The organism is Lachnospira multipara ATCC 19207 (assembly GCF_000424105.1).
Classification (GTDB): domain Bacteria; phylum Bacillota; class Clostridia; order Lachnospirales; family Lachnospiraceae; genus Lachnospira; species Lachnospira multipara.
In genome coordinates this window covers 1-83,316 of record NZ_AUJG01000014.1, presented here as the reverse complement: position 1 = coordinate 83,316, position 83,316 = coordinate 1, and the positions used below count along the sequence as shown (strand labels likewise).

Sequence of the window (83,316 nt, the reverse complement as noted above, 5' to 3'; positions counted from 1 at the left end):
CGGGATAAACGCTGAAGGCATCTAAGCGTGAAGCCCCCCTCAAGATGAGATATCCCATACGAATGTAGTAAGACCCCTTGAAGACGACGAGGTTGATAGGCAAAAGGTGGAAGCGTGGTGACATGTGGAGCTGATTTGTACTAATAGGTCGAGGGCTTAACCAAGTAAAGGTTAAGGTTTGGATAGAGAGTGAGAAATCACTGAACAAAACGAGGGTTATTCTTTAAGGATAATCAAACGGATGATATATTTAATGTGCAGTTTTGAAAGAGCAATCTTTCAGGCATTATCGATAAGATAATATTCCTCGATAGCTCAATGGTAGAGCACTCGGCTGTTAACCGAGTTGTTGTAGGTTCGAGCCCTACTCGGGGAGCTGTGATAGGAATATCACTATTTGTATGAATACAAATAAGGCGCCATGGTCAAGCGGTTAAGACACCACCCTTTCACGGTGGTATCAGGGGTTCAAATCCCCTTGGCGTCATAGAGTAGAGCAAATGCGTAGATTTTCATGCCGACATGGCTCAATGGCAGAGCAGCTGATTTGTAATCAGCAGGTTGTTGGTTCGACTCCGACTGTCGGCTCTTATTTGGACCTTTAGCTCAGTTGGTTAGAGCAACCGGCTCATAACCGGTCGGTCCTGGGTTCGAGTCCCCGAAGGTCCATTTGTTCTACTCGTTTTTTTAAAAAATTATTATGGCCTGGTGGCTCAGCTGGTTAGAGCGCCGCCCTGTCACGGCGGAGGTCGTGGGTTCGAACCCCATCCGGGTCGTTTACAATTAAATATTGTAAAGTAAACAATGTTTACATATGGGGTCTTAGCTCAGCTGGGAGAGCATCTGCCTTACAAGCAGAGGGTCACAGGTTCGAGCCCTGTAGGCCCCATTTAAGTCTTAAAAGGGCTAAAAACCACACATGCCGGTGTGGCGGAACTGGCAGACGCACAGGACTTAAAATCCTGCGGGACTTATACTCCCATACGGGTTCGATTCCCGTTGCCGGCACTTAAACATCTTTGATGTTTACTTTATATGTACGTGTAGCTCAGCTGGATAGAGCGTCTGGCTACGGACCAGAAGGTCGCGAGTTCGAATCTTGTCACGTACATTGACCTTGCAAACTTTCTTTGCAAGGTTTTTTTATTATCATGAATTATACAAATTCTTACATTTTAATACTAATTCCAAACATAAACTGGTTAAGACCTAGAGCTATCAGCATGATTATTCATGTTAGTAAAATCCAGATAATCTAGCATTGGACTTTAGTAAAATTGACATTGAATTCCATAGGAATTAATATAAGTGTATGTGCATTTAAAAATAAAAGCACAGTGTATATGTATAATTCACTAAGAAATATTTTGGAGTAAGTTATGAATACATTTGAATTGATTGCGCCATGTCACTTTGGACTTGAGGCGGTATTAAAAAGAGAAATATACGATTTAGGTTATGACATCTCACAGGTTGAAGATGGTAAGGTAACCTTTATTGGCGATGCTGAAGCTATTGCTAGAGCTAATATTAATCTTAGAACAACTGAGAGAATTCTTCTTAAGGTAGGCCAGTTTAAGGCTACTACATTTACAGAATTATTCGATCAGACAAAGGAATTACCATGGGAAGAGTTTATTCCTAAGAATGGTAAATTCTGGGTAACAAAGGCTAATTCAGTTAACAGTAAGCTTTTTAGTAGCTCAGATATTCAGTCCATTGTTAAAAAGGCTATTGTAGACCGTTTAAAGGACAAATATAGCGTTAATTGGTTTGATGAAGATGGCGAGAGCTATCCAATTAGAGTAACAATTATGAAGGATATGGTAACACTTGCATTAGATACAACAGGCGTTTCTCTTCATAAAAGAGGTTATCGTCCGGTAGCTGGTAAAGCTCCTATTTCAGAGACACTTGCAGCTGCGTTAATTATGTTAACTCCATGGAAGAAGGATAGAATTTTAGTTGATCCATTCTGCGGTAGTGGTACATTTGCAATAGAAGCAGCTATGATGGCGGCTAATATTGCTCCCGGCGTAGAGAGAAACTTCCAGGCTGAGAAGTGGACTAACTTCATTGATAAGTCCCTTTGGAAGGATGCTAGAGAAGAGGCAAGAGACCTTGAAGAATTAGATGTTGAGACTGAAATTCAGGCTTATGACATTGATGAAGAGGTAATTAAGAAGGCGAGAATCAACGCTAAAAGAGCTGGCGTTGATCATTTGATACATTTTCAAAATCGAGGCGTGGAGGAGTTAAGCCACCACAAGAAGTACGGCTTTATCATCACTAATCCACCTTATGGCGAGCGATTAGAGGATAAGGAGACACTTCCTAAGATTTACTCTGATTTTGGACGTCAGGCAGCATTACTCGATACTTGGTCAGTTTACATGATCACATCTTACGAGGATGCGCAGAAATATTATGGCAAGAAGGCAGATAAGAATAGAAAAATCTATAACGGCATGTTAAAGACATATTTTTACTCATATATCGGACCAAAGCCACCAAAAAAGACAGACAAATAACTATAGTATGAGCATATTTACAATACTTATATCATCTATCTGACGAGTAAAAAAAATAAATATCTTTCTGAGTGCAACCGCAAATAATAAATTGCGCTCAAAATAAATTAGGGGAGGCAAAAATGTCAGAAATTATATTAGCTTCTAACAACAAAGATAAGGTAAAAGAAGTAAAGCAGATTCTATGCGACTACGACATCATTTCACTTAAAGATGCCGGAATTGATGTGGATGTTGAGGAAAATGGCACTACATTTGAAGAAAACGCACTTATAAAGGCAAGAGCTATTGCTAAGATTACAGGAAAGATGACAATGGCAGATGACTCTGGACTTGAAATTGACTATTTAGATAAGGCTCCAGGAGTATACTCAGCAAGATTTATGGGTCATGACACAAGTTATGATATTAAAAATAAGGCTTTAATTGAGAAGTTAGAGGGCGTTGAAGGACAGGATAGATCATGCCGTTTCGTATGCGCCATTGCAGTAGTTTTCCCAGACGGTAGAGAATTAGTAAAGAGAGGCACAATGGAAGGCCTTTTAGCTAAGGAAATATCAGGGGAGAATGGATTTGGTTATGATCCAATCGTATTTTTACCAGAATATGGTAAGACATCAGCTTCTCTAAGCCCAGAGGAGAAGAACAGGATCAGTCACAGAGGTAAGGCATTAGCACTAATTAAAGAGGAGCTTAAGAATTATGCATAGAATTATGATTGTAAGTGATACTCATCGTAAAGAGGCTAATTTAGCCCAGGCGCTTCATAACGAGGGCCAAATCGATAAGTTGATACATTTAGGGGATTTTGAAGGCGAAGAGGACGTTATAGAGGCTATGGCAGGCTGTGAGACTATCATGGTGCCAGGAAATAACGATTTTAGTTCTAATATGCCTGCAGAACAGGAAATTACTATTGCTGGAAAGAAGATTTTACTTACACATGGACACTATTATTATGTTTCTCTTGATTTGCAGACTCTAAGAGAGGAATGTAAGGCTAGAGATATAGATATTGTCATGTTTGGACATACTCATAGACCACTTATTCAGGAGGAGAAGGATATTACCTTTATTAACCCTGGAAGTATTAGTTATCCTCGTCAAGAGAGCAGAAAATGCACCTATATTATGATGGAATTCGAAGATTTTGAAAAAAATTGCAAAATAGACTTTACAATTAAGGAAATATAGTGTATAGTTAATAACTGTTGTGACTGCCACGACAAAGCGGCTGGGAGGCAAGCATCTGGTATAGTTGCAACAGTTTGAGAATATAGATTCCATCAGTGTTTGAAGGCAATCGAGTTTCTCAAAAAGAGTTGAAAAAAAGTCAAAAAAACACTTGACAATAACAACTCACTGATGTAAAATACATCTTGTTGTTGCGACACATCAACAACAAAGACAAACACCTCGGGGTGTGGCTCAGCTTGGCTAGAGCGCTTGATTTGGGATCAAGAGGTCGCAGGTTCGAATCCTGTCACCCCGACTTACAACTAAATAATCTGCGGGTGTAGTTCAATGGTAGAACACTAGCCTTCCAAGCTAGATACGTGGGTTCGATTCCCATCACCCGCTTCGTGTGTCCGTAGCTCAGTTGGATAGAGCAACGGCCTTCTAAGCCGTGGGTCGAGGGTTCGAATCCCCCCGGGCACACTTATTTTTATGGTGGGTATAGCACAGCTGGTCAGCGCGTCAGATTGTGGCTCTGAAGGTCCAGGGTTCGAATCCCTGTACCCACCCTTTTTTTATTTAAGGGACTTGATAACGCTTGTTATTTCGGGGGATTATTTAGTTTGACGATATACGCGGAAGCGGATGATATATACTAAACTGATTATTCAGTTATATTGGGCTATCGCCAAGCGGTAAGGCACAGGGTTTTGATCCCTGCATTCGCTGGTTCGAATCCAGCTAGCCCAGTTGGATTAGCGATAATCCTGAAATCACTTTGGGTTCATAGCTCAGTTGGTAGAGCACTAGACTTTTAATCTAGGTGTCGCGGGTTCGATCCCCGCTGGACTCATAATTAAAGCCAGAAGATTTAATCTTCTGGCTTTTTTTTACCCTTTCTTTAAAGACAAGTTTCTTAAATTTGCATTTATATAAATTCCATTATTCTAATCCATGTTGTATAATATCAATTGAGTAAATAATTCGGAGGAAGACTCGATGAGCGAAGAATACAGAAATGAAACAAATAACGCTAAGTCTATTAGCGACTTAAAGCCACCAGTTAAGGAAGAGCCAAAGAAGGCTAATAATTATGATGGTGTTAAGAAAGTAATTGCAGTAGTTAGTGGTAAGGGTGGCGTTGGTAAGTCACTTGTTACTTCTATGCTTTCAGTAAAGTCAAGACAGGCTGGCTTAAGCACAGCTATTTTAGATGCTGATATTACAGGCCCTTCAATTCCAAGATCTTTTGGTGTTAAGGATAGAGCTATGACAGATGAGGCTGGTACAGTTATTTACCCAGCTATTACAAGTACAGGTATTAAGATGATGTCTCTTAACCTTTTAATGGATAATGAGACAGATCCAGTTATTTGGAGAGGTCCAGTTATTGCTAATGCAGTAAAGCAGTTCTGGGAAGAGGTTTTATGGGAAGACGTTGACTTAATGTTTGTAGACTGTCCTCCAGGAACAGGTGACGTTCCACTTACAATTTTCCAGACATTACCAGTTGCAGGTATTGTAGTTGTAACATCTCCTCAGGATCTAGTTTCTATGATAGTTGAGAAGGCTGTTAAGATGGCTAAGATGATGAAGGTTCCAGTACTTGGTATCGTTGAAAATATGTCATATTTTGAATGCCCTGACTGCGGCAAGAAGCATTACATCTATGGTGAAAGTCATATCGATGAAATCGCAAAGGATCTTGATATTAAGACAGTTGCAAAGCTTCCAATTAAGCCAGAAGTTGCAGCAATGGTTGATTCAGGTAGAGCAGAAGATATTGATGTATCTGCCCTTAATGATATTTTCGAGGCAATTAAAGAAGCGTAAAAGTTAGAAAGAATCTAAATAGAAAAATGTAATTATAGATTATCTAAATATAGATAATCTAATTAGTTAGATACATAAGCATGTAATTAGTGATTTTGGGGGATAGCATGAAATTAATTATGTTTATGGGTGGAGTTGAAACTCTAGAATATTTTTCAATGGAGATAGCAAGATATTTAGAAGAAAAAGGCTATGAAATCTTTTGGTATAATCTTTTGGTCGGAGCAAGTGAAGTCTCTAGGCTAAAGGGATTTTTTGATGCCAATAAAAGTGAGGATTTCATAGCCTTTACTTTTAATCATGAGGGAATTGCTGGGGAAGAAGGCTTGTATTTTCTTGATAGTGAATCGGTGAAGAATACTGAAACTGAGTGTGGACAAGCAGATTGTAAGGACAGCTTAAACAGCCAGAAGCTAGCTTCAAACCCTAAGCTAACTAATATCTGGGATAATTACCATGTTAAGGTTATTAATATGGTGGTGGATCACCCACTTTACTATCACAAGTATCATAAGTACTTACCAAAGAACTATCATCAGATAAATATTGATAAAAATCATTTTGAATATATGCGACATTTTTATCCTGAAATAAAGAATGTTAGCTTTCTTATGACGGCTGGAATGGAGCTAAATAAAGATAGGGATATTTTGCCGGATAGGCCTTATTTATTCATGGATGAGAGAAAATATGACATTGTCTTTACAGGCAACTTCACTCCGAAATACATTTTGCAAAAGTCTATTGAAAAAATGGGACAGGACTACATAGACTTTTATGAGAGTGTCCTTACGAGAATGATAAAGGAACCGAAAGAAACAATTGAAAAAATCGGACAAGAGGCCTTAATTAAGGAGATAGAAGGCATAACAGAGGCAGAGATAAGAGAGGCTATGCAGACCATGTCCTATGTGGATTTGGCGGTGCGTTTTCACTATAGGGAGCTAATGATAAGGGCACTAACAGACCTTGGCTTTAAGCTTACACTTGTGGGGGAGGGCTTTGAGTATATGAAGCTAAAGCATCCTGAGAATTTAAACATGCTTGGCAGTGGTAATACGAAGAAGTGTCTTGATAGCATAAGTCAGGCAAAGATTTCCCTAAATGTCATGCCTTGGTTTAAGGCGGGGGCTCATGATAGGATTTTTACATCTATGCTTAATGGGGCAGTGTTACTTACAGATAGCAGCACATTTTTAGATAAGGAAATTCTAACGGAGGAGAACTGCATAAGATATAGTCTTGAGCTTTTAAGAGATTATGAGGCATCAGGCTTTGATTTAGGCCTAATAGAGGACTTTGGGGTGAAATTAAGGAATTTGTTAGAGGATAAGGAAAAGCTATCTAAAATGGCAAATAGCGCCTATATTTTTGCAAAAAACGGACATACATGGGAAGATAGAGCAAAGATAATAGAAAAGCTTTTTTATACTTGACGTACGCTTAAAAACATGATAATATATTGAATGTTCGCGGATATGGCGGAACTGGCAGACGCGCTAGATTTAGGTTCTAGTGGGGTACCCCGTGCAGGTTCGATTCCTGTTATCCGCATAGATTTAAGAGAGTCTTTTAAAGGCTCTCTTTTTTATTTTACTTAAGAAGTTCGATTTAAGAATCTAGACTTGGCTTTATTGAAAATAATAAGGACTTTGTTTATAATTAAACAATGTCAAAATAAATCAATGAACATTGGAAATAAAAAGATGATTTGAATTGGAGGTTTAATATGGAGTTTTTTATAGAAAATGATGAATTAAAGCTTACAGTTAATTCAAAGGGCTGTGAGATTAAATCAGTTAAGTCTGTTAAGACAGGGGAAGAATATATGTGGTCGGCTAATCCAGAGGCTTGGAAGAGAACTGCCCCAATCCTTTTCCCGATTGTAGGTAAATATGCTGATAATGAAAGCGTTTACGAGGGCAAGACTTATACTATGACTCAGCATGGCTTTGCAAGAGATAAGGAATTTACACTTGTGGAAAATGCTAATCAGAAGCTTGTAATGAAGTTAGAGTCGGATGAGGAAACTAAGGCAAAGTATCCTTTTGATTTTGAGCTTTATGTGGAATATGATTTGGCTGAAAATGCAGTTACAAAGAAGATTAAGGTTGTAAATAAGGATACTAAGACAATGTATTTTAGCCTTGGTGGTCATCCAGCCTTTGTTTGCCCGGATTTAAAGGAATCTCAGGCAGGGGTTAAGATTTGTTTTGAGAAGATATCAGATGAAGCTAAGGGAATCAGCTATAAGTTATTAAGCGAGAATGGCTTATTAGTTGACGAGGAATATAAGCTTCCTTTAAATGAGAATAGTGAATTTGAAGTTGATAAGACTTTCTTTGATAAGGATGCTTTAATCCTTGAGAATAAGCAGGCTAGCAAGATTTCTCTTGATTATAAGGGCAGAAAGTACGTAACCGTAGAGTTTGATGCCCCAGTATTTGGCCTTTGGTCAGCAGCAAAGAAAGACGTTCCATTTATCTGTATTGAGCCTTGGTATGGTAGAACAGATAAAGAAGGCTTTAATAAAGACTTAACTAAGCGTGAATGGGGCAATGAACTCGCAGTAGGACAGGAGTTTAATGCCAGCTATAAAGTAAGCTTTAATTAGAGATTAAGTTAGTTTTTTAGTAATTCTAATTAAGATAAGTAAGGCTATTAGTGATATTAGGAAAAATGCAGCAAGAACCAGAATAGCAATTCTTAGGTTATACTGCCCACCGACAAAGCCTGTAAGGGCTGTAAAACAGACACCACCAATTCCTGTGGCAGTTGTTATCATTCCTGTGGCTGTGGCCTTTTTTGAGCCAGCTAGCGGCATGGCTATATTTAAGACACTAGGATAGATTGCGCCTGATGCAAAGCCTAGTGGTATGCACAAAAGTAAGATTCCAATAGGGTTAATTAAGTTGGTTATAAGTAAAATTATGGTTGGAATGGAAATTATACAGATAAGTAAAATTATTTTTGAATATTTTCCAAGATAACCAACTAATACTCTTGCAGGAATCATAATAATCCAGAATAAACTTAAAGCGTATTTGCCTAGGTTAGAGTTTAATTCCTGGGCAAATAGGCTATCTATAAAGAAAGCGAATCCATTTTCAAAACCAACATAGATACACATAATAACACATAGACATATAATGGCCAAAATAATGAAGTTTCCGCCGTTTTCCCCTTCTAAATCCGGATTAACGACTGTTTCCTTTTGGTAGTTATTAGACTTGGTTAGTCCTAAAAATGCAAAAACTGTGGCAAGGGCAATAAGAAGGAATAAGGTTTTCCAGCTTAGTCCAATTTTTAGATAAACACTAACAATTAAAGGTGCAATGAAAGCACCAAAGGCATACATAGAGGTTAAAAAGCCGATTTTTTGGTTATAGGATAGGGGATAGGAATCAGCTAGGGCAGCAATAGTAATAAACTGAAGGGCGCTTGTACTAAGGCCAAGAAAGAAAACGCCAACTATAAATACGCTTCTTAGATTAATTAGAGTAATTAAGCTAGCTGCTAGAATTTGAATAAAAAGGATTATTTTTAGGCAGTTGATTTTGTTGTTTCTATCAGCCCAAGCACCTAAAAATAAAGGCGCAAGCATAGTGGCAAAAAGCTCAACTGAGGCAAAAAGTCCCTTAGATGTATTAGAAAGATCGTAATCTTTGCCTATATTTAATAAGCTTGCTTGATATCCTCCAGCCTCAAAACCGTTTATAAGTATTATTAAAAAGAAGGCTAGCCATAAGAAATCGTGTTTTTTAATCATTAAAATTCCCCCTAATCTAAATGAATTTCCTAATCTTAAATGAATCCCCTAATTTCATTTCCCTATTTTTATTCCTATAAATGTTCCATATAGTAACAATATACTATTATAGATAATTATACTATATTAATAAAAGATAAAAATGAAGAATAAGTCCTATAGACAAAACAAGCAATTATGCTTTTTGCACAAATAAAATGTGAAAATTTTGTGAATTCTCGTGACTATTAAACAGAACATATTTGTGTTAAATTAACCTATGTTCACTACTAATAGCGAAGGTTTAAAGTAGCATTAATAAGTCGTTTTGGGAGGTATTAATATGAGAAAGGCAAGAAGATTTTTATCACTTGTTTTAGCGCTTGTTTTAGTTACAGGAGCAAGCTTAATGTTGATGGTATCTAATGTTTCTGCAGCATCAACATCATGGAACTTCAAGAATAGTTCATTTAAGAATCTTGGAACAATTAATAGTACAGTGTCAGTTGATGGACTTACACTTATTGCAACAAGTTCTAAGACAATGTCTGTTAAGGCAGAGAATGCAACAGTAGACGGTACAGCATATACATATTGCTTAGCTCTAGGGGGAACTGGCGATAAGAATGGTCGTGCTGTAAAGGTTCCAGTAACAAAGAACAGCACAATTAAGGTAGTTCTTAGAAGTAGCGGAAGCTCAACAAGAACTCTTACAGTTGCTAATTCTAACGGTAACACAATAAGCACAATGTCAGCTGCTTCAACAGCTAGCCAGCAGACATATACATATACAGGTGCTGATGGATACATTTATCTTTATTCTAAGAACAGCGGAATCAACATCTACAAGATTCAGGTAGACCAGGCATCAGGTTCATCAAGCTCAGGTTCATCAAGCTCAGGTTCATCAAGCTCTGGATCATCTAGTTCAGGTTCTTCTAGCTCATCTGGTTCAAGCTCATCAAGCTCAGGTTCTAGCTCATCTACAACAGGCAGCACAATAACTGTTAAGAACGGCGGAACAAGCTTAGAGTCAGCTATTAAGAGCGCTAAGAAGGGTACAACAATCGTTATCGATGGTACAGTTAAGTCAGGTGCAATCACACTTCCAGCTGGTGTTAACATCTCTGGTAAGAATAATGCAACAATCGACTTCTCTAGCACATCAGGTTCATCTGGTCGTGGTATTACAATCAGTGGTAATGGTAGTACAATTGAAAATGTAACAATTAAGAACGCTGCTGATAATGGTATTTATATTACAGGTTCTAACAATACATTTAAGTATGTAACAACATGCTACAACGATGATGCTGGTTTTCAGGTATCAAACGGTGGCGCTTACAACAAGTTCTACAACTGTAACTCACATCACAATGCAGATGCAAAGGGTGAGAACGCTGATGGATTTGCTGTAAAGCTTCATTCAGGTGAAGGTAACTATTTTGAAAATTGTATCGCTGAATACAATTCAGATGATGGTTGGGATTGCTACGCAGCTCATGGTGCAGTTCAGTTCAAGAATTGCCAGGCTAACTACAACGGTTACTGTGATGGTATTTACGGTGATGGTAATGGTTTCAAGCTTGGTGGTGTTGATAACAAGACTGAAGGCAAGGCAGCACATTTAGACCCACTAAATCACTACCTTGAAGGTTGTAAGGCAATCGGTAACTACGCATCAGGTTTTGATAGAAACAACCAGAACGGTGTTGTTACAATGAAGAATTGCTACGCAGAAGCTAACAAGAAGTACAACTATAATTGGCCATTAAAGGGTAAGCCATCTGCACTTGGTTATGAAGTAACATTTGGCAAGGCAGTTATTCAGGATTGTACATCTAAGAATGGTAAGAATAAGATCGATGGTGCAACACTTAAGGGAACTTGCACAGGATTTTAAGATACATAATAATTGTCTATAGTTAAATAAGATAAAAGCGAATTATAATGCTACTTTGGCGCCGTGAGAGAAATCTTGCGGCGCATTCCTTATTTTGGGACTACAATACATTGTAAAGCGGACATTCGGAATCCGCTTCGCTACTTCCTCATGAACGCAGTGGCACTTTGTGCCACTTGTCAGAAGGGGCTTTAACCCCTTCTGACATTAGTAAGCTTTATACCCCGCTTAAAGCTTACGCTTTTGAAGCGGGGGATTGCTTACACTGCGTTCAAAACCTTACAAACTAGCCCTAGATAGGGGAAAATTCTTAAATTTAGAAAGTTAAATAGTATATACAAGAAATGAATAAATGATGTATATTAATATATGTGTGTATTAAAATTTAAGCTTTTTAAAGGAGGATGAATACATGAGTAAATATACTAGAGAAGATATATTTAGAATGGTAGAAGAAGAGGACGTTGAATTTATTAGATTGCAGTTTACAGACATTTTTGGTGCTTTGAAAAATGTAGCAATCACCTCAAGTCAGTTAGAGAAGGCTCTAGACAATCAATGCATGTTTGATGGTTCTTCAGTAGAAGGCTTTGTAAGAATAGAAGAATCGGATATGTTTTTATATCCAGATTATGACACATTTGAAATATTCCCATGGAGACCACAGCAGGGTAAGGTTGCCCGTTTGATTTGTGATGTTTATATGCCAGATGGCACACCATTTGAGGGAAATGTGCGTTACATATTAAAGAAGGTAATTAAAGAGGCTGACGAGATGGGACTTAAGTTTGATGTTGGTCCTGAACTTGAATTCTTCCTTTTCCAGACAGACGAGGACGGAAACCCTATTATTAATAATTATGAGAGAGCTAGCTATTTTGATATCGGTCCTACAGATTTAGGGGAAAATGTTAGACGAGATATGGTACTTAATCTAGAAGAGATGGGCTTTGAGATTGAGGCCTCACATCATGAAATAGCTCCAGCTCAGCACGAGATAGATTTTAAATATGATGAAGCCCTAAAGACAGCAGATGCTATTATGACTTTTAAGCTAGCAGTTAAGACAATTGCTAGAAGACATGGACTTTATGCAACCTTTATGCCAAAGCCACAGGAAGGAATCAATGGTTCAGGAATGCATATTAATATGTCTCTTGCCACAAAGGATGGCAAGAACATTTTTGCAGATGATACTGATCCTAATGGCTTATCAAAGGAAGCCTATCACTTTATTGCAGGTATTTTAAAGCATGCAAAGGGAATGGCAGCTATTACAAATCCTATAGTTAATTCCTATAAGAGATTAGTGCCAGGTTACGAGGCACCAGTTTATATTGCTTGGTCTTCAACTAATAGAAGTCCACTTATTAGAATTCCTGCAGTTAATGGAAGCGGCACAAGAGTTGAGCTTAGAAACCCAGATCCAGCAGCTAATCCATATCTTGTAATTGCTTGTTGCCTTGCAGCAGGACTTGATGGAATCAAGAATAAGCTAGAGGTTCCAAAGGGGGTTGGTAGAAACCTTTACGAGATGACAGAAGAAGAAAGAGCTAAGGAAGGCATTGATGAGCTTCCTGAAAATCTTTACGAAGCCCTTAAGTGCTTAAAGGAAGATAAGTTTATTTGTAGCGTTTTAGGTGAGCATATCACTAATAAATATATTGAAGCAAAATTATCAGAATGGAAGGCCTACAAGGAACAAGTTACTAAGTGGGAAGTTGATGAGTACCTTTATAAATACTAATTAAAGGAGAGTATATGGCTACAATAATAGTTGCATTTCCTAAGTTGGAAGAAGCAAGAGCCATCAGAAATCTTTTAATCAGAAAGGGCTTTGATGTAGCAATGCCCCTAACTAGTGGAGCCCAGGTTATAAACCAGGCGGACTCCCTTGCTAGTGGTATTATAGTGTGTGGTTATAAATTATCAGATAATATGGTCTATACAGACCTAAACGAATATAAGCCCAAAAGTTTTGAGATGCTACTTGTAACTTCTCAGAACCGATGGGAAGAATGCAGAGATAATAATATAGTCTGTCTTGGCACTCCTCTTAAGGCCAATGAACTGGTATCAACACTTGAGATGATGATACAGTCCCAGATTCGAACTAGAAAAAAGAAGAGGAGCACACCTACAAAACGTTCACCTGAGGAACAAAGAATAATTGATGATGCTAAGCATCTTCTAATGGAAAGAAATAATATGTCGGAACCAGAGGCATTTAGATATATACAAAAGTGTAGTATGGACAGTGGCAATTCTATGGTGGAATCCGCGAGAATGGTTATTGGTTTATATGAGGAATAGCAAAAGAATTTAGCTTGTTAAAGTATGGTCTAATTGATACAATAATTAGGGTTTAGCATTTTCTAAACCCAAGATATGTAGTAGGAAAATGTTTCTAGGTCGTTTTTTTACAAAAGGCCAAAAGATACATTTTCATAAAAAGAAAGAGGTAGTGTATGAAGTTTACAAAAATGCATGGTATAGGCAATGATTACGTTTACGTTGATTGCACAAAGACTGAGCTTGAGAACGCTAGTGAAATTGCAATTAAGGTAAGTGATAGACATTTTGGAATCGGTTCAGATGGACTTATACTTATAAAGAAGTCAGATAAGGCTGATTTTTATATGGAAATGTATAACGCAGACGGTTCACAGGGCAAGATGTGTGGTAACGGCATTAGATGTGTGGCAAAGTATGTTTGCGATAATAAGCTTACTGACAAGGATGAGTTTACAGTAGAGACTCTATCAGGAATTAAGATTTTAAAGGTTACTAAGGACGAGAAGGGATTAGTTAGCCTTGTTAAGGTAGATATGGGTGCTCCAATTCTTGAGGCAGCAGACATTCCTGTAGATGTTACTAATCTTAAGAACTACTCTAATAGAGAAGATAAGAGAGTTATTGATGAGACAATTGAAGTTGATGGTAAGGAATACAAGGTAACTTGTGTATCTATGGGTAACCCACATGCCATTGTTTATATTGATAACACAATTGATATTAAGGATTTCCCTCTTGAAGAAATCGGACCTAAGTTTGAATGTCATCCTGCATTCCCAGAAAAGGTTAACACAGAATTTATTCAGGTTGTGGATAATAAGAATTTAAATATGAGAGTTTGGGAGAGAGGTTCAGGCGAGACACTTGCTTGTGGAACAGGCGCTTGCGCTAGCTTAGTAGCTACCAACTTAAACGGTTTATGCGATAGTAATGCAACTCTTCACTTACTTGGTGGTGATCTTAACATCACATGGGATAAGGAAGCGAACACAATTATTATGCAGGGCCCTGCAACAACTGTATTTACTGGAGAAATTGAGGTCTAAGAAAGGGATAATAATATGGAAATGCAAACTATGGTAATAGATGACTTTATAAAGGAGCTATCTTCAAAGGCTTCTGTGCCAGGAGGCGGCGGAGCTTCGGGACTTGTGGCAGCTATTGGTATGAGCCTTGGAAACATGGTTTTAGCCTTAACTGATGGTAAGAAGAAGTATGCCCAGTATCAGGAAGAAGTAGAGGCGACTATTAAGGAAGCAGACGCACTAACTAAAGAGCTTCTTCTTTGTATGGATAAGGATGCTAAAGCCTTCGAACCCCTATCAAGGGCTTATGGTCTTAAGAAAGATACTCCAGAAGAGATAGAATATAGAGATAAGGTCATGGCAGAAGCCCTATTAGTTGCGACAAATGCACCACTTGATATGATGGAACTTATATTAAAGGCCATTAAGATGATTGAGCGAATTGCAGTAATTGGCTCTCGTCTAGCACTTAGTGACGCAGGTGTTGGAATTGCCATGTGTAAGGCAGCAATGGAAGGTGCCTCTTTAAATGTATTCATTAACACTAAGTTAATGAAGGATAGAGAACTTGCTAAGTCGCTTGATGCTAAGGCAGAAGGCTATTTAAAGGAAGCAAGAGAAATCGCTGATAAGACATTTGAAGAAGTAGTTAAGGCAATTAAGGGTTAGGAGATAGTTATGCAGGAATTAAGAGGAATTAATGTAGCTAATGCTATTAATGAGAAGATTTTAGAAGATGTTAAGGGCTTAAAGGGAGCAATCCCACACCTTGCAATTATTAGAGTTGGTGAGCGTCCAGATGATATGTCTTATGAGAGAGGCGCTACAAAGAAGATGGATAAGTTAGGCTTTAGAGTAACATCTTTTGTTTATCCTAATGAAATTACTAACGAAGAATTTCAGAAGGAATTTGATAAGATAAATGAAGATGAAGATATTGATGGCATCTTACTTCTTCGTCCCCTTCCAAAGCATTTAGATGAGAAGGCTATTGAGAATAAGATCAATCAGATGAAGGATTTAGATGGTATTTCTCCAGCAAATCTAGCTAAGGTATTTGCAGGAGATGACACAGGAATGGCACCATGTACAGCAGAGGCAGTAGTTGAGATGCTTGACTTTGCAGGCGTTGACTTAAAGGGTAAGAAGGTCACTATTATAGGAAGAAGCCTTGTAATTGGTAAGCCTGTGGCAATGCTTTTGCTTAAGAAAAATGCAACAATTACCATGACTCATACAAAGACCGTAGACATGCCAAAGACTTGTAGAGACTCTGAAGTCTTAGTGGCAGCAGCGGGTGTAGCTCGTATGGTAGATGAAAGCTATGTTGGAGATGGCGCTGTAGTTATTGATGTTGGTATCAATGTGGATAGCGAAGGCAATTTGTGTGGTGATGTGGATTTTGATAAGGTTAAGGAAAAGGCTTCAATCCTTACACCAGTGCCAGGTGGCGTAGGTTCAGTTACAACATCTGTACTTGCAAAGCATTTGTTAAAGGGTGCTTTCTTAAGAAGAGGCTAATATATTAATAAAAGGGAATTGCTTCACATTGTGGACAAGTCCCTTTTTTTAGTTTAAAATTATATTAAGAAAATTCGTGAAAAATTAAATAGATAATAATTCATAGTATCTAATAGTGTGAAAATTTTTTTGAAAAAATTTACGTTTTCTTCTAAAGATTTTTATTTAAAACACCGATATAGTACATAGATGATTAGTATAGTTGCGTAAAAAATATCTAGTATGGGGATAAATACTGGCTTTGCGCGATGTAGCTTATGAGAGAAGGGACTTAAACATAAGCAGGGGGACAACACTATGGAATTAATGAGAGCGGACAAAGGAAAGAGAAAAACTAAATTACGTCTTAGAAAAGATAGAGTTCTAGCTGTAATAAGCGTTATATTGGATATTGCCGTTTTGGTAAATTCAATATGGTTTATTGCGGCTTTTTTTAAAGCAGAAAATACAATTGCTACAACTGTAACTAACACCTTTACCATTGGTACAGGTAGCCTAGGCACTAGTGCCAATTCAAGAAATATTGCAGTAGATGCTAGTGGTACAGTTTATGTAGTTTATAATACAGGTTCAACGGTTTGTTTTAAGACAAGTGCAGATAGTTTTACAGAAGAACATCCTCTTATTACAAGCGCCACAGGTTCTCCAGAAATAGTTTATTATGCACCGGGAAACTGTATGTTAATTTCATGTACTAATGGGTCTTCTGCCCTTCTTTATTATGGAAGTGGAACAAGCTTTAGTAAGAGTACTGATAATAGTGGAATTACAACTACTGCTAATTCAGTTCATATGGCAATTTCAGGTGCCAATATTTATATGGTTGATAACACAGCACAGCATATTTGGGTGGCTACAACAGTTAGCTCTTATGGTGGTTACACAATTCAAGACAGCGTAACTGCAACTAATGCAGATATTGCAGCCACAGGTTCAACAGTTACTGTATCTGCGGAGGTTTCAGGATATCTAGCGGTTTATAGAAGTTCTGATGCTGGGGAAACATTTTCAGATTTAGAAATTACTGATACAGCGATAACAGGCCTATCTGTGGCAAATTATTCAGGAACTTCGTATATCTATGGAGATTCTGTAGGATATATTTTAGCTTCAAGTGGAACTAGCGTAACATCTATAGATGTAACTACATCTATTTCAGGAATGAGGTCTGCGATTTATTCAGGTAGCCTTTATCAAACTTATTCAACTGGAACAGTTTATGCAGTTAGTAGTGGAAATTCTACGGCTGTAGCAAGCGGAACTAATCCAAGTATTGCAGTCTCTAATGGAGTTGCTTATGTGGCTTATGTCTATGGTGGAGTGGTTTATGTATCAGAAGTTAGAGGCCTTGTATCAGGATATTATCTAACTTGCGACCCATCTATGGTTCAGTTCCTAATAGGTCAAGAGACTTCTATGCCAGTAGTATTAACTAATTCAACATCAAGTGCAATTACAATAAATTCGATTACAGTGCCATCAGGTTATACAATAACTTATGCTGGTTCAAGCATTACAGGTTCAGCTATATCAGCAGGAGATGATTTAGCCTTTAAGTTAGTGCCAGATGAAGCGGTAACGTCAAGCATGACAGGTTCTATAACGGTTGGCTATAGTTATGCAGGCTCTAGTTATAGTCTTGTTATCCCGGTTAATACTTATTCATCATCTACTATAGATGAGAATAAGGATAATCTAGAAACTCAGGCAAATATTACTTATGATGCCACAACTAATGGTGGTGCTACAGATGCCACAACAGCTACAGTGGATATAGGTGACTTAGCAGACCTAACACCATCTGCCGTTAGATCAGGTTGTAATTTCCTTGGTTGGAATACAAACGCTGCAGCTACAACAGCACTATCAAGCTTTATAGTTGCAAGAGATACCAGACTTTATGCAATCTTTTATGTACCTGTAACATCTATTACCCTTAGTAATTCTACTCTTTCTGTAGAGTCAGGAAGTACAGCCTCTCTTTCTGTTGCGGGTTATGAACCCTCAGATGCAACCCTTCAAACGGTATCTTGGACAAGTAGTGATACAAGTATTGCTACAGTCAATGACGAAGGTCTTATAACTGCGGTTTATCCAGGAACTGCAACAATTACTGCAACTGCTGATGGTGCAAATGAAGATTCACCAGTAACTGCTACTTGTATCGTAACAGTTACACCAAGATATTATACTTTAACTTATGATGCAGAAACTAATGGGGGCTTGCTAGAAAGTGGAGCAGCTACAAGTTCTGTATCAGTAACAGAAGCACAGACCATTAATCTATCAAATAGCGTTAAGGCACAGGATTATGTTTCCTCTGGAAATAACATGATTTTTATAGGCTGGAATACAGATAGATATGCTACTAGTGCTCTAGATAATCTTACCATTGTAGATAGTCTTGCTAATACTAGTGATGTAATTACTCTTTATGCTATTTATGAGAAAATGGCTGTAACAGTTTACGATGATGAAAATAATGTGGTTAGCGGTACAACTATGACAGTTGCAGAAAATCAGGTGATTGATCTTACCAGCGTAGTTTCACCAACTAGCCATGTACCAGAATATACCTTATCTTATACTAGCTCTAATACCAGCGCTGCAAAGATAAGTGATGGACAGTTGGTAATGCAGTCAGGTTCAGGAGGAACAACAGGGGTCTATATTACAGTGACTGCCACTCCAACAGATACAAGTTATAAAGAAGTATCTGCTAGAGTTAATTTAAATATAACAGGAGCACAGTGTATTATTACTTATGATGCACAAACTACAGGAGGTAGTGAGGCTACTGTTTCAGAAAGTCTTATTTATGGAGACGAAATAGATATATCAACATATAGTTATAAAGCAACAAGGACAGGTTATACTCACATAGGTTGGGCAGTTTCAACCACTGCAACCACTGGTATTACCGCTCCTTACTATGCTACAGGAAATGCTAAACTTTATGCTGTATTTGAGAAAATTAAGGTAAGTCTTGATAAGACAAGCCTTACAATAACGCAAGGAGATACAGCTACTCTTACAGCTACAGTAACACCATCTCAGACAAGTGATAAGTCTGTAACTTGGGTAAGTAGTAATGAAGCTGTTGCAACTGTTGATCAAAACGGTGTGGTTACAGCAGTAGCAGAAGGTAGTGCCTCAATTACTTGTACACCAACAGCAGGTACAGATGAAACCTCTTCTTGTACAGTAACTGTAGAGCCATTTAGATATACTCTTACCTACGATGCAAATGGTGGAGAGTCAAACATCACATCAGAAGAATTTGCAGCAGGAGATAACGTAGATTTAACAGCAACAGCAACAAAGGAAGGTGCTATCTTTAGAGGATGGGCAACCACAGCTACAGCAACAGAAGCTCTAGATAGTTTCATAATGCCAACAAGTTCTACAATTCTTTATGCAGTTTATGAAGAATATAAGGTAACTCTTGATAAGACTAGCATTACTTTCATGGAGGGAGAAAACTTAAACATTATTGCAAGCCTTAGTCCTACAGATGCTAATCCTTCAACGGTTCACTGGGAATCAGAAGATACAAGTATAGCAACAGTGGATGAAAATGGTAAAGTAACAGCAGTTCATCGAGGAGAAACAGTAGTTAATGCCATAGCAGATGTGGATGGAACTGTATTTGCCTCTTGCGCCATTATAGTAGAACCATTAGCCTACCTAGTAAGCTATAATGCAGGAAGTGGAACTACAGATGCTAGTGAAGAATATGTAGAGTATCAGACAGAAGCTAATCTTTCTTTTACTGCAGAAAGGGAACATTATAAATTTTTAGGATGGAATACAGATCCTTATTCATCAGTAGGCTTAACTAGTCTTTCTGTAACTAAGGCAGTAACCCTTTATGCAATATATCAGGCAATTGTGCCAACAGATATTAGTTTAGATAAAGATAGTCTGACTATGACAGTTAGAACTAATGAAACATTAACGGCAACTATAACTCCAACAGATGCTCTTGATACAGGGGTTCGTTGGTATTCAAGTAATGAAGAGGTTGCAACTGTTAGTTCAAGCGGAACTATCACAGCTATATCAAAGGGAACTGCAACTATTACAGCAGAGTCTAATGCAGTGGCAGGTCTTACAGCAACTTGTAGTTTAACTGTAGAGCCAGTTTATTATACAGTGACCTATGATGCTAAAACTAACGGCGGTGAGGCTGAATATGAAAGTCTAGAGGTAGAAGAGGGAACTTCAGCCCTAGTAAATGTAGTGGCATCTAAAACAGACTATGTCTTTGTAGGTTGGGCATTATCAGCTACGGCTAGCGAAGACGAGGTTTTAACAGAGTATATTCCAACAACAGATGTAACTTTGTATGCTATATTTACAGAATTAAAGATAGAACTTGACAAGACTTCAGAGACCATAATGGAAAGACAGACAATTACTATAACTCCAACAGTAACACCAACCTTTGTAGATGATAATACCGTCACTTGGACAAGCTCTAATACAAATGTAGCAACAGTGAACTCTAATGGTGTTGTTATTGGTGTATCAGAAGGTGCCTGTGTAATTACAGCTAAAGCTAATGCAGGAACTAATGTATATTCTCAGTGTGTAATCTTAGTAGAAGATGAAATGTATACAGTAACCTATGATGCAACGAGGAATGGTGGAACAAGCTATATTACCGAGGAAGATATATCTTACGGAGATGAGGCAGATTTAACAGTACCAGCCTATAAAGATAATTACTATCACATAGGTTGGAATACAGATCCAAATGCAACAGAAGCCCTAACTTCAGTAGTGATTTCAGGTCCAGTTACCCTCTATGCAATTTATGAGGTAAAGGTTCCAACAGCTATAGATTTAGGGGACGATATAAGTATTCAGATTGAAAGCGCAGATTATATTGACGCGACTATTACACCATCGGATTCTCTAGATACGAGTCTTACTTGGACAAGTAGTAATAAAGATGTGGCAAGGGTAGATGACCATGGTAGAGTTGAGGCACTTGCCCTTGGAACTACAGTAATTACAGCTACATCTAATGCAGATACAAGTGTTTCAGATACAATAACAGTAACGGTTATAAAGAAGCGTTTCACAGTAACCTATAATGCAGAGTTTAACGGTGGTACATCAGATACTAGCTCCCTTATAGCAATAGATGGGGAAAAAGCTGACCTAAGCGTTGAAGCTAGCCGATATGGGTACATTTTCCTAGGCTGGAACACTAATAGGGATGCAACTGAGGCCTTAACTTCCTTTACTGTTACTGAAAATGTAACTCTATATGCAATTTATAAAAAGATCGAGGGAAGTAATAAAGCAGAAGCTGTTATTGGTTCAGTAACAGATGGTGATTCAGACGTAGTGGTTACTAGCAGTTCTGATATGGGAATTGATAGATTAACTAATGAAGAGAAGGCTAACATTATTGCAGGTGCCCTTTCAGTTTCAGAGGTTTCAGAAGTTTATGCAGGTAATCTTGCAGCCGTAGTTGAGATTGTAATCTCACCAAATAATCAGAGTATTACAAGTACTGATAGCGTACTCTTACTCAATATGAGAGATTCTAATTACACTGAAAATATTCACTTCTTTAACACAGACGTATATAGAACTCTTAATTATACTAGCGGCACTACAGAGACCGAGGAATTAACAAGCCTTGATACTGCTATTAACCTTTGCTATACAATACCATCTGAAATTACGGTGGTTTCAAATAGAGGATTTAGAATTGTAGCTGCCCATGAGGATGATAATGGTAATAAATACGCTCAAAGCTATTCAGATACAGATAGTACTTATGGAACTGTGACAATTAGTATTGATAAGTTCTGTTTAATGGGACTTATTTATAGAGAAGATGCAGATACTTCAAGTACAGATTCCGGAGGTTCAAGTTCTGGTGACTCATCTTCAGGAGATTCAGGTTCAAGCACAGATTCCGGAGGCTCTAGCTCATCTGGCTCAGGCTCAAGTGGAACTAGTGGCTCTAGTAGCTCAGGCTCTTCTAGTTCAGGAAGTTCAGGCACAGCCTCAAAAACCTCAGGAGTTTCAGGAGTGCCATACGATGGAAATTCTGCCAATGCAAAATATGTAGTTGTTGGCCTAGCTACAACTCAAACTGGTGATAAGCCAAATACAGTTTGGTATATTACCCTTTGTATATCTGCAGTAATTACTAACCTAGCCCTAAAGAAGGAAATTGATAGGCGTAAACTAGAAAAGGCGGCAAGACTAAAGCTAAGGTCGTAAGTTAGCTAAAAGATAAAGATAATAAAAAATTTTATAAATGTAGGACAAAATAAGAATAAGCCAGCTAAACAAGTATTTCTTCGGAGCTTTTACCCCGAATAAATCTACAACGTTTAGCTGGCTTATTAATTGCTTATTATTTTTTATTTAGTCATTTTCTGCATCTTCTCCCCAGACTCTAGCACACTTAACAGCACGCTTCCAGCCGCGAAGAAGTTTCTCTCTTTTATTATCATCCATGTTAGATTTGAAATTCTTAGCAAGTTTCCAATTATTCTTAATATCTTCCTTATTTTTCCAATACTTTGTGGATAAACCAGCAAGATAAGCAGCACCAAGAGCTGTTGTTTCAATACAGCTTGGTCTGTGAACTTCAACTCCTAAGATATCTGCCTGAAACTGCATAAGGAAGTTGTTGGCAGCAGCGCCACCATCTACCTTTAAGGCCTTAAGAGAACAAGCACTGTCTTCCTTCATGGCCTCTAAGACATCTGCCACCTGATAGTCAATTGCCTCAAGAGTAGCCCTAATAAAATGTTCCTTCTGACAGCCTCTAGTAAGTCCCACGAAAGTACCTCTAGCATCAGAGTCCCAATAAGGAGCTCCAAGTCCTGTAAAGGCTGGCACAAAATACACTCCTTCACAGTCCTCAATAGCATCTGCATATTCCTCTGACTGGGCAGCAGTCTTAATCATACGAAGGCCATCACGTAGCCACTGAATTGCTGCACCGCCGATAAAAACTGAACCTTCAAGGGCATAATTTATTTCATCTGAAGTAGAAGCTGCAATAGTGGTAACTAGGCCATTTTTGGACTTAATTGCATTTTTACCAGTATTAAGTAAAAGGAAGCAGCCTGTACCGTAGGTGTTTTTTGCCTCCCCTTCTTCAAAACAGCACTGTCCAAAGAGGGCAGCTTGTTGATCACCTGCAATACCACAAATTGGCACCTCACCACCAAGAACCGTTGTATCTGTGTAGCCAAAAAGGTTACTACTTGGCATTACATTTGGCAAAATGCTTCTAGGAATCTTAAAGTAGTCAAGTAACTTTTCATCCCAATCTAGCTTGTGAATATCAAAAAGCATGGTTCTGCTTGCATTAGTGTAGTCCGTAGCGTGAACCCTTCCCTTAGTAAGATTCCAAACAAGCCATGTATCCACTGTTCCAAAGAGAAGTTTACCTGCATTAGCAAGCTCTCTTGCTGTAGGTACATTTTCTAAAATCCAAGCAATCTTAGAAGCGCTAAAATAAGCGTCTGGAATAAGGCCAGTAGTGTCTGTAACATAGTCAGATAGCCCGTCCTCCACCAGCTTATTAATAATTGGAGCGGTACGTCTGCACTGCCAAACAATGGCGTTATAAACAGGAATTCCCGTCTCCTTGTTCCAAAGAATTGTAGTCTCTCTCTGGTTTGTGATTCCAATGGAATCAATGTCTCTGTAGGATAGACCCGCCTTTAAAAGGGCCTCCATGGCCACACCTAACTGTGAGGACCAAATTTCCATAGGATTGTGTTCAATCCAACCTGGCTTTGGGTAAATTTGCTCAAACTCTTTTTGCTCTTTTGAAATAATATTACCTTGCTTGTCAAAGATAATACAGCGAGAACTAGTAGTTCCCTGGTCTAGAGCCATTACATAATCTCTCATAATCCCTCCCATTAGTAAAATTAATTCTAAATTTAATTTATCGTTTTCTTATATTTTTATTATTTTTCTTATGAAAATGTATTAATACTCCTTTGGTCTGTAGAAACGGCCCTGCACCTGCTGGGTACGCATTACATTTACAAAAGCCTTAGGATCAGTGGTCTTAACGGCCTTTACCACATGAGAACTCTCCTGTGATGAAATTACGGAATAGACCACATTTCGCTCACAGTGCTCATAAGACCCCTCCCCTTCAAGAATAGTGGAGCTGTGACCGCTAATGGTAGCAATAGTTTCCACCACTTCTCTAGGTTTATTAGTGACAATAAAAAGGGTTGTCTCCTGATATTTTCTATAAAGGAGATGAAGCACCTGAGTTGATATAAACTGGAAAACAATGGAATACATGGCCTTGTCCCAACCAAAAAGGAAGCCAGCTATGGTAAGAATCACAGTGTTAAAGCCCAGAATTATATTAAAGGAATCTATCCCCTTTCTTTCTGATATGAAAATGCTAATAAAGTCGGTACCTCCGCTAGTGGCCCCGCTAAGTAAACATATACTTATGGCTACACCATTAATGATTCCACCAAAGACAACTAAAAGTAATATGTCATCAGTGATTTTAATGGCAGGAAGTAAATCTGTTAGCACACTAGTTACAATAATCATATACACAGATAGAATTGTAAAATGTTTACCGATGTATCTAAAGCCTATATAGACTGGAATTGCGTTTATAAGCAGGTTAATTATGGTGTAGGAAACCTTAATATTAAAAAAACGCCAAAAGATTTGCTGGATTAAAAGAGTTAATCCTGTAGCACCTCCTGGGAAGGTGTTGGCGTTGCGCACAAATATCTTAATATTAAGCGCCATAATTACAGCGGCAAAACTAATAAAGATAAAGTTGCGAATTCGTAGCTTTAAACTTATTGTATTGCCGTTTTTAGGATTTTTTAAACAAGTAGATGTGTTTTGATTTTTCTTAGTTAACATGTTATTTCCTCTTTTTATAAATTTGTAATAAAACGACAAAATAATAGAATTTATTCTCCTTTAATTATAACAAATCTAAGGGATAAAACGAATATATAAGGAATATAAATTTTCACTTTAATAAGTTAAAGAAGTGTGGTAAAATCGTATTCATGGTGTATAAAGATACATTTTCACACCAATAATAAGACTAAAAAATTAGGAGGAAAGTTATGGAAGAGAAGAAAAGAATGCTATCAGGCATCCAGCCAAGCGGCGACTTACATTTAGGTAATTATTTAGGAGCCATTAAGAATTGGTCAGACAGAGTTAACGACTATGACTGCTTCTATTTCATGGCTGATTTACATACAATTACGGTTCGTCAGAATCCCGCTGATTTAAGAAAAAGATCTATTAATCAGTTAGCACAGTATATTGCTTGTGGTTTGGACCCTGAACAGAATACATTGTTTTTACAATCTCACGTTCCAGAACATGCGCAGCTTGCTTGGGTACTTAATTGCTACACAATGTTTGGTGAACTATCAAGAATGACACAGTTTAAGGATAAGTCTAGTAAGCACAAGGACAATATCAATGCAGGTTTATTCACATACCCTGTACTTATGGCAGCAGATATCTTACTTTACCAGCCAGATTTTGTACCAGTTGGTGAAGATCAAAAGCAGCATGTAGAAATTTGTCGAGATATTGCCCAGAGATTTAATAGTATCTACGGTGATGTATTTAAGATACCAGAACCACTTATTGCTAAGACTGGTGCTAGAATCTATGGTCTTAATACACCAGGAGATAAGATGAGTAAGTCTAATCCAGATGGTTGTGTATTTATTATGGATGATCCGGATACAATTGCTCGTAAGTTTAAGAAGGCAATTACAGATTCAGATACTGAAAACTGTGTAAGATATGATAAGGTTAATAAGCCTGGTGTGGCTAACTTAATGAATATTTATTCAACAGTAACAGGTAAGACTTTTGAAGAAATCGAAAGAGAATTTGATGGTCTTGGTTACGGTAAGTTTAAGCCAGCTGTTGGTGAAGCTGTTATTGAACATCTCCGTCCTATTAGAGAAGAGTCAGAAAGACTTATTAAAGATAAGGCTTATTTAAATGACGTTTATATGCAGGGTGCCGAAAAAGCTGGCTATATTGCTATGAAGACACTTCGTAAGGTTTATAAGAAGGTTGGTTTCTACCAGCTTACAAAGTAATAGAGATACTTTATTAATTTTATAATGATAGAAATTACAGGTTAGCTATTCAGATAATGAATAGCTAATTTTGTAACTCCTATAGATAAATAGAAATGAATTCTATATAGAATAAGGAGGATTTTAAAATGACATTAGAAAAATTACAAAAAGATATGATTGCAGCTATGAAGGCTCATGAAAAGGATAGAAAGGAAGCTATTTCATCTTTAATTGGTGCAGTTAAGAAGTATGCAATTGATAACGGCAGCAGAGACAACATCACAGAAGATATTGTTGATCAGGTGGTTTTAAAGGAATTAAAGACTGCTAAGGAACAGGTTGATTCTTGTCCAGCTGATAGAACAGATCTTTTAGAGGAATACAAGTTAAGATATGATATTATCGCTGAGTATGCCCCTAAGATGATGTCTGAAGAAGAAATCGTTGCCTTACTTGAGAAGGACTTTGCAGAAGTACTTGCAACTAAGAACAAGGGTCAGATTATGAAGTCAGTAATGCCAGCACTTAAGGGTAAGGCTGATGGAAAGCTAATCAACCAGATTGTAGCAAGATATTGCTAATTAATATAATATTCTAGTAAAGTAAAGAGCTATCTCCTAATTGAATTGGAGATAGCTCTTTTTATCTATTCATAATATTAATGGGAAAGTGCAAGAGTTACGAGCGAGTCTTGACATTGGAATTATAGACTAGAAGTTGCAAATTGTACTATAAGTTCTGCTACGCCACAGCCCACCATTACAAGAATAGGATCGGTTTTATATTTTTGTAGTACGAAGAAGGCAACTAAAAACAACACAAAGGCTCTAATATTTACATCTGTTGCTATATTTGCAAAGCCACTTGGAACTACTGTTGGAACTAAGATGGTTAAACCTGCGGTAGTAATCATAGCAATTACTGCAGGGGCAAGGGCTGATAAAACTTCTTGAAGAGGCTTTAGGTTCTTGTATTTAACATATAACCATGCAAGTAAGGTTACAAAGATGCAAGATGGCAAAATAACCCCTATGGTAGCAACAATAGCCCCTAATATTCCTGCAACTTGATTTCCTACAAAGGTAGCTGAATTAACAGCAATTGGACCTGGCGTCATTTGAGAAATGGTAACTAAATCAGAGAAATCACTAGTGCTTAGCCAACCGTATTTATCAATAACCTGATTTTGAATTAGAGGCATTGCAGCATATCCTCCGCCAAAACTAAAGGCACCAATTTGTAAAAAGGCAAGAAATAATTGAAGATAAATCATTTTAAGACCTCCCTTTCTTTTCTAGCTTTAATAAAGGCTTTAATAAGTCCGTAGACAATCACAATAAGAATAATAAATATTGCATTTACATTAAAATAGTAATTAGCTATAAAGCTTGCAATAAGGATTATTATTTTACTAATGTCCTTTTCTTTCATAACATTTTTGGTCATATCATATACCACTGAAATAATAACCGCACTAACACCGGAGCGCATGCCAAGAAGTAGGGCCTTAATTACGGAATTATTTTTAAAGGCGGTGTAGCAAGCAGAAATAAGCGATAAAATAATAAAGGGTGGAATAATTGCTCCAAGAACAGCGCAGATAATTCCTGGAATACCGCAGATTTTGTAGCCTACAACAATAGAGCCATTAACTGCAATAGCTCCTGGAGAGGACTGTGCAATTGCCACTAAATCTAACATTTCTTTTTCATCTATCCAATGTAATTCATCAACAAATTTTTTCTTAAGCAATGTAACAATTACATATCCTCCACCAAAGGTAAAGCTGCTAAGATAAAGAGTTGAAAAAAAGATTTTTCTTAGTTTTTTTGTGTTCATAATAGCCTCCTAAATTTATGCTAATATTGTATACCTTGTGGGAAAATTGGTAAAACAAAAAACTTGAATTCTACAATTAATTATGTTACACTTTCAAAGTTAATATCTGTTAGTTTTAATAGTTATTGATTAAATTTAATAGATGCGAAAGCATCAGTTAAAGACTATGAAGGAGACTTCTTTTCATGGAATCTGACAGGAAAGTGGCGTCATCGACTGAAAGCGCACGCAGTGAATTGCTAAGAGGAACACTCTGGAGTTGAATATCTGAAAGTTAGAAGAAATTAGAAAGTTAATTCTATATTATTTTAAGCGTAGGATATTACGTTACACGCGTTAAGTGTTAATGAGGAGTAAGAGCTTGATAAACTTATTTTGTCGCTTTTATTCAAATGCGGGTGGTACCGCGGATTATTAGATAATTCGCCCCGGAAGTTAAGAGACTTCCGGGGCTTTTTTATTAAATTTAGCTTTAATAAATAGTCAGACTAGGATTTAGCCTAGTGTCTTCCGGAAGAAGCACATTTGCATAAGAATGTTTTAAAGGCCTTTAGGCTTAGAAGAAAGGAGAAATTATGAGTAACATTTACAGAGACGTTAACCTCTCTCAGGTTAGTGAATCAGACATTGGAAAAGAATTAAAGGTTTCAGGATGGGTTGAGAACATCCGTGACCACGGTGGAGTTTCATTCATTGATTTAAGAGATATGTATGGTGTACTTCAGGTAGTACTTAGAGATACAGCTCTTTTAGAGGGAATCCACAAGGAAGAATGTATTTGTATCGAAGGTATCATGGAGAAGAGAGATGAGGAGACATACAATCCAAAGCTTCCTACAGGTACAATCGAACTTGAAGCTAAGAAGATTACAATCCTTGGTAAGGTTTATCAGCAGCTTCCATTTGAAGTTATGACATCTAAGGAAGTTAGAGAAGATGTAAGACTTAAGTATAGATACTTAGACCTTCGTAATGAAAAGGTTAAGGATAACATTTTATTTAGATCACAGGTAATTTCATTCCTTCGTTCTAAGATGACAGAGATGGGATTTGTTGATATTCAGACACCAATCCTTTGCGCTTCATCTCCAGAAGGTGCTAGAGATTACATTGTTCCATCAAGAAAATATAAGGGTAAGTTCTATGCATTACCACAGGCTCCACAGCAGTATAAGCAGTTACTTATGGTATCTGGTATTGATAAGTATTTCCAGATTGCTCCATGTTTCCGTGATGAAGATGCAAGAGCTGACCGTTCACCAGGAGAATTCTATCAGTTAGACTTCGAAATGAGTTTTGCTACTCAGGAAGATGTATTTAGAGTTGGTGAAGAAGTATTATCAGCAACATTTGAAAAATTTGCTCCAGAAGGTTATACAGTAACACAGGCTCCATACCCTGTAATTAGCTATAAGCAGGCTATGCTTGAATTTGGTTCAGATAAGCCAGATTTAAGAAACCCTCTTAGAATTATTGATGTAACAGACTTCTTCCAGAAGTGTACATTTAAGCCATTTATTGGTAAGACTGTAAGAGCTATTAAGGTTCATGCAGATATGTCTAAGGGCTTCCATGAAAAGCTACTTAAGTTCGCTACAAGCATTGGTATGGGCGGTCTTGGTTACTTAGAAGTTAAGGAAGATTTATCATACAAGGGACCAATTGATAAGTTCATCCCAGATGAATTAAAGAAGGAATTCCTTACACTTGCTGGTCTTGAAGCTGGCGATACAATCTTCTTTATGGCTGATAAGGAAGAGAAGGCTGCATTCTTTGCTGGACAGATCAGAAACGAATTAGGTGAGAAGTTAGACTTAATTGAGAAAAATGCATACAGATTCTGTTATGTTAACGACTTCCCTATGTTTGAAAGAGATCCAGAAACTAAGAAGATTGGCTTTACACATAACCCATTCTCTATGCCACAGGGCGGCTTAGAGGCTCTTAAGACTATGGACCCACTTGATATCTTAGCTTACCAGTATGATATCGTTTGTAACGGTATCGAGCTTTCTTCAGGTGCTGTACGTAACCACGATATGGAAATCATGGTTAAGGCATTTGAAATCGCTGGCTATGATGAAGAAGTATTAAAGGCTAAGTTCGGAGCCCTCTACAACGCATTCCAGTTTGGTGCACCTCCACACGCAGGTATGGCACCTGGTGTTGATAGAATGATTATGTTACTTCGTAATGAAGAAAATATCCGTGAAGTTATCGCCTTCCCTATGAGTGGTACAGCTCAGGATCTAATGTGCGGTGCTCCAAATGAAGTAACAGAGCAGCAGTTACGTGAGGTACATATTAAGGTTAGAGATTAGAGGGAGCAAACGGGAGGGGAGCAAATGAAGCCAGTCTTTTAAAAGACACGCTCTCGCTAAGCTAACCACGTAGCGCTAGATAAGATTTTTCTTCGCCTTTCAGGCTTGAAAACTCTAACTAGCGACGCGGTTAGAATTGTCTTTTAGAAAGACTACTTCATTTGCTCAAAACCCCCGATATGCTTTTTAATCCCGTAGGGCTAGGGGTGCCGAGCCTCTATGTTAGTGCTGCCGAAAGGATGTGAGAAGTCGGAGGACTTTGAACTAACGGACGCCAAAAGCGCTTCGCTGTTTGGCTGAATATGCTAGCTTAGATGGGATATGGCATTGCTTTTGATATGATATATTGGGGAGGTGTGCTTCCCTTAGTTGATTTAGATTTTGAAAGGAGGAACTTTTTATGGCTAATGTTATTAGTGATGAGACTATTGATTACGTTGGTATCTTAGCTAAGCTTGAGCTTTCTGATGAAGAGAAGGAAGCTGCTAAGAAGGATATGGCAGATATGCTTGATTACATTGATAAACTTGGTGAACTTGATACTACTGGTATTGAGCCTATGTCGCATGTATTCCCGGTTAACAATGTAATGAGAGAAGATGTTGTAACTAATGGTGATGGTAGCGAAGATACTTTAAAGAACGCTCCAGAACATAATGAGTCAGGATTTATAGTTCCTAAGACCGTTGAATCATAAAATATAAAGTGAAACGAGAAGTTTGAAAGCAAGATAAAAACTAGGGTTGAAGAAACTTTAATTTTAATGGTAAAAAACATCACCTCATGGCTTTGTTTCCAAATCTACCTATAGTTTTTACTTGCTTGAAAGTTTTTTTGTTAAGGGATGCGTGAAGTCTCGGGGATGTGGCCTGCAGAGGTCTCTATCCTTTGTAAAAACTGTCCTGTAGCCGTCGCTAGTTATTTTCTTAGAGCGTAAGCGATAAAGAAAATTTACTAGCGCTACGAGCTACAGCAAGCGAAAGCGTGTTTTTTAAGAAGGAATAGAGACGACGCAGGCGCCCACCGTTTCGCACGCAAGCTTAACAAACATTGTTTCAAGAAAGGAAGATTATGGATTTACTTAATTTAACAGCGCATGAACTCTCAGCTGCTATTAAGTCTGGTGAAACTACAGCTACTGAAGCTATGGAAGCTGTTCTTAAGCAGATTGAAAGTTCTGAATCTGAAATTAATGCGTATGTTACAGTAGATAAAGAAGCTGCCCTAGCTAAGGCTAAAAAGGCAGATGAAGACATTAAGTCTGGTAAGCTTACAGGTCCTTTAGCTGGTGTTCCTGTTGCTATTAAGGATAACATGTGTACTAAGGATATGCTTACAACATGTTCATCTAAGATTTTATCAAATTTTGTTCCTACTTTTTCTTCTGAAGCTGTAATTAAGCTAGAAGAAGCTGGAGCTGTTGTTATTGGTAAGACTAACATGGATGAGTTTGCTATGGGTTCTACAACAGAAACTTCATTCTATGGTGCTACTAAGAATCCTAGAAATACAGAACATGTACCTGGTGGTTCATCAGGCGGTTCGGCTGCAGCAGTTGCGGCAAATGAAGCATTTGCAGCTCTTGGTTCAGATACAGGTGGATCAATTAGACAGCCAGCTGGTTATTGTGGTGTAGTTGGTTTAAAGCCAACATACGGAACAGTATCTAGATATGGTCTTATTGCTTACGGTTCATCTCTTGATCAGATTGGCCCTTTAACTAAGGATGTTACAGACTGTGCCTTAATTCTTGATGCTATTGCAGGTAAGGATAATAAGGACTCAACATCTATTGGCCGTGAAAAATATAACTTTGCAGACAGCTTAGTTGATGATGTTAAGGGTATGAAGATTGGTATTCCAAGAGATTATTTTGGAGAAGGTCTTGATCCAGAAGTTAAAGAAGCAGTTCTTAAGGCAGCTAAGGTATTAGAAGAAAAGGGTGCTATTGTTGAAGAGTTTGATTTAAGTCTTGTAGACTATGCAATTCCTACTTACTATACAATTGCTGCAGCAGAAGCATCATCTAACTTAGAGAGATTTGATGGCGTTAAGTATGGTCATAGAGCAGCAGAATACGATGGACTTCATAATATGTATAAAAAGACTCGTTCTGAAGGCTTTGGACCAGAAGTTAAGAGAAGAATCATGCTTGGTTCTTTCGTACTTAGCTCAGGTTACTATGACGCATATTATTTAAAGGCTTTAAGAGTTAAGGCTCTTATTAAGAAGGCTTTTGATGAAGCATTTGCAAAATACGATGTAATCCTTGGACCTGTTGCTCCAACAACAGCACCAAAGCTTGGTTCATCACTTGCAGATCCTATTAAAATGTATTTATCTGATATTTATACAATTTCAGTAAACTTAGCTTCTCTTCCTGGTATTTCACTTCCATGTGGTAAGGCAAGCAACGGTCTTCCAATTGGTTTACAGTTAATTGGTGATTGCTACAGAGAAGACAATATTATTCGTGCTGCTTACGCTTATGAATGCGCAAGAGGCGAAATAAAATTTTAGAAAGGAAGGGTGTATAAATGAAAGAATACGAGACAGTCATTGGTTTGGAAGTCCATGTTGAACTTGCAACTAAAACTAAGATTTTCTGTGGTTGTTCTACTGAATTTGGTGGAGCACCTAATACACATACTTGTCCAGTTTGTACAGGTATGCCAGGTTCCCTTCCTGTTTTAAACAAGAAGGTAGTTGAATACGCAACAGCAGTTGGCCTTGCTACTAATTGTGATATTACAAGAGATTGTAAATTTGATAGAAAGAATTATTTCTACCCTGATAATCCACAGAATTACCAGATTTCTCAGTTATATTTACCAATCTGTAGAAATGGTCATGTGGACATTAAATTAGAAGATGGTTCTACTAAGGAAATCAGAATCCATGAAATTCATATGGAAGAGGATGCTGGTAAGCTTATTCATGATGAATGGGAGGATGTATCATTTGTTGATTACAACAGATCTGGTGTACCTCTTATTGAAATCGTATCAGAGCCTGATATGCGTTCAGCTAAGGAAGTTGTTGCATATCTTACAAAGCTTCGTAACACAATTCAGTATCTTGGCGCTTCAGATTGTAAGCTCCAGGAAGGTTCTATGAGAGCCGATGTTAACCTTTCAGTACGTGAAAAGGGAGCAACTGAATTTGGTACAAGAACTGAGATGAAGAACTTAAATTCATTCTCTGCTATTGAAAGAGCTATTGAAAATGAGCGCGCTCGTCAGATTGACTTAATTGAGTCAGGAGAAGGAGTAACTCAGGAAACAAGACGTTGGAATGATGATAAGGAATATTCATATGCTATGCGTTCTAAAGAAGATGCACAGGATTACAGATACTTCCCAGATCCAGACCTTGTTCCAATTCATATCACAGAAGAATTCTTAGATGAAATTAAGGCAAAACAGCCAGAATTTAAGGATGCTAAGATGTTAAGATACAAGGAAGAATTTGGTCTTCCAGATTACGATATTGAACAGATTACTGATTCTAAGAAGTTAGCTGATATCTTTGAGGCTACAGTGGCTATTTGCAACAATCCTAAGAAGGTTTCTAACTGGTTAATCGCAGAAACAATGCGTATCTTAAAGGAACGTCAGTTAGACCCTGTAGATATTAAGTTTAAGCCAGAGGCACTTGCTAGAATTATCGAACTTACAGATAAGAACGAAATTAATAGTAATGCTGCTAAGGAAGTCTTTGAGGCTATCTTTGATGGTGAGGTTGATCCAGACGATTACGTTAAGGAACACGGACTTAAGCAGGTTAATGATGAGGGAGCACTTCGTGCAACAGTTGAGCAGGTAATTGCAAACAACCCTCAGTCAGTAGCTGATTACAAGGGTGGTAAGGAAAAGGCTATTGGTTTCTTGGTTGGTCAGACTATGAAGGCAATGCAGGGAAAGGCTAACCCAGGTATGGTAACACAGTTACTTAAGGAATTACTTAATAACTAATTTGTTTATTGTTATAAAAATATATCGCGCTATGCAATTTTGAACGTAGCGTAAGACCCCCCACTTCAAAAGCGTAAGCTTTAAGCGGGGGGTTCTTTTTTGATGTGTTAAAATGTGCATAAAAAATCCCTGTTTATAAAAACAGGGATCAATTATAATTAGATTTTAATTTGTAGCATTTTCTGCATCAATCTCGTCTTCATATTCTTCAAAAATATAATTAAGGATTGATGACATACCAACAAATTCACATCCGTAAGAATACTTATCTGAATCTTCTAATTGCTGACATCTAATAATTTTTACTACGCAATATAAAACGTCTTCTTCTTCGCCAAGTCTAAGGGCAGCATTGAAATAAAATCCTATTGGGAAAACGCTCTTTGATTCAAAGCCAATGCCGCTTTTTGAGATATTAATAACTCGGATTGGTGAATCAACATTCTGAATCATAACATTGTTCTGCTTAAAAAGAGTGGATACGTTAAGCTTTAAATCGGCTTTCACTCTTCTGTGGCGTCTCTTCTCGATTCCGTCGTTCATAAGAAATCCTCCAATATTTATTAGGGTTTTGACTTATGCAAATACAGGCTCCCCTTAAAGCCTTCCAAACTAGTTTAACTACTTTTATGATACACTTTCACCCTTTCTTTTGCAAGCAAGTGACTATTGATTTTAAATCTAGGCTGTTATATAATTTTTCACGGATTGCCTCTTTATCTAAGATGGCAACAATCTCGTCTAAACCTATAGGCGAGGCCTAATATCTAGACTATTCGGCTTAAGTAGTCTATATATTATTAATATTATTTATAAGAAAAGGATGGGCACATTGATGGAGAAGTTAAAGTTACTCTATGAAGGAAAAGTAAGAGAAGTTTATGACAATGGAGATTCGCTAATTATAGCGGCGACAGATAGAATATCGGCATTTGATCATATTTTAAAGAATAAGGTTACAGATAAGGGTGCTATCCTTACTCAAATGTCAAAGTTCTGGTTTAATTTAACACAGGATGTTATTGCTAATCACATGATTACTACAGATGTTAAGGAAATGCCAGAGCAGTTCCAGAATGAGGATTATGTTGGAAGAACAATGAAGGTTAAGAAATTAACTATGTTACCAGTTGAGTGTATCGTTAGAGGATATATCACAGGTAGCGGTTGGTCTAGTTATAAAGAAAATGGTACAGTTTGTGGTATTAAGTTACCAGAAGGTCTTAAGGAGTCAGAGAAATTACCTGAACCTATCTATACACCATCTACAAAGGCAGAGATTGGTGATCACGATGAGAATATTTCATTTGAAAAGAGTATTGAAGTTATCGAAAAAGCATTCCCAGGTCATGGAGAAGAATACGCAACAAAGATTAAGGACGCAACAATTGCAATTTATAAGAAGTGTGCAGAATATGCTTTAACAAAGGGCATTATTATTGCTGATACAAAGTTTGAATTTGGTTTAGATTCAGAAGGAAATGTTGTTATTGGTGATGAAATGCTTACACCAGATAGCTCAAGATTCTGGCCATTAGAAGGTTACGAAGCTGGAAAGAGCCAGCCATCATTTGATAAGCAGTTTGTTAGAGATTGGTTAAAGGCTAATCCAGATAGCGACTACCTTCTTCCAGAGGACGTAATTACTAAGACAGTAGACAAGTACAAGGAAGCTTATCTTATGTTAACAGGAGAAGAATTCTCTAAGTAGATCGATCAAATCGGAGGAATTATGACATTTTGTAAAAATAAATGTGCAGATTGTAAGAGTGTCTGTAAAATGAATGAAGAACTCCTAAATCGTGAAGACGATTTTGAGGGAGATATCATCCATGATGAATGTGGTGTTTTTGGAGCTTATGACTTTGATGGACACGACGTTTCATCAACTATTTACTATGGTCTTTTTGCCTTACAGCATAGAGGACAGGAAAGTGCCGGTATTGCGGTAGGCGATACTAACGGCCCTAAGGGTGTCAAGTGTTACAAGGATATGGGCTTAGTTAATGAAGTTTTTAATAGTGAAAATCTTTCAAAATTAAACGGCGATATTGGTGTTGGACACGTACGTTATTCTACAGCAGGTAGTTCTGTTCGTGAAAATGCACAGCCTCTTGTAATTAACTACGTAAAGGGAACTCTAGGTATGGCACATAATGGTAACCTTCTTAATGCAGTTGAGTTAAGAGAAGAATTATCTTATACAGGTGCTATTTTCCAGACTACTATTGATTCAGAAGTTATTGCATATTTAATCGCAAGAGAGAGATTATATGCTCCAACTGTTGAATTATCAGTAAGAAATGCTATGAGAAGGATTAAGGGAGCTTATTCTTTAGTAGTAATGAGTCCTAAGAAGCTTATTGGCGCAAGAGATCCATTTGGCTTTAAGCCACTTTGTATTGGTAAGAGAGATAATACATATTTCTTATCTTCAGAGACTTGTGCTCTTGATACAGTAGGCGCTGAATTTGTAAGAGATGTTGAACCTGGTGAAGTTGTAACAATTACACCAGAAGGCATTTTTAGTGATAAGAGTCTTTGCCAGGAAAAGCATGCTAGATGCATTTTCGAATACATTTACTTTGCAAGACCTGATAGCAAGATTGATGGTATGGGCGTTTATGAGTCTAGAATTATTGCAGGTAAGATTTTAGCTCAGACACATCCTGTGGAAGCAGACTTAGTTGTTGGTGTTCCAGAATCTGGTAATCCAGCAGCACTTGGCTACTCAATAGAATCAGGTATTCCATATGGTAATGCCTTTATAAAAAATAACTACGTCGGTAGAACCTTTATCAAGCCTAAGCAGGGAGAACGTGAGTCTTCTGTTAAGGTTAAGTTAAATGTGCTTAAAGAGGCAGTTGCCGGCAAGAGAGTTGTCATGATTGATGATTCCATCGTTCGTGGTACAACTTCTGCTAGAATCGTAAATTTACTTAAGGCAGCAGGTGCTAAGGAAGTTCATGTGCGTATTAGTTCGCCAGCTTTCCTTCACCCATGTTACTTTGGTACTGATATTCCTTCAGAGGACCAGCTTATTGCATCAGGTCACTCAGTTGAGGAAATTTGCAAGATGATTGGAGCTGACTCACTTGGTTACTTAGACGTTACAAGACTTTCTGAGATGATCGGTGGCAAGACAGACATCTGCGATGCCTGCTTTACAGGAAATTATCCTATTGAACCTCCAAAGATTGATATAAGAGGCGAAATGGGCTAATAAGTTAATGTTATATAATAATAAGCTAGGACTTGGAATAGACCAAGCCCTAGCTTTTTATAATGGAATATTTTATGAAACTATCTATTGAATTGTGTTGTGTTTTCCTTCTTTGTTTTCGTAACTTATAAATTTATCACCTTTGTAGGTTAGAATTCCTGTATCTTTTTCATGGAATTTTTCAAACATAAACTTAGGTACTTCTAAGGTTACGTATTTATTTTTAGCATTGTAAAATGTAACATAACATCCTAAGGTTTTCTCTACGTAATCAGAGCCTAATTCTTTTGCTAAATGACGTCTGATTCCTGGCTTGTTATTAATAATGGAACGTTTAGGCATGTCCCCTTTAAATACACTTGATATTGTCACTGTATCAGTAACCTGTTTTGCTAAAAAAGTATTAAAGATGTCTTTTAATAATAATCTAAAAAGGAAGGCAAGGAATATAATCCAAAGGACTATACCAACGATGTAGAGCCACTTTGGAAAATCATTTCCGGGATCTAAGCTAGTATCATAAAATGTCCCTTGAAATCCCTGCTGCACTGATAAGAGTACATATATCATAGATATCCCTCCTTGATATTATTATATCTGATTTAAATATAGCATAAATGTACAATCTTGACAAGTTATAAACAAATAAATTTAAGCTTTCCTTTTGCTTGCACCCATAAAATTGCTATGCTATACTTTTAAGCGTTTGAGTGCAATCGGGCTTTTTGAATGATTGAAGCCTTTAAAAATTGCACTTAATATGTTCATTTATTAATTTTTTAGCTTAGATTAATTAAATGAAAAAAATAAGGAAGGCGGATTTATAACAATGAATGACGTTTATCAGACACCACTAGCTCAAAGATATGCAAGTAAGGAAATGCAGTACATTTTCTCACCAGACATGAAATTTAAGACTTGGAGAAGATTGTGGATTGCACTTGCAGAAACAGAGAAAGAGTTAGGACTTGATATAACAGATGAGCAGATTGAGGAATTAAAGGCTCATAAGGATGATATCAACTATGAGGATGCAAGAAAGCGTGAAAAGGAAGTAAGACATGATGTTATGTCTCATGTTTATGCTTACGGTTTACAGTGTCCTAAGGCAAAGGGAATTATTCACTTAGGAGCAACATCTTGCTACGTTGGAGATAATACAGACATTATTATTATGACAGAAGGTCTTAAGCTTGTAAGAAAGAAGCTTATCAATGTCATTTCTGAATTAGCTAAATTCGCAGAGGAGTATAAGGCACAGCCTACTCTTGCATTTACACATTTTCAGCCAGCTCAGCCAACAACAGTAGGTAAGAGAGCTACTTTATGGATGAATGAGTTTGTAATGGATCTTGAAGATTTAGATTATATTCTTTCAACAATGAAGTTACTTGGTTGTAAGGGTACAACAGGTACACAGGCTTCATTTTTAGAATTATTCAATGGTGATCATGACAAGATTCGTATGATAGATAAGAAGATTGCTGATAAGATGGGCTTTGACGCTTGTGTTCCAGTTTCAGGTCAGACTTACTCTCGTAAGGTTGATACAAGAGTACTTAACGTACTTGCAGGAATTGCTGCTTCAGCACACAAGATGTCTAACGATATCAGATTATTACAGCATTTAAAGGAAGTTGAAGAACCATTTGAAAAGAGCCAGATAGGTTCATCAGCTATGGCTTATAAGAGAAATCCTATGAGAAGTGAAAGAATTGCTTCTTTAGCAGATTTCGTTATTGCTGATGCACTTAACCCAGCTATCGTTTCATCAACACAGTGGTTTGAAAGAACTCTTGATGATTCAGCTAATAAGAGAATGTCAGTACCAGAAGGCTTCTTAGCAGTAGATGGTATTCTTGACTTACTTCTTAATGTTACAGATGGTCTTAAGGTTTATGATAAGGTTATTCTTCGTCACTTCATGGCAGAATTACCATTCATGGCTACAGAGAACATCATGATGGATGCTGTTAAGGCTGGTGAAGATAGACAGGTTATGCATGAGAAGATCAGAGAATTATCAATGATCGCAGGTAGAAGAGTTAAGGAAGAAGGTCTTGATAATAACCTTCTTGAACTCATTGCAGCAGAACCATCATTCCATGTAACAATGGAAGAACTCCAGGCTAAGATGGAACCTATCAACTACGTAGGTCGCTCAAGAGAACAGGTAGATGAGTACTTATCAGAAGTAATCAAGCCAATTCTTGATGAGAATAAAGAATTACTCGGCATGACAGCTGAGATTAATGTTTAATAGCTGGATTTGCTGCGCAAAGCCAGCGCCCGTATCGCGTTTACGCGATACAAGGCATGAAGAAAAGTATGGTGGGACGTGGGCCAAGGCCCATCCACCCTTTAAAAGAGGCGTTTTACGCCTCTTTTTTAATACCTTTTTCACCTTTCCAGTCTTTCTCCAACTTGCTTCTTTAAAACTAGGAGGTTTTGTCAAAGTTACTTTCAATAATAAAACTAGATACCATCACCGAGAAATTTTCTTTGATTTGATGGAGAATTATTATAATTTTATCGCTATAGCCTACAGGTAACACAGAGAAATTTCTTATTTGCTTGCAAAGTGATAGTTCAGTGTTTTTAATAGTTACAGGTAAATAAAAGATTTCTTGGAATTGCATGTAGGTTATAAAGTAAGGCTTACATACTGATGCGGTTAATTCTTGCTTTCTTTGTTATTGCCTGTAGGGTATTAAGGGATAGGAAGAAATCTCTTTATCACGTTAATATACGAATTACGGGTAAATAGAGAAAAAAGCAAGTTTGAATGTAATAGTTAATGAAACTTAACTAGCTCAATTCATTCAATATAGGAAAAATCTTGATTTGATGGTATGACCCGCCGAATTACAATAGTTTCTAGGAAAGATAAAAAACCACTAATACATCAAATCTAGAAAAAGTAAGATTTGATGGTAAAATCCCGGCCCATAATAAGCTGTAATAGCAACCGCACCTGGGCAAGAAGATGAAGTAGAAAATCCCGGCCCATAATAAGCTGTAATAGCAACCGCACCTGGGTAAGAAGATGAAGTAGAAAATCCCGGTCCATAACAAGCCAGAATAGCAACACCCCATAACTTCAATCCTATCCCCATACTTTATACACTATAGAAATCAAAAACAACTATATATCCTACACTATTGATAAACACTGACTTTTTTCAAAAAAAATTACAAAAAATGCTTGACAGAAAAGAGCTAATTGTTATATACTAACCAAGTCGCAAGTGCTTAGCACTTCGGCGATAAGCTTGGGGTCTTAGCTCAGCTGGGAGAGCATCTGCCTTACAAGCAGAGGGTCACAGGTTCGAGCCCTGTAGGCCCCACTACCATTCCAAGTAGAAGCTTATCAATATAATATGGCGAGATAGCTCAGTTGGCTAGAGCACACGGTTCATACCCGTGGTGTCGTGGGTTCAAATCCCTCTCTCGCTACTAAAGTTAGCAGGTCGAAAGACCTGCTTTTTTATTACTCTGATATCATCAATTTCAACCCCTTTTGCATTATCAATCAAATTCCTCTAGCACCGTTAAGCCTATCGCATTCCTGCGCCAGCTCCCAGGCTATACATTTCGCCCCCTCCTTTCTACAGCTTCTTTTCCCTTGAAAAAAGCTCTATATAAGTTTAAAATTAGGTTATATATTGAACGTGACAATTTAATTTAACTAGTATTACTTACAGGAGGAGCTATGGCAAATGAGGTATACAATATAGTTGGTGAAGTGGCTTCATTATCCTTTGGGATAATGATTGTTATTTTGATGCTTTTTACAAGACCAAGGATTACCTTTGTATATAAGTTATGTTCTATAGGATTAACCTTATCGGTAATTGCTAATGCTATAAATATCGTAATCATCAAGGCTGCTGGGAGCTTTCAAGAAGATAACTTCCTTTTGCTTGGTGCTTTAATGATTGCTTTTATTGTTATTTATTTCTTTATAATAGCGCTCCTTTTTTCTTATATAAGTTTTTTGTCAGCTTATAGGCGTAAATCCGCTTTCCTAATAAATATCATGATTTTTATTGTAGCTATAGCCTACACTTGGTTTGCTGTATCTAAATTTACAACAGGTGAAATACTTGTGGCTAAAGATGGAGTGGTAGAGCTATACATTTTCGAAAAATTCCTAATATACACAGCCTTTATCGAATCCTTTATGTCTGTGGTAATTACTATAATCGACTACGATAACCTGTCAAAGATTGTAAAAAAGACTGTGTTTTTCTTCTTTGCATTTAACCTTATTATTTTGCAGCTGCAGTACCTCTTTTATCCACACATTTTCATAAGCATTACCTATGTGTTGCCTTTCGCTCTTTTTTACATAGTTTTCCATGCAAATCCTCACGACGAGCTTATGGGAAGTCAGGATAAGAGCTCCTTTGAGACTATGATGCGCCAGGATAAGGTGGCAGGTAAAAATGTACTGTATATGTTTATTAAGGTGCCGCGCCTGACAAATTTCGATTTCCTAGGGGACAATAATTTCGTCTATCTCCATACCGCTAGATGTACAAGAAAGCTAGAAAATTTAGGCTACGGTATAACAATTTTTAATTTAGGTTACGGCGAATTTGCTATTAGATTTAGCAATAGATATTTTATAGATACTAATAAAATCACCGGCAAGGTGGTGGAGATTTTAAAGGAATTCATTGAATTTGAGGAGAGCAACACCATTTATAGGCTTGTTGTCATGGATGCTAAGAAGGTGAATTTTGATCCTTATAGGGCTAGAATGTTATTTCTATATATTTTAGAAAATAAAATCGAGGACGATTTTTCATCTATGAGCTATATAATTCGTGCCTCCGATTATGATGCATTTGAAAAAGAAGAGAGAATTCTATCGGTTTTAAGGGACATTTCCTATGAGAGAAATCTTAATGATGAGAGAGTGCTTTGCTATGCCCAGCCTATCTTTGATGTAACCACTGGAGAATTTAGAACGGCAGAGGCTCTTATGCGCCTAGAGTTTGGGGAGCATGTAATTGGGCCAAGACATTTTATAGGACTTGCTGAAAAACATGGCTACATTCACACCCTTACTTGCATTATGTTAAATAAGGTTTGCAAGGAGATTAAGAAATTAGAGGATGCGGGCTATGATTTTGACGGTGTTACCCTTAATTGCTCGTCTATTGAATTTTCAAGTAAGAATATGTATAAGCAGTTGTTTAAAATAATTTTTGATAATAAAATACAGATTTCCCATATTAGAATGGAACTTACAGAAAGCGCTCTCTTTAGCAATTCTTCTAATGTAATAACAAATATGAAGAAGTTAAATGAGGCAGGAGTGATTTTCTATCTTGATGACTTTGGAACGGGCTACTCAAATTTTGAGAGAGTAAGGGAGTATCCTTTTAATATCATAAAGTTTGATAAGTCCTTACTTTACGCTGCCGAGAAGGATGATAATATGTCAAATGTAATGTCAACCATGGTTAACATGTTTAAGGCAGAGGGTTGCCAGACTTTAGTTGAGGGTGTTGAAAATGATTATCAGAATAAAGTTTCACTAAATAACGGTTTTGATTTCATCCAAGGCTATAGATATGCAGTACCAGAGCCGATTGAAGCCCTAGAAAATTATTTTAAGAAATATTAAAGGAGGGGCTTATTCTCCTTGCCTTATACTTGCTAAGTTTATAAAAATATGGTTTACTTATAAGGTTAGAGCGATAATTAATCTATACTTTAGAAATCCTAAGATTATAAGGACTAAAGCTAAGATTTTAGATAAATAAGACAGAAGCATTTTAATAAAGACAAGATTAGGAGGAAGTGCAATGAGAGTTGGAATGGGTTATGACGTACATAAGCTAGTTGAAGGAAGAAAGCTTATTATTGGTGGCGTTGAGATTCCATACGAAAAGGGCCTTCTTGGACATTCAGATGCAGATGTGCTTCTTCATGCTATAACAGATGCAATTTTAGGAGCTGCAGCTCTTGGAGATATTGGTAAACATTTTCCAGATACAGACCCTAGATACGAAGGAGCAGACAGCTTAAAGCTGTTATCTGAAGCCGGCAAGATGGTGGATGAAAAAAACTTTATAATTGAGAATATTGATGCAACTATAATAGCTCAAAAACCTAAGATGAGACCTTATATAGATTCTATGAGAGAGAATATTGCTAAGGCTCTTAATTTATCAGTTGACCAGGTTAATGTTAAGGCTACAACTGAAGAAGGTTTAGGCTTTACAGGTAATGGACAGGGTATTTCTTCTCAGGCTATTGCCTCTATTTCATCAGTAGATAATTATATCTATGGCGAATCTGATATGACAAATTGTTGCGGCGGTTGTAACGGCGTTTGTCCTAAGAATCAGAATTATTAAATGAAATGGAAGCGATTGTATGAATTTTTTTAAATATGTAAAACAAGAAACCGAAGTAATTAGACAAAAGGACCCGGCATTTAAATCAAATTGGGAAGTCTTTTTATATCCAAGCTTTTGGGCACTTTATCACTACAAAAGAGCTCATAAACTATATGAGAAGGGACATTTTTATAGAGCAAGAAAGATATCTCAAAGAGCTGCAAGAAAAACTGGTATTGAGATTCATCCAGGTGCGGTAATTGGAGAGGGCTTTTTTGTAGATCATGGTCATGGCGTTGTTATTGGCGAGACTACTATTATTGGCAATAATGTAACCTTATATCAGGGGGTAACTCTTGGTGGAACAGGTAAGGAACATGGCAAAAGACATCCAACTTTAGGTGATAATGTAATGGTTGGTGCTGGTGCTAAGGTTCTTGGTAATATTAAGATTGGCAATGATTGTAAGATTGGCGCAGGTTCTGTTGTTGTAAGAGATGTGCCAGATGATTGTACTGTAGTTGGTATTCCAGGAAAGATTGTGGTTCAAGACTGCAAGCGTCTCATTGAGAATCTTGATCAGGTAACATTACCAGATCCAGTTGCGGCAGAATTTTGTAAACTAAAGGATGAGAATGAGAGAATCTTAAAGAGAATAAGTAAAATTGAGAAACAAGTTGCTGAGAATAGAGATCATATGATTATAAACTAAAAGAGTTTACAGGGAAGGTAATAAAATGAAGATTTATAATACTTTAACTAGAAAAAAGGAAGAATTTGTACCAATTGAAGAGGGCAAGGTAAAGATGTATGTTTGCGGACCTACAGTTTACAACCTAATTCATATCGGTAATGCTAGACCAATGATAGTATTTGATACTGTAAGAAGATACTTTGAATATAAGGGTTACGAGGTAAACTACGTATCTAACTTTACAGATGTTGATGATAAGATTATTAAGAAGGCTAACGAAGAGGGAACAACTGCTGACGTTATAAGCCAGAGATATATTGCTGAGTGTAAGAAGGATATGGAAGGCATGAATATTAAGCCTGCAACAACACATCCTTTAGCTACTAAGGAAATTCCTGGTATGCTTGACATGATTGGAACTCTTGTAAAAAAAGGACATGCTTACGCAAAGAACGGAACAGTTTATTTTAAGACACGTTCTTTTGATCAGTATGGTAAGTTATCTAAGAAGAATATCGACGATTTAGAGGCAGGACATAGAGATGAGGCTCATGCATTAAAGGTTTCAGGAGCTGATGAGAAGGAAGATGCCCTTGATTTCGTATTATGGAAGCCAAAGAAGGACGGCGAGCCTTATTGGGAGTCAGAATGGTCACAGGGTAGACCAGGCTGGCATATTGAGTGTTCTGTAATGGCTAAGAAGTATCTTGGCGATACAATTGATATTCATGCAGGTGGTGAAGATTTAGTATTCCCACATCATGAGAATGAAATTGCTCAGTCAGAATGCTGCAATGGTGTAGAATTTTCAAGATACTGGATGCACAATGCTTTCCTTAACATTAACAACAAGAAGATGTCTAAGTCAGAAGGCAACTTCTTTACAGTAAGGGATATTGCTGAACACTACGACTTAGGCGTACTTAGATTCTTTATGCTTAGCGCTCACTATCGTAATCCAATTAACTTTAGCCGTGAGCTTATGGAATCAGCTAAGAATGGTTTAGATAGAATCATGACAGCAGTAGCTAATCTTGATGAATTGGCAAATGCAGCAACAGCTGAAAGCTTAACAGAAGAAGAGACAAAGGTGCTTGCTGATATTAAGGCTTGCCAGGATAAGTTTGAAACTTCTATGGATGATGACTTTAATACAGCTGATGCTATTTCTGCAATCTTTGATATGGTAAAGATTGCTAACTCTAATGCTAATGCTGCATCAAGCAAGGAATTTATTGCTAAGTTAAGAGAGGCTATCGTAACATTTTCAGATATCCTTGGCCTTAAGGTGGTTAAGGAAGCAGAGTTACTTGATGCTGACATTGAGAACTTAATCAATGAACGTCAGGAAGCAAGAAAGGCTAGAAACTTTGCTAGAGCTGATGAGATTAGAGATGAGTTACTCTCAAAGGGTATTGTATTAGAGGATACAAGAGAAGGTGTAAGATGGAAGAGAGCTTAAGTTTTACTAAGGCTATATTTGAGGGCCTTAATTTAAATGAGACTAATCCAAGACAGCTATCCCCTCTAGTATTAGCCTATATCGGGGATTGTGCCTATGATTTAATCATAAAGACTAAGATTGTTTCAGAGGGCAACACTCAGGTTAATAAAATGAATAAACAAGCTTCATCATTAGTAAAGGCAGAGGCCCAGTCTATTATGATTGGTGTCCTTGAGCCTTTGCTTACAAGCGATGAGGAAGCTATATATAAAAGAGGCCGTAATGCAAAGTCTTATACTTCCGCAAAGAATGCCTCTATTACAGATTATAGAAGAGCAACGGGCTTTGAGGCCTTAGTTGGCTATTTATATTTAACAGAGCAATTTGATAGATTGGTGGAACTTGTAAAAATCGGACTTGAATCCGAAGAGATGAAGACAAGAAAGCCAACTAATAGGAGGACTAATGAGATATAAGGAATTGACCTTTGAAGGGCGTAATGCGGTTTTAGAGGCTTTTAGATCAGGCAAAACAATAGATAAGCTATTTGTCTTAGATGGCAGCACAGATGGCCCAATTAAGACTATTATAAGAGAAGCTAAGAAAACTGACTGCATTATTAACTTTGTAGATAAGGAAAGACTTGATAGACTTGCTGGAACAAGCCGTCATCAGGGAGTTGTAGCCATTGGCGCAGCTTATGATTATGCAGAAGTTGAGGACATCCTTAATCTTGCAAGAGAAAAGGGTGAAGATCCATTTATCTTTATCTTAGATGAAATCGAGGATCCACACAATCTTGGCGCAATTATAAGAACAGCTAATCAGGCAGGCGCTCACGGTGTTATTATTCCAAAGCGAAGAGCAGTAGGCCTTACAGCTACAGTAGCTAAGACATCAGCTGGTGCTATTAACTACACACCAGTTGCCAAGGTAACTAACATTTCTAAGACTATTGAAGAGTTAAAGAAGGAAGGCCTTTGGTTTGTCTGCGCAGATATGGGTGGTGAGACTATGTATAATCTTAACTTAAAAGGCCCTATCGGCTTAGTTATTGGTAATGAAGGTAACGGCGTTAGCCGTCTTGTTAAGGAAAAATGTGACTTTGTAGCCTCAATCCCAATGAAGGGGGATATTGATTCCCTTAATGCTTCAGTGGCAGCAGGTGTACTTGCTTATGAAATCGTAAGACAGAGAATGGCTTAAGATTTTAACAGACTAATTAATAGAGGGTGTATATGGATAAATTATCAGCAATGACTGATGAAGATTTAGTAAGAGATTATAAGGAAAATGAAAATCAAGCCGCAGCTAATCTCCTATACGAAAGGTATAAGGATACGGTTAAGTATAAGGCAAAAACTATGTTTATTGCTGGCGGTGATAAGGAAGATTTAATTCAAGAAGGCATGATAGGCCTTTTTAATGCTGTAAGAGACTATGATGTGGAAAGAAGCGTGAAATTTACTACCTTTGCTAACATTTGCATTGAACGCCAAATCCAAAACGCAATCAAGGCCTCTAATAGACAAAAGAATCTCCCCCTTAATGGCTATATTAGCCTAGACCAGCCTCTTGGTCAGGGAGATGATGAGGAGTTGACTATTGGAGATAATCTAGCAGCTGATGATTTTTATAATCCTGAATATGCTTATCTTAGTAAGGAGGAGATTTCTACAATTAATGCCGATGCTAAGACTAAATTAAGCGCTTTTGAAAGTGAAGTTTTTGCCCTAAGTAAGAAGGGACAAGATTATCAGCAGATAGCTAAAGCTCTTAAAAAGACGCCGAAATCCATAGATAATGCACTAACAAGAATAAAGAAAAAATTATCTGCAAAATAGTATAAATTAAGTTGATAAAATAACTTAATTTATGCTATAATTTAGCAGATTTGCTATTGTAGCTCAGTGGTAGAGCACTTCATTGGTAATGAAGAGGTCGGGGGTTCAATTCCCCTCAATAGCTTTTTTTATTTGTTTGTCAAGACTCGCTCGCGAGTCTTGCGCGCCGGATTCGGGTCTGCTTCAGCAGACCCGAATCCGTGCGCATCCTCGCAAAGCGTCCAACTCAGTCGGAGATTGTACCCCGACTGAGTTAAACTTTTTTAGTTATCAATAATTTCGTCTAATTTCTTGCATATTCCATCCCGTTTTGATATTATTAACCGGTGTGGCGAATGTTTATTTTTATTCACATTTGCTAATCTAGATAGTGGCTTGTCTAGATTTATTACAATCTAGATAGTGGCTTTTCTAGATAAACATATAATTTTATACCCGTAAAACGGGACGGAGGAAGTAACTATGGTAAAGGCTATTGTTGGTGCTAACTGGGGCGACGAAGGTAAGGGTAAGATTACTGATATGCTCGCCGAGGAATCAGATATTATTGTAAGATTCCAGGGAGGAAGTAATGCAGGACACACAATCATTAATGATTATGGTAAATTTGCACTTCATTTACTCCCATCTGGTGTATTTTATAATCACACTACAAGCATTATAGGTAATGGAGTAGCTCTAAATATTCCTTATTTAATTAACGAATTAAAGAGCTTAACAGACAGAAATGTTCCAATGCCTAAGATTTTGGTGTCAGATAGAGCACAGATTATGATGCCTTATCATGTAGATTTTGATACATACGAGGAAGCAAGACTTGCAGGTAAGTCCTTTGGCTCTACTAAGTCAGGTATTGCTCCATTCTATTCAGATAAGTACGCTAAGATTGGTTTCCAGGTTAGCGAATTATTCGGAGATGAGAAAGCACTTAAGGATAAGATTAGTAACGTTTGTACATTAAAGAATGTTATGCTAGAACATCTCTATCACGCTCCACTTCTTAAGGAAGAGGACATCTTTAATACTCTCATGGAATATAAAGAAATGATTGCACCTTATGTTTGCGATACTTCAGCATACCTTCATAAGGCAATTAAGGAAGGTAAGAAGATTTTACTTGAAGGTCAGTTAGGTTCACTTAAGGATCCAGATCACGGTATCTATCCTATGGTAACATCTAGCTCAACTCTTGCTGCTTACGGTGCAATTGGTGCAGGTATTCCAGCAGCTGAAATTAAGGATGTTGTTACAGTAGTTAAGGCATACTCATCATCAGTTGGTGCAGGTGCATTTGTTTCAGAAATCTTTGGCGACGAAGCTCAGGAATTAAGAGTTCGTGGCGGTGACGGTGGCGAATTTGGTGCTACAACAGGTCGTCCAAGAAGAATGGGTTGGTTTGATGCAGTAGCAACACGTTACGGTGTTAGAATGCAGGGTACAACAGAAGTTGCCCTTACAGTAATTGACGTACTTGGATACCTCGATGAAATTCCTATGTGTGTAGGTTATGAAATCGATGGTAAGGTAACTAAGGACTTCCCTACAACAGCTGAGCTTGAGAAGGCTAAGCCTGTATTAAAGAAGTTCCCAGGTTGGAAGTGCGAAATCAGAGGAATCAAGAATTACGAAGATCTTCCAAAGGAATGCCGCGATTATATCGAAGCAATCGAGGAAGAAATCGAAGCTCCTATTACAATGGTTTCTAATGGTCCAGGAAGACATGAAATCATCCACAGAGTTTCAAACTACAAGAAGAACTAGTTTCTAAAAGAAACTAATCATAGAATTTATAAATGTTCTCAAAGCCCTAGAAAGTACTGATAGCAAGACTTTTAGCTATCAGTTAGCCTTTTAGGGCTTTTTTAACTCAGTCGGAGTACAAGCTCCGACTGAGTTAAATGCTTTGCGAGTCTTGACAAATTTAAACAACTAGCTTGTTTTAGATAATAATGATATAATCAGCATAGTAATAAGTATTACTAGATAGGAGGGTATTATGGATTTTGAAAAGTATTTTGATCATACTAATTTAAAGCCAGATGCCACACCAGAAGATATTGAAAAATTGTGTGAGGAAGCCAAGAAATATGACTTTGCATCGGTTTGCGTTAACTCAGCGTACACTAAATTAGTAGCGAAGCAATTAAAGGACACAGCTGTTAAGACTTGCGTGGTTGTAGGATTTCCACTAGGAGCTATGGATACGCAAACAAAAGCCTTTGAGGCAAAGAAGGCTATTGAAGATGGCGCAGAAGAAATCGATATGGTAATTCAAATCGGCGCCCTTAAAGCCAAGGCATATGATATTGTGCTTGAGGATATTAAGGCTGTAAGAGAGGCGACAAAGGGACATGTTTTAAAGGTAATTATTGAAACCTGCCTATTAACTGATGAGGAAAAGAAAAAGGCTTGCGAGCTTTCTATGGAAGCAGGAGCAGATTATGTTAAGACCTCAACTGGTTTTTCAACAGGAGGTGCAACTCTAAGAGATGTGGCTCTTATGAAGGAAGTTGTAGGTGAGGAAGGCCTTGTTAAGGCTTCAGGTGGAATAAGAGATTATAACACTGCAATTGCCATGATTGAGGCAGGTGCTGATAGAATTGGCACAAGTAATGCCGTAAAGATTATGGAATCTAGAAGCTAAATCAAAGCTTATTTAAAAAGCTAGATATGAAACTAGAAACAAATTAAGAAACTAAAAATTAGAAATTTATAAAGCGCAGACCATAATTGGCCTGCGCTTTTCTTGTTTTTAAACAATTCTTATCTTTAATTATTCTGATAATCTTTGGATTAATTCCCAAATAAGTTCAGCAGAGTTAAAATTTTCAGGAACGATGTCATTAGCTGTGATGTTGATGTCATAGGCATCATTAAGCTCCTGAGCAAGGCTCTCAAGGTCATCATTTAATAAAATTTCGTCGTCTACTAAAGCTTCATAAGTTTCAAAATCAATTTCTGAATTGTACTCTGATAAAATGTCCATTAACTGATCCATACACGAACCCTCATTTCTTACTAAATTTCGAGTAAAATCTTATCTAAGATAAGATAACACCTAGAAGTGATGAGGCATTTCTCAATCACTTGCTATGATAAAATACTATAAGGCATGGGCGTAGTCAAGGATTTTTACTATAATATACCTATAAAATAAGTTATCTAGAAATAGCTTGATTACTGGCTTTGGAGATATATTTTTAAAAATAATCATAGCACTATTCTCACACCTTATCTCACTTAGTTAATATTAAATTGTACCGGCTTTATTAAGATTATAATATAATCTTTTTATTGCCTATGCAATAGTATTTTGTGTATACTTGAGTAAATAAAATTTTAAGTAAGGATAGGAAGTTAGAAATATGAAGAAATTAAAGAGAATCGCAGCCTTAACAGTAGTAGTTTTATGGGGAATTTTACTCCTTACAACTCTTGTGGTGGCTTTTATTGATAGCGAGGTTACTAACACATTGTTTAGAGGTTTAATCTATACAGATATAGTTTTACCAGTAGTAGCTTATGCCATGTTATTGGTTTATAAGTTCCTTCGCGGCAAGGGAACTAGTGAAGAGGTATCATCTAAAGAAAATAAATAGTACTTTTGATAGACATTTTTACAAGTTGTGATATAATGGTATTAGAAACAATAGGTCAATGGGCTTCTTAATAACAAGGAGGTGTTAAGATGTCGAGCATAAATTCTAATATTACTAGCTTGTTTTCAAGCTTACAGTCAAGTTCGTCGGGCATTTATAGTCTAGATCTTAATCAGCTTAGTTCTATAAAGTCAGGTAGTTACAAGAAGTTACTTAATAACTATTACTCTCAGGATGAGGAAGAAGATACAACAACTAGTTCAACATCTAATTCCACAATTAAGTCATCTGCCGAGAAGAATACTGAAACAACAATTAAGAGTGCTTCATCAGCGGTTGTTAAGGATGTAAAGACTTTAACAAGTTCAAGCCTTTGGGAAAAGAAGACGACTACAGACTCAGAAGGTAATGAAACAACAGATTATGACAGAGATGCAATTTATAAGGCAGTATCTAGCTTTGTAAAGGATTACAACGATTTAGTAGATTCTGCAGCAGATTCTAATATTACATCAACTCTTAGATCTGCTAATTTTATGGTTAAATCCACTAATATAAATTCAGGTATATTATCTTCAGTGGGAATAACAGTTAATAGTGATAATAGTTTAAGTCTTGATAAAGATACACTTGATAAGGCAGATGTATCCACATTAAAGTCGATTTTTGCACAGGATGCATCAATTGCTAATCAGATTAGTGCAAGCGCTTCGACCATGAATAGCAATGCAACAAGTGCGCTTGCTAAGCTTGCAGCAACAGGTAGTTATGATTCAGATGGCGGTTACACCTATGTAACAGGTTCTAATTATAACTCTATAATTTAGAACATTTTCCTAATAATAAGGGGAATTATGACAAGCGAGTATTTAAGGGGCTTTTGAAAATGCAGAATCCACGGGCATTTACAGAGCCTCTTTTTAAATGCTTGCTTTTAAATTATTCTATGTTATAATTCCATAGTAATACTTTTTAGTGTAGTTTGGAGTCGTGTCTTTATATACACTAAATAATAGGAATAAATAATAAGGAAGAGGTATTAAACATGGCACTTTTAGAAACATGGAGAAATCTTGCGTACAATACAGAAGCAGATCCTAAGGCTGCTGAGAATTTCTGGAATGCTTACTTTACAGAAGAGCAGAGAATCTATAAGGAAATTTTAGGAAATCCAGACGAAGTAGTTAAGGGTAGCGTTAAGGACTTAGCTAGTAAGTTTAACGTAGAAGTTTTACTTATGACAGGTTTCTTAGATGGTATTAACGATAGCTTAGTAACTCCTAATCCAATTGAGACTATGGAAGAGGATACAGAAGTTTCTCTTGAATATGATAGAGAAAAGCTTTACTACAACATGGTTGGCTGCAAGGCTAATTGGTTATATGAACTTCCTGAATGGGATGGCTTACTTTCAGAAGAAGTAAGAAAGAATCTTTATAAGAAGCAGAAGGCTTCTGGTACTTTCGTTAGAGAAGGTAAGAAGATTGGACGTAACGATCCATGTCCATGCGGAAGCGGTAAGAAGTATAAGCAGTGCTGTGGTCGTTAATTTTAACGATAGCCTAATTAGAATATAAATTAGTTTACAATGTGTGCCCCTTGGTTTTTGCCAAGGGGTATATAAGTATAAAGGAGTAATAATGAACGCATACACTGCATTTGCCTATGTATATGATGAATACATGGATAACATTCCCTATGATGAATGGGGACAATATATGATTGGACTTTTAAAGGAGCTTGGTGTAAAGGCTGGAGACTCGGTGGTTGATTTAGGTTGTGGAACTGGAACTGTTACAAGAATGCTTGAAAAAGAAGGCTATGACATTGTAGGTATTGATATGTCTGAGGATATGCTTGCTATAGCCGCTGAGAGAATTGAAGAAAGTGGACAAGATATTCTCTATTCTTGTCAGGATATGCGTGAGTTTGAACTTCCCTTTAATGTGGACGCATTTACAAGTATTGGTGACTCTATGAATTACATTACAAGTAAGGAAGATTTAGAGTCTGTATTTAAGTGCGTGGCAGAGAACATCAATGATGGTGGCGTTTTTGTTTTTGATCTAAAGACAATACATTTCTTTAGAGATATATTAGCTGACAATACTTATGCGGAAAATCGTGACGAATCAGCTTTTATATGGGATAATTATTATAACGAAGACGATAAGAATAATGAATATGATCTCGCTGTTTTTGTTATGAATGAAGACGGCAGTTTTAATAGATATGAGGAACAGCATTTTCAGCATGGCTTTGAATTAGAGGAAGTTAAGGAGGCAGCAGCTAATGCGGGCCTTTCTGTGCTTGCCCTTTATGATGCATTTTCAAAGGATGCACCAAAGCCAGACTCAGAGAGAGTTTACTTCGTTTTACAGAAGTAATTAGGAAAATGTTTCTAAGAATAAAAGTAGCAGATTAATTTAATTAAACATAGAAAGGAAACTAAGATGAAAGACTATATAGTAAGAGCAACAGCAGCAGGCGGACAGGTTAGAGCCTTTGCTATTACATGTAAGAATACAGTAGAAGAAGCTAGAAGCCGTCACAACATGAGCCCTATTGGAACTATAGCCCTTGGTAGATTACTTGCAGGTGGCGCAATGATGGGTACAATGATGAAGAATGACGACGATGTGCTTACAATCCAGATTAAGGGTAATGGACCTATTGGCGCTATGACAGTTACTGCCAACGCTAAGGGTGAAGTTAAGGGTATGGTTGCAAATCCTGAGGTTATGCTTCCACTAAAGGACGGTAAGATTGATATTGCAGGTGCTGTAGGTATCGGTGTTTTATCAGTAATTAAGGATATCGGACTTAGAGAACCATATATTGGTGATACAATCCTTATTACAAGTGAAATCGCTGAGGATTTAACATATTATTTTGCAACTTCAGAACAGGTTCCATCATCAGTAGGTCTTGGCGTACTTATGAATAATGATAATACTGTAAGAGAAGCGGGTGGTTTTATTATTCAGCTTATGCCTAATGCTAGTGAGGAATTTATTGATAAGCTTGAAGAAAGAATTAAGAGCGTTAAGTCAATTACTTACATGCTTGAAGAGGGTATGAGTCCAGAACAGATCTTAGAGCACATTTTAGGAGACATGGATCTTGAAATCCTTGATACTATTGATACTGGCTTTAAGTGTAACTGCTCTAAGGAAAGAGTTTCTAAGGCTGTAATTAGTATCGGTAGAGAAGAATTATCTAAGATGATTGCTGACAATAAGCCAATCGAGGTTAACTGTCATTTCTGTAATACTCATTACAATTTCACTATTGATGAGTTACAGGACATGTATAATAAAGCTACACACTAATCTAATTTACTAGATTTTAATTAGCTTATAACTTTACGAACTAAGGCTTTTGGGGTACAATAACTTTTGTATTTTGCTAAAATTCGAATAAAAACGATTATTGCTAATGGCATATTAGAAAACGGAGGAACATTATTTATGGAAAACGAGGTTGTTTCCAAGAATTTCATTGAACAGATTATTGATAAAGATATAGAAGAAGGGCATTGCAAGAAAGTCATTACTAGATTCCCACCAGAACCTAATGGCTACCTTCATATTGGACATGCTAAGTCGATTCTTTTAAATTATGGTTTAGCAACTGAGTACAACGGTCAGTTTAATATGAGATTTGATGATACTAATCCTACTAAAGAGAAGGAAGAGTTCGTTGAATCAATTAAGAAGGACGTTGAATGGCTTGGTGCTAAATGGCATGGCGACGTATTATTTGCATCAGGATATTTCCAGCAGATGTACGAGGCAGCAGTTAAGTTAATTAAGAAGGGTAAGGCATTCGTATGTGACTTATCTGCAGAAGAGATTAGACAGTACAGAGGAACACTTACAGAACCAGGTAAGAACTCACCATATAGAGACAGATCAGTAGAAGAGAATTTAGCTCTTTTTGAAGATATGAAGAATGGTAAGTTTGAAGATGGTACTAAGGTTTTAAGAGCTAAGATCGATATGGCAAGCCCTAATATCAATATGAGAGATCCTGTTATTTATAGAGTTGCTCACATGACACATCACAGAACAGGTGATACTTGGTGCATTTATCCTATGTATGATTTTGCTCATCCTATTGAAGATGCTATTGAAGGCGTTTCTCATTCAATTTGTACACTTGAGTTTGAAGACCACAGACCTTTATATGACTGGGTTGTAAGAGAACTTGAGTATGAGAACCCACCAAAGCAGATTGAATTTGCAAAGCTTTACCTTGAAAATGTTGTAACTGGTAAGCGTTACATCAAAAAGCTTGTAGAGGATGGCGTAGTTGATGGATGGGATGATCCAAGACTTGTGTCAATTGCAGCACTTAGAAGAAGAGGATTTACACCAGAGTCAATTAAGATGTTTACAAAGCTTGTAGGTGTTACAAAGTCACAGGGTGCAGTTGAGTATCCAATGCTTGAATACTGTATCAGAGAAGACTTAAAGCCAAAGGCTAAGAGAATGATGGCAATTCTTGATCCAGTTAAGGTTATCGTTGATAACTATCCAGAGGGTCAGGTTGAATATATGGAAGTTCCTAACAATCAGGAGAATCCTGAGATGGGAACTAGAAAAGTTCCGTTTACTAAAGAGCTATTTATTGAGAGAGAAGATTTCATGGAAGAACCACCTAAGAAGTATTTCAGATTATTCCCAGGTAACGAAGTTCGTTTCATGAATGCATATCTTCTTACTTGCGTAGATTACACTAAAGATGCAGATGGTAAGATTACAGAGATTCACTGTACTTACGATCCAGAAACTAAAGGAGGAAATGTTGAAGGCCGTAAGGTTAAGGGTACTATCCATTGGGTATCAGCAACTGAGGGCAAAAAAGCTGAGGTAAGATTATATGAGAATATTATTGATGAGGAGAAGGGCGTTTATAACGAAGAGGATGGCTCTATGAATATAAATCCTAATTCATTAACAATAATTAAAGATGCAATAGTTGAACCTGAGCTTATCAACTCTGTAGCAGAAGATAAGTTCCAGTTCGTAAGAAATGGATATTTCTGCGTTGATAACAAGGACTCAAAGGAAGGCGTACCTGTATTTAACAGAATTGTTTCGCTAAAGAGTTCATTTAAGTTGACTAAGTAATAATTAGGGCAGAAACCATTTGGCTTCTGCCCTTTTTTTGTTTTTACTCGAATAATAGACATTAAGGAGGAATATATGGATAAGATAAAAGACTTAAAAGTATGGGAAGTCTTAAAGAATTTTTTCAAGAAAATATGGACATATGATATTATCCATCCAGTTTGTTACTCAATAATTGTTACTATGATAATTGAGTGCCTTAATAAGAGAAATTTATCAGGCATTTGGATGCCATTTACATCACCTGTTATTTTCTTAGTAAACATGCTAATTATAGCTTCATGCTTAAGTATTGGTATGATGTTTAAGAAGAGAGCTTTTGTTTACACTTTGATTTCAGTGGGCTGGTTAGGTCTTGCAGTAACTAACTTTATTGTAAAATCAACACGTAAAACTCCATTTACAGCAATGGATTTTTTACTTATTGATGATGCAGTAAAGGTTGCGCCAATGTATTTAACACTTATTAACATTGTCTTTATCATTGTTTTAATAGTTGCTGTAATTGCCCTACTTATCATTCTCTTTAGAAAGACAGGCAAGGTAGAAACAGAGCTTTCAAGAAGAAGATTCTTCCTATTTGGGTTTTTCCAGTCAGCTTTAGTAATTCTTTTTACATATGCAACAATTGCAACATTTCTTTTACATAATGTAATGGGAACTGATTTTGGTAACTTATCAAATGCTTTCCAAAATTACGGTTTCACTTATTGCTTTACAACAAGTGTATTAAATAGAGGTGTAAGTAAGGATTCTGATTATTCGGAAGAATATGTAGAAAACCTAAAAGAAACTATTGATAGTACAACAACTAATGAGGAAACTGCACAAGAGACACCTAATATCATTTTCCTTCAGCTTGAATCTTTCTTTGATCCAACTGAGATTAATGGATTAGAGGTATCTGAACAGGTACTTCCAAACTTCAATAGATTACAAAGCGAGTTTACATCAGGTTATTTATCAGTTCCTGTATTTGGTGCAGGTACAGTAAATACTGAGTTTGAAGTTCAGACAGGTATGAATCTTGATGACTTTGGACCTGGTGAATACCCATATAAGACAGTATTACAAAACAAGGTTTGTGAGTCGGCAGCTTATGCCCTTAAAAATCTTGGCTATACAACTCACGTGGTTCATAATAACGATGCTACTTTCTATACAAGAAATAAGGTATTTACACATTTAGGCTACGATACATTTACACCAATAGAATATATGGATGGAATTGAGCTTACACCTAATGGAAACTGGGCAAAGGATGAAATCTTAACAGAATACCTTGAAAAAGCCCTTAATTCTACAGATGGTTCAGATTATATCTATACAATATCTGTTGAAGGACATGGTGATTATCCTAATGAATATCCTGAAGGTTATACACCAGAAATTACAATTAGCAATTTCCCTGATTCTGCGAATCAGACAGGCTTTGAATATTACGTTAACATGATTCATGATATGGATAAGTTTATTGGCGAGTTAACAGATATGTTATCTCAGCGTGATGAGAAGACTGTACTTGTAATGTATGGTGATCATCTTCCAACCTTTAACTTAACAGATTCAGATATGAAACATAACAGTATCTATGAGACTGAATATGTAATGTGGAGTAATTTCGATATGGAAAAGGAAGATGTTGACCTTGAAGCATATCAGTTAACTGCTTACGTATTTGAAAGATTAGGAATTTCAGAGGGTAATATCTTTAAATATCACCAGACAAGCCATAACTCAGAGGACTATTTAAAGAATCTTACAATTCTTGAATATGATATCCTCTACGGAGATCAGGATATTTACGAAGGTGAAAGCCCATATACAGCAACTAACTTACACTATGGTCTAGACACAATTTCTATAACGGGAACCTATGAATATGATGGAGACCTGTATGTGGAAGGAACTTACTTTAATGACTACTCAACGGTATTTATAAATAACAAGAAGTATACGACAGAGAAGATTAATGATAGGCTCCTAAAGGTAGAGAATGCCTCAGTTAATGAAGGTGATATCGTATCTGTTGCCCAAATTGATTCAGATGGTACCGAGCTTAGCCGTGTAATGTATACGGTTCCGACTTCCACTAACGAAGATGCGCTAGATGATCGCTTCCTCCGCCTAGCTGCTTAGATTGTACAAAACTAAAAACATGGTATGAGAAATACTATAACTTATTGACATACAATAAAGCAAATGTTAAGATAATTAAGGTATTTTTATTAAGGGAGGGGAACCTTAACTTACTAAGAACAACTAGATATTTTATGGAGGTACTATTAAATGAAAGGTACAGTAAAGTGGTTTAATAACCAGAAGGGCTATGGCTTTATCTCTGATGAATCAGGAAAGGATGTATTCGTACATTACTCTGGTCTTAACATGGAAGGATTTAAGTCATTAGAGGAAGGTGCTTCAGTTGAGTTTGATATCACAGAAGGCGCTAAGGGACCTCAGGCTACTAACGTTACAAAGCTCTAATCTGGGGGTTATGACGTACCTTTTTCCAATGAATCGAGGCTTAGGCGGATAGATATATTGAGAAAAGATAGTAAAAGAGGACGAAGCTGTAAAGGATTTCTTTACAGCTTCTTTTTTAATGCCTTTTTATAAGAAGTTTATAAAGCTAGAATAGACGATTAAGGCGCTATCTGTTATTATTTTATATAGGTCTTTTGTAGCATTTCTAAAGGCCCCAATAATAAGGAAGGTAGATTAATAATGGAAAGTTTTAATGAATTTATAGGGAAGACTTTATCAGGTGACGTATTATCATTTATAACTGCGGGAGGAATATTATTCTTATCAGTTATTATTGTTGCCACAATTATTATTTTTAGAAGATGGAATGGACGAGTTGTTCCATTTTTATTTGGTATTGTAACTTATGGTATTTTTGGATTTATATTCTCTCAGTTGGTGGTATCAGCTCTTGCAATGATTCCATCCATTGACTATGCCTTTAGTTATAATCAGAGTGCATATAATCTAGTGCAGGCAATTTTCCTTGCTATCGGTATGGGAATTGCAAGATGGTTCATCTTAAAGATGATGATTTCAAGATATGAGCGTCCAGGAGATGTTTATCTTGCAGGGTTAGGTATTGGTATTGGACAGGGCATCTTTAGCTATGGCTTAAGTATATTTGCATTCTATGTTAATGCTCAGGTTTTAATTAACCAGGGCGAAGTTACAACAGACTTTATTTCAGGCCTTACAGAAGGTTTAACAGAAGCTAACATAACAAGCCTTGCTGACACATTTAGCCAGTTATTCTATGCACCAGAAACAATTTGGGCATTACTTGGCCTTGCAGCAGTACTTGATTTATTCTTAAATCTCTTCCTTATGGTTGCAACTTTTGGTGCAATGAAGAAGAACATTAATTACATGTGGAGTTGGTATGCAATTGCAATTCAGCTCGTATCAATTCTTTCATTTACTGTATATGACTATAGATCAGTAACAAGTATAGCAATTAGCTTTATTGTTAAGACAATTGTAACAATTGGTGCTATAATAGTAATAAATAAAGTGTCAAAGGCAATTGAATATAGTAAAGAATAGAAAGTGAGATTACTTTAATTAAGACATAAGTGTAAACTTACGTATGGTAATTGAGTATGAGAAATAAAAAATATATAACAGTGAGAAAAGCAGTCGACAACGTTGCGGACAGTAAAGTTGTCGGAAAGATAGCTAATAGAGTAGCTAATTTTAGAGGAAGTACAGAAGAGTATATTAATAACGATGCATTACTGCAAACCGACATAGATAGCGGTTTGTCTAAGGTGGAAGTACGTAAAAGAAACTTAGAGGGGCTTAGTAATATTTCAACTAATAAGCCCTCTAAGACTATAAAGCAGATAATTTTTAGTAACATTTTTACCTACTTCAATTTAATCTTTATTACTTTTGCAGTTTTATTATGCTTAGTAAAATCTTATACAGATATAACATTTATGCCTATTATCATCTGGAATACCATCATAGGTATAGTTCAGGAGATAAGGGCTAAGAAAGTTTTAGATAAGATAAATGTTGTGAATGCTCCAAAAACTAGGGTTATAAGAGATGGCCGTGAAACAGTGGTGGACTCTTGGACCTTGGTTCGTGGAGATATGTGTGTGTTTAGCGCAGGAAATCAGGTCTGCGCAGATTCAGTAATCAGGAGTGGAACAGTTAGGGTAAATGAGTCTCTACTTACAGGGGAGTCAGATGATGTAATTAAAGAGGCCGGAGATTTGTTATTATCAGGCAGTTTTATTGTGTCAGGACAGTGTAGAGCAGTGCTTACAGCAGTTGGAGATGAAGCCTATGCGGCTAAGTTAAATGCTGAGGCGAAAGCCACAAGAAAGAAAACGAAAACTAACATGATCGATTCTCTAAATCGAATGGTAACCTTAATCGGCGTGATTATCGTGCCTTTAGGATTGATTATGTATATACGAGCAGTATATTTTTTAGGCTACTCAATAAAAGAAGGGGTGGTATCCACAGTTGCCTCACTAGTGGGCATGATACCGGAAGGCCTCTATTTACTAGCAAGTATCACCTTGGTAGTCTCAATTATGCGACTTGCAAAACAACAAGTTTTAATTCATGAGATGAATTGCGTGGAGACATTAGCTAGAGTTAACGTCCTTTGCGTGGACAAGACAGGAACTATTACAAACCCCGAGATGTCAGTAAGCAAGGTGATTTATCTAGATGAAGATTTAAATGAAAATGTATCTAGAGAAATCAGGATGGCCTCTGCTAGCATGGCAGCAGATAACGAGACAATGAAGGCCATTCAGCAGGAGTTTTTGCCAGCGGATAATGATGAAAAAACAGATATAGTTTGTCCATTTTCATCAGCAAGCAAATACTCGGCAGCAATATTTAAAGACAGATCTCTAGTCTTTGGCGCCGCAGAATATGTGCTAACAAGTGACTTTTCTAAATACGAAGAGCAGATTAAGGCACTAACTTCAGAAGGCGCAAGATTATTAGTCTTTGGCGAAACAAGTGAAATCCTAGAAGGTAAGGCGCTAACTAAGCCAATAACACCAAAGGCTTTTATAATCCTAGAGAATGAGATTAGAGAAAATGCAACAGAGACCTTTAAATACTTCGCCGAACAAGGCGTAGATATAAAGGTAATTTCAGGTGACAATTCTATTACTGCGTCAAAGATTGCAGCAAAAGCTGGCATCCAAAACGCAGATAAATACATAGATGCAACAAGCTTAACAAGCTATAGGGAACTTAAAAAAGCCGTTGCCAAATACACAGTCTTTGGCCGTGTAATTCCAGAACAGAAGAAGATGATAATCAAGGCCCTTAAGGAAGCTGGTAAAACAGTAGCTATGACAGGGGATGGAGTTAATGATGTATTAGCTCTAAAAGAGGCAGATTGCAGTATCGCCGTCGCAACAGGTAGTGAGGCAGCAGCAAATGCAGCGCAAATCGTATTATTAGACTCTGACTTTTCAAGAATGCCATCGGTGGTGGCTGAAGGAAGACGAGTGGTAAATAATATTCAAAGATCTGCAAGCCTCTTCCTAGTAAAGAACATTTTCTCAATCTTACTAACTATATTTACACTTATTGCGGCAAATTTATACCCACTATATCCAACACAGCTATCCCTACTTGGTGCATTTACCATAGGAATTCCGTCCTTCTTCTTAGCTCTTCAACCAAACAAGAGCCTAATTAGAGGCCATTTCCTAGTTAATGTTATTGTAAATGCTCTACCATCCGGTTTGGCGGATTTTATAATCGTAGTTCTAGTTGTAATATATGGAAATCTAACGGGCTTAAGCCACGAGCTTGTTTCAACCATGGCAATACTGTCTATGCTAGCAGTGGGAATCGGAACTTTAATTAGAGTTTCCTACCCATTAAACAAACTTAGACTTGCACTTTGCATCGCCATGGTAGTAGGAATTGTATTAACTATAATTGTGGCTCCAAATTTATTTAAGATAGCAATACTAGATTTCTTCCAATGGCAGATAACAGTAGTCTTTATGGCACTTGGACTTGGAATCCTTCTAGTACTTGTAAGATTGTCTAACAAAATAATAGGATATCTTTTAACCCATAGCAGGAGAGCAAGAAAGATACTACAGGGCTAGAAAAAAGTTAACGAACTGTGAACAAATTTTTAATAAAAAATGACCAAAAATCTCTGCTAAATTAACGTATAATTGAGAAATATTATACAAAAAAGATGACTAAAACGATTGTTAGACTATTAACAATATGCTATACTTGTGTAGGCTAATTAAAGGGAAAAGAAGATAAATAAAGAAGCGAATTTTCGCACGTGGAGGTTATATGGGCGAATCAAAAGTATGGGTTGTAGGACATAAGAATCCAGATACAGATTCAATTTGTTCAGCAATCAGTTATGCTAATTTAAAAAATCAGATCACTCAAAGTGAATTATATGAGCCTAAAAGAGCTGGTCATCTAAACGAAGAGACACAGTTCGTATTAAAAAAGGCGGGCTTAAAGGCCCCAGAATACATCAAAGATGTACGTCCTCAGGTAAAGGATATTGAGATTAGAAGAACAAAAGGTATTAATAGAGACTTATCTGTACGTAAAGCATGGGAACTTATGAAAGGTTTAGATGTTGTAACATTGCCTATTACAGAAGGCGAGAACCTTGAAGGTCTTGTAACTATTGGTGACGTTTCTAAATCTTATTTTGAGGTTTTTGATAATAAGATTTTAGCTACATCTAATACAAGCTTTACTAATATCGTTGAAACATTAAATGGTAAAGTAGTTACAGGTAATGTGGAGAATAATTACGTAAAGGGTAAGCTTCTTATTGGTGTTGCTAACCCTGATATTCTAGAAGAGATGATTAATGAAGGCGATATCGTTATTTTAGGTAATAGATATGAAGCTCAGCTTTGTGCTATTGAAATGAGCGCTGGTTGTATTATTGTATGTGAAGGTGCGAGAGTATCTAATACAATTTCTAAGATTGCAAGCGACAGAGGTGTTATAGTAATCAGCACTGAATATGACACATATACAGTAGCTAGACTTATGAACCAGGCTATTCCAGTTAGCTTCTTTATGAAGCAGAGAGAAAAGCTTATAGGCTTTAAGACAAGAGATTATATTGAAGACATTCAAGATATAATGGCTAAGAAGCGTTTTAGAGATTTCCCAATCGAAGACGAAGAGGGTAAATATGTGGGAATGATTTCTCGTAGAAATTTACTTGGCGCAGGCAAGAAGAATATTATTCTTGTGGATCACAACGAGAAGACACAGGCAGTCTTTGGTATCGACAATGCACAGATTCAGGAAATCATCGATCATCACAGACTTGGTTCAATTGAAACCATCACACCTGTATTCTTTAGAAACCAGCCACTAGGTTGTACATGTACTATCGTCTACAAGATGTATAGGGAAAACAATATTGAGATATCAAAGACGATGGCTTTAGTCATGTGTTCTGCAATTCTTTCAGATACATTGATCTTCAAATCACCAACATGTACTTGGGAGGATGAGGCAGCGGCAAGAGACTTAGCAGTTATTGCTGGCATCGACCCAGAAAGCTATGGTAGAGAAATGTTTAGAGCAGGTAGCAACCTCTCTGAAAAGACTGAAGAAGAAATCTTTTATCAGGATTTCAAGAGATTCTCAGTTAATGATACTAACATTGGTGTTGGTCAGGTTAACGTTATGGGAATGGATGAGGTTAAGATTTTAGTAGAAAGAGAATTAAACTATATTCCTAACTCTATTAAGTCAACAGGCCTAGATATGACCTTCCTCCTTGTAACAGATATTATGTCTGAGGCTTCTTATGTTATCTGTCAGGGTAAGAATGCACTACAGATATTAAGGGGTGCATTTAACGTCGAGAATGATGACTACCCTGTATTATTAAAGGGAGTTGTTTCAAGAAAGAAACAGTTCTTGCCGGCTATAATTGACGAGATGCAATCTTAGCGAGTCTTGACTTTTTAAGGCGATAATAAAATGCTGAATTTTTAGGGGCGAATACCCTTAAGAATTCAGCATTTTTTATGAGCCGCAAATAGTGCGATTAATTATTTTTTTCTTTTATGGTATAGGTACTTCTTTTAATGGAAATATCAAATGTTGTTTTCTTTCCATCTGGCGATTCTATTACAAATTCAGTTTTCCCGGCTTTTTTAAAATCAGCATGAAGTGCCCAATCTTCTAATCCTGCATCATATTCAATACTTAGATTTCCATATTTTTTATCTACTAAATATACATTATATGAGTCATCAAATTGGTATTCATCTCCATTATAAAGTATAATCGTACTATATTTAGGTGGATTGATTATACATATAGCAAATATCGCAATAATCAATAATCCACTTATTACTACTCCAGTAATTTTTATTTTTTTATTATTAAATATAGCTAATGGATAGATTATTAATGCACCCATACAAAAAATAGTAGTTAAAAGATGTCTTGGAAATGAAAACATTGTATTAGACAAATAACCAGCACACATTTCTGCAGTTAATAATAACATAGGAATAAGAATTAATAATCCCCACCATTTATCTTTTTTCATGTAATATCCAATAAATCCCATAGGAATACAAGCTATTGTCCATAAGACCCAAAATCTATAATACGTATTAAATAAGTTACTATGCTTAATTATATCTTGAACTAAATATACTAATGGTTGACTAATTAAAAAGAAGATAAAACACTTTAACGCAGAATCTTTAGGAGATTTACTATTCATAATAATAAATATTCCTAAAAAGATCCATACTTCAAAGCTAACAGTTAAATCACTAAATGAAGTATCTTTTGCTATTGGTAACATAGCCATAATAGCAGTATAAACACCTAAAATAATAGCCATTATAATCAACTTCGGCCAAGTTAAATTAATCCCACCAAATATCTTTTTCATAATATCCCCCTATCTATTTTGTTATATAGCATATTATCCTTTTTGAAACAATTTTATCATAAATGAAATTATGCTACAATGGATTTAATTTTTGCACTTGTCATAGATAAGGTAAATGAAGATGGATGCGATACATGTCTCTTGATAAAATTTATTATTAATTTACTTTTTTTTAACCTAATACACGAGTATAATAAAAATGTATGCTTTACAATGTGAACAATGTTTTAAAGGTTAATAAGTCCGTTTCTAACGGATTGATATAGAAAGGAAGTAATAGATATGAAGAAGATTCAAGCAAATGATCCTTGTTGGTGCAAGAGCGGCAAGCCTTATTGCGAGTGTCATAGAGACTGGGACAGAAAGATTGATACTTTCAAAAGAAAGTTCCACAAGGTTCCACCAAGAAGCATAATTAAGAATGAAGAAACACTTCAGGGTATGAGAGAAAGCTCTAAGATTAATATTGCTTGTCTTGATTATGTGGCAGAGAATATCAAAGCCGGCATGACAACTGAGGATATTGATAAGATGGTTTATGAAACAACAACTAAGATGGGCGGTATCCCAGCTCCTCTTAATTATGAAGGTTTCCCAAAGAGTGTTTGTACATCTCTTAATAATCAGGTTTGCCATGGTATTCCATCAGATAAGATTGTAATTCAAGATGGCGATATTATAAATGTTGATTGTTCTACAATTCTTAATGGATATTTTTCAGATTCGTCAAGAATGTTCTGTATTGGTGATGTTGCACCAGAACTCAAGAAGTTAGTAGATGTAGCTAAGGAATGTGTTGAACTTGGATTAAAGCAGGTTAAGCCATGGGGCCATTTAGGTGATGTAGCTCAGGCTATTCAAGATCATGCTAAGGCAAATGGCTACTCAGTAGTTCGTGAAGTTGGCGGACACGGAATTGGTCTTGAATTCCATGAAACACCATTTGTAAGTTATGTAATTAAGAAGGGTACAGGAATGGTTATGGCTCCAGGTATGGTATTTACAATCGAGCCAATGATTAACGAAGGTCGTCCAGACATTTTTATTGATGATTCAAATGGTTGGACAATTTATACAGACGATGATTCTTATTCAGCACAGTGGGAAATCATGGTTCATGTAACAGAAGACGGTTACGAAGTAATGACATACTAATATTTTTGAAAATGTATCACAGTATAAAGGTCGAAAACTCAATATAATGTATCGATAAATTTTATACAAAAATTAGGGATGCCTCTTGTAAAAAAGAGACATCCCATTTTTATGGTTTTATTTTGTTTTATAGTTGTAGTCTAAATATATTTATGAATTAAAATGTTACTCATAATTAAAGTTAACAACATAGAATACGTAATCGCTACGCTTTACATCCTTATACGAATAACTAAGCTGCACACCGGCACGCTTTACAGCAGCTGCTAAATCGAAAGTATCAGTTGTTGTAAATTCGATGGATGTGGCACGCTTTCTAATATTAGAAACAATATAGTTATTTAAATCAGTTTGTGCTGTGATTTTCTTTAAATTCTCTGCATTGGCATAAGAATACTTAGTGCCAGTGACAGTGTTCTTTGGATAAGTATCAGTATCCCAAGTATGATCAATGGCCATATCCTCAGCAGTAATATTAAAATAGTAATGCTGAATGTAATCAGAATTACTATTTACCGGATCATCCCAAGTAACATCCACCTGATACCATTCACCATCAAGTTCTACAACATTCCAAATATGGGCTTGGTCTCCAGCTACACCAGAAATTGTGTAGTTATTAATTCCAAGCATATCAAGTAATGTTTTAAAACATTCTGTATAACCACTACAAACAGCCTCACCATTAATTAAAGCCTGATAGGCATTAAAAGAGTTGTCGCCGTGGTCCACGTAAGTAATATTTTCAACGAGATAGTCGTGGATAGCCAATTCATTTTCATAATCTGAATTAGAACTAGATGTGACTTCTCCCAAAATTTCTAGGTATTTATTGTAAAGAGCAAGCTGCCTCTCGTTTAACTCAGAAGTATCCGAGTTTTTATAGGCATTAACGATAGCGTAGTTGTCCCATCTTGTAAATGTAACAACTAAATTATAACCGTTTTTCACTCTGCGATATTCGCAAGATAATTGCTCTAAGCCTGAAAGACTTGATAGCCAATCCTCAGCATTTATAAGACTTTCGTCACTAACAAATATTTCACAAGACTCCTCATTATTATCTAGTGCAGATTGAATGTAAGCAATAATTTCCCCAGTTGTGCTTGCACTATTCTCAAAAGCTATATAGCTAATGCTAGAAGTCTCAGTTTCGTTAGTGTTGCTAAGGAAAGGTAGCTTACAAGCTGTTAAGCAAAAAGCTAGACTAGCGCCACTAATTATGGCTAAGATTCTTTTATTTAATTTCATATAAACTCCATTTGCGGTTAAAACCAAAAAATATATAAAAAGCCCGTAGGCCAAAAATTCATAAACATATGTAGAAAAACTACTTCTTTATTTTAATATGAAATTATACAAAATAAAAGGATAAATTTAAAAAACTTGCCAAGAGTTTCCAAAATAATATAATGGGACATAGATATTAATTCTGAAAGGAAAATGTAACATGAGCGATTTTGTAATAAAACGACCTATAGATTTTGATTTAGAACAGACACTAGAGTGTGGCCAGTGCTTTCATTTTGAAAAGATTGCAGAGCAGGACTACGTGCTTACTGCCTATAATAGAGCGCTTCACATTGCGCAAAAAGACGACGAACTAATATTTTACAACACCGACAAGTCCGATTTTGACAATATTTGGAAAATGTATTTCGACCTAGACCGCGACTACGAAGCTATAAAAAAAGAACTTTTAAAGGCTGATCCAAAGCTTGCAGAGGCTATTGAGGTAAAGTGGGGTGTGCATTTGCTTAATCAGAGTTTCTTTGAGACCCTCATTAGCTTTATCATTTCGCAAAACAAGCAGATTCCTCATATTAAAAAGATTGTGGCCGACATCTCTGAAAAATATGGTGACTTATTATATGAAGATTCTAGTCGCAAACTCTACGCCTTCCCAAGTCCTAAGCAGCTTGAAAATGTAACAGTAGAGGATTTAAAAGAACTAAAAACCGGCTTTAGAGCCCCTTATATAAAGGATGCGATTGATAGAGTGCTAGCCCTAGAATTCTCTGGCACAGATGAAGCCAGCTTTAGAGCCTTCTTTGATAAGCTAAGCCCAGAAGAGACTATAGCAGAATTAACTAAAATCAAGGGTGTAGGCCTAAAGGTTGCTAGCTGCGTAAGTCTTTTTGCTTTAAACAAAAGAGAAGCTTTTCCTATTGATGTTTGGATAAAAAGAATCATGGAAGCAAAGTATTTTGACGGGAATGACACTAAGATTCCGGTTATCGAAAAATTTGCAAAAGAAAAATACAAAGACCTCGGGGGATACGCCCAACAATACCTCTTTTATTATGCTAGAAGCTTAAAAATAAACAAATTATAAAACTTGCATCTATTTATTGACAAAGCCCTAGACTAGTGGTAACTTTAACTATGTTGATATTAGCACTCGAAGTTAAGGAGTGCTAACAGTAAAGAAAAATGTTAACGTTAGAGGCGTTTAGGATTTTGATATTAAAAGGAGGATTTAATTATGAAGTTAGTACCATTAGGAGACAGAGTTGTTCTTAAGGCAATTATGGCAGAAGAGACTACAAAGTCAGGAATCGTATTACCAGGTCAGGCTAAAGAGAAGCCACAGCAGGCAGAGGTTGTTGCTGTTGGTCCTGGCGGATTAGTTGATGGCAAGGAAGTTACAATGCAGGTTAAGGTTGGCGACAAGGTTATTTACGCTAAGTATTCTGGAACAGAAGTTAAGTTAGACGACGAAGAATACACAATCGTAAAGCAGTCAGACATCTTAGCAGTTATTGAATAATATAAAGATTTTTTAGAAATTAATTATAATGATTTTGAATAAAAAAGACATGGTTTTGAAAGGAGATTAAAGACATGGCTAAGGAAATTAAGTATGGCATTGAAGCAAGAAAAGCATTAGAAGAAGGCGTTAACAAGCTTGCTAACACAGTTAGAGTAACAATTGGTCCTAAGGGACGTAACGTAGTTTTAGATAAATCTTACGGTGCACCACTTATCACAAACGATGGTGTTACAATCGCAAAGGAAATCGAACTTGAAGATTCTTTCGAGAACATGGGCGCTCAGTTAGTTAAGGAAGTTGCTTCTAAGACTAATGATGTTGCTGGTGATGGTACAACAACAGCTACAGTTTTAGCTCAGGCAATGATTAACGAAGGTATGAAGAACCTCGCAGCAGGTGCTAACCCAATCGTTTTAAGAAAGGGTATGAGAAAGGCTACAGATGTAGCAGTAGAAGCTATTGCTAAGATGAGCCAGAAAGTTACAGGTAAGGATCAGATCGCAAAGGTTGCTTCAATTTCAGCAGCTGATGAAGGCGTAGGTCAGATGGTAGCAGACGCTATGGAGAAGGTTTCAAACGATGGCGTTATTACTATTGAAGAATCAAAGACAATGCAGACAGAACTTGACCTTGTAGAAGGTATGCAGTTCGATAGAGGATACATTTCAGCATATATGTGCACAGATATGGATAAGATGGAAGCTAACTTAGATGATCCATACATCCTTATTACAGATAAGAAGATTTCTAACATCCAGGATATCTTACCAATCTTAGAGCAGATTGTTCAAAATGGATCTAGACTCCTTATTATTGCTGAAGATATTGAAGGTGAAGCTCTTACAACACTTATCGTTAATAAGTTAAGAGGAACATTCAACGTAGTAGCAGTTAAGGCTCCAGGTTACGGTGATAGACGTAAGGAAATGCTTAAGGATATCGCAATTCTTACAGGTGGTCAGGTAATCTCTGAAGAATTAGGTCTTGAACTTAAGGATACAACAATGGATATGCTTGGTCGTGCTAAGTCAGTTAAGGTTGCTAAGGAGAACACAGTAATCGTTGATGGCGAAGGCAACAAGGCAGATATCGAAGCAAGAGTTGCTCAGATTAGAGCTCAGTTAGAAGAGACAACATCTGAATTTGATAAAGAAAAGTTACAGGAAAGACTTGCTAAGCTTGCAGGTGGCGTAGCAGTAATCAGAGTAGGTGCTGCAACAGAAACTGAAATGAAGGAAGCTAAGCTCCGTATGGAAGATGCTCTTAACGCAACAAGAGCAGCAGTAGAAGAAGGTGTAGTATCAGGTGGTGGTTCAGCATACATCCATGCATCTAAGGAAGTAGCTAAGTTAGTAGATACTCTTTCAGGTGATGAGAAGATCGGTGCTCAGATCATCTTAAAGGCTCTTGAAGCACCATTATTCCACATCGCATACAACGCAGGACTTGAAGGCGCTGTAATCATTAATAAGGTAAGAGAATCAGAAGTAGGAACAGGATTTGATGCATACAACGAAGAATATGTAGATATGATTGAAGCAGGAATCCTCGATCCAACAAAGGTAGAACGTTCAGCATTACAGAACGCATGCTCAGTAGCATCAACACTTCTTACAACAGAGTCAGCAGTAGCTACTATTAAAGAAGCAGCACCAGCAATGCCAGCAGCTGCCCCAGGCATGGGTGGTATGATGTAATCTGACTTAAATCTTTGATTTAAGTCTAGTATCGAATCCATGATTCGATACATATTTAGAAATAAAGCAAATCAAGCGCCCGTAAGATTACGAAGTAATCTTACAAGGATAATCTGACTTAAATCTATGATTTAAGTCTAGTATCGAATCTTAGATTCGATACATCATAATTAAAGGTAAATCCACAGTGCTAGCAGAGGCTAGCACATAAAAACTTCGTGAAAGCGAACCATAAAAGCTCCTTTAGGAGCTCCCAAAAAAATCACTTAAAGTCCATGGAAGTTAACTCTTTCATGGACTTTTTTATTGCAAGAACAGGGCAAATTTCGAAGAAATAGCCCGTCCCATCGATACAACTAAGCCAAACAGCGAAGTGTATTTGGCGTCCCAACCACAGCCCACTCCCCTCAGACTTGTGCTAGCGATGCAATGGCCGGTGACCCAAAACTCTCCACCCCCGCCCTAGATTTTCCGTCCCCAATATGTTACAATTGCCCTAGCAAAAATAGGTCTGAGGGGACACTAAACTTAAGGAGTAATTTATGAACGCAGAACAGTTAATTAAAGTTAAAGCGCCCGCTATATCCTGGTTATATAGAATAGTTTTAATTATTGCATGTGTATTAGCAACAACAACAGTACCTACAACAGGTGTTATGGGAATCATAATTCTTATAGCATTCTTGATTGTGACAGTACTTGTATTTGAGTATTACAACGCAGAGATCGAGTACTCATTTTATGAAGATGTTTTATCAGTGGATAGAATTATGGGTAAGACAACAAGAAGACATATGGGAAGCTATGCATTTTCAAGAGCAAAGCTTGTAGCCTATGCAGATTCAGAAGAAGCTATGAGATTACAGCACTCCAATGTACATACATATGACTATCTAGGACGTCTATCAGATAGAGAAGTAGTAGTATGTTATGTATATGATGATGCTACTAATGAAGAGGTTAGATTGTATATAGAACCAGATGAGAAGATCCTTGAAACAATCAAAGAAACAGTTGCTGAATCAGCCTATAAAATTTCAGAGAAATAGTTTGACTTTTACAATTCATAGTGATATATTTCTAATAATACATAAACAGTACTGATCTTGTATCGGTGCTGTTTTATGTTATTTTAGAGGCAATTTAACACTCTAAAGCAATAGAATATCATTATTGGTATTGATTTGATATAAGCGTTGACGCGATACTGGCGTCGTGTTATTAACAACGCTAGACAAAGTAAAGAAGTATAAGAAGTAAGAAAGCGAGGAAAAGATTAGAATGGGTAAGATTATTGGTGAAGGCATTACATTTGATGACGTATTATTAGTACCTCAGTATTCAGAAGTAACACCAAATATGGTAGACACATCTACATACCTTACTAAGAATATTAAGCTTAATATTCCGCTTATGAGTGCAGGTATGGATACTGTAACAGAACACAGAATGGCAATTGCTATGGCAAGACAGGGTGGTATTGGTATCATCCACAAGAACATGTCAGTTGAGCAGCAGGCTGAAGAGGTTGATAAGGTTAAGCGTTCAGAGAATGGTGTTATCACAGATCCATTCTTTTTACATCCAGATAATACATTACATGAGGCTAATGACCTTATGGCAAAGTTTAGAATTTCAGGTGTACCAATTGTTGATGATAATGGTAAGTTAGTTGGTATTATTACTAATAGAGACCTTAAATTCGAAGAGAATTTTGATAGACCAATTAAGGAATGTATGACAAGTGAAAACTTAGTTACAGCTCCAGTTGGTATTTCTCTTGAAGAAGCTAAGAAGATTTTAGCTCAGTCAAGAAAGGAAAAGTTACCAATCGTTGATGACGACTTTAAGTTAAAGGGACTTATTACAATCAAGGATATTGAGAAGTCAATTAAGTACCCTAACTCAGCACATGATTCACAGGGTAGACTCCTTGCAGGTGCTGCAGTTGGTATCACATCTAACGTTATGGATAGAGTAGAAGCCTTAGTTAAGGCTAATGTTGATGCAATCGTTATTGATTCAGCTCATGGTCATTCTAAGAACATCATTACAACACTTAAGGACATCAAGTCAGCATTCCCTGATCTTCAGGTTATTGCTGGTAACATCGCTACAGGCGCTGCTGCTAAGGCATTATGCGAAGCTGGTGTAGATGCTGTTAAGGTTGGTATTGGACCTGGTTCTATCTGTACAACAAGAGTTGTTGCAGGTATTGGTGTTCCACAGATTACAGCTGTTATGGATTCTTATGAAGTAGCTAAGCAGTATGGTATCCCAGTAATCGCTGATGGTGGTATTAAGTACTCAGGTGATTTAGTTAAGGCTATCGGTGCCGGTGGATCAGTTTGTATGCTTGGTAGCTTACTTGCAGGTTGTGATGAAGCTCCTGGTACATTTGAATTATTCCAGGGTAGAAAGTATAAGGTATATAGAGGTATGGGTTCTATTGCAGCTATGGAAAATGGTAGCAAGGACAGATACTTCCAGACTAACGCTAAGAAGTTAGTTCCAGAAGGTGTTGAAGGTAGAGTAGCTTACAAGGGTCTCCTTGAAGATACAATCTTCCAGCTTATGGGTGGTCTTCGTGCAGGTATGGGTTACAATGGTGCTCCTAATATCCCACATCTTCAGGAGAATGCTCAGTTCATTAAGATGTCAGGTGCTGCTCTTCGTGAGTCACATCCACATGACATTCATATTACTAAGGAAGCTCCTAACTACGCAGTTGAGGATAAGTAATATTTAGTTAGTGATATTTGAATAAATCAGACATAATTAGATATATTTTTATAAAAATGAGACGCAGTTCCGCCATAGGAATTGCGTCTTTTTTAAATTCTTTTATTCTTTAAAAGACTTGTAAAATGTTAATGTCATGGTATAATATTATTAGTATAAATAACGTGGACAATAATATTTTTTAACTCGAGGAGATTGTGTATGAACGACAAGATACTTGGTAAGTATATTGCAAAGAATCACTCTGGTTCGGTATTCACAGACAATGAGCTTCAAGTGATTAAACAAGGCAATATAGATGAAATGGTCACAACGTTTTTTGATATGAATAATGACTATTATATTACCCAGTTACAATGTGCAATTAAGAGTTTAGCTACATTTATGGACACCCAGATTGTAATGGAAAGTATAGAGTACATTAAGCAGTATCAAGGACAGTTTATGGGCTGTCAGATAATGGATGGCGATATTGACGTATTTTTAGGGATTGCAGGAGAAGACGATGAACTTGTAGAACTTGCGTCAGTATTTGCAGGAGAGGATTTTAGAGAACTTGATATGGATGCTTATGATGCCCTTTGTGAATTAATAAATGTTATGAATGGTGCATATGCAACCAAGTTAAGTGGCTCAGAGATAGAAGTTACACTGCATCCGCCAGTGTTCTACAAAGATACATGCGTAACATCAGAGACCGGTCTTTATGTAGCTGTTTTTGAAATGAATGGCAAGAGCTTTAAATTGCTAATGGCAGCTAATGACAAGATCAAATTAAATGCGTAGAATAGGAGGAAGCAGATATGGCTAAGATATTAATTGTTGATGATTCAAAAACATCTAGAAAATTCTTAAGAACCATGCTTGAAGAAGCTGGTCACGAAATTGTCTCAGAGGCTGTTAATGGACTTGAAGGCGTTGAAAAATATAAAGTCTACCAGCCGGATATAGTGACTATGGACATAACAATGCCTGTAATGGATGGTATTGATGCAGTAAAAGAAATAGTTGAAATAGAGCCGGGAGCTAAGGTTATTATGGTAACTGCAGCTGGTCAAAAGAGTAACATGGTGGAAGCTTTAAAAAGAGGAGCAGCAGATTTTATTCAAAAGCCTTTCGACTCAGAGGTTATTCTAAATACTATTAATAAGGTGCTAGAAGAATAGCGGTTTCCAATAAACTAAAGAAAGAGCTGACTTTACGGCTATCTAATAAATAAAGGTTGCTAATAAATTAGTAAAAGATGTATAATGTGGTGTAACTTGCCTAAGGGCAGGTTACACCTATTTTATTTTAGTTTATATCCTAATAAACTTTATAAAATTATATATTAAGAAACAGCTGATTATGGCGAGTTTAGGCTGATTTGGAGGAGTTATGTACAATTATAAGATGACACTTCAATATGATGGCTCTAGGTATGATGGGTGGCTTCGTGGTAAAGATGAAGGAACCAATACAATAGAGTTTAAGATTGTTGAAGTATTAAAAAAGCTTACAAGTCAAGAAATAGAACTTGTATGCGGATGTCGTACGGAAAAAGGCGTGCATGCCTGTGCTCAAGTGGCTAATTTTAAATTAGAAAAAAGAATTGCTCCACTTGAAATACGTAATTATTTAAACAGATATCTCCCAAGAGATATCGCAGTATATGAATTAGTAGAAGTAGATGAAAGATTTAATGCAATGTTAAATGCAAAATCTAAGACATATGAATATAGATTAGATATTGCCAATATAGCAGATGTTTTCTCAAGAAAGTATGCATATCATACCTTTGATAAGCCCGATTTTAAGGCATTACATGAGGCATCAAAATACTTCCTTGGTAAACATGATTTTAAGGCATTTACAACAGCCAAGAGAAGTAAATCAACAATTAAGGAAATAAAGAATATTTCTCTTGAAATAGAAGATCATTATGCATATTTAAGAATAAAGGCTAATGATTTTATGCATAATCAGGCAAGACTTATGATTGGTTTTTTATTAGATGTATCAACAGGATTAAAGAAACCAGAGGAAGTTAAGAAGGCCTTAGATGGTGAAAAAATCACAATGTCTTTGCCAGCAGAAAGCTATGGCTTATTTTTAAAAGAGATAGAGTACTAATTTAGGAGGATAAATGAAGACAGTTATAGAATTAATTACAGAAGAATTACAGGAAGCATTTACTAAAGCAGACGTAGATACTAGCTATGCTAAGGTGAATATTTCTAATAGACCAGATCTTTGCGAATATCAGTGTAACGGTGCAATGGCAGCAGCAAAAGCTCTAAAAAAAGCACCATTTATGATAGCTGATGATGTGGTAGCTAATTTAACTGACAATAAGATGTTTAGTAAGGTAGAAAGTGTAAAGCCTGGATTTATTAATATGACAGTAAGTCCAGAATTTATTACAGGCTATGTTAATGAAATGGCTAAGACAGACAAATTTGGCTATGTTAATAAAGAAGGAAATAAGACAGTAATCGTTGATTACGGTGGAGCTAATGCAGCTAAGCCACTTCATGTTGGACATCTTCGTTCAGCAGTAATTGGTGAATCAGTAAAGAGAATCAATAATTATGTAGGAAATAAGACAATAGGTGACGTTCACTTAGGAGACTGGGGACTTCAGATGGGTCTTATTATAGAAGAGCTTCGTGATAGAAAGCCAGATTTATGTTATTTTGATGAAAACTACACAGGAGAATATCCAACAGAGGCTCCATTTACAATTTCTGAATTAGAGGAAATCTATCCAGCAGCTTCAAAGAAGTCAAAAGAAGATACAGATGAAGGAAGAGCCTTTAAAGAAAGAGCACATCTTTCAACATTAAAGCTTCAGAAGGGCGATAAGGCATGCCGTGCTCTTTGGAATCATATTATGACAATTTCAAAGGCAGATTTAAAGAAAAACTACGATAACTTAAATGTATCATTTGAATTATGGAAGGGTGAATCAGATGCTCAGCCATATATAGACGAAATGGTAGATAAGATGATAGCAGATGGCATAGCACATGAAAGTCAGGGCGCTATTGTTGTAGATATCCAGGAGGAAACAGATTCTAAGGAATTACCTCCATGTATCGTAAGAAAGTCAGATGGTGCAGCACTTTATGCAACATCAGATCTTGCAACACTAGTAGAAAGAGAGAAATTATATAGCCCAGATGCATATGTATATCTTGCAGATAAAAGACAGGAATTACATTATACACAGTTCTTTAGAGTAGCTAAGAAGGCTGGAATTGTTAAGCCAGATGCTAATTTAACATTTGTTGGCTTTGGTACAATGAATGGTAAGGATGGAAAGCCATTTAAGACACGTGCCGGCGGAGTTATGAGACTTGAACACTTAATTGCAGATATTAACGAGGCTGTTTACAATAAGGTTAAGGATAATAGAGAGGTATCTGATGAAGAAGCTAAGAACATATCAAAGGTTGTAGGATTAGCAGCTCTTAAGTATGGTGATCTTTCTAATCAGGCTTCTAAAGATTATGTGTTTGATGTAGATAGATTTGCATCATTTGAAGGAAACACAGGTCCATACATTCTTTATACTATCGTAAGAATTAAGTCAATTATTGCTAAGTATATTGAACAGGGTGGAAAGGTAGAAGAAGGAGCAATTCTTCCAACAACAAAGGATAGTCAGAAGGCACTTTCATTATCCCTTGTAAAATTTGCTGATGTAATTGAAAGTGCATATCATGACAATGCACCACATAGAATCTGTCAGTACATTTATGAAGTATCTAACACATTCAACGGATTCTATCATGATACAAAGATTTTAGCAGAGGAAGATGAAAGCCTTAAGGCAGGCTATATTTCATTATTAGATTTAACTGAGAGAGTACTTGAAACATGTATTGACTTACTTGCATTTGAGTGCCCAGACCGTATGTAATAAAAACTAAATGCCAATTAAATATTAATTTAGTTGGCATTAATAAAAAATGGGGTAAAATTATGAAACTTATAACATTTGCAATACCTTGTTACAACTCAGCAGCATACATGGAAAAATGTATCAACTCTTTGTTAGTGGGAGGCACAGACGTAGAAATCATTATCGTAGATGATGGATCAACTAAGGATAATACGCTTGAAATAGCTAAAAAATATGAAAAAGAATATCCAAATATAGTAAGAGCTATACATCAGGAAAACGGTGGACATGGAGAAGCTGTAAATACAGGATTAAGAAATGCCACAGGACGTTTTTATAAAGTTGTAGATAGCGATGACTGGGTAGATGAAAAAAGCTTAAAAAAGGTAATTAAGACATTAAAGAGCTTTGAAGAAGATAACGAACCAGATATGGTTATAGCTAATTATGTATATGAGAAGGTAGGAGTTACAAAAAAGAGAGTAATACACTACCGTAATGTATTCCCAATAGAGAAGATGTTTACATGGGATGAGATGTTAGCTAAATTTAAAGTAGATCAGTATATATTAATGCATTCAGTAATTTATAAGACAGAAGTACTTAGAAAATGTAGCTTAGAATTACCAAAGCATACATTCTATGTGGATAATATTTTTGTATTTGAACCATTACCATGTGTAAATAAGATGTATTATATCGATACTAATTTCTATAGATATTTTATAGGAAGAGATGATCAGTCAGTTAACGAAAAAGTTATGATAAGCAGAATTGATCAACAGCTTCGCGTAACAAAGAGAATGATTGAATCGTATTTATCTATAGAACATAATAATGAAAAATGTCGTTATTATATGAGAAACTACCTTCGTATTATGATGGAAATTTCTTCAATTTTCCTTATAATTTCGGGAACTAAAGAAGATTTAGCTAAGAAAAAGGAATTATGGCAATTTGTAAAGAATAAGGATAAGAATCTTTATAAAGAATTGAGATTTTGTGCCCTTGGATGGTCAGTTAATATCCCAGGTGGACCGCTAGGCCGTGGAATTTCTAAAACTGGCTATAAAGTAATGAATAAGTTAATTGGATTTAACTAGGAATAAGGGCTGGTGTAAAAATGGATATGATTAAATATGAAACAAGCCTTAAAGCAAAAGGCGATGATTATAAAAAAATTGTTTTCTGGAATCGATTTATTAGAAATCCGATTGAAACAATATTGACTGTTTTACCTGCTATAGTAAGTATTTGCTTACTTGCAGCAGGATATTATACTTACTTTTTACTTGTTATTTATGCGGTTTGTGTAGCATATCCACTATTTATATTTTTATATCAATTTAAAAGTAGTGTGAATTATCATTTAAAGCATAGAGACCCTGCAGAAGAAGCTAAGTGCATCATGACAGTAACTAAGTCTGGAATTTTAGCAGATATTCCAGAACATGATTTAAAGTATAATTATGAATGGAATGATTGCACAACAGCTTATTATAAGTATGGTTACTACATGCTATTTAATGGCTCTAAGATGATTGTAATGCTTAATACTAAAGATATGACACAAGAAGAGAAGAAAGCAATTCCACAGATAATCACAGATAACGTTGATAAAAATAAATGCGCAATTAAATTTTAGAATATAAAAGACCCCCGTTCTTCAATTTTGAGAACGAGGGTCTTTTTATATATGTTTTTGATAATATTATAATGCTTTAAATGCAATATTATATAAGAAGTGAAAAACGTATAATTATATTAAAGTCGTTACAATCTGATAAATTAGGGAATATTTTTGAAATAATTAGTTTACGATATAGATGTATATATATTATATCCAATCATCAATTATATCTTTGATTTTATTTTTTATAAAGTAGTCAGTTATGATACCGTTTAATATATAATTACTATCAACGTTAAAATAATTACACAGTTCCATTAAGGTATCAATAGAAAAATTAGCTCCTTTGGTTTCGATTCTATATAATTGAGCTGTTGAAATTCCTATTTTAAAAGCTAGGTCTTCTCGAGAAAGTTCTTTTTCTGTACGAAGTTGCTTGATTCTTTTGCCTATTTGTTGATTCATGCTGTCTCCTCCAAAGATGTCATATTGTTTTAATTTTAACAATGCATTAAAAGAGTGTCAATAATATAAAATGATTAAAGAATCATCATAAATGTTATTGATTTAAAAAAATAAAAATATTAACATGTCAATATAAATGAAATGGAGGTAATATTTTATGAATAATGATTATGAAAGCCCTGATTATTGTGATTTATCAAGTAATAATCTTAATACAGTGCAAGGTGCTTTTGCGGTTGTTTTGGCAGCTGGTTTGGCAGGTGTTATAGTGTTGGCAGCAGCTGAGTATACGGTGGTTAATACAACTTTAGTATTTAATGCTGAGATTGCATTGAATTTAGTTGCTGCAGCGAGTGGGAAAAAATAAGATGAAGTATATTAATATTAAAGGTCCGGAATTTTTTATGTTTGATGTAACATCTGCTTGTAATTATAGATGTGTACATTGCTACAATAACAGTGGTCAAACAATGAGTGATGAATTAACAGATGATGAAGTTGAAAACATTGCTAAAGAAATATCGCTATTTAAACCAGATTCTGTTTGTCTATGTGGTGGTGAACCTACGTTAAGAAACAATTTATTAGATATAATAAAAACACTATCGCCTTCTGTGGGTTCTGTAAATATGGTATCAAACGGATCAAAGATAACATATGAATTTGCAAATGAGCTAAAGGCAGCAGGATTAAATATGCTACAAATAAGTTTAGATGGTGCAAATTCGTTTCAACATGATAATTTCCGAAGATGTAATGGTGCTTTTGAAAAAGCAGTAAATGCAATTAAGATTTCTAAGGATGTTGGCTTTGATACATTAGTTTCTTTTTCTGTTAATGAAATGAATTATTTATATTTAGAAGAGTATTTAGAATTATTATGCACACTAAAGGTTGAAAAAGTAAGATTTATGCCAATGATACCTATGGGAAGAGCCTGCAATATAAATAATATTTTGTTAGATAGTAATCAGTACGCTTATTTTAGAAATAATATCAATACTTTCAAAAATAAGTGCTTGAGCAGAGGACTAGATATAGAATGGGGAGATCCATTGGATCAGTTTTATAGGCTGCCTAATAACAAGAATATCGGTCTTAAAGCTCCTCAATTTGTAATTAGAGCAAATGGAGATGTAGCAATTTCACCCTATTTACCTTATATAGTTGGAAATTTAAGGGATAATAATTTACATTATTATTGGGAAAACGGTTATAGTGATATTTGGTATAACAAAGATTTTAATACATTGATTGAGAATATGAGTGATGTCAATGAAATTAATAGGTTTCAGGGTGATGATTACTATAAGTTTTATATAGGAGAAAAAAAGAATGCTGTATAAAGTTAAAAATAATAATGTGATTATAAAAGAAGAAACAAGTAACTGTTATAGATTTGTGGTAGATAAAGGTGTTTATAAATTTGGTTTAAATAAAACAGGAAAACAAATCTATGATAGATTAAATGAGCATTCATCAGTTGAGTCAATAACAAATAGTATATGTGAATTGTATCCAAAAGTTGATAAAAACATTGTAAAAAGAGATGTTTACAGTATGATGAAATGTTTTGAATTATATGGTATAATATCAATGGAGCAAAGTGAATATGAATTAAAAGATGATGTTGCAATATTTAATGGTGATAAATTTTACAAGTTGGTTTCGTCTTTTATACAATCACGCTTAAAAATAAGTTCGATTAATTTTTGTATAGATAATAATATGTATTATGATTCGGTTATGCTAAGAATGAGAGAAATGCAAGGAGAAGAATATCAATTATTTGTACAAAAAAACAATGAAATTGTTGCTTTTGCAGCATTTGAATGTAAACCTATAGGGATAACAAAAGTTGTAAAAATTAAAGATATGATTTTTGATGAAAAACTAGGAATAGAAAATGCTATAAAATCTTATCAATTAATGGAACGGAAAATTTTAAATATGTTTTCTGAAAAAGTGAAAATATCAAAGGTTAGAATATTGAATAATAAAGATAAGTTTATTGATGAAAATGCAGTCTTTCTTGAAAAAATAGGGTTTAAAAAGATTGTAGAATTAGATGATGAAAATATAATGGGGGCAGTATGTATTTATGATAAGCACATATAAAAGATTAAAAAGTATAAGGTTAATATTAGTATTATTAATTGTAATAGCAAATGCTTTTGTAACATTTGCCATACCAAAAATACTAGGAATTAGTCTAGGGGATGATATGGTTAGTTTTATAGGGGCTTCAATAGGCTTATTATTTTCCTTGGTTATTTTTGAATTAGCAGACTATATAATTAAGTCAGATCCAAAGTCTAAGGAAAAAGATAGACTTATGATGATAGGAATAACTTATTTAATAATAGCCTATGTAACAATTCTTAGTGCTTATTATGAATATGGTCTAATAAGACTAAAGATGAATAGTGCTTACAATGCTAGTCTAAACCTTATAAGTGTATCTTTATTTGTAACTGCAATATTATTTATAGGAATTTCTATAGCATGTGCAAGATTAAAACAAAACACAGTGTGGGGATATAGAAATACCTATACATTAAAAGATAAGGATACATGGAATAAAACTAATAAATTAGCTTCCATTTTAAGCTTTATAGTGGCAGCAGTATTAATTGTTATGTCTATTGTAATGGCAAATTTATACGCCTACTTTGTATTTTTAGCTATGATTTTAATAGAAATTCTTGTTTGTAATGCATATTCTGCAAAAGTATATAAGGAAGAGATTCATAAAAATGCGTATAAGTGATTTGTGAAGTATAGAAATGAATAGTAATAAATATAGCTTTAAAGACCTCTTGCGAGGTCTTTTTTACTTTTATAGGAAATTTCTCTTTCGGAGAAATCATGGTGTTGAATTGCAGAAAATACAGTATTTTTGCGGCTTGAATGAGAAATGCAAACTAAAGTATTGATAAGTATAAAAAGTACAGTAAAAAAGTAGGCGAAAAAAAGGAAAAAAGTTGTTGACATTAAGTGGCCTAGATGATAATATATACAAGTCGCTGCGATACAGCAACGACAACAAAACATCAACAAAGCCAGTAAACACAAGGCTTTGAAGATATAGATCCTTGACAACTGAACAGAATGACAACCTTGAAAATTCTTTGAAATATTCAAGCGAGTAATCAATCGTAAAGCAAGAAATTGTTTTGAAATGATTATCCTTATAACAGTAATGTTAAACGGAAACAAAACTATTAAGCTAGTTCGTTCAGAACTAAGCTAAGGTAAAACTTTTTTATGAGAGTTTGATCCTGGCTCAGGATGAACGCTGGCGGCGTGCTTAACACATGCAAGTCGAACGAAGCAACATATCACGATTCCTTCGGGATGACGATTTGTTGACTGAGTGGCGGACGGGTGAGTAACGCGTGGGTAACCTGCCTTATACAGGGGGATAGCAGCTGGAAACGGCTGATAATACCGCATAAGCGCACGG

At 36.3% G+C, this 83,316-nt stretch carries 70 protein-coding genes, 18 tRNA genes and 2 rRNA genes; 78 read left to right on the top strand and 12 right to left on the bottom strand.

What is annotated here, in order from left to right; genetic code table 11:
- The 22 genes from G600_RS0110575 to G600_RS0110470 form a co-directional block, all read left to right on the top strand.
- Positions 1-164 (top strand): 23S ribosomal RNA (locus tag G600_RS0110575); the annotation flags it as partial.
- A gap of 140 nt (positions 165-304) precedes the next feature.
- Positions 305-376: transfer RNA gene (locus tag G600_RS0110570), tRNA-Asn, on the top strand.
- Between the two features lie 39 nt (positions 377-415).
- A tRNA-Glu gene (locus G600_RS0110565) sits at positions 416-487 on the top strand.
- Positions 488-516: 29 nt separating this feature from the next.
- Positions 517-588 (top strand) — tRNA-Thr (locus tag G600_RS0110560).
- A 7-nt stretch (positions 589-595) separates the two neighbouring features.
- Positions 596-669, top strand: a tRNA-Ile gene (locus G600_RS0110555).
- A gap of 33 nt (positions 670-702) precedes the next feature.
- A tRNA-Asp gene (locus G600_RS0110550) sits at positions 703-776 on the top strand.
- A 40-nt stretch (positions 777-816) separates the two neighbouring features.
- Positions 817-889: transfer RNA gene (locus G600_RS0110545), tRNA-Val, on the top strand.
- Positions 890-921: 32 nt separating this feature from the next.
- Positions 922-1,008: transfer RNA gene (locus G600_RS0110540), tRNA-Leu, on the top strand.
- A 29-nt stretch (positions 1,009-1,037) separates the two neighbouring features.
- Positions 1,038-1,111: transfer RNA gene (locus tag G600_RS0110535), tRNA-Arg, on the top strand.
- A 268-nt stretch (positions 1,112-1,379) separates the two neighbouring features.
- Positions 1,380-2,531 (top strand): THUMP domain-containing class I SAM-dependent RNA methyltransferase, encoded by a 1,152-nt coding sequence (locus G600_RS0110530; RefSeq protein WP_027431898.1) that lies wholly within the window; start codon positions 1,380-1,382, stop codon positions 2,529-2,531.
- Positions 2,532-2,653: 122 nt separating this feature from the next.
- Entirely contained in the window at positions 2,654-3,241 is a 588-nt protein-coding gene (locus tag G600_RS0110525) for an XTP/dITP diphosphatase (RefSeq protein WP_027431897.1), read from the top strand.
- Positions 3,234-3,725 (top strand): metallophosphoesterase family protein, encoded by a 492-nt coding sequence (locus G600_RS0110520; protein ID WP_034246276.1) that lies wholly within the window; start codon positions 3,234-3,236, stop codon positions 3,723-3,725. Before G600_RS0110525 ends, G600_RS0110520 begins: the two co-directional genes overlap by 8 nt.
- Before the next feature lie 223 nt (positions 3,726-3,948).
- Positions 3,949-4,023, top strand: a tRNA-Pro gene (locus tag G600_RS0110515).
- 18 nt (positions 4,024-4,041) lie between these two features.
- Positions 4,042-4,112: transfer RNA gene (locus G600_RS0110510), tRNA-Gly, on the top strand.
- 4 nt (positions 4,113-4,116) lie between these two features.
- A tRNA-Arg gene (locus tag G600_RS0110505) sits at positions 4,117-4,190 on the top strand.
- Positions 4,191-4,202: 12 nt separating this feature from the next.
- Positions 4,203-4,276: transfer RNA gene (locus G600_RS0110500), tRNA-His, on the top strand.
- A gap of 109 nt (positions 4,277-4,385) precedes the next feature.
- A tRNA-Gln gene (locus tag G600_RS0110495) sits at positions 4,386-4,457 on the top strand.
- A gap of 30 nt (positions 4,458-4,487) precedes the next feature.
- A tRNA-Lys gene (locus tag G600_RS0110490) sits at positions 4,488-4,560 on the top strand.
- Between the two features lie 146 nt (positions 4,561-4,706).
- Positions 4,707-5,540: an Mrp/NBP35 family ATP-binding protein gene (locus G600_RS0110485; protein ID WP_027431895.1), complete on the top strand. Its 834-nt coding sequence runs from the start codon at positions 4,707-4,709 to the stop codon at positions 5,538-5,540.
- A gap of 107 nt (positions 5,541-5,647) precedes the next feature.
- Entirely contained in the window at positions 5,648-6,976 is a 1,329-nt protein-coding gene (locus G600_RS0110480; protein WP_027431894.1) for a glycosyltransferase family protein, read from the top strand.
- Positions 6,977-7,012: 36 nt separating this feature from the next.
- Positions 7,013-7,094, top strand: a tRNA-Leu gene (locus tag G600_RS0110475).
- Positions 7,095-7,269: 175 nt separating this feature from the next.
- Entirely contained in the window at positions 7,270-8,154 is an 885-nt protein-coding gene (locus tag G600_RS0110470) for an aldose 1-epimerase family protein (protein ID WP_027431893.1), read from the top strand.
- A 3-nt stretch (positions 8,155-8,157) separates the two neighbouring features.
- Here the strand turns inward: G600_RS0110470 and G600_RS0110465 are convergent, their stop codons facing one another.
- Entirely contained in the window at positions 8,158-9,309 is a 1,152-nt protein-coding gene (locus G600_RS0110465; RefSeq protein ID WP_027431892.1) for an MFS transporter, read from the bottom strand.
- Positions 9,310-9,631: 322 nt separating this feature from the next.
- Between G600_RS0110465 and G600_RS15990 the strand changes: the two genes are divergently transcribed.
- The 7 genes from G600_RS15990 (at position 9,632) to G600_RS15200 (ending at position 22,281) form a co-directional block, all read left to right on the top strand.
- On the top strand, positions 9,632-11,191 hold the full coding sequence (locus G600_RS15990; protein WP_027431891.1) for a right-handed parallel beta-helix repeat-containing protein: 1,560 nt from the start codon (positions 9,632-9,634) through the stop codon (positions 11,189-11,191).
- A gap of 412 nt (positions 11,192-11,603) precedes the next feature.
- Entirely contained in the window at positions 11,604-12,938 is a 1,335-nt protein-coding gene (gene glnA / locus G600_RS0110455; RefSeq protein WP_027431890.1) for a type I glutamate--ammonia ligase, read from the top strand.
- Between the two features lie 14 nt (positions 12,939-12,952).
- Entirely contained in the window at positions 12,953-13,504 is a 552-nt protein-coding gene (locus tag G600_RS0110450; RefSeq protein WP_027431889.1) for an ANTAR domain-containing response regulator, read from the top strand.
- A 155-nt stretch (positions 13,505-13,659) separates the two neighbouring features.
- Complete coding sequence (dapF, locus tag G600_RS0110445) at positions 13,660-14,532, top strand: diaminopimelate epimerase (protein ID WP_027431888.1); 873 nt, start codon at positions 13,660-13,662, stop codon at positions 14,530-14,532.
- Between the two features lie 15 nt (positions 14,533-14,547).
- Entirely contained in the window at positions 14,548-15,180 is a 633-nt protein-coding gene (locus G600_RS0110440; protein WP_027431887.1) for a cyclodeaminase/cyclohydrolase family protein, read from the top strand.
- A gap of 9 nt (positions 15,181-15,189) precedes the next feature.
- Complete coding sequence (locus G600_RS0110435) at positions 15,190-16,032, top strand: bifunctional 5,10-methylenetetrahydrofolate dehydrogenase/5,10-methenyltetrahydrofolate cyclohydrolase (RefSeq protein WP_027431886.1); 843 nt, start codon at positions 15,190-15,192, stop codon at positions 16,030-16,032.
- 297 nt (positions 16,033-16,329) lie between these two features.
- Entirely contained in the window at positions 16,330-22,281 is a 5,952-nt protein-coding gene (locus G600_RS15200; protein ID WP_051195484.1) for an Ig-like domain-containing protein, read from the top strand.
- Between the two features lie 147 nt (positions 22,282-22,428).
- On the opposite strand, the gene glpK is transcribed toward G600_RS15200, so the two are convergent.
- Positions 22,429-23,934 carry a glycerol kinase GlpK gene (gene glpK, locus G600_RS0110420; protein ID WP_027431885.1) on the bottom strand — a complete coding sequence of 502 codons (1,506 nt, stop codon included), beginning with the start codon at positions 23,932-23,934 and terminating at the stop codon, positions 22,429-22,431.
- An 81-nt stretch (positions 23,935-24,015) separates the two neighbouring features.
- Positions 24,016-24,933 (bottom strand): YitT family protein, encoded by a 918-nt coding sequence (locus G600_RS0110415; protein ID WP_081669472.1) that lies wholly within the window; start codon positions 24,931-24,933, stop codon positions 24,016-24,018.
- Between the two features lie 212 nt (positions 24,934-25,145).
- Here G600_RS0110415 and trpS point away from each other — a divergent pair, with 212 nt between their 5' ends.
- Both trpS and G600_RS0110405 read left to right on the top strand, forming a co-directional pair.
- Entirely contained in the window at positions 25,146-26,150 is a 1,005-nt protein-coding gene (gene trpS / locus G600_RS0110410) for a tryptophan--tRNA ligase (RefSeq protein WP_027431883.1), read from the top strand.
- Positions 26,151-26,278: 128 nt separating this feature from the next.
- Complete coding sequence (locus tag G600_RS0110405) at positions 26,279-26,713, top strand: GatB/YqeY domain-containing protein (protein ID WP_027431882.1); 435 nt, start codon at positions 26,279-26,281, stop codon at positions 26,711-26,713.
- Positions 26,714-26,835: 122 nt separating this feature from the next.
- On the opposite strand, the gene G600_RS0110400 is transcribed toward G600_RS0110405, so the two are convergent.
- Together G600_RS0110400 and G600_RS0110395 are read right to left on the bottom strand one after the other, a co-directional pair.
- On the bottom strand, positions 26,836-27,405 hold the full coding sequence (locus G600_RS0110400) for a chromate transporter (protein WP_027431881.1): 570 nt from the start codon (positions 27,403-27,405) through the stop codon (positions 26,836-26,838).
- Positions 27,402-27,971, bottom strand: a complete 570-nt coding sequence (locus tag G600_RS0110395) for a chromate transporter (RefSeq protein WP_027431880.1) — start codon at positions 27,969-27,971, stop codon at positions 27,402-27,404. The genes G600_RS0110400 and G600_RS0110395 overlap by 4 nt, the downstream gene beginning before the upstream one ends.
- 575 nt (positions 27,972-28,546) lie before the next feature.
- Between G600_RS0110395 and aspS the strand changes: the two genes are divergently transcribed.
- The 4 genes from aspS to gatB all read left to right on the top strand — a co-directional run bounded on the left by aspS (position 28,547) and on the right by gatB (position 34,266).
- The gene (gene aspS, locus G600_RS0110390; protein WP_027431879.1) at positions 28,547-30,292 is read left to right on the top strand and encodes an aspartate--tRNA ligase; all 1,746 of its coding nucleotides are present in this window, start codon (positions 28,547-28,549) and stop codon (positions 30,290-30,292) included.
- Positions 30,293-30,692: 400 nt separating this feature from the next.
- Positions 30,693-30,989, top strand: coding sequence for an Asp-tRNA(Asn)/Glu-tRNA(Gln) amidotransferase subunit GatC (gene gatC, locus G600_RS0110385; protein WP_027431878.1), 297 nt, complete (start codon positions 30,693-30,695; stop codon positions 30,987-30,989).
- A 374-nt stretch (positions 30,990-31,363) separates the two neighbouring features.
- Entirely contained in the window at positions 31,364-32,812 is a 1,449-nt protein-coding gene (gatA, locus tag G600_RS0110380; RefSeq protein WP_027431877.1) for an Asp-tRNA(Asn)/Glu-tRNA(Gln) amidotransferase subunit GatA, read from the top strand.
- Positions 32,813-32,829: 17 nt separating this feature from the next.
- Positions 32,830-34,266 (top strand): Asp-tRNA(Asn)/Glu-tRNA(Gln) amidotransferase subunit GatB, encoded by a 1,437-nt coding sequence (gatB, locus tag G600_RS0110375; protein ID WP_027431876.1) that lies wholly within the window; start codon positions 32,830-32,832, stop codon positions 34,264-34,266.
- A gap of 165 nt (positions 34,267-34,431) precedes the next feature.
- Here gatB and G600_RS0110370 read toward each other — a convergent pair whose 3' ends face one another.
- On the bottom strand, positions 34,432-34,809 hold the full coding sequence (locus G600_RS0110370; protein WP_034246271.1) for a PilZ domain-containing protein: 378 nt from the start codon (positions 34,807-34,809) through the stop codon (positions 34,432-34,434).
- 280 nt (positions 34,810-35,089) lie between these two features.
- Here G600_RS0110370 and G600_RS0110365 point away from each other — a divergent pair, with 280 nt between their 5' ends.
- Positions 35,090-35,977 carry a phosphoribosylaminoimidazolesuccinocarboxamide synthase gene (locus G600_RS0110365; protein WP_027431874.1) on the top strand — a complete coding sequence of 296 codons (888 nt, stop codon included), beginning with the start codon at positions 35,090-35,092 and terminating at the stop codon, positions 35,975-35,977.
- A gap of 69 nt (positions 35,978-36,046) precedes the next feature.
- Positions 36,047-37,489, top strand: a complete 1,443-nt coding sequence (gene purF, locus G600_RS0110360) for an amidophosphoribosyltransferase (protein ID WP_027431873.1) — start codon at positions 36,047-36,049, stop codon at positions 37,487-37,489.
- A gap of 84 nt (positions 37,490-37,573) precedes the next feature.
- Here purF and G600_RS0110350 read toward each other — a convergent pair whose 3' ends face one another.
- Entirely contained in the window at positions 37,574-38,059 is a 486-nt protein-coding gene (locus tag G600_RS0110350; RefSeq protein ID WP_027431872.1) for a DUF2500 family protein, read from the bottom strand.
- Between the two features lie 259 nt (positions 38,060-38,318).
- Between G600_RS0110350 and purB the strand changes: the two genes are divergently transcribed.
- Positions 38,319-39,749: an adenylosuccinate lyase gene (gene purB / locus G600_RS0110345; RefSeq protein ID WP_027431871.1), complete on the top strand. Its 1,431-nt coding sequence runs from the start codon at positions 38,319-38,321 to the stop codon at positions 39,747-39,749.
- A 637-nt stretch (positions 39,750-40,386) separates the two neighbouring features.
- On the opposite strand, the gene G600_RS0110335 is transcribed toward purB, so the two are convergent.
- Positions 40,387-40,605 (bottom strand): hypothetical protein, encoded by a 219-nt coding sequence (locus G600_RS0110335; protein ID WP_155885964.1) that lies wholly within the window; start codon positions 40,603-40,605, stop codon positions 40,387-40,389.
- Between the two features lie 158 nt (positions 40,606-40,763).
- Here G600_RS0110335 and G600_RS0110330 point away from each other — a divergent pair.
- The 12 genes from G600_RS0110330 (at position 40,764) to deoC (ending at position 50,471) form a co-directional block, all read left to right on the top strand.
- Positions 40,764-40,836 (top strand) — tRNA-Val (locus G600_RS0110330).
- Between the two features lie 35 nt (positions 40,837-40,871).
- Positions 40,872-40,945 (top strand) — tRNA-Met (locus G600_RS0110325).
- Positions 40,946-41,201: 256 nt separating this feature from the next.
- On the top strand, positions 41,202-43,127 hold the full coding sequence (locus tag G600_RS15195; protein WP_051195483.1) for an EAL domain-containing protein: 1,926 nt from the start codon (positions 41,202-41,204) through the stop codon (positions 43,125-43,127).
- 181 nt (positions 43,128-43,308) lie between these two features.
- The gene (gene ispF, locus G600_RS0110315) at positions 43,309-43,863 is read left to right on the top strand and encodes a 2-C-methyl-D-erythritol 2,4-cyclodiphosphate synthase (RefSeq protein ID WP_027431868.1); all 555 of its coding nucleotides are present in this window, start codon (positions 43,309-43,311) and stop codon (positions 43,861-43,863) included.
- A 19-nt stretch (positions 43,864-43,882) separates the two neighbouring features.
- Complete coding sequence (cysE, locus tag G600_RS0110310; RefSeq protein WP_027431867.1) at positions 43,883-44,557, top strand: serine O-acetyltransferase; 675 nt, start codon at positions 43,883-43,885, stop codon at positions 44,555-44,557.
- A 25-nt stretch (positions 44,558-44,582) separates the two neighbouring features.
- Entirely contained in the window at positions 44,583-46,001 is a 1,419-nt protein-coding gene (gene cysS, locus G600_RS0110305; protein ID WP_027431866.1) for a cysteine--tRNA ligase, read from the top strand.
- Entirely contained in the window at positions 45,986-46,459 is a 474-nt protein-coding gene (locus tag G600_RS0110300) for a Mini-ribonuclease 3 (RefSeq protein ID WP_027431865.1), read from the top strand. The genes cysS and G600_RS0110300 overlap by 16 nt, the downstream gene beginning before the upstream one ends.
- On the top strand, positions 46,449-47,189 hold the full coding sequence (rlmB, locus tag G600_RS0110295; RefSeq protein ID WP_027431864.1) for a 23S rRNA (guanosine(2251)-2'-O)-methyltransferase RlmB: 741 nt from the start codon (positions 46,449-46,451) through the stop codon (positions 47,187-47,189). The genes G600_RS0110300 and rlmB overlap by 11 nt, the downstream gene beginning before the upstream one ends.
- A 32-nt stretch (positions 47,190-47,221) precedes the next feature.
- Positions 47,222-47,827: a sigma-70 family RNA polymerase sigma factor gene (locus G600_RS0110290; RefSeq protein WP_027431863.1), complete on the top strand. Its 606-nt coding sequence runs from the start codon at positions 47,222-47,224 to the stop codon at positions 47,825-47,827.
- Positions 47,828-47,879: 52 nt separating this feature from the next.
- Positions 47,880-47,951, top strand: a tRNA-Thr gene (locus G600_RS0110285).
- Positions 47,952-48,289: 338 nt separating this feature from the next.
- A complete protein-coding gene (locus G600_RS0110280; protein WP_027431862.1) occupies positions 48,290-49,588 on the top strand; it encodes an adenylosuccinate synthase in 1,299 nt (432 codons plus the stop codon).
- Positions 49,589-49,823: 235 nt separating this feature from the next.
- Complete coding sequence (deoC, locus tag G600_RS0110275) at positions 49,824-50,471, top strand: deoxyribose-phosphate aldolase (RefSeq protein ID WP_027431861.1); 648 nt, start codon at positions 49,824-49,826, stop codon at positions 50,469-50,471.
- 129 nt (positions 50,472-50,600) lie between these two features.
- Here deoC and G600_RS0110270 read toward each other — a convergent pair whose 3' ends face one another.
- The gene (locus G600_RS0110270; RefSeq protein WP_027431860.1) at positions 50,601-50,825 is read right to left on the bottom strand and encodes a hypothetical protein; all 225 of its coding nucleotides are present in this window, start codon (positions 50,823-50,825) and stop codon (positions 50,601-50,603) included.
- A gap of 367 nt (positions 50,826-51,192) precedes the next feature.
- Here G600_RS0110270 and G600_RS14445 point away from each other — a divergent pair, with 367 nt between their 5' ends.
- The 11 genes from G600_RS14445 to G600_RS0110215 all read left to right on the top strand — a co-directional run bounded on the left by G600_RS14445 (position 51,193) and on the right by G600_RS0110215 (position 64,541).
- Positions 51,193-51,426 carry a hypothetical protein gene (locus tag G600_RS14445; protein WP_051195482.1) on the top strand — a complete coding sequence of 78 codons (234 nt, stop codon included), beginning with the start codon at positions 51,193-51,195 and terminating at the stop codon, positions 51,424-51,426.
- Between the two features lie 89 nt (positions 51,427-51,515).
- Positions 51,516-52,253, top strand: a complete 738-nt coding sequence (locus G600_RS14440; RefSeq protein WP_051195481.1) for a hypothetical protein — start codon at positions 51,516-51,518, stop codon at positions 52,251-52,253.
- A gap of 218 nt (positions 52,254-52,471) precedes the next feature.
- Positions 52,472-52,975, top strand: coding sequence for an SEC-C metal-binding domain-containing protein (locus G600_RS0110255; protein ID WP_027431859.1), 504 nt, complete (start codon positions 52,472-52,474; stop codon positions 52,973-52,975).
- 91 nt (positions 52,976-53,066) lie between these two features.
- On the top strand, positions 53,067-53,813 hold the full coding sequence (locus G600_RS0110250) for a class I SAM-dependent DNA methyltransferase (protein WP_027431858.1): 747 nt from the start codon (positions 53,067-53,069) through the stop codon (positions 53,811-53,813).
- 66 nt (positions 53,814-53,879) lie between these two features.
- Positions 53,880-54,758 carry an Hsp33 family molecular chaperone HslO gene (gene hslO / locus G600_RS0110245; RefSeq protein WP_027431857.1) on the top strand — a complete coding sequence of 293 codons (879 nt, stop codon included), beginning with the start codon at positions 53,880-53,882 and terminating at the stop codon, positions 54,756-54,758.
- A 138-nt stretch (positions 54,759-54,896) separates the two neighbouring features.
- Entirely contained in the window at positions 54,897-56,561 is a 1,665-nt protein-coding gene (locus G600_RS0110240) for a glutamine--tRNA ligase/YqeY domain fusion protein (protein WP_027431856.1), read from the top strand.
- A 75-nt stretch (positions 56,562-56,636) separates the two neighbouring features.
- Positions 56,637-58,700, top strand: coding sequence for an LTA synthase family protein (locus G600_RS14435; protein WP_051195480.1), 2,064 nt, complete (start codon positions 56,637-56,639; stop codon positions 58,698-58,700).
- A 150-nt stretch (positions 58,701-58,850) separates the two neighbouring features.
- Positions 58,851-59,048, top strand: coding sequence for a cold-shock protein (locus G600_RS0110230; RefSeq protein WP_027431855.1), 198 nt, complete (start codon positions 58,851-58,853; stop codon positions 59,046-59,048).
- Between the two features lie 240 nt (positions 59,049-59,288).
- Complete coding sequence (locus tag G600_RS0110225; RefSeq protein ID WP_027431854.1) at positions 59,289-60,134, top strand: hypothetical protein; 846 nt, start codon at positions 59,289-59,291, stop codon at positions 60,132-60,134.
- Between the two features lie 56 nt (positions 60,135-60,190).
- The gene (locus G600_RS0110220; protein ID WP_081669471.1) at positions 60,191-62,692 is read left to right on the top strand and encodes an HAD-IC family P-type ATPase; all 2,502 of its coding nucleotides are present in this window, start codon (positions 60,191-60,193) and stop codon (positions 62,690-62,692) included.
- Between the two features lie 202 nt (positions 62,693-62,894).
- Complete coding sequence (locus G600_RS0110215) at positions 62,895-64,541, top strand: putative manganese-dependent inorganic diphosphatase (protein ID WP_027431852.1); 1,647 nt, start codon at positions 62,895-62,897, stop codon at positions 64,539-64,541.
- Positions 64,542-64,638: 97 nt separating this feature from the next.
- On the opposite strand, the gene G600_RS0110210 is transcribed toward G600_RS0110215, so the two are convergent.
- On the bottom strand, positions 64,639-65,502 hold the full coding sequence (locus tag G600_RS0110210; RefSeq protein WP_027431851.1) for a hypothetical protein: 864 nt from the start codon (positions 65,500-65,502) through the stop codon (positions 64,639-64,641).
- Between the two features lie 282 nt (positions 65,503-65,784).
- On the opposite strand from G600_RS0110210, the gene map reads away from it, so the two are divergent.
- The gene (gene map, locus G600_RS0110205; RefSeq protein ID WP_027431850.1) at positions 65,785-66,657 is read left to right on the top strand and encodes a type I methionyl aminopeptidase; all 873 of its coding nucleotides are present in this window, start codon (positions 65,785-65,787) and stop codon (positions 66,655-66,657) included.
- A gap of 165 nt (positions 66,658-66,822) precedes the next feature.
- On the opposite strand, the gene G600_RS15190 is transcribed toward map, so the two are convergent.
- Positions 66,823-67,908, bottom strand: a complete 1,086-nt coding sequence (locus tag G600_RS15190) for a transglutaminase domain-containing protein (RefSeq protein ID WP_027431849.1) — start codon at positions 67,906-67,908, stop codon at positions 66,823-66,825.
- Between the two features lie 199 nt (positions 67,909-68,107).
- Here G600_RS15190 and G600_RS0110195 point away from each other — a divergent pair, with 199 nt between their 5' ends.
- The 11 genes from G600_RS0110195 to G600_RS0110145 all read left to right on the top strand — a co-directional run bounded on the left by G600_RS0110195 (position 68,108) and on the right by G600_RS0110145 (position 79,400).
- Positions 68,108-68,992 carry a DNA-3-methyladenine glycosylase family protein gene (locus G600_RS0110195; RefSeq protein ID WP_027431848.1) on the top strand — a complete coding sequence of 295 codons (885 nt, stop codon included), beginning with the start codon at positions 68,108-68,110 and terminating at the stop codon, positions 68,990-68,992.
- A gap of 150 nt (positions 68,993-69,142) precedes the next feature.
- A complete protein-coding gene (gene groES, locus G600_RS0110190) occupies positions 69,143-69,427 on the top strand; it encodes a co-chaperone GroES (protein WP_027431847.1) in 285 nt (94 codons plus the stop codon).
- Positions 69,428-69,501: 74 nt separating this feature from the next.
- Positions 69,502-71,127 carry a chaperonin GroEL gene (gene groL, locus G600_RS0110185; protein ID WP_027431846.1) on the top strand — a complete coding sequence of 542 codons (1,626 nt, stop codon included), beginning with the start codon at positions 69,502-69,504 and terminating at the stop codon, positions 71,125-71,127.
- Between the two features lie 542 nt (positions 71,128-71,669).
- The gene (locus G600_RS0110180) at positions 71,670-72,176 is read left to right on the top strand and encodes a hypothetical protein (protein ID WP_027431845.1); all 507 of its coding nucleotides are present in this window, start codon (positions 71,670-71,672) and stop codon (positions 72,174-72,176) included.
- A 232-nt stretch (positions 72,177-72,408) separates the two neighbouring features.
- Positions 72,409-73,869: an IMP dehydrogenase gene (guaB, locus tag G600_RS0110175; RefSeq protein ID WP_027431844.1), complete on the top strand. Its 1,461-nt coding sequence runs from the start codon at positions 72,409-72,411 to the stop codon at positions 73,867-73,869.
- Positions 73,870-74,070: 201 nt separating this feature from the next.
- Positions 74,071-74,655, top strand: coding sequence for a chemotaxis protein CheX (locus tag G600_RS0110170; RefSeq protein ID WP_027431843.1), 585 nt, complete (start codon positions 74,071-74,073; stop codon positions 74,653-74,655).
- A 17-nt stretch (positions 74,656-74,672) separates the two neighbouring features.
- The gene (locus G600_RS0110165) at positions 74,673-75,035 is read left to right on the top strand and encodes a response regulator (protein ID WP_027431842.1); all 363 of its coding nucleotides are present in this window, start codon (positions 74,673-74,675) and stop codon (positions 75,033-75,035) included.
- Between the two features lie 211 nt (positions 75,036-75,246).
- Positions 75,247-75,981, top strand: coding sequence for a tRNA pseudouridine(38-40) synthase TruA (gene truA / locus G600_RS0110160; protein ID WP_027431841.1), 735 nt, complete (start codon positions 75,247-75,249; stop codon positions 75,979-75,981).
- A 13-nt stretch (positions 75,982-75,994) separates the two neighbouring features.
- The gene (gene argS, locus G600_RS0110155) at positions 75,995-77,773 is read left to right on the top strand and encodes an arginine--tRNA ligase (protein WP_027431840.1); all 1,779 of its coding nucleotides are present in this window, start codon (positions 75,995-75,997) and stop codon (positions 77,771-77,773) included.
- A gap of 62 nt (positions 77,774-77,835) precedes the next feature.
- Positions 77,836-78,858, top strand: a complete 1,023-nt coding sequence (locus G600_RS0110150) for a glycosyltransferase family 2 protein (protein ID WP_027431839.1) — start codon at positions 77,836-77,838, stop codon at positions 78,856-78,858.
- Between the two features lie 20 nt (positions 78,859-78,878).
- Positions 78,879-79,400, top strand: coding sequence for a hypothetical protein (locus G600_RS0110145; RefSeq protein ID WP_034246264.1), 522 nt, complete (start codon positions 78,879-78,881; stop codon positions 79,398-79,400).
- A 192-nt stretch (positions 79,401-79,592) separates the two neighbouring features.
- Here the strand turns inward: G600_RS0110145 and G600_RS14425 are convergent, their stop codons facing one another.
- Complete coding sequence (locus G600_RS14425) at positions 79,593-79,850, bottom strand: helix-turn-helix domain-containing protein (protein WP_034246261.1); 258 nt, start codon at positions 79,848-79,850, stop codon at positions 79,593-79,595.
- A 157-nt stretch (positions 79,851-80,007) separates the two neighbouring features.
- Here G600_RS14425 and G600_RS0110135 point away from each other — a divergent pair, with 157 nt between their 5' ends.
- The 5 genes from G600_RS0110135 to G600_RS0110115 all read left to right on the top strand — a co-directional run.
- Complete coding sequence (locus G600_RS0110135) at positions 80,008-80,217, top strand: hypothetical protein (RefSeq protein ID WP_027431837.1); 210 nt, start codon at positions 80,008-80,010, stop codon at positions 80,215-80,217.
- 1 nt (position 80,218) lies between these two features.
- Positions 80,219-81,196, top strand: coding sequence for a radical SAM protein (locus G600_RS0110130; RefSeq protein ID WP_027431836.1), 978 nt, complete (start codon positions 80,219-80,221; stop codon positions 81,194-81,196).
- Complete coding sequence (locus tag G600_RS0110125) at positions 81,186-81,968, top strand: PqqD family peptide modification chaperone (protein ID WP_027431835.1); 783 nt, start codon at positions 81,186-81,188, stop codon at positions 81,966-81,968. The genes G600_RS0110130 and G600_RS0110125 overlap by 11 nt, the downstream gene beginning before the upstream one ends.
- Before the next feature lie 106 nt (positions 81,969-82,074).
- Entirely contained in the window at positions 82,075-82,620 is a 546-nt protein-coding gene (locus G600_RS0110120; protein WP_162141502.1) for an SdpI family protein, read from the top strand.
- Positions 82,621-83,113: 493 nt separating this feature from the next.
- Positions 83,114-83,316: ribosomal RNA gene (locus G600_RS0110115) — 16S ribosomal RNA — on the top strand; the annotation flags it as partial.

What these genes read in the sequence shown, in the direction of transcription:
- gatB (WP_027431876.1), top strand. Translation starts at nt 32,830, where the DNA reads ATGAAAGAATACGAGACAGTCATTGGTTTGGAAGTCCATGTTGAACTT.
- G600_RS0110270 (WP_027431860.1), bottom strand. Translation starts at nt 50,825, where the DNA reads ATGGATCAGTTAATGGACATTTTATCAGAGTACAATTCAGAAATTGAT.
- G600_RS0110485 (WP_027431895.1), top strand. Translation starts at nt 4,707, where the DNA reads ATGAGCGAAGAATACAGAAATGAAACAAATAACGCTAAGTCTATTAGC.
- G600_RS0110395 (WP_027431880.1), bottom strand. Translation starts at nt 27,971, where the DNA reads ATGAACACAAAAAAACTAAGAAAAATCTTTTTTTCAACTCTTTATCTT.
- G600_RS0110365 (WP_027431874.1), top strand. Translation starts at nt 35,090, where the DNA reads ATGGGCACATTGATGGAGAAGTTAAAGTTACTCTATGAAGGAAAAGTA.
- G600_RS0110120 (WP_162141502.1), top strand. Translation starts at nt 82,075, where the DNA reads ATGGTTAGTTTTATAGGGGCTTCAATAGGCTTATTATTTTCCTTGGTT.
- hslO (WP_027431857.1), top strand. Translation starts at nt 53,880, where the DNA reads ATGAAAGACTATATAGTAAGAGCAACAGCAGCAGGCGGACAGGTTAGA.
- G600_RS15990 (WP_027431891.1), top strand. Translation starts at nt 9,632, where the DNA reads ATGAGAAAGGCAAGAAGATTTTTATCACTTGTTTTAGCGCTTGTTTTA.
- purB (WP_027431871.1), top strand. Translation starts at nt 38,319, where the DNA reads ATGAATGACGTTTATCAGACACCACTAGCTCAAAGATATGCAAGTAAG.
- G600_RS0110220 (WP_081669471.1), top strand. Translation starts at nt 60,191, where the DNA reads ATGAGAAATAAAAAATATATAACAGTGAGAAAAGCAGTCGACAACGTT.
- G600_RS0110335 (WP_155885964.1), bottom strand. Translation starts at nt 40,605, where the DNA reads ATGGGGATAGGATTGAAGTTATGGGGTGTTGCTATTCTGGCTTGTTAT.
- G600_RS0110370 (WP_034246271.1), bottom strand. Translation starts at nt 34,809, where the DNA reads ATGAACGACGGAATCGAGAAGAGACGCCACAGAAGAGTGAAAGCCGAT.
- G600_RS0110145 (WP_034246264.1), top strand. Translation starts at nt 78,879, where the DNA reads ATGGATATGATTAAATATGAAACAAGCCTTAAAGCAAAAGGCGATGAT.
- G600_RS0110130 (WP_027431836.1), top strand. Translation starts at nt 80,219, where the DNA reads ATGAAGTATATTAATATTAAAGGTCCGGAATTTTTTATGTTTGATGTA.
- G600_RS0110480 (WP_027431894.1), top strand. Translation starts at nt 5,648, where the DNA reads ATGAAATTAATTATGTTTATGGGTGGAGTTGAAACTCTAGAATATTTT.
- G600_RS0110255 (WP_027431859.1), top strand. Translation starts at nt 52,472, where the DNA reads ATGGCACTTTTAGAAACATGGAGAAATCTTGCGTACAATACAGAAGCA.
- G600_RS0110525 (WP_027431897.1), top strand. Translation starts at nt 2,654, where the DNA reads ATGTCAGAAATTATATTAGCTTCTAACAACAAAGATAAGGTAAAAGAA.
- guaB (WP_027431844.1), top strand. Translation starts at nt 72,409, where the DNA reads ATGGGTAAGATTATTGGTGAAGGCATTACATTTGATGACGTATTATTA.
- aspS (WP_027431879.1), top strand. Translation starts at nt 28,547, where the DNA reads ATGAGTAACATTTACAGAGACGTTAACCTCTCTCAGGTTAGTGAATCA.
- G600_RS0110225 (WP_027431854.1), top strand. Translation starts at nt 59,289, where the DNA reads ATGGAAAGTTTTAATGAATTTATAGGGAAGACTTTATCAGGTGACGTA.
- G600_RS0110520 (WP_034246276.1), top strand. Translation starts at nt 3,234, where the DNA reads ATGCATAGAATTATGATTGTAAGTGATACTCATCGTAAAGAGGCTAAT.
- G600_RS0110300 (WP_027431865.1), top strand. Translation starts at nt 45,986, where the DNA reads ATGGAAGAGAGCTTAAGTTTTACTAAGGCTATATTTGAGGGCCTTAAT.
- G600_RS0110450 (WP_027431889.1), top strand. Translation starts at nt 12,953, where the DNA reads ATGGCTACAATAATAGTTGCATTTCCTAAGTTGGAAGAAGCAAGAGCC.
- G600_RS0110415 (WP_081669472.1), bottom strand. Translation starts at nt 24,933, where the DNA reads ATGTTAACTAAGAAAAATCAAAACACATCTACTTGTTTAAAAAATCCT.
- deoC (WP_027431861.1), top strand. Translation starts at nt 49,824, where the DNA reads ATGGATTTTGAAAAGTATTTTGATCATACTAATTTAAAGCCAGATGCC.
- G600_RS0110195 (WP_027431848.1), top strand. Translation starts at nt 68,108, where the DNA reads ATGAGCGATTTTGTAATAAAACGACCTATAGATTTTGATTTAGAACAG.
- ispF (WP_027431868.1), top strand. Translation starts at nt 43,309, where the DNA reads ATGAGAGTTGGAATGGGTTATGACGTACATAAGCTAGTTGAAGGAAGA.
- G600_RS15200 (WP_051195484.1), top strand. Translation starts at nt 16,330, where the DNA reads ATGGAATTAATGAGAGCGGACAAAGGAAAGAGAAAAACTAAATTACGT.
- argS (WP_027431840.1), top strand. Translation starts at nt 75,995, where the DNA reads ATGAAGACAGTTATAGAATTAATTACAGAAGAATTACAGGAAGCATTT.
- G600_RS14425 (WP_034246261.1), bottom strand. Translation starts at nt 79,850, where the DNA reads ATGAATCAACAAATAGGCAAAAGAATCAAGCAACTTCGTACAGAAAAA.
- G600_RS0110440 (WP_027431887.1), top strand. Translation starts at nt 14,548, where the DNA reads ATGGAAATGCAAACTATGGTAATAGATGACTTTATAAAGGAGCTATCT.
- G600_RS0110210 (WP_027431851.1), bottom strand. Translation starts at nt 65,502, where the DNA reads ATGAAAAAGATATTTGGTGGGATTAATTTAACTTGGCCGAAGTTGATT.
- G600_RS0110280 (WP_027431862.1), top strand. Translation starts at nt 48,290, where the DNA reads ATGGTAAAGGCTATTGTTGGTGCTAACTGGGGCGACGAAGGTAAGGGT.
- dapF (WP_027431888.1), top strand. Translation starts at nt 13,660, where the DNA reads ATGAAGTTTACAAAAATGCATGGTATAGGCAATGATTACGTTTACGTT.
- G600_RS15190 (WP_027431849.1), bottom strand. Translation starts at nt 67,908, where the DNA reads ATGAAATTAAATAAAAGAATCTTAGCCATAATTAGTGGCGCTAGTCTA.
- G600_RS0110350 (WP_027431872.1), bottom strand. Translation starts at nt 38,059, where the DNA reads ATGATATATGTACTCTTATCAGTGCAGCAGGGATTTCAAGGGACATTT.
- G600_RS0110125 (WP_027431835.1), top strand. Translation starts at nt 81,186, where the DNA reads ATGCTGTATAAAGTTAAAAATAATAATGTGATTATAAAAGAAGAAACA.
- G600_RS0110215 (WP_027431852.1), top strand. Translation starts at nt 62,895, where the DNA reads ATGGGCGAATCAAAAGTATGGGTTGTAGGACATAAGAATCCAGATACA.
- G600_RS0110170 (WP_027431843.1), top strand. Translation starts at nt 74,071, where the DNA reads ATGAACGACAAGATACTTGGTAAGTATATTGCAAAGAATCACTCTGGT.
- gatC (WP_027431878.1), top strand. Translation starts at nt 30,693, where the DNA reads ATGGCTAATGTTATTAGTGATGAGACTATTGATTACGTTGGTATCTTA.
- G600_RS14445 (WP_051195482.1), top strand. Translation starts at nt 51,193, where the DNA reads ATGAAGAAATTAAAGAGAATCGCAGCCTTAACAGTAGTAGTTTTATGG.
- G600_RS0110530 (WP_027431898.1), top strand. Translation starts at nt 1,380, where the DNA reads ATGAATACATTTGAATTGATTGCGCCATGTCACTTTGGACTTGAGGCG.
- cysS (WP_027431866.1), top strand. Translation starts at nt 44,583, where the DNA reads ATGAAGATTTATAATACTTTAACTAGAAAAAAGGAAGAATTTGTACCA.
- groES (WP_027431847.1), top strand. Translation starts at nt 69,143, where the DNA reads ATGAAGTTAGTACCATTAGGAGACAGAGTTGTTCTTAAGGCAATTATG.
- rlmB (WP_027431864.1), top strand. Translation starts at nt 46,449, where the DNA reads ATGAGATATAAGGAATTGACCTTTGAAGGGCGTAATGCGGTTTTAGAG.
- G600_RS0110470 (WP_027431893.1), top strand. Translation starts at nt 7,270, where the DNA reads ATGGAGTTTTTTATAGAAAATGATGAATTAAAGCTTACAGTTAATTCA.
- trpS (WP_027431883.1), top strand. Translation starts at nt 25,146, where the DNA reads ATGGAAGAGAAGAAAAGAATGCTATCAGGCATCCAGCCAAGCGGCGAC.
- G600_RS0110240 (WP_027431856.1), top strand. Translation starts at nt 54,897, where the DNA reads ATGGAAAACGAGGTTGTTTCCAAGAATTTCATTGAACAGATTATTGAT.
- G600_RS0110250 (WP_027431858.1), top strand. Translation starts at nt 53,067, where the DNA reads ATGAACGCATACACTGCATTTGCCTATGTATATGATGAATACATGGAT.
- G600_RS0110405 (WP_027431882.1), top strand. Translation starts at nt 26,279, where the DNA reads ATGACATTAGAAAAATTACAAAAAGATATGATTGCAGCTATGAAGGCT.
- G600_RS0110400 (WP_027431881.1), bottom strand. Translation starts at nt 27,405, where the DNA reads ATGATTTATCTTCAATTATTTCTTGCCTTTTTACAAATTGGTGCCTTT.
- G600_RS0110180 (WP_027431845.1), top strand. Translation starts at nt 71,670, where the DNA reads ATGAACGCAGAACAGTTAATTAAAGTTAAAGCGCCCGCTATATCCTGG.
- cysE (WP_027431867.1), top strand. Translation starts at nt 43,883, where the DNA reads ATGAATTTTTTTAAATATGTAAAACAAGAAACCGAAGTAATTAGACAA.
- G600_RS14435 (WP_051195480.1), top strand. Translation starts at nt 56,637, where the DNA reads ATGGATAAGATAAAAGACTTAAAAGTATGGGAAGTCTTAAAGAATTTT.
- G600_RS0110135 (WP_027431837.1), top strand. Translation starts at nt 80,008, where the DNA reads ATGAATAATGATTATGAAAGCCCTGATTATTGTGATTTATCAAGTAAT.
- groL (WP_027431846.1), top strand. Translation starts at nt 69,502, where the DNA reads ATGGCTAAGGAAATTAAGTATGGCATTGAAGCAAGAAAAGCATTAGAA.
- map (WP_027431850.1), top strand. Translation starts at nt 65,785, where the DNA reads ATGAAGAAGATTCAAGCAAATGATCCTTGTTGGTGCAAGAGCGGCAAG.
- G600_RS0110165 (WP_027431842.1), top strand. Translation starts at nt 74,673, where the DNA reads ATGGCTAAGATATTAATTGTTGATGATTCAAAAACATCTAGAAAATTC.
- G600_RS14440 (WP_051195481.1), top strand. Translation starts at nt 51,516, where the DNA reads ATGTCGAGCATAAATTCTAATATTACTAGCTTGTTTTCAAGCTTACAG.
- G600_RS0110230 (WP_027431855.1), top strand. Translation starts at nt 58,851, where the DNA reads ATGAAAGGTACAGTAAAGTGGTTTAATAACCAGAAGGGCTATGGCTTT.
- G600_RS0110465 (WP_027431892.1), bottom strand. Translation starts at nt 9,309, where the DNA reads ATGATTAAAAAACACGATTTCTTATGGCTAGCCTTCTTTTTAATAATA.
- G600_RS15195 (WP_051195483.1), top strand. Translation starts at nt 41,202, where the DNA reads ATGGCAAATGAGGTATACAATATAGTTGGTGAAGTGGCTTCATTATCC.
- purF (WP_027431873.1), top strand. Translation starts at nt 36,047, where the DNA reads ATGAATGAAGAACTCCTAAATCGTGAAGACGATTTTGAGGGAGATATC.
- truA (WP_027431841.1), top strand. Translation starts at nt 75,247, where the DNA reads ATGTACAATTATAAGATGACACTTCAATATGATGGCTCTAGGTATGAT.
- G600_RS0110435 (WP_027431886.1), top strand. Translation starts at nt 15,190, where the DNA reads ATGCAGGAATTAAGAGGAATTAATGTAGCTAATGCTATTAATGAGAAG.
- glpK (WP_027431885.1), bottom strand. Translation starts at nt 23,934, where the DNA reads ATGAGAGATTATGTAATGGCTCTAGACCAGGGAACTACTAGTTCTCGC.
- gatA (WP_027431877.1), top strand. Translation starts at nt 31,364, where the DNA reads ATGGATTTACTTAATTTAACAGCGCATGAACTCTCAGCTGCTATTAAG.
- glnA (WP_027431890.1), top strand. Translation starts at nt 11,604, where the DNA reads ATGAGTAAATATACTAGAGAAGATATATTTAGAATGGTAGAAGAAGAG.
- G600_RS0110150 (WP_027431839.1), top strand. Translation starts at nt 77,836, where the DNA reads ATGAAACTTATAACATTTGCAATACCTTGTTACAACTCAGCAGCATAC.
- G600_RS0110290 (WP_027431863.1), top strand. Translation starts at nt 47,222, where the DNA reads ATGGATAAATTATCAGCAATGACTGATGAAGATTTAGTAAGAGATTAT.